Source organism: Pyxidicoccus sp. M15, from assembly GCF_056858435.1.
This window is the reverse complement of record NZ_CM166495.1, coordinates 3,773,047-3,888,389: the sequence shown is the minus strand read 5'-3', so window position 1 is coordinate 3,888,389 and position 115,343 is coordinate 3,773,047. Positions and strand designations below refer to the sequence as shown.

The window sequence follows — 115,343 nt, the reverse complement described above, 5'->3', positions numbered from 1 at the left end:
CGGCGATGCCTCTGGCGGCAGCATCGTCGTGGGAGTGCTTTATCCCGACATCTGGGGCAGCAATGTGGAGGTGGAGGCGCAAGCTTACGAGCGCGCCTGCACCGGCGAGCCGGTGGTGACGCACTCGCGGCAGGTCAAGTTGACGCGGGGCCAGACGACGGACACGACGCTATCGTTGCTCGCAATAGACGCGGACGCGGACGGCTACGTGTCCCGGCTTTCGGGCGGCACGGACTGCAATGATAACCAGGTCTTCATCAATCCCGGTGTGACCGAGTGGTGCAACGGCGTGGACGACAACTGCAATGACCAGTCGGATGAGGTGGAGTTCCAACTGGGACAGCCATGCAACGCGGGCGCCAGCTGCCAGGGCACGCGCGCCTGTGGCAACAACGGCAAGGTTTTCTGCAACGTGCCGATCACCGCCATGGCGTACCCGGACATGGACCGGGATGGACACGGCGACAAGAACGCGACTGCCACGGCCCTTTTTTGCAATGACATGCCGGCGGGCTACGTCACCAGCCCGAACGACTGCGACGACAGCATCGCCACCGTGTTTCCCGGCGCCCAGGAGTTCTGCGACGGCCGGGACAATGATTGCGACGGCCCGAGTGACGAGGACTTCCCTGAGCTGGGTGCCGCCTGCACTACGCCTGAACAAACCACCGGGACAAACGTGTGCGCATCCGACCGCAGTGACGTCGTTTGCCAGGCCCAGTAACCACTCACCCGGCGGCCTGGGCCGCCCCTACTCCGCTTCCAGGTTGAGCTTGAACACGTTGGGCTGGTCCGCCTTCACCTCAATGGACCTCACCACGTCCTTGCCCAGCTCCTTGTTCACGAGCCGCAGGGTGTGCTTGCCCACGGGCACCTCGACAGCCCCGAGCGGTGTCTGACCAAGCACCTTCCCATCGAGTGACACGACGGCATACGGCCGGATGCGGAACTCCAGCGTGCCCTTGGCAACCACGGCAACCGGGCGCGCAGCCGGTCGCGGACGCGCCGGAGCCTGAGTCACAGCCTTCTTCTCCACGACGGGTTCAGCCACCGGCGTCGAAGGCGCGACCATCGAAGGAGGAGCCCCCGACGGAGCGCCCGTCCGCGGCGGCGCCTCCACCACCGGCTGCCGCGCCGCGGTCTCCGCCACACCGTTCCCCGAGGTCTGAGCCACAGGAGCCGCCACAGCCTGCGGAGTCGGAGTCGCGGGAACCCGCGCAACCTCCTCGGCAACCGGAGGCGTCTGCTCCGGCAGCGGCTGGATGGTCACCGGCACCGCGCGCTCCGAGCCCGAGCCGAACAGCACGACGGCTCCGCCCAGCGCGAGCAGCACCCCGCCCACCGCCACCGCGACGAGCTTCCGGGAGCCCTTCGGCTCCTGCCGGGGCGCGGCGAACTCCGAGCTCCGGGTATGCACCGCATCGTCCGCGTCCACCTTCGCGGCAACCTCCGCGCGCACCGGCGGCGACGGCATCGAGGACAGCGGAGCCTCCATCACCACGGCCACCGGCGGCTTCCACGATTCGCCGACGCGACCTCTAGCCACCCCAATTCCGAGCGCGGGACGCACTTCCGTCCGGGGCCGCGAAGACGACGGCTCGCGGCCGGACGCGGAAATTGCCCGCTCCTGGACCGTGGCGCGCGCCGCGGGTCCGAGCGCCGGGAGATCCTCGACCGTCGACCTCACATCGGCCCCCGGCACGGAGCGCAACGCCGGAAGCTCCTCGGTCGTCGCCCGCGCCACCTCACGCACCGCCGAGCGCATCGAAATCGGCATCGGCGTCGTGGGCGACGTGGAATCCACGGGCGACTCCACCGGAGCCACCATGGACCTCGGCGCCGTCGGCGGCTTCGGCCCCGTCTGCACGCGTGGCGCCACCGCCTGCGGCGCCACCGCCTGCGGCGTCACGCCCACGGGCCCGCCCACCCCATCCGCCAGCAACTGCGCCATGAACTGCGCAATCTGGTACGCGCCCACCGACTCACCGGTGGACATCACGAACCGCTCCAAATCCGCCTGCAGCGCCCGGCAGTCCGGATACCGCTTGTCCCGGTCCTTCGCGAGCGCCCGCTCCAGCACCTGCACCAGTGCCGCCGGCAAGTCCGGCCGCCGCTGCGTCGCGGGAATGAACGCCTCGAAGAGAATCGCCTGCATCACGCTCACGTCCGTCGTCGCGTCGAACGGCCGCTTCCCCGTGAGCAGCTCGTACAGCACCACCCCGAGCGCATAGACGTCCACCCGCCTGTCCAGCGGCTTCGTCTGCAGCTGCTCGGGTGGCATGTACGCCACCTTCCCCTTCACCACACCGGTCTGCGTGCGGTGCCCCTGCCCCGCCACCTTGGCGATGCCGAAGTCCACCACCTTCACCGCGCCCTGCCGCGACACCAGGATGTTGTCCGGGCTCACGTCCCGGTGAATCAGCCCCAGCGGCTCGCCCGTGGCCGGGTCCCTGAACTCGTGCGCGTACGCCAGGCCCTCGGCCGCGGACGCCACCAGCTTCGCGCACAGGGCGGGCGGCAGGGGCACCTCCTGCGCGCGCTTCACCAGCTTTCGCAGGTTGGGCCCGTCGATGAGCTCCATCGCCAGGAAGAAGCTGCCCTCGGCTTCACCGAAGTCGAAGATCTGCACCACGTTCGGGTGCTCGAGCTGGGCCGCCAGCTTGGCCTCGCCGAGGAACATCTCCACGAAGGCCGGGTCCTCCGCCAGGTGCGGGAGGATGCGCTTGAGCACGAGCGTCTTCTCGAAGCCCATGGGCCCGGCGGCCTTCGCGAGGAAGACCTCCGCCATGCCTCCCGTGGCGAGCTTGCGAACGAGCTGGTACTTCCCTAATTGCATTTGAAACCGGGTTCTCCCAGGTTTGGCGGAAAAGTAAAACCCCGCCCCGGCTCGCTCTGCCCAACTCCAGGCAAACGGGCGTGAATCGCGTTTGACCCTGACCCGACGCGGTCCGTAGGATCTCCGCACCCCATGCCCCCGAAGGTCATTGGTCCCTACCGCGTCCTGGAGACGCTTGGCAGTGGCGGGGCCGGGACCGTGTACCGGGCCCTGGACCGCCGAACCAACGACGAGGTCGCGCTGAAGCTGCTCTCAGCCGGCCCCGCGCTGGACGCTCGTGCCGCGCGCAGGCTCGCCCGCGAGTTCGACACGCTCGCGGACCTGTCCCACCCCAACGTGGTGAAGGTCTTCGAGTCCGGCGTCCACCAGGGCTGGCCGTACCTCGCCATGGAGCTCATCGAGGGGCTCACCCTCCGTCACTACCTGGACATGAGCGGCGAGGACCTGCTCTCCAACGCCACCGGCCTGACGCCGCGCAGCCCCCTGTCCATCCGGCGCACCGCGGACGACGACTTCGGCACCGGCAGCGACAGCCTCTCCGAGTCCCAGGAGAGCGGCGAGGCCGTCTTCGGACTGGCCGCCTTCGCCGACGAGGCGCCCAGCGAGGACGTCGCCAGCTTCGCGGGCGGAGGCCTCGGCGGCGGCATGTCCGCCGGGTACGACTCGGACGACTCGATGGAGGGCCTCGCCCCACCGCCCCCCGCGCCCCGCAAGCCCGAGGTGGAGGACCGCGGCCACGTGATTCGCGTGGAGGAGCTCAACCGGCCGGAGCGCATGGGGCGCCTCAAGGACGCGATGCTCCAGGTCTGCGAGGCGCTGGCCTACATCCACGGCCACGGGCTCGTGCACCGGGACCTCAAGCCCTCCAACATCATGGTGGACGAGGACCGGCAGGTGCGGCTGATGGACTTCGGCCTCGCCAAGTTCCTCGCGGACGACGTGGCGATTACCGAGGCCGGCAAGCTGGTGGGCACCTACCGCTACATGGCGCCGGAGCAGATTCTGGGCGAGCCGCTGGATGGACGCTCCGACCTGTACAGCCTCGGGGTCATCCTCTATGAGTTGCTGAGCGGGCGGCCCCCCTTCGACGCGAAGACGCCGCACGAGCTCTGGCGCCAGGTGCTGGAGATGGAGCCGCCACCGGTGCTGGCGCTGAACCTTCACGGGGACCCGCAGCTGGCGCGCGTGGCCCACCGCCTCATCCGCAAGGAGCCGGACGACCGGTTCCAGACGGCCGAGGAAGTCTACGAGGCACTTTCCGAGTGAATGCCCCCAAGCTGCACACCCTCACCGTGGACGCCGACAAGGCGGGCCAGCGGGTGGACCTCTTCATCGGCGAAGCGCTCGGCCTGTCGCGCGCGCGGCTCAAGCGCCTCTTCGAGGCCGGCGCGGTGAAGGTGAATGGCCGCACCGCGAAGAAGGGCCTCACGCTGGAGGCCGGGCAGCGCATCGCCGTGGAGGTGGAAGAGGAGTCGCGCGAGGCCGTCCCCGACACCGACTTCCCGCTGGCGGTGCTGCACGAGGACGCGGCACTGGTGTTCGTGGACAAGCCCGCGGGCCGTCCCTCGCACCCCCTGCAGCCCGGTGAGACGGGCACGGTGGCCAACGCGCTGGTGGCGCGCTACCCCGAGTGCGCGCAGGCCTCCGTGGACCCTCGCGAGGGCGGGCTGTGCCACCGGCTGGACGTGGAGACGTCCGGCGTCCTCGTGGCGGCGCGTACGCGCGAGGCGTGGACCACGGTGCGCGAGGCCTTCGGCGGGCGCACGGTGGACAAGCGCTACGTGGCGCTGGTGACGGGGCCGCTGACGGACGAGGGCGACATCGACGTGCCCCTGCGCCACCACCCGCGCCACCCGGACCGCGTGGAGCCCGCGCCCTTCGGGGCCGAGGATGCGCGCGAGGCGCAGTCCCGCTTCAAGGTGCTGGCCCGCACGGGGGACTACAGCCTCGTGGAGGTGCAGATTCTCACCGGCGTGCTGCACCAGGTGCGCGCGCACCTGGCGGGCGTGGGTGCCCCCATCGTCGGGGACACGCTGTACGGCGGCCGCGAGGCGCCGGGCCTGGGCCGCTTCTTCCTGCACGCGCGCTCGCTGTCGCTGCCCCACCCCCAGACGCAGCAGCAACTGCGCGTGAGCAGCCCCCTGCCCCCGGAACTGCGCGCGGAGCTGGAGCGCCTGGGCCTGCCGCTGCCGGGCGAGCGCCAGGACTGATTCAGCACCGCCGACCCTACCCTCTACATCCTCCCCGAGGACACGCCCCTTCAGGGTGTAGCCCTACGCGCCCATCACCTTCACGATGACGCGCTTTCGGCGCTGTCCGTCGAACTCGGCGTAGAACACCTGCTGCCATGGCCCCAGGTCCAGCTTCCCCGCGGTGACGGGGATGATGACCTGGTGGTGCACGAGCATGGACTTGAGGTGGGCGTCGCCGTTGTCCTCGCCGGTGCGGTGGTGGCGGTAGTCGGGACCGAAGGGCGCCAGCGTCTGGAGCCACTCCCAGATGTCTTCATGGAGGCCGGACTCGTCGTCGTTGACGAAGACCCCGGCGGTGATGTGCATGGCCGAGACGAGGACCATCCCTTCCTGGATGCCGCTCTTGCGGACCAGCCCCGCCACCGTGTCGGTGAGCCGGACGAGCTCGCGCCGCTCCTTGGTTTCGAACCACAGGTACTCGGTCAGGGTCTTCATGTCGGCGGCCATGGAGCGTCAGAGGGGCCCACTACAGTGACTCACGCCATGCGAGCCATCATCCACGTGGACATGGACGCCTTCTATGCGTCCGTGGAGCAGCGCGACAACCCCGCCCTGCGCGGCAAGCCGATCATTGTCGGCGGGCACGCACAGCGAGGGGTGGTCGTCGCCGCGTCCTATGAGGTCCGTCCCTTCGGGGTGCGCAGCGCCATGCCCATGGCTCGCGCCATGAAGGCCGCGCCCCATGCGATTGTCGTGAAGCCGCGCTTCTCCGCGTACGCCGAGGCCAGCGAGCACGTCTTCGCCATCTTCGAGCGCTACACGCCCCTCATCGAGCCGCTCTCGCTCGACGAGGCCTTCCTCGACGTGACGGCGTCGGTGGGCCTGTTCGGCTCGCCCGCGGACATCGCCCGGCGCATCCGCAAGGAGATTGCGGACGAGCTGTCCCTGCCGGCCTCGGCGGGCATCGCCACGGTGAAGTTCGTGGCGAAGATTGCCTCGGACCTGGCGAAGCCCAACGGCCAGCGCGAGGTGCGGCCGGAGGAGACGGTGGCCTTCCTCGCGGCGCTGCCGGTGTCGCGGCTGTGGGGCGTGGGGCCGAAGACGGAGGAGGCGCTCAAGCTCGCCGGACTGCGCACCATCGGCGACGTGGCGGCGCGGGAGCCGGAGTGGCTGGAGGAGCGGCTGGGCTCCAGCGGCCGGCACCTGTGGGAATTGTCCCAGGGCATCGACGTGCGCGAGGTGGTGCCGGACCGCGCCGCCAAGAGCGTGGGCGCGGAGGACACCTTCGAGGAGGACCTCACCGGAGTGGACGCGCTGAAGCCGCACGTGCACTCGCAGGCGCTGCGGGTGGGGCGCCGGCTGCGACGGGCCGGAGTGAAGGGCCGCGTGGTGCAGCTCAAGCTGAAGTTCTCGGACTTCACGCTCATCACCCGGCGCACCACGCTGCGCGAGGCCACGGACGACGGGCAGGCCATCTACCGCACGGCGCTGGAGCTGATGGAGCGCTCGCACGAGGGCAAACCGATTCGGCTTACCGGAGTGAGTGTGCAGTTGGACGAGGTGCCGCCGCAGCTCGGCCTCTTCCCCGCGGCGCCGCCGCGCACCGCGAAGCTCAACGCCGCGCTGGACAAGATTGCCGAGCGCTTCGGCAGCAAGGCGATAACGACGGCGGACATCGCCGGGAGCGAGGCCCCCGCCGACGACGAGCACCGCTCCGAGCGCCCGGTGGACAAGCCGAAGCGCTGACGCGCTCCCCAGCCGCTGTTCACGCGGGCCCTTCATCGCGGCCACGCGCCCTCGATGCGAGCCACCGGCCCGGCGCCGCGACGTCAGTCCGCCGCCGGCACCATGTCCGGCGGCGGGGGCTGGCGCAGGGCCTCTTCGCGGGCCATCAGCACCACGCCCACCAGGGCCATGCCTCCGCCGAGCACCTGCACCCAGTCGGGTGTCTCGCCCAGCAGGGGCACGGCCCACAGCGTGGCCAGCACCGGCTCGCCGAGGGCCGCCACCGAGACGAAGGGCGCGGACAGGTGGCGCACGGAGGCGTTGAGCATCGAGTGGCCGATGAGCTGCGGCACCACGGCCAGCCCCACGAGCACCCACCAGGTGCGCGGCGTGAAGCCCGTGAGCGGCGAGTCCACGAAGGCGTGCGTCACCATCAGCGCCACCGCGGCCACCGAGTACACGACGCCCACGTAGGTGCCCAGGGACATCGCCTCGCGCACGCGCCGGCCGATGACGAAGTACGCCGCGGCCAGGATCGCGCCCAGCACCGCGAGCATGTCGCCCCAGAGTGCCTGTCCGCCCAGCGCGAAGTCCCGCGCGCCGATGAGCACGCTGCCCGCGAGGCACAGGCCGATGGCGCCGAGCCCGCGCGGGCCCACGCGCTCGGACAGGGACATCCAGGCGAACAGCATCACCCAGACGGGCGTCGTGGTGACGAGCGCCACCGAGCTGGCCACGGTGGTGTACTGCAGGGACGCAATCCACGTCGCGAAGTGCAGCGCCAGGGCCAGCCCGGACAGCACCAGCCAGCCCCACGTGCGTGCGTTGAGCGAGGCCAGCTCGGAGCGGCCCCGCAGCAGCGCCAGGAGCAGCAGCGGCACGGAAGCGAAGGTGAGGCGCCACGCGGAGATGGCCAGCGACGGCGCCTCCGCGAAGCGGATGAGCGGGGCGGCCCAGGACACGGCCACCACGCCCAGCACCAGCCCTCCGTAGACCCGCGTACGAGATGGGCTCGGCGACCTCGAAACCGAAGGGCTCACGACACCCGCCTTCCGTAGACCCGCGTACGCAATGGGCCCGGAGCCCGCCTTCTGTAGACCCACGTTCGCGATGGGCTTGGAGACCTCGAAACCGGAGGGCTCAAGCGTCGCCCGCGTCGGAGCCCGACGCGGACGAACCGGAGGAAGCCCCCTCACCGGAGGCCCCGCCCCCGGAGGGACGGCGACGGCGGCGACGGCGGCGGCGCTTGCGCTGGCCTCCTGCGTCGGAGCCCTCGCTGTCGGAGGCATCCGCGCGCGGCGGCGGCACCTCGCCGGACTTCCACGCGTCCAGCTGCTCACGCCCCTCGCCGGTGGCCTCCACCGTCATCTCGAAGACGGTGAGGGCCTCGCTGAAGAGCGGGTGGCGCTTGAAGGCGGCGCTGCGGCGGCGGCGCTCGCCGGACAGCGTGCGCTGGGCCAGCAGCAGCATGCGGCAGCGCTCGGCGATGCGGCGGGGCAGGCGCGCGGACTGCACGAAGCCCGCGAGCAGGTCCTCCACCACGTGCGACACCGACGGGCGGCCACCCTCCTGCGACGAGCCCTGGGCCTGCTGCGCCTCGTCCTGTCCCGGCGAGCGGCTGATGGGCATCAGCAGCATGGCCAGGAGGATGGCGTCGTCCAGCGGCTCACCCGAGGTGACGCGCCGGTCCAGCGACTCGGCGAAGGCGTAGAAGGTCTTCTCGCCCTCCTTGCCGTGCTGCTTGAGGTACGCGTTCACCGGCGGCAGCAAAATCTTCAGCGCGTCCAGCGCGTCCAGCAGCTTGAGCGCCGGGGCGGACACGCCGCCGCGGATGAGGCGGAAGGTCTCCTCCAGCAGGCGCGCGGGGGCGCAGCGCGGCAGGTCCTCCACCGCGCCCTCCATGGCCGCGTAGGTGCGCGACTCGATGTCCAGGCCCAGCTTCGCGGCGAAGCGCACGGCGCGCAGGATGCGCACCGGGTCCTCGCGCATGCGAATCTCCGGGTCGCCAATCGTCCGGATGAAGCGCTCGTCCAGGTCCCGGCGGCCGCGGACGTAGTCAATGACCCGTCCCTCGGCCACGTCGTAGAAGAGGCCGTTGATGGTGAAGTCGCGGCGGCGCGCGTCCTGCTGCGCGGTGCCGAAGACGTTGTCGTGGGTGATGAGCAGGTCCTCACCGGACGACTCGCCCTCGTCCTCGCCACTGGGGGCCGGCTCCAGCTCCGTCGGGTTGGCGCGGAAGGTGGAGACCTCGATGATCTTCCCGCCCTTGAAGTAGACGTGCGCCAGCCGGAAGCGCCGGCCGATGAGGCGGCAGTTGCGGAAGATGCCGCGCACCTCGTTGGGCGTCGCGCTGGTGGCGATGTCGAAGTCCTTCGGCTTGCGGCCCAGGAGCAAATCCCGGACGCAGCCGCCGACCATGTACGCCTGATGGCCGTGCTGGTGCAGGCGCAGCACCACCTTGAGGGCGTCCGGGTCCAGCTCGTCCGGGTCGATTTCCGCCGGCTCACCGGTGGGGCGGACGTGGGGCGCGTGCAACTCGCGCTCGTAGGGGGTCGGCTCGGGCTCGGGCTCGAGGACGGCGGGGACCTGCTCCACCTCCTCGTCGCCACGCTCCGCGGCGTCCGCGGCCTCGGCGGCGGCGAGCACGGCCTCGGCGGACAGGCCGGCCTCGTCGAAGACGCCCTCGGCATCTTCGTCGTCGGCTTCGTCGTCGTCGGCCTCGTCATCCACGCGGGCGGCCTGGAGGGGCGGCTCGGACGACTCGGGGGTGGGGCTGCGGGGAATTTCGGTTTCGGAAGGGGCCGCATCGGCGGCCACGGGCTCGGAGGCGCTGGCCCGCTCAGGGGGCGCCGACAGCTCCGGGTTTGAACTCATGGGAACCTCTTGTGCGCCGCGCTCGGAAGTCGCTGCCGCCTCGAAGGAGGCAACCTCGCGCGCGTCAGTTTCGGGCGCAGGTGGCAGCGTCATGCCGGCAGGCGGCGTTTCAGTCGAATCTCGCGTCATCGCCAATAGACGCCCCCCAGGGGGCGCTTCAAGGGCAGCCGTCTATACCGCATCCACCCGGCCTGGGAGTAGCGAGTGAAGACAATGTTGACCGGCGTCACCGGGCCGGAGGGGGCCAACGGGCCCTCGCCGCTCCGTCCTCCCCGGGGGGTAGGTTCTTCCCCGCCCTCCCACGGGCGGACGGGCGGAGAATCCCTTCGCGGTGGAACATTCGGGGAGACGTGAAAGGTCATCCTGCTCCGGGCTCGCTCCGGGTACGTCGAAGGGTGTCGCGCACGTGGCTGACTGGCCTGAAACGCGTGGAAACACCCGTTCTTCCGGGGCACTTTGTCCCGTATCAACACGCCACGCACGTGAAACGTTCTGGAGGCCGCCCGGGGAGCGGGCAGCGGGGCCGCTCGGGCAGGAGCCGGGCGGGAAATGCCGCATGCCCGGTGAGCGGGCGGGCAGGCGTGAAGGCCGTGGTGGCCCCCGGGTGCGGCCACGAGGCTGACACGGCGCGGCGCCCGGGTATCGTGGGCCCCTGGCCCTGATGCGTCCTCCTCGTCCCGCCTCTTCCGTGCGCTCCGCCCTCTTCGCCCCTGGCCTGGCGTTGGGACTGCTATGCGGCGCGCCGGGATGGGCACAGGCGCCGGAGGATGCGCCCATCCAGGCTCCGGTGTCGCCGGAGGAGCCCGTTCCGCCGCGAAGCCCGGCACCGGAGCACGGCCGCGTCCAGGCCCCAGCGCCCGAGGCGGCGCCCTCCTCCCGGGAGACGGTCATCTCCGGCCAGGCGGCGGAGGAGGACGCGCCCGAAGGCCGCGCCTCGAGCACCGTCACCCGCGCGGACCTGGAGCGCCGGCTGCCCCGCTCCGCTCCCGATGCGCTGCGCTGGGAGCCGGGCGTCTTCGTACAGCAGACGGCGCACGCGCAGGGCTCGGCCTTCGTGCGCGGACTCACCGGGCAGCAGACGCTGGCGCTGTTCGACGGCGTCCGCCTCAACACGAGCACCTGGCGCCAGGGGCCCAACCAGTACTTCTTCACGCTCGACTCGCGCACGCTGGACTCGGTGGAGGTGCTGCGCGGCGGAGCCTCCACGCCCTACGGCTCGGACGCGCTGGGCGGCGTGCTGCTGGCCCACCCGCAGGAGCCCCCCCGGCAGCCCACGCCCTTGCGCCCCACCTTCTTCCTGCGCGGCGCCACGGCGGACAGCGAGCGCGGCGGGCGCGTGCAGGTGCAGGGCGCCACCGAGCGGCTCGGCTTCATCGGCGGCGTGGGCGGCCGGCGCGTGGGCCTGCTGGAGGGCGGCGGCCCGGTGCGCAACCTCTCGGATGGACAACTGCCGGAGGTGCCCCGCTTCGACGAGGACGGCCGCACGCAGCTCGGCACGGGCTTCGATGAATTGACGGCGGACGGGCGCCTCGTGTGGCGGGCCAGCGCCACGGACTCGCTGACGGCGGCGGCGTACCTCTATCGCCAGTACGACGCCCCACGCACGGACCAGTGCGCGCCGCCCTTCTCGCGCTTCGACGAGTGCCTCCAGTACGACGCGCAGCTCCGGACGCTCGCGTATGCGGCCTGGTCCCGCGCGGAGCCCGGCGGCCTCACCGCCCGCGCCACCCTGTCCTGGCAGCAGCAGCACGAGCAGCGCACGTTCAACCGGCCTGCCTTCGCCGTGGTGGACCGGGGCACGGACACCGTGGACACGCTGGGCGCCACGCTGCGCGTGTCTCCCGCGCCGTACACCGTGGCCTCGCGGCCCCTGCGGCTCACCTTCGGCGCGGACGGGGCGCAGGACTTCGTCCGCTCCAAAGCGCGCACCACCTTCACCGCCCTCGCCGTGGAATTGGTGCGCAGCCGCGGCCAGTACCTCCAGGGCTCGCGCTACTTCACGGGTGGCGCCTTCGTGGACGCGGAGTGGGCCGTCCACCCGGACGTCACCACGCGCGCCGGCACCCGGCTGGGCCTCGCGTCCGCCCGGGCTCCGGCGGACGTCGAGTCCGGCACGCTCGCCGTCAGCAACACCTGGGTGCCCTGGGTGGGCCACGCGGGCGTCGAGTGGCGGGCCGCACCGCGCCTCACGCTGCTGGCGCACGTGGACCGCTCCTTCCGCGCGCCCAACCTGGACGACCTCAGCTCGCGGCAGCAGACGGGCCCGGGCTTCCAGTTCGAGAACGCGGCGCTGTCCCCCGAGCACGCCACCACGCTGGACCTGGGCTCACGCGTGCACACCCGCCACGTCACGCTGGAGGGCTGGGGCTTCGCCACCCGGCTGGACGGTGCCATCGGCCGGCGGCCTCGCGACGTCACGGACTGCCCGCCGTCGACACCGCAGTGCAATGCCTCCTGGTCGCGCTTCCAGCTCGTCAACGCGCGCGAGCGGAGCATGCTCTACGGCCTGGAGGGCAGCGCGCGCGTGCGCCTGCCGGCGGCCTTCACCGCGCAGGCGGGCATCGCCTGGACCTGGGGCGAGGGCCCCAACCTCGCGGACCGTCCCAGCAACCCCGACGTGCCCTACTCGCCGCGGGTGCCACTGTCGCGCGTGCCTCCGCTCAACGGCACCGTGGAGCTGCTCTGGGCGCACCCCTCCGGCCTCTCCGCCAGCACCGGACTGCGCTGGGCGAGGGAGCAGACACGGCTGGCCGTGTCGGACCGCTCGGACGCGAGAATTCCGCTCGGAGGGACACCGGGCTACGCGGTGCTCGAAGCGCGAGCCGCGTGGCGACTGGGGACGCGGTTCGTCGTGGCGGCGGTTCTGGAGAACGTGACGGACGTGGCCTACCGTTCCCACGGTTCGAGTGTGAATGGCCCGGGTCGAGGACTCGTGGTTTCCCTGGAGGCGACTCCCTTCTGAGCGCCTCCCCCCGTAGGAGAAACAACCCATGAAGCGCATCTTCCTCTCGCTGGCCGCGGTGGCCCTGCTGTCCACCGCCTGCAACGACGACGACCCGAAGCCCACGGACCCGCCCGACGCCGGCGGCAACGAGGTCGACTGTCCGAACCCGCCGCGATACACGGAGAACGTCACCGCCTGTCAGCCGGCGGCCACGGACTACCAGCCGCGCAACGCCGCCGTGAACAACAGCGCCACGGACGCGTGGCCCGCGTGCATCTCGGACGAGAACACGTACTCGCCCATCGACCCCAACATCACCACCGTGGCGCGCGTGGCGGCGTTCGACGAAATCGCAACGAAGTTGTGGAAGGACGGCAAGGTCCCCACGTCGCAGGAGTTCGTGGAGGCGTACGACCTGTACACGCAGCTGGAGGGCCTCGGCTCGCGTGTGCAGCGCCGCGAGGACGTGCACTACCCGCCGGCGCCAAACGGCAAGAAGTGCAGGGAAGAGGGCGTGCCGGAGACGGCGCCGGACCGCTGCGTGGGTCCGGCGAAGCTGCTGCCCATCATCACCGATGCCTTCACCCGGGGCGGCAAGGGCGAGGCGCCGCGCGTGCAGGCCGCGCGCATCGAGGCGGCGCTGCTCTGGTTCCTCTACGTCTCCCCACTGTCCGAGGTGACGAGCTGCGCCGACGCGCCGAAGGACTGCGACAGCGCATGGGCCTACTACACGGGCGGCACGGCGCGCGGGGAGCCCAAGGGGCTGGCGCGCTACGTGCGGGAGCTGGGCCCGGAGACGCACGAGCGCGCCTATGACGCCGCGCTCGCGGTGCGCTGCTGGCGCAACCTGGACAACGAGGGCGGCAAGGCGGCGAACACGGAGCTGCAGCAGCGCGCGCTGCGCCAGTACGACGTCGCGCTCATTCGCGGCACCGCGCTCATCCTCCGCCAGCGCCTGACGGAGCTGACGTGCGGCAACGAGGAGGGCACGCAGGCGCGCATGACCTTCATCAACACCCTGGGCCCGTTCTTCGACCGCGCGGCCCGCGAAATCAACGCGGCGCAGGCCGACGTGCTGAAGGCCCAGGTGACGAAGACGGACGCGGAAGACGTGGACGTGGACGCCGCCGTGGCCGCCATCGACGCGCTGTTCCCCTGCCCGTAGTCACGCCGCCGGCACGGTACCCATCCGACGCGGGTACCGTGCCTGGCGAATCGTCGCTACGGACAGCCCGGCCAGAACCGGGGACACGAGGCCGCTATCTCGAAGGCCCTGAAATACAGCGTCGCATCGTAGCCGGCCGGAATCGCTCCATCCCGGTAGATGCCCGTCTTCAGATACGTGGGATGCGGCGACCCGTTCGTGGCCCCGGAGAGGTTGCAGCCCGGCTCATACGTCCACAGCGTCTGCCGGGTCTGCGAGGTCTTCTGGACGCCATCAATCCACAGCTCGATTTTTCCCACGGCGGGATTGGTGGACCACTTCACGTGCAGCAGGAAGCGGATCCACTTCCCGCGCGGATAGGTGGAGCCTCCCAGCACGTCGGTGCCCGATGACCAGATGCGGGTGTTGGTGTCGCTATAGGTCTGCTTCGCGTAGAGCGCGAACTGGTAGCTGTTGCCCTGCTCGGTTCCCGGGCCGTCCGTGCGGCTCAACCCGAAGGTCAGCGGAGGGCTGCCCCCGCAGTCATCCTGCTGATGGAATTGGTAGATGACGTTCCAGGCGGGGACGGGGGCCGAGCTGTCGTAGGTGGGCGGATTGGGAAAGCTGCCGGGGATGGGGAAGGCACCCGTCGGGAACCAGGTCTCCCAGGTGTAGTACCGGTCATCGCCCTCGCCGTAGCGGATCTTCGCTCCGCAGTCCTCCTTCGCGGTGACCAACTCGTTGCGGACGTGGGTCTGGGACAGGAAGACGTCACCGGACTTCACCTTCATCCGGAGGATGTTCCAACGGCTGGCGTCGTAGTCCGTGGTGTACGGGGGCCACGGATAGGTGGAGGGGTTGCTGACGGTCTGCCAGAGCGAGATGGCGTACCTGCACCCCAGAGCATCCACGGAGGGGTTCGGGCAGCTGTAGCCCGCCTCCGGGAAGCCGTAGGGAACCTCTCCATCCTGCGCGTTGGTCGTGCTGAAGTTGCCGCGCTTGCCGTAGATGTACCGGGGGCACGTGCCATCCGGTCCCCCGCAGTGCACCCTGTCGAAGGACCGGATTCCAATCCTGAAATACGGCGACGTGGTGTCGTCCGACTCCAGCTGCGCCTGCCACGAGGAGGGAATGGCCTCGCTCACCCATCCCGAGCTCGTGCAGACGCTCCGGAAGGCCTGTCCGCAGGCGTTCGCGCTCGCGGAGCTGAGCGTGTAGTGCCCCCGGCCCTTGTCATTGTCGACGGCGCCGTCCGCGTCGTCATCGATGCCGTTGCAGGTTTCCGGAGCTGCTTCCGAGACACCTGCCAATGCAAGGAAGACGGCCGCTGCCCAGCCAAAGCCCGCTGAATGTGCACCCATGGGTGGTCCTGATGTTGGGCGGCCCCTGCCCCCCATCTATCCAGAACCCGCAGGCGCATCCGAGTTGCATCAGCCGGAAACTTCCGTTTTGCAACAGAAGCAACAACGCAGGCGGCCCTCGAGCGGCCTGGCGCCGGAAGGCTTCACGCCGGCGGTTCCCGCGCCCTACTCCTCCGTCGGCTTGCCCCGGCCCTTGTGGGTGCGCGGCAGCGCGTGGTGGATGAGCTTCACGTAGTCCACCGCCTGCACCGGTGGTGGCGGCGGCGGCGTGCCCAGCGCGGCCAGGCGCTTGCTGAACGCGGCGAGGATGTCCGGCATGGGCCGCATCGCCGCCAGGAGCTTGTTGGGCCCCTCCAGCGCCTGTGACAGCGCGATGGCCGCTTGCTGCAAGGGCAGGCCGCGCCGCAGCAAATCCTGGAAGGAGTTCGACAGGGTGATGATGTTGTGCCCCGCCGTCTGCACCATCTCCACGGCGATTTTGAGCACCTGCGGCGCCGTCAGGTGCCCGTCCGCCAGCAGCACCAGCGCGGCCTGGAAGTAGTTGAAGATGGGCACCACGCGCGGGCCATAGGCGGAGAACTGCGCGGGCGGCGTCAGCCGGTCCAGGTGGATGAAGATGCGCCGCACCGGGTCCGACACGGGAATCTTCTTCCACGCCTCGCGCACCCGCACCTGGTCGTCCGGGTACACCCCGCCCGCCTCCAGCACCTGCGACAGCACCCGCTCGTCCACGCGTCCGGCAATCAGGTCCGCGAACAGCGAGTAGATGAACGCGTCCGCCTCCGCGTCGTCGCCGAAGAGCACCTCCTCGGCCTCCACCGGCGCGTGCACCCGGCTCTCCAGAATCGCCGGCAGCTTGTAGCCCACCTGCCCGCGCAGGGCCCGGAAGCGGCCTCGCAAGAGGTTGCCCACGTTGTCCTTGAGGACGAACTCGTCCCACTTCACGCCGTCCAGCTTGAGCTTCTCCTCCAGCACCGCCCGCATCTGCTTGGGGCTGCCGGAGACGATGCACAGCCGCGAGTCACCCTGCTCCGACAGCTCGCGGATGAGCGCGCTCGCGCCCGGCACAGCCACCTTCTCGTGCGCCTTCTGGAAGGCCGTGCGCACCAGGTCCCGGAGCGAGTCGAACTCCGTCTGGAGGTACGTCTTGTCCAGGTCCCACCGGTAGATGCGCCGCGGGGGACGCGGGTCGATGCGGTCCGGCAGACTCACTTCTTCAGGCCTTCCCGGATGGCGGTGGTCAGGTTGTTCGCCACCACCTTCGCCGCCACCTTTCCCGCGTTGGCGATGGCCCGCGACTTCGAGCGCCCGTGCGCCTTGATGAAGATTTTATCGAACCCCAGAATCGGCGCGCCGCCGTACTGGTTCCAGTCGGTGATGTCCTTGATGCGCTGGATGCCGCTGGACAGCATGGCCAGGCCCGCGCGCCAGCGCAGGCTCTCCTTGTAGGCGTACTGGGCCAGCTCCACCACCGTGTCGTGGACGCCTTCCAGCATCTTCAGGCACACGTTGCCCACGAAGCCGTCGGTGACAATGACGTCCGCGGTGCCCTTCGGGATGTCGATGCCCTCCACGTTGCCGATGAAGTTGATGGCCTGCATCTCCGACAGCCGCGCGTGCGCCTCCACCACCCGCGGCGGGCCCTTCTGCGGCTCCACGCCGTTGGACAGGAGCGCCACCTTCGGCCGGTCGTTCTTGGAGATGATGCGCGCATAGGCCGAGCCCATGACGGCGAACGTCACCAGGTCCTCCGCGTTGGCCTCCACCGTGGCCCCCACGTCGAGGATGAGGGAGAACGGGTCCTCCTTCGCGCCACGCACCGAGCGCGTCGGGTACACCGTGGCCAGCGCGGCGCGCCGCACCCCGGGGATGAGCTGGAAGTGCCGGGCACACGCCAGCACGCCCGCGCCGGTGTTGCCGGCGGACACCAGCGCCTGTGCCTCGCCCTCGGCCACCAGCCGCGCGGCCACCGCCACGGAGGCGTTCGGCTTGCGCGCCAGCGCCTCGCCCGGCTTCTCGTCCATGCCGACGAAGTCCGCCGCGTGCTGCACGGAGATGCGCTCGCCGTTGTGCTTCACCTCGGCCAGCGCCTCGTCGATGAGGGTGCGGTCCCCCACCAGGAGCGTGTGGATGTGGGGGGACTCCAGCGACAGCATCGCCGCGCCCCGGACCACTTCCGCGGGACCGTGGTCCGTCCCCATGACATCGAAGGCAATCGTCACCGGCTGCGGCTGCGTCCCCACCATGGCCTCCATCTTAGGACCTTTGCTCGGCCCCCGCGCCTGCCATTCTCGCCTGGGCCACCAGCGACAGCGCCAGCAGTCCCGCTCCCGCCACCATCACCGCCGCCGTCCCGTACGGCGCCCCCGGCCCCAGCCGGGTGAAGAGCCACCCGCCCAGCGCCGGCCCCACAATCCGCCCCAGCGAGCCGAAGGCCTGGTACGCCCCCAGCACCGCGCCCAGCCGCTCCGGCGGGGCATGAAGAGATACCAGGGCGGACAGACATGGGTTCACCAGCGCCGAGCCCACCGCCAACAGCCCCATGACGGGGAAGAGCCACGCATAACTCGGGGCCATGGGCATCAGCGCCAGCCCCGCGGCCGTGAGCCCGAAGCCCACCGCGACCACCGGGGCCTCGCGCCCGGGCCTGCCCTCTCCCCCGCCCACCAGCCGTCGCACCAGGCCGCCCTGCACCACCGCCGACAGCACCCCCACCACGGCGAACAGCCAGCCGGCCCGCAGGCTCGCCTCGCGCAGCACCGCCGCGTCCGGCAGCGCCGCCTGGAGGAACAGCCCGCCCTGCAGCGGCACCGGCCCCGACGAGAGGAAGCGCGTCAGGAGGTACACGGAGAACGTCCCCTCCATCTGCGCGAAGGCGGTGGTGAACACCAGCACCAGCACCAGGCACCGCCCCACCACCGGCAGGTGCATGGCCAGCGAGGCGCCCTTCAGCGTGCGCGCGTGCCCCTGCGGGGCGCCCGGGGCCCGCGACTCGGGCAGGAAGAAGAAGGTGCACACGAGGTTGAGCGCCACCAGCCCCGCCGCGAACAGGCCGATGGCGAGGTTGCCGCCCCATGCCCCCAGGAAGCCGCCCAGCGCCGGCCCCAGCACGAAGCCCAGCCCGAAGGCCGCGCCGATGACGCCCATGCCCCGGGCCCGGTCCTTCGGCGGGGTGATGTCCGCCACCACCGCCTGCGCGGTGGAGATGTTGCCCCCGGATATCCCGTCGATGACGCGCGCCAGGAACAGCAGCGGCAGCGAGTCCGCGAAGGCGAACAACACGTAGCCCGCCAGCGAGCCCACCTGGCTGAGCAGCAGCACCGGCCTGCGGCCGTACCTGTCGCTCAGGCGGCCCAGCACCGGGGCGGCCACCAGCTGCATCAACGAAAAGATGGAGATCAGCAGCCCCACCGTGAACGGTGAGGCGCCGAACTTCACCCCGTACACGCCCAGCTGCGGAATCAGGATGCCGAACCCGATGAGGTCCAGCGTGACGATTCCGAAGACGACGCGCAGTGACGCCGCCCGCCTCACCACCAGGAACACCTTCCTTCCAAAATGAAACCGCCGGGAGCGCGGAACATAGCGCCCCCGGCGGTGGGTGGGGTGGAGAAGTACCCGATGTGAAGCCGGCTACATCGCCTCGGCGGACTGGACGTTCCGGTTCGCCGTGTCGCGCTCGATGCAGCCCTTCGTCAGCGTGTACTGGTACGTGCCCAGCTCGTCGCGCCAGTACTCGCCCTCGTACGGCCAGTAGAGCTGGTCGTCCGAGACGGCCACCGAGTACTTGTACTTCTTGACGATGGCCGTGCGGCCGCCCGCCTTGAGCTGCTCCTCGAGGAACTCCTTCTCCTTCGTCGTCGTCTCGAACTTGATGCGCAGGCCGTTGGCCAGCAGCTGCTTGAGCGCGACGAGCTCCGTCTCCAGCTTGCCCTTGGCCATGATGCCGGCCTTGGAGATGAGCCCGGTGCGCTGGACCTTGAGGTCCTCCAGGAGCGTCTTGCTCAGGTCCGAGTACTTGAAGGTGTCCGCCCGGTTCGCGAAGGCGTCCATCTCCCCCTCCAGCTCGAGGATGGAGTCGTTCGTCTTGCGCAGGTCCTGGTCCGTCAGCGCCAGCCGGAGGATGCGCTCCAGGATGACGTCCGTCTCGTTCTTCTCCAGGCCTTCCTTGTTCTTCTTCTGCACCTCGGCGAGCACCGAGTAGTACTCCCCGGCGTCCATGTTCTTCTTCACGAGCGCCTCGAGCTGGTCATGCACCGGCAGGTACGTGCGCTCGAAGTCCTGGAGGATGAGGGTGGACTCCCGGTAGCGGCAGTTCTCGTAATAGATGACCGCCTTCAGGATGAGCGCCTCGGGGAAGTACTCCTCGCGGAAGAAGGGCGAGGACAACGTAATCAGGTTGCCCAGCGCCTGCTCGTACTGGCCCACGCGGTAGTTGGCCCAGGAGGCCTCGAAGAGGGACTCCAGCCACTGCGTGTTCCCGCGCTCCACCTTGCCCAGGTAGAAGAGGGCGTAGCGGTTCTGCTGCATGCCGTAGTGCGTGCGGGCCAGCTGCATGAAGGCCAGCTCACGCAGGGACTTGTCCAGCTTCGCCTGCTCGGCGGACTTGCCGGCCACCGGGCGGGTGAGGCGGATGACCTCCTTCATCGCTTCCACGGAGGCCAGCATGTCCCCGTTGCCGCGCTTGGCCGCCGCGTCCTTCTGGCGGCTGCCGTTGCGGAAGGAGGACAGGCCCTCCAGGTACTTCGCGCGCGGGAAGAACGGGTCATTGCGGGGGATGCTCAGCGCCAGGCGCTTCACTTCCTCGAAGCTCTTGTCCGCGTCCGCCGGCTGGCCCACCTGGTCCAGCGCGCGGCCGCGCACGAAGTGGTAGCGCGCCAGGAGGTAGCGGAACTCGTTGCGGTACTTCTCCGGGAACTCCTGGTTCGCGTGGCGGGCAATCTCGTCGAGGATGACCGTCTCGTTCTTCGTCTTGCGGCTGATGAAGAAGAGCCACTCCAGGCTCGTCTTGAAGAACTTGGTGGACGGGCCCAGGGCGAGCAGCTTGGAGAACTCACCCAGGGACGAGTGGTACATGCCCATGCGGTAGAGCGACTTGGCGAGCACGTAGCGCGCCTCGGTGTGCAGGCCCGCCAGCTTCGCGTCCGCGAGCAGCTCGTGCGCGGACATGGCGGCCTTCTCGTACTCGTCGTTCTTGAAGAGGTTGACCGCGATGTCCAGGCGCTGGCGGTCCGCCGTCTTGCCGGACACGTCCACCGCGTCGAAGGACATGGTGGGCGCCGTCGGCTTGGGCGCCTCCTGCGTCAGGTCCAGCCCCAGCCCGCCGGTGGAGGCACCGGAGGACGCGGGGGAGGACGCGGAGGCCGGCGGCGTGGCCGGGGTGGGCGCGGGCGCGGACGCCGCGGGCGCTGCGGCGGGCGCGGCCGGGGTGGCCACGGCGGGCGCGGACTCGGCGGCCGGCGTCTCGGTGGCCGCGGCGGCGTCCTCCTCCGGCGGAGGCGTCTTGGTCGCCTTGCCACCGCGCGTCTTGCGCGAGGTGGGGGTCTTCTTCTTCTTGCTGGTGGTGGAGCCGCGCTTCTTCTTCTTGGACTGGGCGCCGAGGTCCAGGCCCTCGAAGCTCTGGGCGAAGCTGGGGGCCGTCCAGGCGAGCGCGAGCCCGAGGACGGCGACACGGATGAGCCGGAAGGAGCGGATCATGACTCGGAGCCGTTGAGGAAGAAGAAGGACACGCCCAGCTCGAACATCAGCTGGTTGCGCAGGTAGTTGTCGGTGGTGCGGCTCTTCTCCACGTAGATGAGGTCACGCACCTCGGTGCGCAGCGTCACCCAGCGGTTGAAGAAGAAGCGCGCGCCGACGCCCAGGTTGCCACCGCCGGTCATGTAGTTCTTCGCGCCGGTGGGCGTGGACAGGTCCGGGCCGCGGTACTGCACCGCGGAGGCGCCCACGACGCCGTACAGGTCGAAGCTGATGAACTTCTCCGCCAAGAGCGACAGCTTCCCGTAGATGGGCGCCCACTGGACGTCCGCGCCGGCCAGCAGCTTGAGCTGCCCGGGGGCCTGACCGTCGAGCTGGTTCATGGTGGGCGAGCCGCAGCCGCGCGTGGCGCCGCCGTCGGTGCCGTCGGTGAAGGTGCAGATCTGCGCCGCGCCGGCCACCGTGTTGAGCGCGTAGCCCAGGCGCAGGCCGACGCCCAGCGTCTCCATGGGGTGGTAGGTGAGCGTGCCGCCGAAGATGTACTTGCTGAAGAAGGCGTCGCGCAGCGACACCGAGGCGGACGGGCTGAACTCGAAGCGCCCCTTCTTGAGGAAGAGGTGCCCGGAGACGGGGCGCACGCGCTCGCGCAGCGGCCCGAGCCGGTCCTTGTCCACCTCGGAGACGTCGCCGGCCTCCTCCTCCTCCTTGGAGGAGGACTGGGCGTGGCCCAGCGCGGGCACCACGAGGCACAGGGCCAGGAGCAGACGAAGGGTCCACTTCATTCCGCGTCCCTCCCCGTCGAGCTGAACGGCAGGAACAGCGAGATGCCGGCGTTGAGGGTCATCATGTTCTGGATGGCGCCCTTGCTGCTGCCCAGGGGCTGATCCACATAGGAGGTGTTGATGAGGGCCACGTTCACGGCCAGGTAGTCCTTGGCGACGAAGCGCATGCCCAGGCCCAGGTCGGCGGCCGGGTTGAGGCCGCGGTCGGGCAGCGCGGACGTCTCCGTGCGCACCACGCCGGCGCCTGCCAGCAGGTAGCCGTCGAAGTGGAGGATGGAGTTGAGGAACGCCACCTTGCCGTACAGGGGGCTCCATTCCAGGTCGCCCATCGCGGACCACTCGGGCACCGAGTTGTAGATCTTGCTGTTGAAGGTGCGCTTGGCCGTCCGCACGTCGTCGGACGGCACCACCTGCATCAGCGACGCGCGACCGGCGATGGCGAGCGTGTCCGCCAGGTACCAGGCGCCGCGCAGCGACGCGCCGACCTTGGAGTAGAACGGATCATTCACCGAGATGCTGACGAGCGGCGTCAGCTCGAAGCGACCCTTCTTTCGGTAGACCTTGCGCTGGACGCTCTTCACCCGGTCCTCCTGGGTGATGTCGGTCAGCGGTGCGATGGCCTCGGGCTCTGGAGTCTCCTCCACGGTGGCGGCCACGGCGGGCGTGGCCTCCTCCGCGGGCGGTGCAGTGGGGGTGTCCTCGGTGGAAGGGGACGACTCGGCTTGGGACTCTTCCTTCGTCAGGTCGAGTCCCATGCCTTCCTGGCTCTGGGCGGGCGCCAGGGAGGGCACCAGACACAGGGCGAGCAGCAACGTGGGGCGGTTCAAATCCGGAGGCTCCGTGAATGGAGGGGGGGCGTAACTGCCACCGGGGGTACAGCGCGACTCTCGGTTTCCCCATCCTATCGGTCGCATTCCCAACCATCAACCACGCCGCGCAAGCCTGGTTACCCTGTATCCCTCCGGTATTCCTTCACAATTCCACTGGCTCATACCGTGGTACGGGGGCGTTGGCGTCCGAGGGTGCTGTGCTACCCTTCCCGGTGACGTCGCGGGTCCAGAGGTCCCGCGTCCCCTCCCCCCTTTTTAGAGGTGTCATGAAGATGTCCGTGCGAACCGCCCTCCTGATGTCCGCCGCGCTGCTGCTGGGTGGCTGCGAGGTCAGCAGCGAAATCGGCAAGGAGTGCACCCTGGTGCGCAAGGCGTCCCCCGACGAGGAACAGGAGTTCGGCCGCAAGTTCATGCCCATCCTCGAGAAGGAGGTGGCGCCGAAGCAGGACTTCATCTCCTTCGGCTCCATCGAGTGCGAGGACCTCGTCTGCGTGCGCGATGCGGCCTTCCCCCGGGCCACCAACGAGGACGGCACGGTGAACCAGAACGCCGAGGCCAAGGGCTACTGCAGCAAGGAGTGCGTGGAAGGCTCCAACGCGTGCGAGGTGAAGGACACCAGCGGCGTGCTGGAGGGGCTGCCGGAGCGCATGGGCTGCCGCGCCCTCCTGCTGGACCAGGACACGCTGGAGGCCCTGCGCTCCTCGGACGAGGCCTTCTACCGGCGCACGTTCGGCGAGAACAACTCGCCCTTCTTCTGCGCGGGCGCCCCGGTGGCGCAGTCCGGCAACTGAACTTTTTCCGGCGCGGGGGGTAGACCTTTTCCCCCGCTTCGTTCGTAAAGGCAGGGCCCGCGTCGTTTGCGCCAGGAGCCCTGCCCATGAACCGAACGGTCCTCTTCCTCAGCCTCGCCGGTGGCCTCGCCCTCACCGCCCTGGTGCTGGGGCTGCCGCAGCTGGGGATGGTGAAGCCCCCGCCGCCTCCCGTCCCCGTGGTGGTGGTGGCGCCGCCGGTGCCCCCCACCCCGCCCCCGCCCGTGCTCGCGACGCCCGGCTCGCTCACCATGACGAGCCGCCTGTCGCACCCCTACATCCCCACGGGCACCTCTGAAGTCTTCGCCACGGTGGACCTGATGGGCGCCGAGGTGCCGGGGGCGAAGCGCAGCGCGGTGAACCTGGCGCTGGTCATCGACCGCTCGGGCTCCATGAGCGGCTACAAGCTGGCCCAGGCGAAGCAGGCCGCGCGGCACCTCGTGAGCCTCCTGCGGGACGAGGACCGGTTGGCCATCGTCCACTATGGCTCGGACGTGAAGAGCCTGCCGTCGCTGCCGGCCACGCCCGGCAACCGGGAGCGGATGCTCCAGTACGTGGACGGCATCTGGGACGAGGGCGGCACGAACATCGGCGCGGGCCTGTCCGCCGGCCGCTACCAGCTGTCCGGGGCGCAGGGGCAGTTCCACGTCAACCGCCTCATCCTCATGAGCGACGGCCAGCCCACCGAGGGAATCACGGACGACGAGGGGCTGACGCAGCAGGCGCGGGAGCTGCGCGCCTCCGGAATCACGCTGAGCTCCATCGGCGTGGGCACCGACTTCAACGAGGACCTGATGCAGGCGTTCGCCGAGTACGGCGCGGGCGCGTACGGCTTCCTCGAGGACGCGGGGCAGCTGGCCACGCTCTTCCAGAAGGACTTGCAGCAGGCCACGACGTCCGTGGCGCGCGACGTGACGCTGACCTTCACCCTGCCCCCGGGCACGTCCCTGGGCGAGGTGATGGGCTACCGCGCCAGCCAGTCCGGCAACGTCGTCAGGGTGTCGCTGCCGGACTTCTCCGCCGGCCAGCTGGAGCGCCTGGTGGTGCGGCTGAACGTCACGGATGACACGGTGGGCCGCACGGTGCGCGTGACGGATTTGAAGCTGGCCTACACCGACCTCATCCGCAACGTGGGCGTGGAGAACGCGGCCACGCTGTCCTCGGTGGTGACGGACCGCCGCGAGGAGGTGCTGGCCCGCCAGGACAAGGAGGCCACGGTGTACGCGGCCCGGGCGCGCAGCGCGGTCAACATGCAGAAGGCCGCCGAGGCCCTGCGCGGGGGCCGCAAGGACGAGGCGAAGGGCTACCTCCAGCAGAACCAGGCCCTCTTCCACGAGGCCAGCGCCGTGTCCGGCGCCGCCGCGGTGGCCGCCGACGTGGCCGAGCAGCAGGCGACCCTGGACGAGTACGACAGCGCGGACAACGACGAGGAGACGCGCTCGGCCGTCAAGCGCAGCAAGGTCAAGGCCCTCAAGAGCTTTGGCAAGGTGGGCTCGACGTACTGAAGCCCCACGCCAGTGGGGCGCGGCTCTGGAGCCCCCGCGCGCAGGGCGGGCAGGGAGCGGGGCGGGCGTCCACTGGACGACCGCCTCACCTTCCGTGTTGACCGACGGAATCCCCCCGCCCTATCTCCGCGTTTCCTCCGCCTTCGGTCGGAGAGAGCGCACGGAGGCGCGCACACCACATGGCGAGTACGATTCCCCCCTGGGTCGGGGTCATCATGGGCGGCAGGAGCGATTTGGAGTACCTCCAGCCCGCCGTGGACATCCTCAAGGAGCTGGGAATCCCCCATGAGGTGCGCGTGGTGTCCGCCCACCGGACGCCGGACTGGATGATGGAGTACGCGTCCACCGCGGAGTCGCGCGGCCTGTCCGTCATCATCGCCGCCGCGGGAGGGGCCGCCCACCTGCCCGGCATGGTGTCCAGCAAGACGCTGCTGCCCGTCATCGGCGTGCCCATGCCCACCACGCTGCTCAGCGGGCTGGATGCGCTGCTCTCCATCGTCCAGATGCCCAAGGGCGTGCCCGTCGGGACGCAGGCCATCGGCAAGCCGGGCGCCGCCAACGCGGCCCTGCACGCCGCCGCCATCCTCTGCCTGAAGTACCCGGAGCTGCGCGAGCGGCTCGCGGCCTGGCGCAAGGCACGCACCGACGAGGTGCTGGCGCACCGGGAGATTTCATGAAGTCGCGCGTGGTGCTGCCCGGCGGGACGATTGGCATCCTCGGGGGTGGCCAGCTCGGGCGGATGATGGCGCTGGCGGCGCGCACGCTGGGCTTCCAGGTGCAGGCGTTGGACCCGGACGCCACCTGCCCCGCCCTCTCCGTGGTGGACCGCTGCATCACCGCGTCCTTCTCCGACACCGCCGCCGCGGAGGAGCTGGCGCGCGGCTGTGACACGGTGACGCTCGAAATCGAGAAGGTCTCCCTCGCCACGCTGGAGGCGGTGGCCCGCCACGCGCCCATGCGCCCGGGCGCGGACGTGCTGCGCATCGTCCAGCACCGCGGCCGGCAGAAGGGCTGGCTCGCGAAGGGCGGCTTCCCGCTGGGCCCCTGGCGCGAGGCGCACTCCGAGCAGGAGCTGTCCGAGGCGATTGGGGCGCTGGGCGGCCGCTGCTTCGTGAAGTCCAGCGAGGGCGGCTACGACGGCCGGGGCCAGTGGGAGGTGAAGTCCGCCTCCGAGGCCGCGACGGCGTGGAAGGAGCTGGGCGAGCGCTCCGTGGTGGTGGAGGCCGCGCTGGACTTGAAGTCCGAGCTGTCCGTGCTGGTGGCGCGCAGCCCGAAGGGCGAGACGGCGGTGTACCCGCCCGCGTACAACCACCACGAGGAGCGCATCCTCGCGTGGTCGCTGTTGCCCGGCCCGCTGCCGCCGCAGGTGTCGGCCCAGGCGACGGAGCTGGCGCGTGCCATCACCGAGTCGCTCCAGGTGGAGGGGCTGCTGGTGGTGGAGATGTTCCTGCTGGGGGATGGCAGCCTGCTCGTCAACGAGGTGGCGCCGCGCCCGCACAACAGCTTCCACTCCACGGAAGTCGCGTGCCTCACCTCGCAGTTCGAGCAGGCGGTGCGCGCGGCGTGCAACCTGCCGCTGGGCTCGGTGGAGGTGGTGCGCCCCGCGGCCATCGTCAACCTGCTGGGTGACTTGTGGCTGAAGGAGGGCGGCCCGCGCTTCGAGGACGTGCTGGCCATGCCCGGCGTCCGGCTGCACCTGTACGGCAAGAAGGACGCGCGCAAGGGCCGGAAGATGGGGCACCTGTCCGCGGTGGGCACCACGCCCGAGGACGCGCTCGCTCGCGTGAAGGCCGCGGCCACCGCCCTGGGGGTGTGACGCCGTGAAGACGAACGCCGCCCGCATCCTGGACTCGCTCGGCGTGAAGTACGAGCTGCGCGACTACGAGGTGGACCCGGACGACTTGTCCGCGGAGTCTGTCGCCGCGAAGGTGGGCATGCCCGCCGAGCAGGTCTTCAAGACGCTGGTGGCGCGCGGCGACCGCACCGGCGTGCTGATGGCGGTGGTGCCGGGCAACGGGGAGTTGGACTTGAAGGCGCTGGCGCGGCTCACCGGGGACCGCAAGGTGGACACCGTGCCGCTCAAGGAATTGCAGCCGCTCACCGGCTACGTGCGCGGCGGCTGCACGGCCATTGGCGGCAAGAAGGACTACCCCGTCTTCGTCGACGAGACGCTGGAGCTGTTCGACGTGGTGGCGGTGTCTGCGGGCGTGCGCGGCACGCAGCTCGTCCTGTCGCCCGCGGACTACCTGCGGGTGACGAAGGGGAAGACAGGGCCCATCTCCCGCGACAAGGCCTGACGCCCGCGCTACGCGGCGGCGCCCTGCCCCGGCACGAAGAGCACCTTGCCGGACGTCATGTCCGTGGAGGCGATGCGCACCGCGTCGCCCGCGGACTCCAGCGGCAGGCGCGCGCGCACCGGCGTCTCCAGTACGCGGCCCACCAGCGCGGGCACGGCCATGCTCGCCTTGAGCTTCTCGCGCCCGAAGCCCTGGCGCCCCCAGCGCTCCATCCAGAAGCCCTCCACCTTCTTGCCGCCGAAGATGAGCTCGCCGGGGTGGATGCGGCACTCCTGCTCGGACAGCAGGCCGTGGACGATGAGCGTGCCGCCGTCGGGCATCGCGTGCAGCACCTGACCGGTGAGCTTGCCGCCCACCGCGTCGAAGGCGAGCGACACCTTCAGCTCGTGGCAGATGAGGCGCAGCCGCTCCTCGAACTCGGGCTCGTGGCTGCTCAGCACGTGCTCGGCGCCGAGCTTCTTCAACAGCTCCACCTGCTCCGGCCGCCCCACCACGTGCACCATGGTTACCTTCGCGCGCAGCGACAGCGCGAGCAGCATGCGCCCCATCGAGCTCGCGGCCGCCGTCTGCGCCAGCGCCGTGTGCCCGCCCTCCCTCGCGCGCTCCATCAGCGCCCACGCGGTGAAGGGGTTGACGAAGAGGCTCGCGCCCTGCTCGTCGGTGATGTGCGAGCGCAGGGGCATGCACTGCGGCAGCCCCACCACCGCGTACTCCGCCCACAGCCCGTCGCCCTCCGCCGGGGCCACACACGCCACGCGCCGGCCCACCAGCAGCCTGCCGGTGACACCGCCCGCGGCCACCACCGTGCCGCTGCCCTCGAAGCCCGGCACCGTGGGCAAGGGCTTCTTCACCCCGTACAGGCCCCGGACGAACATCATGTCCGACGGGTTGATGGGGGATGCCGCCACGCGCACCAGCACCTGGCTGGACGTGGGCTTCGGCACGGGGCGTGTCTGCACCTGGAGCGACGTCGGCCGCCCGTCGTAGGCGGTGAGGACCAACGCTCGCATCGTCTGGGGAACGGGAGGGGTGCTCATCCGGAAGACCTTTTTATTCTCCCGCGCGTGAAAGGGGGAATTCCCAGCCTGACGCCACGCCGTGGGGAGTCGATGAGCGCCACCATTCTACAATTCCACCATCGTGAGGCCTTCGAACGGACCGTCACGCGCGCCCTCGCCGCGGGCGCCGGGGCGGGACTGATGCACCTGGTCACCCTTCGCGTGGGGCTGCCGCTGCCGCTGGCGTGGCTGGTGCCCGCCGCCGTGGTGCTGGCGTGCGCGCAGGGAGACCGGTGGGACCGCGTCCTCCTGGGGGGCCTGGGACTGCTGCTCACCGCGATTCCGTACGCGCTGGGCATGGCGCCCGGGTGGACGGTGGCGTGCAGCGCGGCGGCGGCGGGGGCGCTGCTGGTGCGCGCGCGGCTCAGCGAGCGCGGTGAGAAGGGACAGGTGGCGGAGGCGCGCCCCACCCTCGTGCACTTTGGCCTGGGCGCGGGACTGAGCGTGGGGCTCACCCTGGCCGGCCTGGAGGTGGCGCGCGTCTTCTCGGCCCGCCTGGCGGACCTGGCCACGCCGGCGCTGCTGGGGGCGGGCGTGACGGGCGGCATCCTCGGCCTGTTCGTGGGCCTGAGCGCGGTGGCCGCCCACCTGGGGCTGTCCGCGGACCCAGTGGAGGCGCGCGCGGAGGAGCTGCTCCCGAAGCTGGCAGGGGACTTCCGCACCCTGTCCGAGCGGGCCCTGTCGCTGTACCGGCAATGCGGCCAGTCCCTGGCCCTGCTGCCGCGAGAGCCCGCTCGCGAGGAGCTGGCCCGCACGCTGGCGCGCATCACCCGCGACGCGGTGGAGCTGGCGTCCGAGTGGGCCGGCGTGGAGGCGCAGCTGGAGGAGCGCGCGCAGGCGGAGCTCCAGGCCGAGCGCGAGGACTTGGAGCGCAGTGCCCGCGCCAGCACGGACGCGGTGGCGCGGCGACAGCTGGAGCTGGCCGCGGCGTCGCTGGCGGAGGAAGTCGCGCACCTGGGGGAGCTGAAGGGGCGCCGCGAGCGCATCCTCGCCCGGCTGCGCGCCGAGGTGGCCCTGCTGGAGCGGGCCCGCGTGGCGCTGCTGTCGCTGCGCAGCGGTCAGGCCCAGCTCAAGGCCGCGGAGCTGTCCGCGCTGGCCCGCCGCTTCCGCTCGCTCTCCTCCGTTCAATGGGAGGAAGGCCAGGCCCTGGACGCCGTCGCCACCCAGGCCGCGCTGTCGGTGACGGCTCCACTGTCCACTACCGGGGGCGAGCCGATTCCGGCGGTTTCCCCCCTGCCCTCGGCGGAAGAACCCTCGAATTCCGGGGGGTTGGAGCGAATCCGGGAGTCTTGAGGGGAGCCTGGCTGGCCGGGGAGGCGGGGACGAGGGGGCCCCGCGTTACCCGGCCGCCACGGCATTCTCACGGGGGTGGCCTGAAGCCGTGGGCCCTTTGGGCTACACTTTCCCCACATGAGCCCCTCCTCGGCTTCCACCCAGGCCCCCGCCTGGCTGTGGAACGGTGATGAACCCAACCTGACGTCGGTGTTCCAGCCCATCGTGGACCTGCTGCACGGCAAGGTCATCGGGCATGAGGTCCTGTCGCGGGGGCCCGGACAGTGGAGGGAGCCGCAGGTGCTCTTCACCCAGGCGCGGGCGGAGGGCTTCACGTGGGAGCTGGAGCGCGCGTGCTGGACGTCCGCGCTGCAGTGCATCTCCACGCTGCGCGACGAGCAGCGCCGCGCGCCCTTCTTCTTCAACGTCAGCCCGGACGTGCTGAGCGACCCGCGCTTCGGGGACGGCTCCACCGTGGCGCTGCTGGCCCGGTACGGCCTCACGCCCCGCCACCTCGTGCTCGAAATCACCGAGAAGGCGGCGTTCGAGGACAACGCGCTCATCCAGCGGCTGACGCGCCAGTGCGCGGCGGAGGGCTTCGGCATCGCCCTGGATGACTTCGGCGCGGGGCACTCGGGGCTGGTGACGCTGGTGCACAGCGCGCCGCAGTTCATCAAGCTGGACCAGGCGCTGGTGCGCGACATCCACCGCTACAGCTACCAGCAGCACCTGGTGAAGTCGCTGGTGGCCTTCGCCGCGAGCGTGGACGCCGTGCTCATCGCCGAGGGCGTGGAGACCTGGGACGAGCTGGCCGTGCTGCTGCGGCTGGGCATCCGCCACGTGCAGGGCTACCTCATCGCCCGCCCGTCCCCGGAGCCCGTGCTCCCCACCGGAGAGTTCGAGGCGCAGCGCCACCAGGCCATGCGCGCGCTCGACTTCCGCGAGCGCGAGGACGACGAGACGGTGGGCAGCATGATCATCCGCCGCCTGTGCGTGGACGAGACGCTGCCCGCCGAGGAGCTGCACAGCCTCTTCCGCGAGGCGCCCCAGCTGGACCACGTCGTCCTGCTGGAGGGCGACCACCCGAAGGCGCTGGTGACGCGGCAGCGCCTGACGGCACGTGACGAGCGCCCGCTGGTGGTGGAAGACCGCATGGCGATTACCACGCTGGCCCGCGTGGCGATGAAGCGCGGGGCGGAGACGCTCTATGACCCGGTGGTGGTCGTGGACGCGCAGAGCCGCTTCCTGGGCACCGTGACGATGCGTCAGCTCATCCACCGGGCCACGGAGCTGCTGGAGCGCCGCACGTCGCGTTGAGCCGAGCTGCTTCCAGTCAGTCCGCGGTACGGCATGACCAACCGCATGAAGCGGCTGCTCGGCCGTAATTCATCGCTCCGTGGCTGTGAAGCCACTGCAAGTTCCAAATCACAGCCGGAGCTCGCCACAGAGAGTGGAATCCACCAACATCCATTGGAGGAATGACAGGGCTCACCTAAGTTCCGGATTTTGTAGGAACAACTGAACTCCAAGGTGCTTGGCCGAGTCGGTCCGGGCAATGCACGAGGATGCCTGGGAATGGAGCCCTCTGTTGCTGCCGCTGGCCGCCCGACACTGCTCACCCTGCTCGAGGAACGCACGGAGCAGAATCCCACCGCGCCCCTGTTCACCTTCGTCGGGGACGAGGACAGCGCGCAGGAGTCGATGGACAGGGCCACGCTCCTGCTGCGGGCACGGGCCATCGGCGCGGACCTCCAGCAGCACGCAAAGCCAGGCGCGCGCGCGGTGCTCATCTACCCTCCCGGATTGGAGTACGTAGCCGGCTTCTTCGGCTGCCTGGCGGCGGGCATGGTGGCAGTGCCAGCCTATCCACCGGATCCGCTCCGGCTCGAACGCACGCTGCCACGACTGCAAGCCCTCATCCAGGATGCCCAGGCCACGGTGGTGCTCACCACCTCCTTCATCGCATCCATGGCGGAGTCCCTCTGCGAGCTGGCGCCGGAGCTGCGGGCGCTGCGCTGGGTCGCCACCGACGCGCTACCGGCGGGAGCGGAGACAGGCTGGCGGCGGCCGCCGCCGCAGGCGGACTCGCTGGCCTTCCTGCAGTACACCTCCGGCTCCACCGGGACGCCCAAGGGAGTGGAGCTCACCCACGCCAACCTCCTCCACAACCTCGGCCTCATCCACGGTGCGTTCCGCATGCGCGAGGACAGCGCGGGCGTCATCTGGCTGCCGCCCTACCATGACATGGGGCTCATCGGCGGCATCCTCGGCACGCTGTACGGAGGCTTCGCCACCACCCTCATGTCGCCGCTGACCTTCCTGCGGCGGCCGATGCGCTGGCTGGAGGTGCTCTCTCGCACCCACGGCACCATCAGCGGCGGGCCCAACTTCGCCTTCGACCTGTGCGTGCGCAAGACCACCGAGGCCGAGCGTGCCGCCCTCGACCTGAGCCACTGGGAAGTGGCCTTCTGCGGCGCCGAGCCCATCCGCCCGGAGACGCTGGAGCGCTTCGCCCAGGCCTTCGCCCCCAGCGGCTTCCGCCGCGAGGCCTTCTACCCCTGCTATGGCCTGGCCGAGGGCACCCTCATCGTCTCTGGCGGCGAGGTGAGCGCGCTCCCCGTGCAGCAGGCCCTGGACACGCGCCGGCTGCGCGAGGGCCGTGCCGAGCCGGCCCAGGCCGGGCAGCCGCACAGCCAGACGCTGGTGGGCTGCGGGCACTCGCTCCAGGAGCAGGAAGTGCGCGTGGTGCATCCGGAGACGCTCGTCCCATGCGCTTCCGGCGAGGTGGGCGAGGTGTGGGTGAAGGGCCCGAGCGTGGCCCTGGGCTATTGGGGCCGTCCCGAAGACACCGCGCGCGACTTCCAGGCGCGCACCTCCGACGGCGCCGGGCCCTTCCTGCGCACCGGGGACCAGGGCTTCCTCCAGGGCCAGGAGCTCTTCATCACCGGCCGCATCAAGGACCTCATCATCGTCCGCGGCCGCAACCACCACCCCCAGGACCTCGAGCTGACTGCGGAGCGGGCTCACGCCGCGCTGAGGCCGGGGTGTGGTGCGGCCTTCTCGGTGGAGGTGGAGGGAGAAGAGCGGCTGGTGCTCGTGTGCGAGGTGGACACGCGCCGGCAGCCCGTGGCGGTGGAGGAGGTTGCGCGCGCCATCAGCCAGCAGGTGGCCATGGAGCATGAGCTGCGGCTGCATGCGCTCACCCTCATCGTTCCTGGCAGCCTGCCCAAGACTTCCAGCGGCAAGATTCAGCGCCGGGCGAGCCGCGCGGCCTTCCTCGCGGGCGAGCTGCAGGAGGTGGCCTCCTGGCGCGAGCAGCAGGCCGACGGGCCCGAGGTGCCGCCCAACCCCCGCACGTCACTCGCCACCGAGCCCGAGGTGCTCCCGGCGACGCCGGAGGCCCTGGAAGAGTGGTTGCGGATCCGGCTGGCCCGCCAGCTGAAGGTGGCCCCTCGGGAGGTGAAGCGCGATGAGCCGCTCACCCGCTACGGCATGGATTCGCTGGCGGCGGTGGAGCTGACGTACGAGGTGGAGAAGGGCCTCGGTGTGGCGCTGCCCCTGCATGTCCTGCTGAGCGGGGCCACACTGGCCGAGCTGACATGGCGGCTCGCTGGCGCGCGCCGGGACTCATCCGGCCCCCTGCCTCGTGCCTCCCGCGAGCAGTCCCTGCCCCTGTCCTTCGCCCAGCAGAGGCTGTGGTTCCTCGACGAGCTGGAGCCGGGCAGCGCGCTCTACAACATCTCCGCGGCGGTGCGGCTGCGCGGCGTGCTGGACACCTCCGCCCTGGAGCGCACCATCGCCGAGCTGGTCCGCCGTCACGAGTCGCTTCGCACCACCCTCCACTCCGAGCAGGGACTTGCCTCCCAGCTCATCCACCCCGAAGCCCCCGTGGCGCTGGCCCGGGAAGACCTGGGCGCGCTTGCGCCCCAGCAGCGGGAGGCCGAGGTGCTGCGCCGGGCCTACGAGGAGGCCCTGCGCCCCTTCGCGCTGACGCGCGGCCCGCTGCTGCGCACCACCCTGCTCCGCCTGTCGGACACCGAGCACGTGCTGGTGCTGTGCATGCACCACATCGTCTCCGACGGCTGGTCCATGGGCGTGCTGGTGCGCGAAGTCGCCGCACTCTACGCCGCCTTCTGCCAGGGCCTTCCCTCGCCCCTGCCCCCGCTGCCCGTCCAGTACGCCGACTACGCCCTGTGGCAGCGCCAGTGGCTGCAGGGTGAGGAGCTCGAGCGCCAGCTGTCCTGGTGGAAGCAGCAGCTGGCCGGCGCTTCCGCTCACCTGGACCTGCCCACCGACAAGCCGCGGCCGCCCGTGCGCGACCACCGCGGCGCCAGCGTCCCGGTGCGACTGCCCGCCGCCACGTGGGAGGCGCTCAAGGCCCTGGCCCAGCAGGAGGGCGTCACCCCCTTCATGGTCCTGCTCGCCGCCTTCCAGGTGGTGCTGCACCGCTACTCCGGGGAGGAGGACCTCAGCGTCGGCTCGCCCATCGCGGGCCGCTCCCGTCCCGAGACGCAGGGCCTCATCGGCTTCTTCGTCAACACGCTCGTGCTGCGCACGCGACTGGAGGGCAACCCCTCCTTCCGCGAGCTGCTGCAGCGGGTGCGCGAGACGACGCTGGGCGCATTCGCGCACCAGGATGTGCCCTTCGAGAAGCTGGTGGAGCAGCTTCGGCCCGCGCGCGACCTGGGCCGCAGCCCGCTGTTCCAGGTCCTGCTCGTGCTCCAGCCCGACCCTCTGCCGGCCCTCTCTCTCCCCGGACTGACGCTGGCCCCCGTGGAGCTGGAGAGCCGCACCTCCAGGTTCGACCTCAACCTCTCCCTCGCCGAGTCCGCGCAGGGACTGGCGGGCTCCCTGGAGTACGCCACCGACCTCTTCGAGCCCGCCACCATGGTGCGCCTCGTGGGCCACCTGCGGCAGGTGCTGGAGGGCGTCCTCGCCCGGCCCGAGCAGCGCATCGCCGAGCTGCCCCTGCTCACCGAGGCCGAGCGCCACCAGGTGCTGGTGGAGTGGAACGACACCCGCGCGCCCCTGGCCTCCGACACCTGCATCCACCACCTCTTCGAGGCCCAGGTGGCTCGCACGCCTGAAGCCCCGGCCCTGGGCTTCGAGGGCGCCTGGCTCTCCTACCGGGAGCTGGAGGAGCACTCCAACCAGCTGGCCTGGCACCTGCGCTCGCTCGGCGTCGGCCCCGAGGTGCGCGTCGGTCTGTGCTCGGAGCGCTCCCTCGAGTTGGTGGTGGGCCTCCTCGCCATCCTCAAGGCTGGCGGTGCCTACGTCCCCCTCGACCCCTCCTACCCCCGCCAGCGCCTGGAGTGGATGCTGGAGGACGCGCGACCCGCCGTCGTGCTGGCCCAGCCCGCCCTGATGGCCCACCTGCCGGAGGCGCCGGGGGCCTCCGTGGTGTCCCTGGCCCTCGGGGACGCGTCGCTGCGCGGCCTGCCCACGCACCCGCCCGCCGCCCTGGCCACTCCCGACAACCTCGCCTACGTCATCTTCACCTCGGGCTCCACCGGCCGCCCCAAGGGCGCCATGAATGCCCACCGCCCCGTCTGCAACCGCCTGCTCTGGTTGCAGCAGGTCGATGCGCTGGGCACCGACGACGTCGTGCTGCAGAAGACGCCCTACAGCTTCGACATCTCCGTCTGGGAGTTCTTCTGGCCGCTCATCGTGGGCGCGCGCCTCGTGGTGGCCCGCCCCGGCGGCCACCAGGAGCCCGACTACCTGCTGCACCTCATCCGCGAGCAGCGCATCACCACCGTGCACTTCGTGCCCTCCATGCTCCAGCCCTTCCTGGAGCAGCCCGGCCTGGAGGGCTGCTCCAGCCTGCGCCGGGTGGTGTGCAGCGGTGAGGCGCTCTCCCCCGAGCTCACGCAGCGGTGCCTGCAGCGGCTGCCCTTCGCCTGGCTGTACAACCTCTACGGTCCCACCGAGGCCGCCGTCGAGGTCACCTTCTTCCACTGCCAGCCCCAGCACGGCCTCCGCTCCATCCCCATCGGCCGCCCCATCTCCAATACCCTCATGCGCATCCTCGATGCGCACCTGCAGCCGGTGCCCGCAGGCGTGCCCGGCGAGCTCTTCATCGGCGGCATCCCGGTGGGCCGCGGCTACATCTCCCGCCCCGAGCTCACCGCCGAGCGCTTCATCCCCGACTCCTTCTCCTCCGAGCCGGGTGCCCGCCTCTACCGCACCGGCGACAAGGCGCGCTGGCTGGCCGACGGCAACATCGAGTACCTGGGCCGGCTGGATTTCCAGGTGAAGGTGCGCGGACTGCGCATCGAGCTGGGGGAAATCGAAGCGGCCCTGGAGCAGCACCCCCAGGTGCGCCAGGCCGTGGTGGCGGTGCATGAGGGCGCCTCGGGCGACAAGCGTCTGGTGGCCTACGTGGTGCTTCCCCCGGGTGAGCAGCCGCCCTCCACCACCGACGTGCGCGACTTCCTCAAGAGGAAGCTGCCCGAGTACATGGTTCCCTCGGCCTTCGTGGCCCTGGAGGCCCTGCCCCTGACCGTCAGCGGCAAGGTGAACAGGAAGGCCCTGCCCGCTCCGGACCTGTCCCGCTCCGAGCCGCGCTCCGCCTACGTCGCGCCTCGCAATGACGTGGAGCAGCGGCTGTGTGACAGCTGGGCCCAGGTGCTCGGGCTGAAGCAGGTGGGCATCCACGACAACTTCTTCGAGCTGGGTGGCGACTCCATCATCAGCCTCCAGGTCGTCGCGCGTGCTCGCCAGGCCGGCCTCGCCCTCTCCGCCCGCCAGCTCTTCCAGCATCAGACGGTGGCGCAGCTCGCGCGGGTGGTGACGTCCGCCTCCGAGGCGCTCAGCGAGCAGGGCCCCATCACCGGCCCGGTGTCACTCACGCCCGTCCAGCTCCAGCTGCTGCGGCACGACGCGGCCCACGCCCACCACTTCAACCAGGCCGTGCTCCTGGCCTCGCGTGAGCCGCTGGAGCCCGCTCGCCTGCGCAGGGCACTCGCGCAGGTGGTGGCCCACCACGATGCCCTGCGCCTGCGCTTGCGTCAGCACGAGGGCGAGTGGCTGCAGGACCACGCCGCCCCCGACGAGGCGTCCGTCCACCTGCTCCAGGTGGACCTCTCCTCCACTCCCGCCGCCGAGCAGCCCGCCGCGCTCGAAGCCGAGGCCTCGCGCCTGCAGGCCAGCTTCGTCCTGGCGCAGCCGCCCCTGCTGCGCGCCGCCCTCTTCCAGCTCGGCAACGGCCAGCAGCGCCTGCTCCTGGTCGCGAATCACCTGGTGGTGGATGCCGTCTCCTGGCGCGTGATTGTCGAGGACCTCGAGTCCGCCTATCTCCAGGCGGTGCTCCCCCCCAAGAGCACCTCGTTCCAGGCCTGGGCTCGCCGCCTGCAGGCCCATGCCCACTCCGACGCCCTGCGGGCCGAGGCGCCGCTGTGGCTGGACGAGGCCCGCACCCGGGTGGCCCCGCTGCCCACCGACGCCTCCGGCCCCAATACCCACGCCTCCGAGCGCTCCGTCTCCATCCGCCTCGATGCCGAGGAGACGAAGCTGCTGCTCCAGGAGGTGCCCTCCGCCTGGCGCGCCCACATCAACGACGTGCTGCTCACCGCCCTGGCCCGCGCCCTGGGCGAGTGGACCGGCCAGTCCCAGGTGCTCATCCACCTGGAGGGCCACGGCCGCGAGGAGCTCTTCGACGGCGTGGACCTGTCACGCACCGTGGGCTGGTTCACCTCCTTCACGCCCGTGCTGCTGCCCGTGCCCGCGGGCGACTCGGCCGGTGAGTGCCTGCGTGCCGTGCGCGACTCGCTGCGCCGCCTGCCCCACCATGGCATCGGCTCCGGCCTGCTGAAGTGGCTCGGCCCGCACGACATCGCCCAACGACTCCAGGCCCTGCCCGTGCCTCAGGTCGCCTTCAACTACCTCGGGCAGCTCGATGCCGCGGCCGCCTCCAGCCGCCTTTTCTCCCTGAGCAACGAGCCCTCGGGTCCTTCCGCCGCTGCCTCGGGCACGCGCCTGCATGCCCTGGAGATCAACGGCTCGGTGCTCGGAGGACAGCTGCAGCTCGCTTTCGGCTACAGCACCCACCTGCACCACGCGGCCACCATCGAGTCGCTGGCCGGGCGCTTCCTGCACCACCTGCGCGCCCTCATCGCCCTGCGCACCTCCGAGGAGGCCCGCCGCTTCTCCCCGGGCGACTTCCCCCTCGCGGGCCTCTCCCAACAGTCGCTCGACTCGCTGCTGCGGCAGACCGGGCCCGACATCGAGGACCTCTACCCGCTGTCGCCCACCCAGCAGGGCATGCTCTTCCACGCCCTGCTCTCTCCAGAGTCCACCGTCTATTTCATGCAGCACTCCTGGGCCATCCACTCCAGCCTGGACTCCGCTGCCCTCCAACAGGCCTGGCAGTCCACCTGCGAGCGCCTTCCCGTCCTGCGCACCTCCTTCCACTGGCAGGGCCTCGACGCCCCCCTCCAGGTGGTCCACTCGCGCCCCCCCAGCGCCTTCGAGGTGCTCGACTGGCGCGCCCTCCGGGCCGCCGAGCAACACGAGCGCTACCAGCACTTCCTCCTCGAGGAGAGACAGCGCGGCTTCGAGCTGCGGCGCGCGCCCCTCATGGGCCTGGTGGCCTTCCACCTCCAGCAAGACGTCTGGCGCCTTCACTGGAGCCACTCCCACCTGCTGCTGGACGGCTGGAGCCTCGGCCTGGTGCTCCAGGAGTTCTTCTCCCTCTACGACGCCTGCCGCTCCGCCCGGTCCGCGCCTCCCGCCGCGCGCCCGCCCTTCCGCGACTACATCGCCTGGCTGCGCCAGCGTGACGACTCCGCCGACGCCTCCTTCTGGCGCGACTACCTCTCCGGTTTCTCCTCGCCCACGCCCCTCCCGGCCGACACCCATGCCTCGCCCCCGCCGGGACAGGCCCCCTCCCACCCCTTCCACGAGCTGCTCCTGTCCGCCGAGGCCACCGCCTCCCTGAAGGACTTCTCACGCCAGCACCAGCTCACCCTCAATACGCTGGCCCTCGCGGCGTGGGCCCTCGTCCTCTCGCGCTACTGCGGCGAGCACGACATCGTCTTCGGCACCACCTTCGCCGGCCGTCCTCCAGAGCTGCCCGGCTCCGACTCCATGGTGGGCATCTTCATCAACTCGCTGCCCACCCGCGTCCGCGTCCCCTCGGGCAGCTCGCCCCTGCTGCCCTGGCTCCAGTCGCTCCAGGCCCAGCAGCTCGAGCTGCGCCAGTACGAGCACTCTCCGCTCGTCCAGGTCCAGTCCCTCAGCCAGCTGCCTCGCGGCGCGCCCCTCTTCGAGTCCCTGCTCGTCGTCGAGAACTACCCCATCGACGCCTCGCTGCGTGAGCGCACCGCCTTCCTCGACGTGCGCGACGCCATCGCCGCCGAGCGCTCCAACTATCCGCTCGCCCTCGCCGTCATCCCCGGCACCTCGACGGTGCGGCTGCTGCTCTCCCACGACGAGCCCCGCTTCCCCGCCCCCGCCATGCAGCGGCTGCTGTCGCACTGGCGCACCGTCCTGGAGCGCCTCGTGGCCCGCCCCCAGGCCCGCCTGGACGACGTCTCCCTGCTCTCCGACGCCGAGCGCCTCCTCCTGCTGGAGCAGTGGAGCCACACGCCCGGCCCCCTCCCCCAGCAGCCCGTCCACCGTCTCATCGAGGCCCACGCGCGTCTCACCCCGGACGCCCCCGCCGTCTGCTTCGGCGAGCAGACCCTCTCCTACGGCGAGCTCAACTCCCGCGCCAACCAGCTCGCACGCCACCTGCGCCGCCTCGGTGTCGGCCCCGAGGTCCGCGTCTCCCTCTGCCTCGAGCGCTCCGTCGAGCTCGTCGTCTCCATGCTCGCCACCCTCAAGGCCGGTGGCGCCTGGCTCTCGCTCGACCCGGCGCTTCCCTCCGAGCGCCTGGACTTCATCGCCTCCGACGTCCTCGCCCCCGTCCTCCTCACCCATTCTTCCCTGGAGCACCTGCTCGACCGCCGGGGCTACGTCTTCCTCGTCGACGAGCACTCCGAGCGCCTGGAGCGCGAGTCCACCGACAACCTCGACTCCGAGGCGGACTCCAGCGCCCTCGCCTACGTCATCTACACCTCCGGCTCCACCGGCCGCCCCAAGGGCACCCTGCTCACCCACGGCGGCCTGGCCAATACCGCCTTCCAGGCGGCCCGGGCTCACGGCTACCGGTCCGACAGCCGCGTGCTCCAGTTCGCCAGCACCAGCTTCGATGCCTCCGTCTGCGAGGTGTTCTCCACCCTCGTCGCCGGCGCCTGCCTCGTGCTGGCCTCCCAGCAGCAACTGCTCCCCAACGAGCCCCTGCGCTCGCTGCTGCTCGAGCAGTCCATCTCCGCCGTCACCCTCACCCCTTCGGTCCTGGCCCAGTTGGAGCCCGAAGGCCTTCCCCTGCTGCGCACCGTCATCTCCGCCGGTGAGGCCCTCTCGCCCGAGCTGGCGCGGCAGTGGAGCAGGGCGCGCACGCTGCTCAATGCCTACGGCCCCACCGAAGTCACCATCTGCGCCACCATTGGCGGCCCGGTGGACGCGCAGCGGCTGAGCATCGGCCGTGCCCTGCCCAACGCCCAGGTGTACGTGCTCGATGAGCGCATGCGGCCGGTGGCCGTGGGAGTTGCCGGGGAGCTGTACGTGGGCGGCGCGGGCCTGGCGCGCGGCTACCTCGGCCTGCCCGCACTCACCGCGGAGCGCTTCGTCCCCCACCCCTTCGCCACCCACCCTGGCCAGCGCCTCTACCGCACCGGCGACAAGGTGCGCTGGCTGCCCCACGGCGAGCTGGAGTTCCTCGGCCGCCTGGACGAGCAGCTGAAGCTGCGCGGCTTCCGCATCGAGGCGGGCGAAGTGGAGGCGGTGCTGCGCGAGCAGCGCTCCGTGCGCGAGGCCCTCGTGGTGCTGCGCGAGGACGTGCCCGGCGACAAGCGCCTGGTGGCCTACGTGCTGTCCCAGCCCGAAACCCCGCTGGAGCCCCAGGCCCTGCGCTCCGCCCTGCTCTCGCGGCTGCCCGAGTACATGGTGCCCTCGGCCTTCGTCCTCCTGGAGGCCCTGCCCCTCAACTCCAGCGGCAAGGTGGACAAGCGGGCCCTGCCGGCCCCCTCTGGCGCCGCCACCGCCTCGGCCTCCGAGTACGTTCCTCCTCACACCAATACCCAGGTGCGCCTGGCCTCCATCTGGCGCGAGGTGCTCCACGTCGAGCAGGTGGGCCTGCACGACGAGTTCATGGACCTGGGCGGCCACTCGCTGCTGGCCACCCAGGTCGCCTCCCGCATCCGCACCACCTTCGGTGTGGAGCTGCCCCTGCGCACCCTCTTCGAGGCCACCGCCCTCGAAGCGCTCGCCCGGGTCATCGACGCCTCCCGCGCCACTCCAGCGTCTGTTTTGCCGCCTTTGCGGCCCGCCTCCCGCGAGCAGTCCCTGCCCCTGTCCTTCGCCCAGCAGAGGCTGTGGTTCCTCGACGAGCTGGAGCCGGGCAGCGCGCTCTTCAACATCCGCGCGGCGGTGCGGCTGCGCGGCGTGCTGGACACCTCCGCCCTGGAGCGCACCTTCGCCGAGCTGGTCCGCCGTCACGAGTCACTTCGCACCACCATCCACTCCGAGCAGGGACTTGCCTCCCAGCTCATCCACCCCGAAGCCCCCGTGGCGCTGGCCCGGGAAGACCTGGGCGCGCTTGCGCCCCAGCAGCGGGAGGCCGAGGTGCTGCGCCGGGCCTACGAGGAGGCCCTGCGCCCCTTCGCGCTGACGCGCGGCCCGCTGCTGCGCACCACCCTGCTCCGCCTGTCGGACACCGAGCACGTGCTGGTGCTGTGCATGCACCACATCGTCTCCGACGGCTGGTCCATGGGCGTGCTGGTGCGCGAAGTCGCCGCACTCTACGCCGCCTTCTGCCAGGGCCTTCCCTCGCCCCTGCCCCCGCTGCCCGTCCAGTACGCCGACTACGCCCTGTGGCAGCGCCAGTGGCTGCAGGGTGAGGAGCTCGAGCGCCAGTTGTCCTGGTGGAAGCAGCAGCTGGCCGGCGCTCCCGCTCACCTGGACCTGCCCACCGACAAGCCGCGGCCGCCCGTGCGCGACCACCGCGGCGCCAGCGTCTCGGCGCACCTGCCCGCCGCCACGTGGGAGGCGCTCAAGGCCCTGGCCTGGCAGGAGGGCGTCACCCCCTTCATGGTCCTGCTGGCCGCCTTCCAGGTGGTGCTGCACCGCTACTCCGGGGAGGAGGACATCAGCGTCGGCTCGCCCATCGCGGGCCGCCGTCTCGCCGAGCTCGAAGGCCTCATCGGCTTCTTCGTCAACACGCTCGTGCTGCGCACGCGACTGGACGGCAACCCCTCCTTCCGCGAGCTGCTGCAGCGGGTGCGCGAGACGACGCTGGGCGCGTTCGCGCACCAGGATGTGCCCTTCGAGAAGCTGGTGGAGCAGCTTCGGCCCGCGCGCGACCTGGGCCGCAGCCCGCTGTTCCAGGTCCTGCTCGCGTTCCAGTCCCATCCCCTGCCCGGCCACTCCCTGCCCGGGCTGACGCTGGACCCCGTGGAGCTGGAGAGCCGCACCTCCCAATTCGACCTCGCGCTCACCATCAACGAGACGCCCGAGGGCCTGGGCTGGATCTGCGAGTACAGCGCCGAGCTGTACGAAGCCGACACCATGGTCCGGATGCTCGAGCACCTGAGGGTGCTGCTGGAGGGCGTCCTCGCCCGGCCCGAGCAACGCATCGCCGAGCTGCCCCTGCTCACCGAGGCCGAGCGCCAGCAGGTGCTCGTGGCGTGGAATGACACGGCCGCCGGTTTCCCGGCCGACGCCTGCATCCACCACCTCTTCGAGCAGCAGGTGGCCCTGCGCCCCGAGGCCATCGCCCTGGAGTTCGGTGAGCAGCGCCTCACCTACCGGCAGCTGGACGCCCGCGCCAACCAGCTCGCGCACCTGCTGCGCGCGCATGGCGTCGGGCCGGATGACCTCGTCGCGCTCTGCCTGGAGCGCTCCGTGGAGCTCATCGTCTCGCTCCTCGCCATCCTCAAGGCGGGCGGGGCCTACCTGCCGTTGGACGCCGCCTACCCGGCGGAGCGCCTGGCCTTCATGCTGGAGGATGCGCCCCCCCGGCTGCTGCTCACCTCGCGCGCGCTGAGCACCCAGCTCCCCGTCTCCGCGCAGCTTCCCCGCCTGCTCGTGGAGGAGCTGGCGCTGGAGGGCCAGCCCACCACGGCACCGGACCCGGGCGTCTCCTCTCGCCATCTGGCCTACGTCGACTTCACCTCCGGCACCACCGGCCGCCCCAAGGGCGTTGCCATCGAGCACCGCTCCGTCCTGCGCCTCTTCCACGGCATCCACTACGCCCACTTCGGCCCCGAGGAGACCTTCCTCCTCATTGCCCCCATCTCCTTCGACGCCTCCACGCTCGAGGTCTGGGGCCCGCTGCTCTTCGGCGGCAGGCTCGTCGTCTTCCCGCCCCAGTCCCCGGGCGACCTGAAGCTGCTCGCCCACGTGCTGCGCCACCACCGTGTCACCACCCTGCACCTCACCGCCGGACTCCTCGCGCAGGTGGTGGACCTCGAGTTCGACAGCCTGCGGGGCCTGCGGCAGCTGCTGACTGGCGGCGACGTCGTCTCCGCGCCCCACGTCCGCCGCGCCGTCGAGGAGCTGGGCATCCCCGTCACCGCCTGCTACGGCCCCACGGAGAGCACGCTCTTCACCTCCTGTTTCCGCATGACGCGGCCGGAGCAGGTGGGCTCCTCGGTGCCCATCGGCCACCCCATCGCCAACACCCGGGTGTACCTGCTCGACGCGCGGCTGCAGCCCGTGCCCGTGGGCGTGCCCGGTGAGCTCTTCATCGGTGGCGACGGCCTGGCGCGCGGCTACCTCTCCCGCCCGGAGCTGACCGCGGAGCGCTTCATCCCCGACCCCATCTCCTCGTCGCCTGGAGAGCGCCTCTACCGCACAGGAGACCTGGCGCGCTGGCGGCCGGACGGGGTGCTCGAGTTCCTCGGCCGCATCGACAACCAGGTCAAGGTGCGCGGCTTCCGCATCGAGCTGGCCGAGGTGGAGGCCGCGCTGCGCGCCCACCCGGCCCTCCGCGAGGCCGTGGCCCTGGTGCGCGAGGACGTTCCGGGCGACAAGCGGCTGGTGGCCTACGGCGTGCCCCACCCGGGTCAGCCGGCCCCGGAGGCGGAAGCGCTGCGCGCCTTCATCGCGCAGCGGCTGCCTGAATTCATGGTGCCCTCGGCCTTCGTGGCGCTGGAGGCCATGCCGCTCACCCCGAACGGCAAGGTGGACCGGAAGGCCCTGGCGGCGCCGCAGTCCTTGCGCAGCGAGGAAGGCTATGTGGCTCCCCGCACGCCCCTGGAGCAGGAGCTCGCTGCCATCTGGGCGGAGGTCCTTGGCGTGGACAAGGTCGGCCTCCACGACAACTTCTTCAGCCTCGGCGGCCACTCGCTGCTGGCGACCCAGGCGATCTCCAGACTGCGCGCGCGCTTCGTGGAGCAATTGCCGCTGCAGGCGCTGTTCGAGGCTCCAACCGTGGCGAAGATGAGCCAGCGAATCGAACAGCTGTCAGCCCCAGCACCGCAACCCGAGGAGCAGGCGGGGGAGACCCCGGAGTGGATCGAGGAGCTTCTCTAGCGCCCTCCCTCGCCCTAACCTGATTGCCTCTCACGAAAGACTTCTCCGTGTCATCGTCCGATACCGCTCCCCGCACCCCGATCGACGACATCCTGACCGAGCTCGCCGAGGTCGGCGCAACGATTGCGGTCGATGGCTCGAATCTCAGGCTCGGCTCGCCCAAAGGCAGAATCAGCAGCGAGCTGCGCGAGCGCATTCGCGCGAACCGCGATGCGCTGATTGCCTTTCTGGGCGCGCGCAACGCGAAGAGCGGGGAGCGGGCGCCACTGGTGCGCGTCGCGCGCGACAAGCCGCTTCCGCTCTCGTTCTCCCAGCAGCGGCTGTGGTTCTTGAATGAGCTGGAGCCTGGAAACCCGTTCTACAACATCCCGCTGACCGTGCGGATGCGCGGCCTGCTCGATATCGCGGCGCTGCATGCAAGCCTGAATGAAGTCGTGCGGCGCCATGAAGCCCTGCGCACCCGCTTCGTCATGATTGACGGCACGCCATTCCAGCAGATCGTGCCGCACCTGACGCTGACACTGGCGCAGGAGGACCTGAGCGCGCTGCCAGGCGACCAGCGGGAAACCCAGGCCCTGGCGCGAATGCAGGAAGAGGCGCGCACGCCGTTCGACCTGGTCGAAGGACCGCCGATCCGCGTCAGGCTGCTGCGGCTGGAAGCAGGCGAACATCTGGTGCTGCTCACGCTGCATCACATCGTCGCCGACGGCTGGTCGATGGGCGTGCTGATGCGTGAGATGGGCATGCTCTACGCGGCGTTCGCGCAGAAGAGCCCTTCGCCCCTTCCCGAGCTGCAAATCCAGTATGCGGATTTTGCCCAGTGGCAGCGCCAGGTGCTGTCCGGCGAGGAGCTGGACAGGCAGGTGTCGTACTGGAAGGCAAAGCTGGACGGCGCGCCCACGCTGCTTGCACTGCCCACCGACCGGCCCCGGCCGGCGACGCAGAGCTACCGTGGCGACACGCATTCCTTCGAGGTGCCGCCCTCGGTCACCGCGGGCTTGCGCGCACTGGGCCTGCGCTCCGGCGGCACGCTTTTCATGCCGCTGGCCGCCGCGCTCAATGTCCTGCTGGCGCGCTATAGCGGCCAGCGCGACGTCTGCATCGGAACGGCCATTGCCAACCGCACGCGCGGCGAAATCGAGCCCCTGATTGGCTTCTTCGTCAACACCCTGGTGCTGCGCACGCGCATGGAGGCCGACCCGAGCTTCCTGGACCTCGTGGAGCAGGTGCGGCGCACGGCGATGGAGGCCTATGCCCACCAGGACCTGCCCTTCGAGCAGCTGGTGGACGTATTGGCGCCGGAGCGGCATCTGAGCCACACGCCGCTGTTCCAGGTGATGCTGGGCCTGCAGAACGCGCCCATGGGCCGGCTGTCCCTGTCGAATCTGGTGTTGGAGCTCGACGGGGCGCACAGCAAGACCGCCAAGTTCGACCTCACCTTCTTCTTCACGGAGGAGGGCGAGCGGCTGCGGTCCATCATCGAATACAGCACCGACCTGTTCGACCGCTCGACCATCGAACGCATGGCGCGGCACTTCCTGGTGCTGGTGGAGGCCGCGGTCGCGCGGCCTCAGACGCCCATCTCGCGTCTGCCATTGCTGGATGGCGAGGAGCGCAAGGCGCTGCTGGCGGCGTGCAACGCGGCGTCGCGCTACGAGGTGGAAGGCACGCTGCACGGGCTGTTCGAGGCGCAGGCGGCCCGAAGGCCCCAGGCGGTGGCCCTCACCCACGAGGGCCGCTCGCTGGGCTACGGCGAGCTCAACGCCCGCTCCAACCGGCTGGCCCACCACCTGCGCTCCCAGGGCGTCGGGCCCGACGTGCTCGTCGGCCTGTGCGCCTCGCGCGGCATCGACATGCTGGTCGCCATGCTGGCCATCCTCAAGGCCGGCGGTGCCTACCTCCCGCTGGACCCGGACTACCCGGCCCAGCGTCTGCTGGGCATGCTGGACGACGCCCGGCCCGCCCTGGTGCTCACCCAGCAGGCCTTCCTGGAGCGGCTGGCCGGCGCGCGCCAGCCGCTGTGGTGCCTGGACCGCGACTGGGACTCGGTGGCGCGGTTGCCCGACGCCAACCCCGAGCCGCTCAGCGGTCCGCAGCACCTGGCCTACGTCATCTACACCTCCGGCTCCACGGGCCGGCCCAAGGGCGCGCTGCTGCAGCACGGCAACGTGCTGCGCCTGTTCCAGGCGACGCAGCCATTCGGCTTCAGCGAGCGCGACGTGTGGACCTTCTTCCACTCGCTCGCCTTCGACTTCTCCGTGTGGGAAATCTGGGGCGCGCTGCTGTATGGCGGGCGGGTCGTCATCGTGCCCGACGCGGTGAGGCGCTCGCCGCCTGCCTTCCTGGAGCTGCTCTCCAACGAAGGCGTCACGGTGCTCAACCAGACGCCCTCGGCCTTCTACCAACTGCTCGAGGCGGACGGGCAGCGGCCGCAGCCGCTGGCGCTCCGCAGCGTGGTGTTCGGCGGCGAGCGGCTGGACTTCCAGCGGCTCAAGCCCTGGTACGAGCGGCACGCGGCGGACAAGCCGCTGCTGGTGAATATGTACGGCATCACCGAGACCACGGTGCATGTGACGTACTACGCGGTGGGCCCCCAGGACGCGCAGAAGAGCGCGAGCCTGATTGGCGTGCCCATTGGAGACCTGCGCGCATACGTGCTGGACGCGCGCTTGGAGCCGGTACCGCCGGGGGTGGCGGGAGAGCTGTACGTGGCCGGGGCCGGGCTGGCGCGCGGCTATTTGAGGCGGCCGGAGCTGACGGCGGAGCGCTTCATCCCCAATCCGCACGCGGAAGCCGGCGAGCGGATGTACCGCACGGGAGACGCGGCGCGGCGGCTGGCGGGCGGGGGGCTGGAGTACCTGGGGCGGTTGGACGAGCAGGTCAAGGTGCGCGGCTACCGCATCGAGCTGGGGGAGATTGAGGCGGCGCTGTCCTCGGTGCCCGGTGTACGGCAGGCGCTGGTGATGGCTCGCGAGGACCGCCCCGGCGACAAGCGGCTGGTCGCCTACGTGGTGCCGAGCGCGCAGGAGGAGGACGCGCGGGACCGCTACGAGCTGCCCAACGGCATCCGCATCGCCCACCTCAACCAGCACGAGACGCGTGCCGTGTTCGAGGAGATCTTCGAGGAGGAGGTCTACCTGCAGAACGGCATCACGCTGGAGGACGACTGCGTGGTGTTCGACGTCGGCGCCAACATCGGCCTGTTCACGCTGTTCGTGCACGACCGCTGTGCCCGCCCCCGCGTCTACTCCTTCGAGCCGGTGCCGCCGGTGTTCGACGTGATGGCCCGCAACGTGGCGCTCCACGCGCCGGGCGCCACCGCGATGCCTTTCGGCCTGTCCAACCGGGAGCAGACCACCCAGATCCACTACTACCGCAACATGTCCGTCAACTCGGGCCTGTACGCGGATGCCCGGACCGAACGGGCGCTCACCGAGCGGTTCCTGAAGAACCAGTCGGCGGAGGCTGGCTCCTATCTGGACGAGCTGCTGGAGGGCAAGTTCGAGGCCGAGGTCTATCCCTGCCGTATCATCACGCTGTCGCAGGCCATCCGCGACACCGGCGTGGAGCGCATCGACCTGTTGAAGCTCGATGTCGAGAAGAGCGAGCTCGACGTGCTGTCGGGTATCGAGCCCGGCGACTGGCAGAAGATCCGCCAGCTGGTCATCGAGACGCACGACATCGACGGCCGCGTCGACACCATCCGCCGACTGCTGGCGGGCCACGGCTTCGGCTGCGTGGTGCACCAGAAGCGCGCCATGCAGGGCACGGGCGTCTACCAGCTCTATGCCGTGCGCGAGCGCGACGCGCAGGCACACGCGAACGGGCGTGCCACGCCACACGTGGGCCTGCTCCAACGCCGCGCGGAGGCGCCGTTCGCCGAGGCCGAGCAGGTCGCCGGCATGAACCAGGTGTTCGACCAGATCTACGGCCAGACGGCCACGCCGGACGACCTGACCTTCGACCTCTCGGGCTGGACCAGCAGCTACGACCGCCAGCCCATCCCGGCCGCGCAGATGCACGAGTGGGTGGACCAGACGGTGGCGCGCATCCGCGCGCTCGAACCCGAGCGGGTGTTGGAGCTCGGCTGCGGTACCGGCCTGCTGCTGCACCGGCTCGCGCCGTCGTGCACGCGGTACTGCGGCACCGACCTCTCTGGCGTGGTGCTGGACAAGGTGCGCCGCGGACTGGCCGCGCGCGAGCCCCTGCCCTGTGAAATCTCGCTGTTGCAGCGCCCGGCGGATGCGCTGAGCGACCTGCCCGGCGGGCCCTTCGACACCGTGGTGCTCAACTCGGTGGCGCAGTACTTCCCGAGCCTGGCCTACCTGACCACCGTGCTGGAGGGCGCGCTCGGACAGCTCGGCACGTCCGGCCACGTGTTCGTGGGCGACCTCCGACACGCCGGGCTGCTGGAGCTGCTCCACGCCTCCATGGCCCTGCACCAGGCCGAGCCGGACGCCCGCGTCGGCGAGCTGCGGCAGCTCGCGACGCAGAACGCGCGCCGCGAGGCCGAGCTGCTGGTCGACCCGGCGTACTTCTTCGCGCTGCGCCGACGCTTCCCGCGCATCAGCGGCGTCACGGTGCTGCCCAAGCGCGGCCAGGTGGACAACGAGCTGACGCGCTTCCGCTACGACGTGGTCATCTCCGTCGGCCAGGCGGCAGCCGGGCTCGCGCCGGACTGGCAGGGCTGGGAGAGCGAGGAGGCCGTGCGCCAGCGACTCGCGCGCGAGGCGCCGCCCTGCCTGGCCGTGCGCGACATCCCGCAGGCGCGGCTCGCCTCGATGCGCGCGGCGCAGGGCCTGCTGCACCGGATGGCCGACGAGGCGACGGCGGCCGAGCTCGCGCGCGAGCTGGACACCCAGCCCCTGCCGGGTGTGGACCCGGCACGTCTGGAGGCGCTGGCCGCGGAGCGGGGCTACACCGTGCGTTTCGCGCTCGCCTCGGGCGGCGAGGGAGGGCTGCACGCGGTGTTCCTGCGCGCGCCGCGCGCCATCGACTGGTCGGCGCTGTACCCGGTGGCGGGCGCGGACGACGCGTCGCTGCGCGCGCTGGCGCACGAGCCGTACTCGGAGGAGCGGCAGGCCGGGTTGCAGCACACGGTGCTGGAGCGGCTGCGCGAGCAGCTGCCGGCGTACATGGTGCCGGCGCACGTGGTCGTGCTGGACGCGCTGCCGCTCACGCCCAATGGCAAGGTGAACAAGAAGGCGCTGCCCGCACCCGACCTCACGCGGGGCGAGGCAGGCTACGTCGCGCCGCGCACCCCCATGGAGGAGGCCACCGCGCGCATCTGGGCGGAAGTGCTGGGCCTGGACCGCGTGGGCATCCACGACAACTTCTTCGACCTGGGCGGCCATTCGCTGCTGGCCACGCGCGTGATTTCCAAGGTGCGCGCGCAGCTGGAGGTGGAGCTGCAGCTCCGTGCCCTGTTCGAGGCGCCCAGCGTGGCCGAGCTGGCCGCGCGCATCGAGGCCGGGCGCGGCACGCGCAAGCGGGTGACGGCGCGCATCGAACCGGTGCCGCGCCAGGGCACGGCGCCGCTGTCCTACGCGCAGAACCGCTTCTGGTTCCTGGAGCAGTACCAGCCCGGTGTCCTGTCCTACAGCATGCCGGCGGCGCTCACGCTGTCCGGTGCCTGGGACGCACGGCGCCTCGCGCGCGCCTTCGACATGCTGGTGGCGCGCCACGAGCCGCTGCGCACCACCTTCACCCACCGCTCCGGCGTACCCGAGCAGGTGATTGCGCCGCCAGCGCCCCTGCGCATGGCGGTGGAGGACTTCAGCGGGCTCGGCGCGGCGCAGGCGAACGACGCCGTCGCGCGCGCGATTCGCGAGGAAGCGGCCACGCCCTTCCACCTGGAGCAGGGGCCACTGTTCCGCGTGCGCCTGCTCAAGGCCTCCGAGGGTGCGCACGTGCTGCTGCTCACGCTGCACCACATCCTCTACGACGGCTGGTCGCTCCGGGTGCTGCTGGAGGAGGTGATGCGGCTCTACGACGGCCTGCCGCTCGCGCCGCTGCCCATCCAGTACGCCGACTACTGCGATTGGGAGCGCCGACAGCTCACGGGCCCGGTGCTGCGCGAGCAACTCGACTACTGGAAGGAGCAGCTCGCGGGCGTCCCCGACCTGATGCCGCTGCCGACCGACCGGCCGCGTCCGGCGGCCATGACCTACCGCGGGCGGACGCACCGCGCCGCGCTGTCGCCCGCGCTGACCCGGCGCCTCACGGCCCTGGGCGGCGCCTCGCGCGCGACCCTGTTCATGGTCATGGCGGCGGCGTTCAAGGCGCTGTTCCACCGCCTGACGGGGCAGAACGACCTGAGCCTGGGCAGCCTGTCGGCCAATCGGCCCTACGGCACGGAGAACCTGATCGGCATCTTCGCGAACATCGTCACGCTGCGCAGCACCGTCGGCGAGGACAGCTCGTTCGCCGACGTGCTGGCCGCCACCGCGCGACAGGTGCTCTCGGTGCACGACTATCCGCTGCCGTTCGAGCTGGTGCTCACGCATCTCGTGGCCAGCCGCGACGCCTCGTACCTGCCCTACGCACAGGTGGTGCTCAACTTCTTCGACGACGCGGAGCTGGGCGGCGCACTCGAGGAGGTCACCTCGGCCGAGGGCCTGCGCATCGCCAACCGGCCGAGCGACCTGGGCGTGCAGGCCGACTTCGAAATCAAGGTCGAGATGCGACTGACGGGCGACCGGCTCCTGGTCGACTACGTCTACAACACCGACCTGTTCGACGCGGCGACCCTCGCGCGCTGGCACCACCACCTGGAGTGCCTGGCCGAGGCCGCCTGCGACGCGCCGGCTACGCGCATCTCGCGCCTGCCATTGCTGGATGGCGAGGAGCGCAAGGCACTGCTGGCGGCGTGCAACGCGGCGTCACGTTACGAGGTGGAAGGCACGCTGCACGGGCTGTTCGAGGCGCAGGCGGCCCGAAGGCCCCAGGCGGTGGCCCTCACCCACGAGGGCCGCTCGCTGGGCTACGGCGAGCTCAACGCCCGCTCCAACCGGCTGGCTCACCACCTGCGCTCCCAGGGCGTCGGGCCCGACGTGCTCGTCGGCCTGTGCGCCTCGCGCGGCATCGACATGCTGGTCGCCATGCTGGCCATCCTCAAGGCCGGCGGTGCCTACCTCCCGCTGGACCCGGACTACCCGGCCCAGCGTCTGCTGGGCATGCTGGACGACGCCCGGCCCGCCCTGGTGCTCACCCAGCAGGCCTTCCTGGAGCGGCTGGCCGGCGCGCGCCAGCCGCTGTGGTGTCTGGACCGTGATTGGGACTCGGTGGCGCGGTTGCCCGACGCCAACCCCGAGCCGCTCAGCGGTCCGCACCACCTGGCCTACGTCATCTACACCTCCGGCTCCACGGGCCGGCCCAAGGGCGCGCTGCTGCAGCACGGCAACGTGCTGCGCCTGTTCCAGGCGACGCAGCCATTCGGCTTCAGCGAGCGCGACGTGTGGACCTTCTTCCACTCGCTCGCCTTCGACTTCTCCGTGTGGGAAATCTGGGGCGCGCTGCTGTATGGCGGGCGGGTCGTCATCGTCCCCGACGCCGTGAGGCGCTCGCCGCCTGCCTTCCTGGAGCTGCTCTCCAACGAAGGCGTCACGGTGCTCAACCAGACGCCCTCGGCATTCTACCAACTGCTCGAGGCGGATGGGCAGCGGCCGCAGCCGCTGGCGCTCCGAAGCGTGGTGTTCGGCGGCGAGCGACTGGACTTCCAGCGGCTCAAGCCCTGGTACGAGCGGCACGCGGCGGACAAGCCGCTGCTGGTGAATATGTACGGCATCACCGAGACCACGGTGCATGTGACGTACTACGCGGTGGGCCCCCAGGACGCGGAGAAGAGCGCGAGCCTGATTGGCGTACCCATTGGAGACCTGCGCGCGTACGTGCTGGACGCGCGCTTGGAGCCGGTACCGCCGGGGGTGGCGGGAGAGCTGTACGTGGCCGGGGCCGGGCTGGCGCGCGGCTATTTGCGGCGGCCGGAGCTGACGGCGGAGCGCTTCATCCCCAATCCGCACGCGGAAGCGGGCGAGCGCATGTACCGCACGGGAGATGCGGCCCGGCGGCTGGAGGGCGGAGGGCTGGAGTACCTGGGGCGCTTGGACGAGCAGGTCAAGGTGCGCGGCTACCGCATCGAGCTGGGGGAGATTGAGGCGGCGCTGTCCTCGGTGCCCGGTGTACGGCAGGCGCTGGTGATGGCTCGCGAGGACCGCCCCGGCGACAAACGACTGGTCGCCTACGCGGTCTGCGAGCCCGAGGCGCGCGACGCGGCGCAGCTGCGCGTGGCGCTGCAGGGAACGCTTCCGCACTACATGCTGCCCTCGCACATCGTGCTGCTGGAGCGCCTGCCGCTCACGCCCAACGGCAAGATCGACCGCAAGGCGCTGCCAGCGCCCGACATCTCGGGTGAGGAGCGCGTCTACGTCGCGCCTCGCACGCCCACCGAGGAGGCCGTGGCCGCCATCTGGTCGGACGTGCTCCAGGTCGCGCGGGTGGGCGCAGGGGACAACTTCTTCGAGCTGGGTGGCCATTCGCTGCTGGCGACGCAGGTGGCGGCGCGGCTGCGCGACACCTTCGGCGTCGAGCTGCCGCTGCGCACCCTGTTCGAGACGCCGCACCTGGGTGCACTCAGCGCGGCCCTGAACGCGGCCCTGCGCGAGGGCCAGGGGCTGGACGTGCCACCGCTCGCGGTGCAGCGCCGCCCTACCCGCCTGCCGTTGTCCTATGCGCAGGAGCGGCTGTGGCTGCTGGAGCAGATCGAGTCGCTGGGCGCGGCCTACAACATCACGGGCGCCGTGCGCTTCGTCGGCGCGCTGGACGGCCAGGCCTTCGCGAGCACGCTGGCGGAGATCGTGCGACGCCACGAGGCGTTGCGCACGCGCTTCGCGGCCGACGACGAGACCATCGAGCAGCTCATCGAGCCGCCCGGCCGCTTCGCGCTGGAGCGCATCGACCTGTCCTCGCTGCCGGCGGCCGCACGCAAGGAGGAGGCGCAGCGCGCCATACACGCGGCGGTGGGCAGGCGCTTCGACCTCGCCAAGGGGTCGCTCTTCCATGCCGCGCTGCTGCGCCTGGCGCCGGAGGAGCACATCGTCGTGGTGGTGATGCACCACATCGTCAGCGACGGCTGGTCGCTGGGGGTGCTGATCCGCGAGCTGGGCGCGCTGTACACCGCGTATTCGCAGGGCCGGGAGTCGCCGCTGCCGGAGCTGCCGGTGCAGTACGCCGACTACGCCCTGTGGCAGCGCGGCTGGCTGCAGGGCGAGTCGCTGGAGAAGCAGGTCACCTACTGGAAGCAGCGGCTCGCGGGCGCTCCCGCCGCGTTGGACCTGCCGCTGGACCATCCACGCCCGCCGGTGCAGAGCTTCCGGGGCGCGAGCGCGTCGTTCGCGCTGCCCAGGGCGCTGACCGGGCAGCTGCAGGCGCTGGCGCGCGCGGAAGGGGCGACGCTGTTCATGGTGCTGCTGGCGGGCTTCCAGCACCTGCTTGCCCGCTGGAGCGGGCAGGAAGACATCGTGATTGGCACACCGGTGGCCGGCCGCACGGACCGGCGCACCGAAGGGCTGATTGGCTTCTTCGTGAACATGCTGGTGCTGCGCACCGACGTGTCGGGAGACCCGGCGTTCCGCACGCTGGTGGCGCGGGCGAAGGAGACTGCGCTGCAGGCCTACGCGCACCAGGACCTGCCGTTCGAGAAGCTGGTGGAGGAGCTCAACCCCGTGCGCGACCTCTCGCGCCCTCCCCTCTTCCAGGTGATGATCAACTCCTTCCTCACCGAGAACCAGCCGGGCTTCCTGGAGCTGCCGGGCCTGCGCGCCGAGGTCCTGGGCAGTGACGAGGTGAGCGCGCGGTTCGAGCTGATGCTGCGGCTGAACGGGCATGACGACGACGTCGTCTGCCAGTTCGAATACGCCACCGACCTGTTCGACCGCGCGACCATCGAGCGCTTCGGCACGCACTACGTCGCGCTGCTCTCGGAGGCCGTGGCCGAGCCAGACCAGCCGGTGTCCGGCTTCGCGCTTCTGAGCGCCGAGGAGCGGCACCAGCTGCTGGTCGGATGGAACGCCACCGCGTCCGGGCCGGAAGCCGACTGCATCCACCGGCTGGTTGCGCGGCATGCCCCGGACGCCGTCGCCCTGGTCTGGGACGACGAAACCCTGGGCTACGGCGCGCTGGACGCGTGGTCGAACCGGCTGGCCCGGTACCTGGGCACGCTGGGCCTCGAGCCCGAAACCGTGGTGGGTCTGGTGATGCAGCGGTCGCCGGCCACGCTCGCGGCGTGCCTGGGCATCTTGAAGGCAGGCCTGGCCTGCCTTCCGTTGGACCCGGCCCACCCACCCGAGCACCTGCGCGACCTGCTGGCCGACGGCGCGGCGGCGCTCGTGCTCGGCACGGACGGCTACGCCGATGCACTGGCGCGAGACGGCTGCCCAGCGCTGGACCTGACCGGGCTGGCGGAGCGCATCGCGGCCTTGCCGGACACGCCCGTGGACCGGGTGACGGGCCCCGACCACCTCGCCTGCCTGGTCGTGGCCTGGGATGCGTCCGCCACGGCGGGCATGGTGATGCTCACGCACCGCGGGCTGGCGAACCAGCTGGCCATGATGGCGCGGCACCGTGGCGCCGCGGGCGAGCCACTCCAACAGGCCTTCGGCTTCGAGCCGTCCGTGCAGGGCCTGCTGCAGCCTCTCGCCGCCGGTGCCCGGCTGCTGCTGGCGCCGCAGGAGGCGGAGGCGGCCGTGCCCGAGGACGTGAGCCTGTACGGCATGGCCAGGCTGCCGGCCGACCCGCAGGGGGCGCGGCTCGGACTGTCCGCGCCGGGCCTGCGCGCCTACGTGCTGGACCGGCGGTTGAGGCCACTGCCGGCGGGCGTGTACGGCGAGCTGTACATGGGCGGTGCCGAATGGGCGCGCGGCTACGCGGCACGGCCGGACCGCACGGCACGAGACTTCCTGCCGTCGCCCTTCGTGGAGGGCGAGCGCCTCTACCGCACGGGGGAGCTGGCACGGCGGCGTGCCGACGGTGCCCTGGAGTTCCTGGAGCCGCCGCGTCGGACGCGCATCGCCCGCAGCTGGGTGGAGCTCGGCGAGGTCGAGGCGGCGCTGCGACTGCATCCGCGCGTCGCGGAGGCGGTGGTGGCCGTGAGCGCGGACGCGCAGGGCCAGCCGCGGCTGACCGCCTACGTGGTGGCGGATGCCGCCGTGCCCGGCGGCGCGGCGGAGGGCGACGCCGAATGGAGCGCCTCGCTCATGCGACGGCTGCCGCGGCACATGCTGCCGTCCGCGGTGGTGGTGCTGGAGGCACTGCCGCGCACGCCGCGCGGCACCGTTGACTGGAAGGCCCTGCCAGCGCCGGGCGGCGGCGCGGCGGAGTACGTGGCACCGCGCACACCCGAGGAGCAAAGCCTGGCTGCGATCTGGGCCGAGGTGCTGGGCGTGGAGCGCGTGGGCGCGTTCGACAGCTTCTTCGACCTGGGCGGCCATTCGTTGCTGGCCACGCTGATGGTGGCGCGGCTGCGCGAGCTGTTTGGCATCGACCTGCCGCTGCGCACCCTGTTCGAGCTCCGCACGCTCGCGGCGCTGGCCGAATACGTCGCCAACGTGCGCTGGTCCGTCCAGGGTGGGCCGCCGCCGGGCGCCGCCGCGCAGGACGCGGACGACGAGGAGACGGGCGTCATATGACCCTTGGAGAAACGCAATGCCGGGAGGCAACCCCATGAGCGATGCCGAATCGGCCATCCCGCCGCTGTCGCGCCACGCCGCCGCGCGCGGCTACCGCGGCCGCGGCCCCGAAGACCGGTTGATCGAGAGGACCACCCTTCCCCAGGTGCTGGCGGGCGTGCCGGCACACGGTGGGGCGGCGCTCACGTGGTACGAGGCGGAACGGCGCGTGCTGCACTTCGACGCCGCCGAGCTGCTGCGCCAGGTCCGCGCGCTCGCGCACTGGTTCGCGCGTGGGCACGGCATCAAGCGCGGCGACCGCGTCATCGTGCTGTCCGCCAACAGCCCGGAGGCCTTCGCCGCGCACCTGGCGCTGATGTCGCTGGGCGCGGTGACCGTGCCCGTGAGCAACACCGAATCGCCGCGCGTGCTGCAGCTCATCGCCGACAAGGTCAGCTCCCGGCTCATGGTCACCGGCCGCGAGGTGTCGCAGGAGCTGCTCGCGGCCAGGCCGGGCGGCATGGTGCCGCTGCCGGCCCTGCCGCTCGCGGCCGACGGCGACGCGGGCTTCGAGTGGCCGGCGCGCGACGTGATGCCCGACGACCCGGCGGTCATCCTGTTCACGTCCGGCACCACCTCCGCGCCCAAGGGCGTGTGCCTGAGCCACTACAACCTGCTGGTCAACGCGGAGGGCCTGGCGCGGGTGCATGACCTGGCGCGGCGCCGGGTGCACATGTGCGTGCTGCCGCTGTTCCACGCCAACGCCTTCGGCTTCTCCATGGTGGCCTCGCTCTACGCGGGCAGCCATGTCGTGCTCAGCGCCGGCCTGCCGGGCGCGGCGGTCTGGGACATCCTCCGCTCGGAGCGCGTGGACGTCATCTCGCTCGTGCCGGAGATCATCCGCGTGCTCTCGCGCATGCCGGTGCCTCGCAATACGCTGCCCGACCTCAAGTACGTGACCTCGGCCGCCGCGCCGCTGCCCAAGACGGTGGCGCGCGAGTTCGTCGACAAGACGGGCATCCCCATCCACCAGGGCTACGGCCTGAGCGAATGCGTGAACTTCGCCGCCACCCTTCCCTGGGATATCCCGGACGCCGACCGGGAGCGCTCCATGGGCCACTGGGCGGTGCCGAGCATCGGCCCGGCCCTGTTCGGCTGTGACATCGGCATCCGCCGCGCGGACGGCTCGCCCGCCGGCGCCGAGGAGGAGGGCGAGATCGTGGTGACAGGCCACACCCTGATGCGCGGCTACTGGGATGCCGAGGATGCGACCGAGGCGGCCCTGGGCGAGGGCGCGCTGCGCACCGGAGATCTGGGTTTCTTCGCCCTGGTCGGCGGCGAGCGCTACATCTTCGTCACCGGCCGCAAGAAGGAGATCGTCATCCGCTACGGCGAGAACCTCTCGCCGCTGGCCATCGAGGCCGAGCTGGAGGTGCTGCGCGCCGTCGGCCGCTTCGCCGTGACGGGTTTTCCCAACGAGGCGGCGGGCGAGGAGATTGGCCTGTACCTCGTGGTGCCCCGCACGCCCGACAACGAAAGAAAGGTACTGGACGCGGTGAAGTCCTGCTCCGTCCGCTACCGGCCGCGCGTGGTCCTGTTCGGCGCCGACCCCATCCCGGCGACGCCCACTGGCAAGATCAAGCGCGCCGTGCTGGCGCAGCGATTCCAGGCCTACGCCAGGCGCAACTTTGGCAACGACCCCGTCGTAGGCACCTGACACTCCCCAGGCCATCCCGGCCGATCCCGGCGCGGTCCGAAGCACCGCCCCCGTGTCTCAACCGGAGCACCACCTCATGCACGCCATCCACCAAGACAGTTTCATTCCCTTTCCGCTTGCACACGGCCTGCTGTCGGACATGAAGGACGACACCTTCTCCACCCAGCTGTGGGCCTGGTCGGAAGACCGGCTGCAGCTGCCGTCCGGCGCCACGCACATCGGCTACGTCTACGACGGCACGGTGACGCTGGAGCATGCCGCCGGCACCTTCAAGCTGCGCGGCGGCATGTATTTCTCCGCGCCCGGCGAGGCCGTGGTGCACGGCACCGGCCGGGGCATTGCCATCTCCCGGCTGGGCTATGACGGCTTCTTCCAGGTGGGCGGTCCGGTGGAGGCGCGCGGACGGCTCAAGTACATCGACGGCTGCACCGACTCGCTGCTGATTCCGCCGGTAATGATGGGCGATGCCTGCTTCAACCTGCTGTACTTCCCGCCCGGAATCGACCAGACGCAGCACACGCATCCGTCGATGCGCGTGGGCATGGTGATTCGCGGGCATGGCGAATGCGTCACGCCCACGGAGGTCATCCCGCTCATGCCGGGCCGCGTGTTCGTCATTCGCGCGGAAGGCCCGCACTCCTTCCGCACCACGGACTCCGAAATGTCCGTGGTCGCCTACCACCCGGACAGCGACTTCGGCCCCACGCACGAAGCGCACCCGATGATCAACAGGACCATGGTCAACGGCCTGTCGGCCCGGCTGATCGACGAGATCCGGACCAAATGACACACGTGGTCCCTGGGGCAGACATGAGCGCGGTCCAATCCCTGCTGGCCGCGCTGCGGCAGGACGGCGTGCGGCTGTGGCTGGAAGGTGGCGAGCTGCGCTACCAGGCGCCCAGGGGCGCGATGACGCAGGAACGCCTCGCGCAGCTGCGCGCGCGGAAGGCCGAGCTGGTGGACTTCCTGCGGCAGGCGGCGGGCGCGCAGGCGGCCCCGTTGGTGACCGCGCGGCCACGGCCCGAGCACCTGCCGCTGTCGTACGCGCAGGAGCGCCTGTGGCTGCTGGACCGCCTCGAGAACCTGGGCACGGCCTACCACATCGCCAGCGGCCTGCGGCTGGACGGCCACTGCGACGACAGCGCCTTCGAGCGGGCACTCACGGAAATCGTGCGCCGGCACGAGGCCCTGCGCACGCGCTTCGCGGTCGCTCAGGACACGGTCGTGCAGGTGATCGACGCCCCCGGCGGTTTCGTGCTGCGGCGACAGGACCTGTCCTCCCTGGATGAGGCGGAACGCGAGCGGGCTGCATTGGAACAGGCGGGCGCCTTCATGCGCCAGCGCTTCGACCTGGCGCAAGGGCCCCTGTTCCGAGCGCTGCTGCTGCGGCTGACGCCGGAGAAGCATGTGGCGGTGGTGGTGATGCACCACATCGTCAGCGACGGCTGGTCACTGGGCGTGTTGGTCCGTGAGCTGGGCGCGCTGTACACCGCGTATTCCCAGGGCCGGGAGTCGCCGCTGCCGGAGCTGCCGGTGCAGTACGCCGACTACGCCCTGTGGCAGCGAGACTGGCTTCAGGGCGAGTCGCTGGAGAAGCAGGTCACCTACTGGAAGCAGCGGCTCGCGGGCGCTCCCGCCGCGCTGGACCTGCCGCTGGACCATCCGCGCCCGCCGGTGCAGAGCTTCCGGGGCGCGAGCGCGTCGTTCACCCTGCCCAGGGCGCTGACCGAGCAACTGCAGGCGCTGGCGCGCGCGGAGGGGGCGACGCTGTTCATGGTGCTGCTGGCGGGCTTCCAGCACCTGCTTGCCCGATGGAGCGGGCAGGAGGACATCGTGATTGGCACGCCGGTGGCCGGCCGCACGGACCGGCGCACCGAAGGGCTGATCGGCTTCTTCGTGAACATGCTGGTGCTGCGCACCGACGTGTCGGGCGCCCCCACGTTCCGCACGCTGGTGGCGCGGGCGAAGGAGACGGCACTCCAGGCCTACGCGCACCAGGACCTGCCGTTCGAGAAGCTGGTGGAGGCGCTCAATCCGGCGCGCGACCTCTCGCGCCCGCCCGTCTTCCAGGTGCAGTTCGCGCTTCAGAACTATCCCGAGGAGGGCTTGCGGCTGCCGGGCCTGCAATTGAGCCGGCTGGACGGCGGTGCCGTCGCGTCCCGTGCCTCCAAGCTGGACTTGTCGCTGTTCCTGCTGGAGAGCGCCGGGGGGCTCGAGGCCGTGGTCGAGTACGCCAGCGACCTGTTCGAGGCCGGCACCATCGACCAGCTCGCCAGCCACTACCGTGCGCTGCTCGAAGCGGCGGCGGCCGAGCCGGACCGGCCGCTGGCGGACATCTCGCTGCTGAGCGAGGCGCAGCGCCACCGCATCCTGTTCGATTGGAACGCCACCGAACGCGACTATCCGCGAGGCGGCACGCTGGCGCAGTTGTTCGAGGAGCAGGTGAAGCTCACGCCCGAGCGCGTGGCGCTCGTCTTCGAGAACAGCACCCTGACGTATGCCCAGCTCGATGGGCGCGCCAACCAGCTGGCCCGTGTGCTGCGCGCGCACGGCGTCGGCCCGGACAGCCGGGTCGCGCTGTGCGTGGAGCGCGGCCTCGAGATGGTGGTGGGGCTGCTCGGCATCCTCAAGGCCGGCGGCGCCTATGTGCCGCTGGACCCCGGATACCCGGCCGAGCGGCTGGCCTTCATGCTGGACGATTGCGGTGCGCGGCTCGTCCTGACGCAGGCGAGCCTGCGCGACGCGTTGCCCGCGACCGCCATCCCCCGGCTCCTGCTGGATGCCGACTGGCCACGCATCGCGCAAGAACCGGCCACGCCCCTGGCGTCCGGCGCCGGCCCGTTGCACCTGGCCTACGTCATCTACACCTCCGGCTCCACGGGCCGGCCCAAGGGCGTGGGCATCCCGCACGCCGGCATCGTCAACCGCCTGCAGTGGATGCAGGAGGCCTACGGGCTCGGCGCCGACGACCGTGTGCTGCAGAAGACGCCGTTCAGCTTCGACGTGTCGGTATGGGAGTTCTTCTGGCCGCTGTTGTATGGCGCGCGGCTGGTGATGGCCCGGCCCGGCGGCCACCAGGACTCGGCCTATCTCTGCGAGGTGATTGCGAGCGAGGCGATCACCACCCTGCATTTCGTGCCACCGATGCTGGAGGTGTTCCTGGGCCAGGCCCGCGCCGCGCATTGCGCCAGCCTGCGCCGCGTGGTCTGCAGCGGTCAGGCCCTGCCCAGGGAGCTGCAGGAGCGCTTCTTCCGGTTGCTGCCGGGGGTGGAGCTGCACAACCTCTACGGCCCCACCGAGGCCTCGGTGGACGTGACCTTCTGGGCCTGCCGGCCTGGCTCTCCGCTGGCCAGCGTGCCCATCGGCCGGCCCATCGCGAACACGCAGATGCACGTGCTGGACCGGCACCTGAACCCGGTGCCGCCGGGGGTGGCGGGCGAGCTCTACATCGCCGGCATCGGCCTGGCGCGCGGCTACTTGAGCCGGCCGGACCTCACGGCCGAGCGTTTCATCCCCAACCCCTTCGGCGCGCCCGGCAGTCGCCTGTACCGCACCGGGGACCTGGCGCGCTACCTGCCCGACGGCAGCATCGACTACCTGGGGCGCATCGACCACCAGGTGAAGCTCCGGGGCTTTCGCATCGAGCTGGGCGAGATTGAAGCCGCACTGGCCACCCAGCCGGGCGTGCGTGACGCGGTGGTGCTGGCGCGCGAGGACTCCCCCGGCGACCAGCGCCTGGTCGCCTACGTGCTGGCGCAGCCGGGAGCGCGTCCAGCGCCGGCGGAGCTGCGTGACGCGCTGGCGAGCCGCCTGCCGGAGTACATGGTGCCGGCGCACTACGTGCTGCTGGAGGCCCTGCCCCTGAGCCCGAACGGCAAGGTGGACCGCAAGGCCCTGCCGGCACCCGATACCGGCACCGTGTCGCGCCGTGCCTACGAGGCACCGCGCGGGGAGGTGGAGGAGAAGATCGCCGCCGTCTGGTCCCGGTTGCTGGGCATGGAGCGCATCGGCCGCGAGGACAACTTCTTCGCGCTGGGCGGCCATTCCCTGCTGGCGGTGCGCATGATCGATGCGCTGCGGCGCGACGGACTGGCGGTGGACGTGCGCGGCATCTTCGCCTCGGCCACGCTCGCGCAGCTGGCCGCGCGGGCGAGCGCGGAAGGCGGCGGCGACAACGTTCCGCCGAACCTCATCACGCCGGACAGCGAGGCCATCACGCCGCGGATGCTGCCCCTGGTGTCCCTGTCACAAGGCGAGATCGACGCCATCGTGGCGCGCGTGCCGGGCGGGGTGACCAACGTTCAGGACATCTATCCGCTGGCTCCGCTGCAGGAAGGCCTGCTGTTCCATCACCTGATGGCACAGCAGGGGGACGCCTACCTGCAGCAGGCCATGCTGGCCTTCGCGGAGCGCAAGGAGCTGGACCGCTTTCTGGCGGCGTTCCAGGAGGTCGTGGACCGGCAGGACATCCTGCGCACCGCGGTGCTGTGGCAGGGCTTGCGCGAGCCGGTGCAGGTGGTGTGGCGGCGCGCGCGCCTCGTCGTGGACGAGCTGGAGCTTTCGGGCGCTGACGGCGATATCGCCGGGCTGATGCGTGCGCGGCATGATCCACGGCACTACCGGATCGACCTCCAGCAGGCACCGCTCCTGCGCTGCGTGGTCGCCCATGATGCGGCGAACGGACGCTGGCTGTTGCAGGTGCTGTTCCACCACCTGGTCGATGACGCCACGTCGCTGCGGCTGCTGGTGGCGCAGATACAGCTCATCCTGGCAGGCCAGCGCGAGCGGCTGGCGCCGCCAGTGCCCTTTCGCAACTACGTGGCCCTGGCGCGGCGCGTGCCGCAAGCCGAACACGAGGCGTTCTTCAAGGCCATGCTGGGGGATGTGGAGGAGCCCACGGTGCCGTTTGGCCTCGTCGGCACGCAAGGCGAGGGTGTCGGCATCAGCGAAGCGCGCCTGATGCTGGAGCCGGGCCTGGCGCAGCGGGTGCGGCGGCAGGCGCGGCTCGTGGGAGTCAGCGCCGCCAGCCTGATGCACCTGGCATGGGCCCAGGTGCTGGCGCGCAGCTCGGGGCGAAGCGCCGACGTGGTGTTCGGCACGGTGCTCTTCGGGCGCATGCAAGGAGGCGCGGGCGCCGAGCAGGCCCTGGGCCCGTTCATCAACACCTTGCCAATCCGCATCACGCTGGGCACGCAAGGCGTGCGCGAGAGCCTGCTGAGCGCGCACCGCGGTCTCTCCCTCCTGCTGGAGCATGAGCACGCCTCCCTGGCGCTGGCTCAGCGGTGCAGCGCACTGCCGGCGCAGGCGCCCCTGTTCACGGCGCTCATGAACTACCGGCACAACGTGATTCAGGACGGTGCTGGCCCGGCGAACGAAGGTGGGCTGCAGGTCCAGGTGCTGGGGACCGAGGAGCGCACCAACTATCCGTTGACCCTGGGGGTCGATGACCTGGGCGAAGACTTCGGCCTGACCGCGCAGGTGGCGGGAGGGGCGGTGCTGCCGCAGCGCCTCTGCGAGTCCATGCAGATGGCCGTGCGGAGCCTGGTGGAATTGCTGGAGGCCCGCCCGGAAACGCCCATCCACCGGGTGGAGGTGCTGCCCGCGCGGGAACGCGAGCGGCTCCTGGTGGAGTGGAACGCCACCGCCACCGAGTACCCGCGCGCATCCACCCTCCCCCAGGTCTTCTCCCGGGTGGTGGCACTCCACGCGGACAGGGTGGCCGTGGAATTCGGTGACGTGAAGCTCACCTACCGGCAGCTCGACGCGCGCGCCAACCAACTCGCGCACCACCTGCGCGGCCTGGGGGTGTCCACGGACTCGCGCGTGGCCCTGGCGCTGGAGCGCTCGGTGGAGCTCATCGTCTCGCTGCTGGCCATCCTCAAGGCTGGCGGCGCCTACGTGCCGCTGGATACCGCCTACCCGCGTGAGCGGCTGGCGGCCATGGTGGAGGACTCGCGCCCGCGCGTGCTCCTCACCACCCGCGCGCTGCTGGAGAAGCTCCCCACCGAGGGCCTGGCCACCGTAGTCTTGGACGAGGTCTCCCTCGCGGGTGAGCCGGTGCACGCGCCGCCCCTGGTGGCCCTGCCCCAGAGCCTCGCGTACATCGACTTCACCTCGGGCAGCACGGGCCGGCCCAAGGGCGTGGGCACTCCCCAGGCCTCCGTGCTTCGCACCCTCTTCGGTGTCGACTACGCGCACCTGGGGCCCGACGAGACGTTCCTGCTCATCGCCCCCATCTCCTTCGACGCCTCCACCCTGGAGCTCTGGGGTCCGCTGCTGCATGGCGGCCGCCTCGTCGTCTTCCCGCCGCACTCGCCCTCCGACGTGCGGGAGCTGGAGTCGGTGCTGGTGAAGCACGGGGTGACGACGCTGCACCTGACGGCGGGCCTCTTCACCCAGGTGGTGGACAACCACCTGGAGGCCCTTCGCGGCGTGCGCCAGCTGCTCACCGGCGGCGACGTCGTCTCCGCCCCGCACGTCAAGCGGGTGCTGGAGGCGCTGCGCATTCCCGTCACCGCCTGCTACGGCCCCACCGAGACCACCCTCTTCGCCTCCTGCCACCGCATGACGGACGTGGCCCACGTGGGCGCATCCGTCCCCATCGGCCGCCCCATCGGCAATACCCAGGTGTACGTGCTGGACGCCGCCGGCCAGCCCGTGCCCGCCGGGGTCATCGGGGAGCTGTTCATCGGTGGCGATGGCGTGGCCCGTGGCTACGTGGAGCAGCCCGCCCTCACCGCCGAGCGCTTCGTCCCCGACGCCTTCTCCAGCATCCCCGGCGCCCGCCTCTACCGCACGGGCGACCTCGCCCGCTGGCGCAACGACGGCGTGCTGGAGTTCCTCGGCCGCGCCGACGCCCAGGTGAAGGTGCGCGGCTTCCGCATCGAGCTGGCCGAAGTCGAGGCCTCGCTGCGTGCGCACGCGTCCGTGAAGGACGTGGTGGTGACGGTGCGCGAGGACGTGCCCGGTGACAAGCGCCTGGTGGCCTACGTGGTGGCGGCCGGCACTTCCATGCCGGACACCGCCGCGCTGCGGGTGCACGTGCAGCAGCGCCTGCCCGAGTACATGGTCCCAGGGGCCTTCGTGGCGCTGCCCGCGCTGCCGCTGACGCCCACCGGCAAGGTGGACCGCAAGGCCCTGCCCGCACCGGAGGCCGCGCAGCCCGCTGCGCCCTCGCGAGACGCGGAGCTGCCGGTCAATCCCATGGAGCAGCGGCTGGCGGAGCTGTGGCGTGACGTCCTGCGCGTGCGGACCGTGGGCCGGCGAGACAACTTCTTCGAGCTGGGAGGCCACTCGCTGCTGGCCACGCAGCTGGTGTCGCGCATCCGTGGCGCCTTCGACGTGGAGCTCCACGTGCGCACCCTCTTCGAGGCGCCCACCGTGGCCGCCCTCGCGGAGCGTCTCCAGGGCGCCACCTCGGGCAGCCGCGTGCCCGCGCTGGTGCGGGCCCGCCGGGAGGGTCCGCTGCCGCTGTCCTTCGCGCAGCAGCGCCTGTGGTTCCTCGACCGGCTGGAGCCGGGGAGCCCCTTCTACAACATGCCCGCCGCGCTCTGGCTGGAGGGCACGCTGGACGTGGGCGCGCTGGAGCACGCGCTGACGGAGCTGCTGCGCCGCCATGAGGTGCTGCGCACCACCTTCCAGACGGAGGCCAGCGGTCCCGTCCAGGTCATCCATCCTCCCGCGCCGTTCCACCTGCCGGTGGTGGACGTGTCCGCGCTCCCCGAGGATTTACGCGAGGCCGAGGCCCGACGGCTGGCCCACCAGGAGGCCCGGCGTCCCTTCGACCTCGAGCGGGGCCCGCTGCTGCGCGCCATGCTGCTGCGGGTCTTCGAGTCGCGGCACCTGCTGCTGCTCAACCTGCACCACATCGCCTCGGACGGCTGGTCCATGGGCGTGCTGGTGCGCGAGCTCGCGTCGCTCTACGCGGCCTTCCAGGAGGGCACACCGTCCCCGCTGCCCGAGCTTCCCGTGCAGTACGCGGACTACGCGGTGTGGCAGCGCGGCTGGCTGCGCGACGAGGCGATGGAGGCGCAGCTGTGCTGGTGGCGCGAGCACCTCACCGGCGCGGCCCCCATGCTGGAGCTGCCCACCGACTTCCCACGGCCCGCGGTGGCGAGCCTGCGGGGCGCCATCCACCGGCGCGTGCTGCCGCGCGAGCTGGCCGGGGCGCTCCATGCGCTGTGCCGCCACGAGGGCACCACCCTCTTCATGGCCCTGCTCGCGGGCTTCCAGGTGGTGCTGTCGCGCTACTCGGGTCAGGACGACTTCGTCGTCGGCACCGACATCGCCAACCGCAACCGGGCGGAGACCGAGGGCCTCATCGGCTTCTTCATCAACCAGCTCGCCCTGCGCGCGCGGGTGGGCGGCAACCCGTCCTTCCGCGAGCTGCTGGGCCGCGTCCGGGAGGCCACGCTCGACGCGTACGCGCACCAGGACCTCCCCTTCGAGGAGCTGGTCAAGGCGCTCAACCCCAGGCGCGGCCAGGCAGCCGCCCCGCTGTTCCAGGTGAAGCTGGTGCTGCAGAACCAGCCCGCCACCGAGCTGACGGTGCCCGGCCTCACCCTGCGCGGTGAGTCCGTGGACGCGGGCACCTCCCGCCTGGACCTCACCCTGAGCGTCTCGGAGACGGCCCGGGGCCTGGAGTGCGGCTGCGAGTACCGCACGGACCTGTTCGAGGCGGCCACCATCGACCGGCTGGTGCGGCACCTGGGCACGGTGCTCCAGGCCGCCGCGGCCTCGCCCGAGGCCCCGCTGTCCGCGCTGCGCCTCATGAGCGAGGCCGAGCAACACCAGGTCCTGGTCGACTGGAACGCCACCTCGCGCGACTTCCCGCATGAGGCATGCGCGCACCAGCTCTTCGAGGCCCAGGTGGCTCGCACCCCGCACGCCACCGCCGTGTGCTTCGAGGGCACGGCGCTCACCTACGCGCAGCTCGACACCCGCGCCAACCGGCTCGCGCACCACCTGCGCGCGCTGGGCGTACGGCCCGAGGTGCCCGTGGCGCTCTGCGTGGAGCGCTCGCTGGAAACGGCGGTGGCCATCGTCGGCATCCTCAAGGCCGGCGGGGCCTATGTCCCCCTGGACCCGAGCTACCCGGTGGAGCGGCTGACGTACATGCTGCGCGACTGTGCCGCGCCAGTGCTCGTCACCACCGAGGCCCTCGCGGACGAGCTGCCCTCCGGCGGCGGGCAGCTCGTGCTGCTGGACGCGGACGCGCCTCTCATCGAGGCGCAGCCAGGCACCACGCCCGAGCGCCTCACCCACGCCGACAACCTGGCCTACGTCATCTACACCTCGGGGAGCACGGGCCGGCCCAAGGGCACGCTGTTGCAGCACCGGGGCCTGTGCAACACGGCGCTCAACGCCGCGCGCGAGCAGGGCTTCCACTCCGCCAGCCGTGTCCTCCAGTACGCCGCCTTCGGCTTCGATGCCTCGGTGTTCGAGCTCTTCGGCGCGCTGCTGGCCGGAGCCACGCTGGTGCTCGCGCCGCGCGAGCGGCTGATGCCCGGCGCCCCCCTGCACGGGCTGCTGCGGGAGGAGGCCATCACCGCCGTCACCCTCACGCCCTCGGTGCTGGCGCAGCTGGTGCCCGAGGACTCCCCCGCCCTGGAGACGCTCGTCTCCGCGGGTGAGGCCTGCACGCCGGAGCTGGTGCAGCGCTGGGGCCCCCGGGTGCGGATGCTCAACGCCTACGGCCCCACGGAGGTCACCGTGTGCGCCACCATCTCCGAGCCGCTGCGGCCCGGGGAGCGGCTCACCATCGGCCGGCCGTGGGCCAACGTGCGGGCGTACGTGCTGGACGTGGCGCTGCGGCCGGTGCCTCCCGGCATCCCTGGCGAGCTGTGCGTGGGCGGCGTGGGCGTGGCCCGGGGCTACCTGGGCCAGCCGGCGCTGACGGCGGAGAAGTTCGCTCCCGACCCGTTCAGCCCCGAGCCCGGCGCCCGCCTGTACCGCACCGGGGACCGGGTGCGGTGGCTGGCGGACGGCACGCTGGAGTACCTCGGCCGCCTGGACGCGCAGGTGAAGCTGCGCGGCTTCCGGATTGAGCTGGGCGAGGTCGAGTCCGCGCTCCTCCAGCACCCGTCGGTGCGCGAGGCCGTGGCCACCGTGCGCGAGGATGCGCCCGGGGACAAGCGGCTGGTGGCCTATGTGGTCGCCGAAGAGGGCGACACGCTGGACGTGGCCGCGCTGCGCCAGGCCCTCAAGCAGCGGCTGCCCGAGCACATGGTGCCCGCGGCCATCGCCGTGCTCCCCGGCCTGCCCCTGACGCCCAACGGCAAGGTGGACCGCCAGGCCCTGCCCGCGCCGGAGGTCTCACGGCTCCAGTCCGGGCAGGGCCATGCGCCTCCAGCGACTCCCGTGGAGGCGCAGCTGGCGGAGCTGTGGCGCGAAGTCCTGCACGTGCCCACCGTGGGCCGGCTCGACGACTTCTTCGACCAGGGAGGTCACTCCCTGCTGGCCACGCAGCTGCTCTCCCGCCTGGGTGCCACCTTCGGCGTGGAGCTGCCCCTGCGCGCCCTCTTCGAGGCCCCCACCCTCGCCGCCCTGGCCGAGCGGGTGGAGGCCGCGCTCCAAGCCCACGGACCGCTGCGCGTCCCGGAGCTCGTTCCCGCGCCCCACCAGGACGAGTACCCGCTGTCGTTCGCCCAGCAGCGGCTGTGGTTCATCGACCAGTTCGAGCCCGGCAGCCCCCTGTACAACATGCCCGTCGCGCTGCGCATGGAGGGTGCGCTGGACGTGGCCGCACTGGAGTACGCCGTTGGCCAGGTGGTGACGCGCCACCAGGCCCTGCGCACCACCTTCGCCTCGCGCGAGGGCCAGCCCGTCCAGCGCATCCATCCGCCCCCGAGCCTCCCGCTGCCCGTGGTGGACCTGGAGACGCTGCCCGCCGCCGAGCGCCAGGACGAGGCCCTGCGGCGGGTCCAGGAGGAAGGGGTGCGCCCCTTCGACCTGTCCACGGGCCCGCTCTTCCGCGTCATGCTGTTCCGGCTCGGGGAGCAGGAGCACGTGCTGCTGGCGGCGATGCACCACATCGTCTCCGACGGCTGGTCCCTGAGCGTGCTGGTGCGCGAGCTGGGAGCGCTGTACTCGGCACGCGTCATGGGCACGCAGGCGCACCTGCCTCCGCTGCCCGTGCAGTACGCCGACTACGCGGCCTGGCAGCGAGGCTGGCTGCGGGGTGAGGCGCTCACGCTGCGGCTGGACTACTGGAAGCGCCAGCTCGGCGGCGCCCCGGCCCTGCTGGAGCTGCCCACCGACAGGCCCCGCCCCTCCGTCCAGTCGCGCAACGCGGGCTCGCGGCCCGTCGCCCTCCCCGCGGAGCTCTCCGAGTCGCTCAAGGCCCTCTCACGGCAGCATGGCGCCACGCCCTTCATGACGCTGCTGGCCGCCTTCCAGGCCCTGCTCTCCCGCTACTCCGGCCAGGACGACGTCGTCATCGGCTCTCCCCTCGCCGGCCGCAACCGCGCGGAGACGGAGGGCCTCATCGGCTTCTTCGTCAACACCCTGGCCCTGCGCTCGCGAATCGATCCGCGTGCCTCCTTCGCCACGCTGCTCCGGGACGTGAAGGAAACGACGCTGGCGGCCTACGAGCACCAGGACATCCCCTTCGAGAAGCTGGTGGAGGAGCTCAAGCCCGAGCGCAGCCTGAGCTACTCCCCGCTCTTCCAGGTCATGTTCTCCCTCCAGAACCTGCCCGAGGGACCGCTGGAGCTTCCGGGCCTGCGGCTGCGGCCGTTCGAGGCCGCCAGCCTGCCGCTCAAGTTCGACCTGGACCTCACCCTGGTGGAGAGCCCCGAGGGCTTCGTGGGAAGCCTCACCTTCAACTCGGACCTGTTCGAGGCGACCACCATCGACCGGATGGTGCGGCACCTGGGCGTCCTGCTCCAGGCGGCGGTGTCCCGGCCGGAGCAGCCGCTCGCCGCGCTGCCGCTGATGGGTGAAGCCGAGCAGCACCGGGTGCTGGTGGAGTGGAACGCCACCGCCGCGGACTTCCCGTCGGACACCTGCATCCACCACCTCTTCTCCGCCCAGGCCACGCGGACTCCGGAGGTGCCTGCCGCCGTCTTCGGCCCGGCCTCCCTCACCTTCGCGGAGCTGGACTCGCGCTCCAGCCTGCTGGCCGCGCACCTGGCCTCGCTGGGCGTGTGCCCCGGCTCGCGGGTCGCGGTATGCATGGAGCGCTCGCTGGAGCTGCCGGTGGCCCTGCTTGGCGCGCTCAAGGCCGGCGCGGCCTACGTGCCGCTGGACCCGGCCTGGCCGCGCGAGCGCCTGGCCTTCATGCTCCAGGATGCCGCCGCTCCCGTGCTGCTCACCCAGCGGCACCTGCGCGGGCTGCTGCCGGAAGGGCCCACGGAGCTCTACCTCGACTCCGGGTGGGAGGCCCCCTCCAGCGGGAGCGCGCTGAGCGTCCCCGTCCCTCCGGAGAGCGCCGCCTACGTCATCTACACCTCCGGCAGCACCGGCCAGCCCAAGGGCACCGTCATCTCCCACCGCTCGCTGGCCAACCACGCCACGTGGCTGGGCGCCACCTTCGCGCTGGGCCCTGGCGAGCGGGTGCTCCAGCTCACCTCCCTCAGCTTCGATGCCTCCGTCGCGGAGCTCTTCGGCACGCTGCTTTCCGGCGCCACCCTGGTGCTGGCTCCGGCCGACGCCCAGCGCCATCCGCCCGCGCTGGTGGAGTGCCTGGTGCGCGACGGCATCACCGCCCTCAACGTGGTGCCCTCGCTGCTGCGTGTGCTTCTGGACGAGCCCGCCCTGGGCAGGGCGACGCGCCTGCGCTGGCTCACCGTCGGTGGAGAGGCGCTGCCTGCGGACCTGCCTCCGCGAGTGCGTCAGGTGCTGCCCCACGTGCGGCTGGTCAACTGCTACGGCCCCACCGAGACCACCATCGACGCCACCTCGTGGCGGGTGGAGGGCGCGGTCTCCGGGTCAACGGCGCCCATCGGCCGGCCCATGGCCAACACGCAGGCGTACGTGCTGGACACGCACCTGCGGCCGGTGCCCACGGGCGTGCCGGGCGAGCTGTACGTGGGCGGTGAGGGCCTGGCCTGGGGCTACCTGGGCCGGCCGCACCTCACCGCGGAGCGCTTCATCCCCAACCCCTTCAGCGCCACGCCGGGCACGCGCCTCTACCGCACGGGAGACAAGGTGCGGTGGCTGGAAGGCGCCGTGCTGGAGTACCTGGGCCGCACCGACTTCCAGGTGAAGCTGCGCGGCCTGCGCATCGAGCCAGGCGAAATCGAGTCCGCCCTCCAGCAGCAGCCCGGCGTGCGCGAGGTGGCCGTGCTGGTGCGCGAGGACGTGCCCGGCAACCAACGGCTGGTGGCCTATGCCGTCGCGGCCACGCCGGGCGGGCTCGACACCCAGGCCCTGCGGGCCGCGCTCGCCGAGCGGCTGCCCGGGTTCATGGTGCCCGCCGCCTTCGTCGAGCTGGAGGCCCTGCCCCTCACGCCCAGCGGCAAGCTGGACCGCAAGGCGCTGCCCGCGCCGGACGCTGGCGCCGGGAGGCCAGCCCACGACCCGGCGCCCCGGACGCCCACCGAGGAGCGATTGGCCGGCCTCTTCGCCCAGCTGCTGCGCGTGGAGCGCGTGGGCGTGGAGGACAGCTTCTTCGCCCTGGGCGGCCACTCGCTGCTGGTCACCCAGCTGGCCTCCCGCATCCGCTCCACCTTCGGGGTGGAGCTGCCCCTGCGCACCCTCTTCCAGGAGCCCACCCTGGCGGGACTGGCCCGCAGCGTCGACGCCGCACTGCGCGCGGAGGGGCCTCGGGCGTCCGCCATCGTCCCCGTGCCCCGCACGGGCCCGCTGCCCCTGTCGTTCGCCCAGCAGCGGCTGTGGCTCATCGACCAGCTCGAGCCGGGCAGCCCCGTCTACAACCTTCCCACCGTCCTGGGCATCCGCGGGGAGCTGGACGTGAAAGCGCTGGAGAAGGCCTTCACCGCGCTCACGGAGCGCCACGAGTCGCTGCGCACCGTCTTCGCCGCTCACGACGGCGAGCCCGTGCAGCACATCCTCCCGGCGCTGGACGTCCCGCTGCGGGTGGTGGACCTGGGCTCCGTGCCCCCCGGGGAGCGTGAGGCCGAGGCCCGGCGTCTGGCTTCCGAGGAGGCCCAGCGCCCGTTCGACCTGACGAACGGGCCGCTGCTGCGTGCCGTGCTGTTCCGGCTGGACGCGCGGGAGCACGTGCTGGTGCTGACGATGCACCACATCGCCTCGGACGGCTGGTCCATGGGCGTGCTGGTGCGCGAAGTGGCCGCGCTGTATGGCGCCTTCACCTCCGGGAGCGAGCCCCGGCTGCCGTCCCTGCCCATCCAGTACGCGGACTTCGCGGTGTGGCAGCGCGGCTGGCTGAAGGGCGCGGTGCTGGAGCAGCAGCTCGGCTACTGGCGCCAGAACCTCTCCGACACCGCGCCCGTGCTGGAGCTGCCCACCGACAAACCGCGTCCGGCCGTCCAGTCGTCCCGCGGGGCCTACCAGCCGGTGATGCTGTCCGGAGCATTGACGCAGGCGCTCCTGGACCTGTGCCAGCGCGAGGGACTCACGCCCTTCATGGCCCTGCTCGCCGTCTGGCAGGTGCTGCTGGCGCGCTACTCGGGACAGGACGACTTCGCCATCGGCTCGCCCATCGCCGGCCGCACGCGTGGCGAGACGGAAGGCCTCATCGGCTTCTTCGTCAACACGCTGGTGCTGCGCGCGCGCGTGGCACCCCAGGCCACCTTCCGGGAGCTGCTGGCCCAGGTGCGCGCCACCACCCTGGCCGCCTACGAGCACCAGGACGTCCCCTTCGAGAAGCTGGTGGAGGAGCTGCAGCCCCGGCGCACCCTGAGCCACTCGCCGCTGTTCCAGGTGATGTTCTCCCTGCAGAACACGCCGGACGAGGCCGTGCGAGTGGAGGGAGGACCGGGCAGCACCGCGCCGCTGGAGCTGCGCCCGGTGGTGGCGGACCTCCAGACGGTGAAGTTCGACCTCAATCTCTCCCTGGCCCAGACGCCGCAGGGGCTGGCCGGTACGCTCGCCTACCGCACGGACCTGTTCGAGCAGCCCACCATCGTCCGGCTGGTCGAGCACCTGCGCACGCTGCTGGAGGCCGCCGTCTCCGCGCCCGGCACCCGCGTGGGGGACTTGCCCCTGCTGCCCGCCTCCGAGCGCGAGCAGTTGCTGGTGCAGTGGAACGACACGCGCCGTGAGCGGCCCTGGGACGGCGCCATGCATGAGCGCTTCGAGGCCCAGGCGGCCCTCACGCCGGACGCGCTCGCGGTCCTTGATGACACGGCCTCGCTCTCCTTCGGCCTGCTCAACCGCCGCGCCAACCTGCTCGCTCACTGGCTGCGCTCGCGCGGCGTCGGCCCGGAGGTGCGAGTCGCCCTGTGCCTGGAGCGCGGCGTCGACATGGTGGTGGCCGTGCTCGCCATCCTGAAGGCGGGCGGCGCCTACGTCCCCATGGACCCGGTCTGGCCCCGCGAGCGCCTGGGCTTCATGCTCCAGGACTGTGGCGCCAGCCTCGTGCTCGCCCAGCGCCACCTGTCGGCCCAGGTCGACGGCGCCGGCGTGGAAGCCGTGTTCCTCGACGACTCGCGCATGGGTGCCGAGCTCGCGCGCGGGTCCGAGGCCAACCCGCCCCACGTCTCCGAGCCGCAACACCTGGCCTACGTCATCTACACCTCCGGCAGCACCGGCCGGCCCAAGGGCGTCATGGTGCAGCACGCCTCGGTGATGAACCTGCGTGCCGCACTGGCTTCCGCCGTGTACGCGGGCGCGGAAGGCGCGCTGCGCGTCAGCCTCAATGCGCCCCTGTCCTTCGACGCCTCAGTGAAGCAGCTCATCCAGGTGGCGGATGGCCATGCGCTGTGCGTGGTGCCCCAAGCGGCGCGCGAGGACGTGGCGCTGCTCGAGGCGTGGGTGCGGCGGCATGGTGTGGATGTGCTGGACTGCTCGCCCTCGCACCTGCGCCTGCTGCTGGAAGAGGGCCTGGGCGAAGGCCGCCTCCTGCGCGTGCTGGTGGGTGGCGAGGCGGTGGACGAAGCGATGTGGGCGAAGCTGTCGGCCCACCCGTTCATCCGCTGCTTCAACGTGTATGGCCCCACCGAGTGCACCGTGGACACCACGGCGCGTGCGGTGCACGGCGCTCCGGGCCAGCCCACCCTGGGTGGCCCGCTGGCCAACGTGCAGGTGTACGTGGTGGACGAGCGCTTGCAGCCGGTGCCCACCGGTGTCCCCGGTGAGCTGCTCATCGGCGGCGCCGGCGTGGCTCGCGGCTACCTCCGTCGTCCCGAGCTCACGGCGGAGAAGTTCATCCCCCACCCCTTCAGCTCCACCCCGGGAGAGCGCCTGTACCGCACCGGCGACAAGGTGCGCTGGCTGGCCCATGGCGAGCTGGAGTACCTGGGCCGCATCGACTTCCAGGTGAAGCTGCGCGGCTTCCGGATTGAGCCAGGTGAAATCGAGTCCGCGCTGGAGGAGGTGGCCGGAATCCGCCGCGCCGTCGTGCTGGCGCGCGAGGACGTGCCCGGCCACAAGCGACTGGTGGCCTGGCTCGTCACGGCCGCGGCGCAACCCGTGGACACGGCGGCCCTGCGCACCACCCTGCTGGGCAAGCTGCCCGAGTACATGGTGCCCTCCGCCTTCGTCACCCTGGAGGCCCTGCCCCTCAACACCCACGGCAAGGTGGACCGGAAGGCCCTGCCCGCCCCGGACACCTCCGCGGAGTCCGCCGCCGCCTTCGTGGCCCCGCGCACTCCCACCGAGGCTGCGCTGGCCTCCATCTGGGCCGAGGCGCTGCGGCTTCAGAAGGTCAGCGTCGAGGAGGACTTCTTCGCGCTGGGTGGCCACTCGCTGCTGGCCACGCAGGTGGTCTCCCGCGTGCGCAAGGCCTTCTCGGTGGAGCTGCCCGTGCGCGCCCTCTTCGAGGCGCCCACCATCGCCGCGCTCGCGCCTCGCATCGACTCCGCCCAGCGCGTGCAGCTCCCGCCGCTGGTGCCCGTGCCTCGCACCGGCCCGCTCCCGCTCTCCTTCGCCCAGCAGCGCCTGTGGCTCATCGACCAGCTCCAGCCGGGCTCCTCCGCCTACAACATCCCCACCGCCCTGCGCCTGGAGGGCACCCTCGAGCTGTCAGCGCTCCAGCGCGCGTTCGAGGCGCTGGTGCTCCGCCATGAGGCGCTGCGCACCACCTTCCAGTCCGAAGGCGGCGAGCCCCGGCAGGTCTTCCACCCCACCGCGCCGCGGCCCATGCAGGTGGTGGACCTGAGCGCGCTGCCCTCCGAGCAGCAAGAATCCCAGGCCCGGCGCCTGGCCACCGAAGACGCCCTGCGCCCCTTCGACCTGGCAGCGGGCCCGCTGCTGCGCGCCACGGTGCTGAGACTGGCGCCTGTCAGGCACGTGCTGCTGCTGTGCATGCACCACGGCATCTCCGACGGCTGGTCCATGGGCGTGCTGGTGCGTGAGCTGACGGCCCTGTACGCGGCCTTCCTCGACGGCCAGCCCTCGCCGCTGCCCCCGCTGCCCGTGCAGTACGCCGACTACGCGGTCTGGCAGCGCTCGTGGCTGCAAGGCGAGACGCTCCAGGCGCAGCTGGGCTGGTGGAAGGAGCGGCTCGCTGGCGCTCCTCACGCGCTGGAGCTGCCCACCGACAAGCCGAGGCCCGCGGTCCTTTCGAACCTGGGTGCCTCCGTGCCGGTGGCGCTGCCGCCCGGCCTCAGCGAAGCGCTGGAGGCCCTGGCGAAGCGCGAGGGCGTCACGCCCTTCATGGTGCTGCTGGCCGCCTTCCAGGCCCTCCTGCAGCGCTACTCGGGCCAGGAGGACGTGCTGGTGGGCTCGCCCATCGCCGGCCGCCGTCACGCGGAGACCGAGGGCCTCATCGGCGTCTTCGTCAACACGCTGGTGCTGCGCGCCCGCTTCACCCCGGAGCTCACCTTCCGCCAGCTGCTGGCCCAGGTGCGTGACACCACGCTCGGCGCCTACGAGCACCAGGACGTGCCGTTCGAGAAGCTGGTGGAAGCGCTGCAGCCAGCGCGAGACCTGAGCCGCACGCCGCTGTTCCAGGCGATGTTCGTCCTGCAGAACACGCCGCGCACGGAGCTGGCCCTGCCCGGCCTCACGCTGAGCGGCGTGGAGGTCGATGCCGAGTCCGCCAAGTTCGAGCTGAGCCTGAGCCTGACGCGGACGCCGGACGGCTACCGCGGCGGGCTCGTCTTCAGCACCGAGCTGTTCGAGCGCTCCACCGCCGAGCGCCTCATGGCGCACCTCCAGCGCCTGCTGGAGGGGAGCCTGGCCTCACCGGACATGGCGCTGTCCGCCCTTGACCTGTTGACGGCCGAGGAGCACCAACGGCTGCGGGTGGAGTGGAACAGCGCCACGGCCAGCTTCCCGCGCGAGGCCTGCCTCCACACCCTCTTCGAGCAGCAGGCGGTTCGCACGCCGCGGGCCCCGGCCGTGCAGCTTGGAGACCTGGCGCTGTCCTTCCACGAGCTCAACGCCCGTGCGAATCAGCTCGCCTGTCACCTGCGCTCACTGGGGGTCGGCCCCGACGTGCGGGTGGGCCTGTGCCTGGAGCGCACGCCGGACGCCATCATCGCCCTGCTCGCGGTGCTCAAGGCCGGTGGCGCCTTCGTGCCCATCGACCCGGCGGCGCCCGCGCAACGCAGGTCCTTCGTCCTCGAGGACTGCGGAGCCTCCGTGCTGCTCACCGTGCAGTCCCTGGCCGACGCATGGCAGCCCCAGGTGAAGCACCGGGTGTGCCTCGACACGCAGGCGGCAACGCTGGCGGCCCTGCCCCGGGACAACGTCCCCGCGTCGGCCACCGCGGACAACCTCGCCTACGTCATCTACACCTCGGGCTCCACCGGCAGGCCCAAGGGCGTCATGGTGCAGCACCGCGCGTGGCTGCACCTGCGAGCGGCCACCGCCCAGGCCCTCCATGCAGGCCAGACGGGGACGCTGCGCTTCAGCGTCAACGCACCGCTCTTCTTCGACGTCTCCATGGAGCAGCTCCTCCACGTGGTGGACGGCCACTGCCTGTGCCTGGTGCCCGAGGACACCCGCAAGGACCCGGAGGCGATGCTGGCGTGGCTGGGGCAGCAGCAGGTGGACGTGCTGGACTGCACGCCCGCCCAGCTGACGCTGCTGCTGCAGGCGGGCCTGCTGGAGAAGCCGCATGTGCCGCGCATGGTGGTATGCGCGGGCGAGGCCATGGGCGAGGGACTGTGGCAGCCGCTGTCGCGCACGGCCCGCACGAAGACCTTCAACGCCTACGGCCCCACCGAGTGCACGGTGTACGCAACCAGCTGGTGCGTGCAGCAGTCCGCGGTGCCGGTGCCCGTCATCGGCCGGCCGCTGCCCAACCTCCAGGCGTACGTGCTGGACGAGCGGATGCAACTGGCGCCGCCAGGCGTGCCGGGAGAGCTGTACCTCGCGGGGGAAGGCCTCGCGCGGGGCTACCTGGGCCAGCCGGACCTCACCGCCGAGCGCTTCGTGCCCAACCCCTTCAGCACCGAGCCCGGCGCACGGCTGTACGGCACCGGAGACAAGGCGCGCTGGAGGCAGGACGGCACGCTCGAGTACCTGGGCCGGCTGGACTTCCAGGTGAAGGTGCGCGGCTACCGCATCGAGCCAGGCGAAATCGAAGCCGCCCTACGCGCGCACGCGCCGGTGAAGGACGCGGTGGTGATGGCACGCGAGGACGTGCCGGGCGACAAGCGACTGGTGGCGTACATCGTGGCCTCCGGCACGTCCGAGCTGGACCCCTCCGCCCTGCGCGCGGCCCTCAAGGAGCGGCTGCCGGAGTACATGGTGCCCTCGGCCCTGGTGGTGCTGCCGGCCCTGCCGCTGAATGCCAACGGCAAGGTGGACCGCAAGGCACTGCCCACGCCACAGCGGGCCGAAGCGCCGAGCGCGGCCCTGCTGGCGCCCCGAGATGCACTGGAGCTGCAGCTGGTGCGGCTGTGGGAGTCGGTGCTGGGCGTGCAGCCGGTGGGCGTGCGCGACAACTTCTTCGAGCTGGGAGGCCACTCGCTGCTGGCCGTGCGGCTGATGGCCACGGTGCGGGAGGCGACGGGCCGCCACCTGCCGCTGGCCGCGCTCTTCCAGGCGCCCACGGTGGAGCAGCTCGCCGCGCTGCTGCGCCGGGAGGACCCGGGGGCCTTCTCGCCCCTGGTGCCCTTCGGAGTGCCAGCCACCGGTGACGCCAGGCCCTTCTTCTGCGTGCACCCGGTGGGAGGCAACGTGCTGTGCTACGCCGAGCTGGCTCGGCTGCTGGGGCGGCAACAGCCCTTCTACGGCCTGCAGGCGCGAGGTGTGGATGGCGGCAGCCAGCCGTTGGGCTCCATCGAAGAGATGGCCTCCGAGTATGTGAAGGCCATCCGCGCGGTGCAGCCGTCCGGGCCCTATCACCTGGGTGGCTGGTCCATGGGTGGCGTCATCGCCTACGAGATGGCGCGACAGCTGCGCGAGCGCGGCGAGCAGGTGGCCCTGCTGGTTCTCATCGACTCCTACGTCCCGACGGCAACGGTGGCGAAGGAGCCAGCGCCGGACCGGGTGCGGTTGGCGGCGATGTTCGCGAGAGACCTGCTCGGTACCTCCCTGGCTGAGCTGAGCGTGGACCTGACGCCGCTGGCGGGCCTGGAGCCGGAGGCGCTGCTGGAGCGGCTGCTGGAGCTGGCGGCGGGCGCGGGGCTCCTGCCTCCTGGAAGGAGCTCCGAGCACGTGAGGGCGCTGTTCCGGGTATTCGAGAGCAACCTGCACGCCTCGCGGCACTACACGGCTCCAACCAGCGAAGACCGGACGGTGCTCTTCAAGGCAACGGACAGCGCGGAGGGGTTGCCTAAGGACGGTGGCTGGACGGACCTGGTGGGTGACGCCCTGGAGCGGCACCTTCTGCCCGGCGACCATTACAGCCTGCTGCGGGCGCCGGCGGTGCGGGAGCTGGCCGGGTGGCTCCGCGATGCGCTGAAGTCCTCGCGATAGACAACCGCGTAGGGAGGAAGGCCGCGGGCCTCACTCCCACGTCAGGTGCAGCCGGCCGTCCTCGAAGATGAGGCCCGCGTCCTCCAGGCCCGTGGAGCCGTTCTCCACGCTCGCCAGCACGTTCCTCGGCGGCGCGAGCAGCGTGTCCCGCCCCTTCGTGAAGCCCTGCTCGCGCACCAACGCGAGATACGACCGGTCCAGCGCCAGCGCCCGCTCGCGTGACGGTGTCAGCAGCCAGGCGAGGTCCCTGTCTCCCCCCTTCGCGGCGCGGCGCACGGCGGTGGCGTCCAGCACCCCGTGCGGGAAGAAGCGCGAGAGCAATTCGTCATTCGCGCGGAACTCGTCCCCGCCCTTCACGCGCTCGAAGTACGTCAGCACTTCCGGCTTCGCATGGCCTGCCTGAGGCACGTCGGGAATGCCGCGCAAATCTTGATGCCGCCACCCTTCCCTGCCCGGCACCTTGCGCGGGAAGCCGAAGGTCTGGTCCACCGTCACGCCCAGGTTGGTGTGACACCCCATGCAGAAGGCGTGCTCCTCCATCGTCTGCACGCGCAGCCTCCCACGCGCGTCCTCGATGAACCCCTGCAGGCGCCAGCCGAACTCGTTCACCAGCCCCAGCTCCGGCGTGCCGGGAAAGACGGGCAGGCGCCCCTGGAGCTTCTTCTCCTGCTCCTCGGCGTAGAAGGTCCGCACGCGCAGGCCCTCGTGCTCCTCGTCCTTGCGCGAGTAGCGGACCTCCTTCATGCGCGTGGACAGCAACGAGGGTGCGTCCGGGTCCACGTAGCGCACGGTGTGCAGGAACTCCGTGCCACGCGGGTAGTAGTGCTGGCGCACGGCCACCTTCGCCGCGCCGCCCACGTAGCGCGCCGGCAGCCCGCGCACCTCTTCCACCACGGGCTCCAGCACCCCATCCCCGTCCAGGTCCACGCCGCCCACGCGCTCGTCCACCGGCTCCACGCGGCGCACGGCCTGCGTCACGTCGCGCAGCGCCGGGTCCACCGTCATCGCCGCCTCGAGGATGGCGAGGTTGAGCCGGTACACCTCCCGCGACGGCCGGCCCTCCGCGTCCTGCTGGAAGGCGGCCGGCAGGCGGATGAAGACGTCATCGGTGCTGCCATTGGTGGGCCAGAAGGTGCCCAGGAACGGCTTGTAGCGCACCGCCCGCCAGCCGCTGCCGTCGCGGGCGAAGCCGTCGTCATCGAAACCGCGAGCCAGGTCCAGGTCCGGCACCCAGCCCTTGAACCCACCAGGGCGCCCCAGCAACGCGGCTCGCAGCGGCGTGTAGTTGTCCTGACGGATGTACTCCAGGACCTCGTCGTCGGAGATGCGCGCCTGGGCAGCGGAGCGGTCCGCGAAGAGGTTGGACCACTGGTTCGTCTGCCCCACGTCGCTGAAGGCGTACTCGGCCTGCAGGGCCTCGTCCTCCATGACGTTGTCGCCGACGCCCCCCGTGTGACACGTCCAGCACGGGTTGGAGACGCCTTCCGTCTTCGTGTAGCACATGGACGGAATGGGGGCCTCGCGGTTGACCACGCGGCTGCCGCTCGCCAGTGCCTGCGCGAGCGGGTCGAAGGGAGGCTCATCCGCCGGACGCTGACGGGCCCTCCACACGCCGACGGCGGAGAGCACGCATCCCAGCGCGAGGAGCCCGATGAAGGCTCCTCGCACGAATCCCTTCGACACCGCGGACATCCGATTCGACCTCCGAGCCTGCGAGGAACGCGCGACTACGGCCAGACGCTGAAGTTGTCCTCGCCCGGGTGCTGGACACTGACGAAGAGGGTCTTCATGTCCGCGCTGAAGGCGGGGCCGGTGGCCTCCGCGTCGCTCGGGACGGAGAGCACGCGGAACGCCTTGCGGAAGTAGTCACTGCCACGGTGGGCCGGGCTCTGGTCCAGGTAGTAGACGCTGTCGGCCACCTTGTTGACGCCGAAGTTGCCGTCGGTGCCGAACCACACGCCGCCGTCACGGTCGATGACGATGTTGTCCGGCTTGGCCGCCGAGTACTCCGGCGCCGCGCTCAACGAAGCCGTCTCGCCCTTCCACACGCGGAAGTAGGTGAACGTCTTCGAGCCACCGGGCGCCGAGGTGCTCGACTCACGGATGCCGAAGATGGAGCCCACACGGTCCCCGGCGCGGTTGTCCGTGGCGGCGCGGGCCTTCTTCACCCAGACACCCTGCCCATTGCGCTCAGCCGTGGCGACGCGGCCCTGCTGGTCCAGCGACGTGGGGTCGCCGTGCTCGGTGAAGGCCACGTAGAGCAGCGGCGCGCCGCTCGGGTCCTTTGGGTTCCACTCCAGGTCCTCGGGGCGGTTGAGCTCCATCACGCCCACCTTGTTGGCGGCGGTGAAGAGCACCTTGCGCACCTGGTCGTTGGTGGTGAAGCCGCCCAGGGCGTTGTAGCTGGCGTCGCGCAGCGCGGCGCCCACCGTCAGCGTGGGCTGGCCGAAGGCCTCGCCGTTGGGCGCCAGGTCCTGGCTGTCTACGCTCAGCTCCACCCAGCGGCCCTGGCCCGGCGCCTGCTCGGTGGGAATCGCGCCGCCCACCAGCGTGTCACCCGTGCCGTTGTCCAGGCCCGCGAAGTGCGCGGCGTACAGCGTGCCGTCGTCAAGCAGGTCGCGAACCTGCTTCTTCGTCATGCCCTCGGTGTAGTGGCCGCGGGAGACGAACTTGAAGATGCGGCCGCCCCGGCGGTCATCACCGCCGTAGATGACGATGGGCTGGCCACTCAGCAGCTTCCAATTGGCGTCCACCACGAAGGCGGCGTTCTCCCAGCGCGCGCGGCCCATGAGGCCCAGCTTGCGGTGGCCCGCGCCCGGCTTCGTCGCGTCCTTGTCGTACCAGAGGTCCGCGGGCTGGCCCGGGTCCAGCTCCGCCAGGTAGCCGTACCCGTCCTTGAGGTGGCTGGAGTTGACGTCGGAGCTGACGAAGTCACCGGACGTCGGCGCGGAGAAGTTCGGCGCCACCGGAGCGCCGGGTGCGAAGCCCGCGGCGTTCTCAATCCAGTCGTTCTTGCTCGTCCACAGCCCCCCCTCCGGGTCGCCGTAGGCGCCCTGGACGTTCTCCTCACCCACGAAGATGGTGCCCCACGGCGTCTGCCCGCCGGAGCAGTTGGAGTGCGTCCCGGGCACCACGCCCTCGGGCAGCGCGGCGCCGCTGTCGTCGCGCTCGGTGCCGGACAGGGTGATTCCCGTCACCTTCGCCAGCGTGGCGCTGGTGGCGTCATAGCGCCTGTTGGCCGCGGTGCGGTCCACGGCCCACTCGCCGGTGGCCGGGTCCTGCACCACGCGAAGCCACGAGCCGCCCACCTGCTTCTTCCATTCCTTGTTGTACGTAATCAGCGCGTCCGCCTGCCACGTGGTGCCGTCCGTCACGTTGTTGGACAGCACGCCCGTGTTGCGGAGGAACTTCGCGAAGTCCAGGTGCTGGCCGAGCGGCGCCGTGCCCGTGGTCGGCTTCGAGCCGGAGACGTACTCGTGGTTCACCCACAGCCAGCCCGCGGTGTCGTTGCCTTTGAACTGGGGCGCGCTGCCGCCGGAGGACCAGCCGTCACCGAAGAACGCGATGTAGTCCGCGTTGCCGCCGAAGCGCGGGCTCGCCTTCGCGAAGCCGATGGGGTCCATCCACTTGATGACGGTGGTGGAGAACAGGCCCGGCACCGTGCGCACCGTATCCGTCGCGGCCGACGGCAGCGGGAAGACCATGGGCGTCGGCATCTTCCCGGCAACCACCTGGTCCACGCGCGCCTTCACGTACTCGGCCAGGTTGCCGGCGCCGGTGCCCAGGTCGCCGCGGAAGGTAATCGCAATCACCGACGACAGCGGCGTGCCCGCCTCGACACCGGGCGCGCGGGTGATGGCACCCGGACCGGGCTGGCCATACGAGCCCGGACCCGCGGGCCCCTGCGCGCCATCCTGCCCGTCCTGCCCATTCTGTCCCGGGGCGCCGTCATCGCCGTCCTGGCCATTCTGTCCCGGGGCGCCGTCATCGCCGTCCTGCCCGGGGGTGCCGTTGGAGCCATCACGGCCGGGCGCGCCGTCCTGTCCATCCTGCCCCGCCGGGCCCTGCGCTCCGGCGGGACCCTGCTCACCTTCACAGCCGACGACGGCCACGGTGCTGCCGAGGAGCATCGCGCTGGTGGCGAGCCCCATGAGACGAGAAGACATTGAGTAACCCCTCCAAGGTGATTCACGGGCCCGAGGACGCGCGAACGCGAGCGCATCCTGCGCAGGCCGTGTGGCAACCACTTGGAAGGTGCGTCACTTCTTCATGACGCGAAGCAGCCCGAAAGACTCAGGGGACGATGCGCACCGCGGACACGCCCTCGAACTCCACGGTGGTGCCCTTCTTCACGCCCACCTTCTCCGTCCAGCCGCCGGGCACCTCCAGCACGTACTGGCTGGGCAGCCCCACCGAGCGCGAGGTGAGCGTCTTCGGCTCCGCGCGCGAGACGATGCCGACGATGCGCAGGTCCGAGGAGATGAAGAGCATGTCCAGCGGGATGAGCGTGTTGCGCATCCAGAAGCCCTGGACGTCCTCGATGGGGAACAGGAAGAGCATGCCCTTGCCGTCCGCCAGTTCCTTGCGCCACATCATGCCCCGGGTGCGCGCGTCGGGCGTGGCGGCAATCTCCACCTCCACCCGGTGCACGCCGCCGTAGGCGTCCTTGAGACGCACGAAGCCCCGAGGCAGCGGCTGCATGGCGTAGTCCTCCGCGGTGATGTCCGTGGACGGCGGCTTCGCGGGCTTCCCGGCGCGGGGCGTGCTGCCCTGGGCCTCCTGCTGGCAGCCGGCCACGAGCAGCACCGCGGCCAGCGCCGCGCCCCGGAAGAACGGCCTCATGGGTGCGGGTGCAGCGGCTTGTTGAGGAGCTTCTCCGTCAGCTCGGAGCCGAGGCTGTCCGACATCAGCCGCTCGACCACGGTCTCGAACTCCACCCGCTGGCCCTCGCTGCTGTAGATGAACCGGATGCCCATGCCGGGCTCCTCCGCGTCCGCCTTGGACCAGACCACCTCGCCCAGCAGCTCGAAGGGCGCCTCGCGGTGGGGCACCGTCAGCTTGAAGAGGAAGCGCGTGCCGATGGGCAGGGGCTTCTTCGTCTTGATGAAGGTGCCGCCCTTGCTGATGTTCTTCGTGTAGTCCGCGAAGAACGAGTTGAGCTTCTTGTAGTCGACCTTCAGCTCGATGGGCGCGCGCCCGTGCTGGCGGGCCTCGGGACCTGTCTTCTGTTCGGACATGCTGGGCGGGAGTATAGGGGAGGCCATGCGGCAAGTCCTCACCCGTGCCCTGGGCCTCTTGCGCCGCCCGGCAGTCCTGACCACCGTCCTCGTCCTGGCGGGCGGTGGCTCGGCGCTCGTCCTCGTCCCCCTCTTCGGCGTCCCCGGTTTCGAGCTGGGGCTCGCCCTCTCCATCGCCATGGGCCTGCTCGGCGGGGGGACGGGCATCGCCGCCGCCGCCCAGGAGCGCCGCCTGCTCCTGGGGGTGGACCCCCGCCCCTCCGGCGCCACCCGGGAGCAGGCGCCCGGCACCGCCGTGGGCCGCGCCCTGGGGGCCTCCCTCGTCCTCAACGTGGGCGTGCTGGTGCCCCCCTTCCTCGCGGCCACCCTCTTCGCCGTGCTGCGCACCGCGTGTGACCCCTTCGCCCTGGTGGGCTTCTACCCCCTGCTCACCCTCCCCTCGGCCGTGCTGGCGTCCGCGGCGGGCGTCTTCTGCGGCTTCAAGGCGGAGCGGCCGGGCCGGGCGGTGGCCCTGTATGCGCTGCTGGTGCTGGTGTCGGCCGTGCCCACCGTGTGGCCCATCCTCCTGGGGCCACAGGTGTTCGCCTTCAACCACTTCCTGGGGCACGTGCCCGGCCCGCTGTACGACGAGGCCCTGGCGGTGACGCCCGCCCTGGCCTGGTTCCGGCTGGAGACGCTGCTGTGGGCCTGGGTGCTGGCGGGTCTGACTGCCGCGCTGCTCGACACCGGCTCCGGCCGCCTGGGCCGCTCCGGCCTGCGCCCCGGGCTGCTGGCCCTGCTGACGCTGCCGCTCACGGCCATCGTCCTCCTGGAGACGCGCGGCCCGGAGTTCGGCCTGCGGATGACGGACGAATACGTCGCGGAGACGCTGGGCGGCTTCCGCGAGACGGAGCACTTCCGCCTCTACTACCCCCGGGGCAAGCCTCGCGAGGACGTGGACCGCATGACGCGGGACATGGAGTTCCGGTGGATGCAGACGCAGCGCTTCCTCGGCGTGGCCCCCACCGAGCGCATCGACGTGTGGCTCTACAAGGACGAGAAGCAGAAGCAGCAGCTGGTGGGCGCCGGCCGCACCCAGTTCGCCAAGCCGTGGCTGCACGCGCTGCACATCCAGGACAAGGCCTTCCCCCACTCCACGCTGCACCACGAACTGGCGCACGTCATGGCGGCCCCCGCGGGCGGCGGCCCCTTCCGCGTCACCACCCGGCTGGGCGTCTGGCCGCTGATGGGGCTGATCGAGGGCCTGGCCGTCGCGGCGGATGGCCCCGTGCAGGGCGACCTCACGCTGCACCAGTGGGCCGCGGGCATGCGCCGGCAGAAGCTGGCCCCGGACATGCGCAAGCTGATGGGGCCGGAGGGCTTCTACCAGTCCGCGCCCTCGCGCGCGTACACCGTGGCCGGCTCGTTCCTGCTGTACCTGGCGGAGACGTATGGCGCGCCGAAGCTGCGCACCGTCTACGCGCACGGGGACTTCGGCGAGGCCTATGGCCGGCCGCTGGAGGAGCTCGTCTCGGAGTGGGAGCGCCACGTGGACGCGCTGCCCCTGGACGACGCCGCCGTGGCGCGCGCCTTCGCCCGCTTCCGCACCGGCAGCCTCTTCACCCGCGCCTGCGCGCGCGAGGTGGCGAAGCTGTCCGAGTCCGCCCGCGAAGCGCTCGCCAGCGACCCCGAGGACGCGCTGGAGCGCTACCGCCGCGCCGCGGACCTTCAGCCGGACGAGCCCGCCTTCCGCATCGGCCAGGCCTCCGCGCTGTCCGCCCTCGAACGTTACGATGACGCGGCCGCCGTGCTCGCCACGCTGGCGGACGCCGAGCGCGTGAAGGGCCAGGCCGTGCTGGAGGCCGAGGTCGCCATGGCGCGCGCGGACGTCGAGCTGCGTCGCGAGCAGGCCGGGCCCGCCCGCCAGTTCCTCGACACCGTGCTGGCGAAGGACGCGGGGCCGGACCTGACGCGCACCGCGCAGGTGAAGCTCGCCGCGTTGGACTCGCCCGGGCGCAAGCGCCCCATCGAGGCCTTCTTCCGCGCCACCCACGAGGAATTGCGGCTGGTGCTGCTCGACCGCGCCCTCACCGCGCTGCCCGGGGACCCGTACCTCAGCTACCTGCTGGGCCGGCGGTTGAGCCAGGTGGGCGCCCCGGTGCTCGCGGGGGAGCAGCTGCAGCGGGCGCTCTCCGCCGAGGGGCTGCCGGACGCCCTGCGCCGCGAGGCCCAGCGCCTGCGGGTGGAGTCCGCCTACCTGGCCGGCGACTGCGGCGCGGTGCGCCACGAGGTGGGTGCACTGCCAGACTTCGGCGCCGCCTTCCGGGCCACCGCCGACGAGTGGCGCGAGCGGTGTGATTTCGAGGAGAAGACCTTCCGAGGCCCACTCGTGCCACGTCAGGCTTTTCGCTAGGCGGGGATTCCGCTAGGCAGGGGGCCCTGACAGCGGAGACGCAAGGCAGCTCCCAGCCAAGGAGGACGCGGATGCGGTTCGAGACGAGGCAGCGAATCCAGGGGACGGTGGACGAGGTGGAGCGCGCGCTCCTCGACGAGCGGTACTTCGAGTTCCTCCTCAAGCACCACGGCGTGCTGCTGGAGCTGCAGCCCCTGGAGGTGAAGAGCGAGGGGGACCTGGTGAAGCGCCGCGTGCGCTACCGCCCCAAGCCCGTCATCCAGAGCATCGGCCCCAAGCAGGTGCCGCCCGAGTACTTCGCCTTCATCGAGACGTCCACGTACGACAAGCGCCGCAAGGAGCTGACCTTCAGCAACGTGCCCACGTCGCACACCATCTCCAAGATGCTGGTGAACACGGGCAAGCTGACCCTGAGGGACCTCGGCGGCGGCCAGACGGAGCGCTCGCTGGACGGTGAAATCACCCTCAAGCTGCCGTTCCTGATGAAGCCCCTGGCCATGATTGGCGAGAAGATCATCCAGAGCGAGGGCCTCAAGATTCTCGACAACGAGGTGCCGGTGCTCAACCGGTTCATCGCCGAGGTCGTCCGCAAGGCCTAGCCCCAAGGCCCGGGCCACCAGGCCGGGCCGTGACGGCTGGCCTCGTGCCCGCCCGCCTGGCGGGGCCAGGGAATGGGTTGACTTCCTCTCGGTTGTCCTCGTAAGGCCCCGCCATGCTCAACCGCTTCCTCGCCCTCAGCGTCCTGTCCCTCCTGGTCGCCTGCGCCCCGAAGCGCATCCCCGGCACCGAAATCCAGGACACCCACGAAACGCGCGACATCCTCAAGGTGATGGAGCTGTACCGCTCCGCCGTGGAGGCCCGGGATGCCGCGGCCATCCAGGCCCTGCTCACCAAGGACTTCCGCGAGGACGCGGGCACTCCGTCCGACCCCGACGACGACCTCACCGCCGCCAACGTCGGCCCCTACCTGGAGAACCTCTTCAAGGCCCTCCAGTCGCCCACGGTGGAGATGGAGGTGCGCCGGGTGGAGGTGGGGGAGAATGTCGCCGCCGCCATCTACTACTGGAAGGCGACCTGGCGCATGCCGGGGCTCAACCCGAAGCCCCAGCGCGACGCCGAGCTGGAGCAGATGGTGCTCCGCCGTGAGGACGGCGCCTGGAAGATTGCCTCCGGCATCTGAAGGCCCGGCCGGCCCCTACAGCCCCAGCAGCTCGAACAGCCCCTGGGGCCCCATGGCGGCCAGCGCCCGCGCCCGGTGGAGGTAGGTGCGGTAGTCCTTCTTCGTGAGCTTGTCGGCCGGCAGCGGCGACAGGTGGTAGTCGCGGATGCGGCTGGACGTGAAGCGCACCGCCCCGAAGAGCGCGTGGCCGAAGAGGTTGCCGCGCTCCACGGCGGACAGGGGCCGCACGTCCTGGTAGCCGCGAATGAAGGCGCGGCACAGCTCGGGCAGGTACTGGCCGCCGTCGAAGCACCAGGCGTTGAGCGTAATCACCACGTCCAGGCCGTACGCCTCCCGGCACGCCATCTCGAAGTCGAAGAAGGCACCCACGCGCTCCGCCAGCCACTTCACGTTGTCCATGAAGAGGTCCGCGTGGATGACGCCGCGCGGCTCCAGCCCCTGGCGCACCGCCTCCGCCTTGTCCAGGTAGCGCTCCAGCTCGCCGGCCACGGACGCCAGCTCCGCGTCCGGGTGGCGTGACAGGCCCACCAGCCACTGGCGCACCGTCTCCGGGCCGTAGGGGTTGTCGCGCGAGCCGGAGAAGGACTGCGTGTCCCGGTGCAGCTTCCCCAGCTCCGTGCCCAGCGACTCCAGGTGGTCGGCGGTGAGGCGCGGGTGGCGCAGCTCCTCGCCCGGCAGCCAGCGGAAGACGCTGACGCGCCCGCCCTCCAGCTCCAGGAAGGGCGCGCCGGTGCGCGGGGTGAGCAGCACGGGCCCGGGGAAGTGGTACTCCGTCAGGTGCGCGAGCAGCGCGGACTCGAAGCGCAAATCGTCCGCGGAGCGCACGGTGGTGTGGCGCATGAAGAAGCGCCCGGCGTCCGTCTCCAGCCGGTGGTTGGTGTTGATGGAGCCCTGGGGAATGGGCGTCACCTCGCGCACCTGCCCCAACCCATACGCCTCCGCCACCCGGGTGAAGGCTTCCGGTGACAGGGCCGTGTGTACCGCCATGGCGCACCTCCGAAGGGCAGTATGCACCAGCCCCACCCGGAGGCTGACGCCCCGTGTCGTGTGGCCTGCACGCCTTCGGGCTCCCACCGTTGACACCCGGCGGGGGCGTTCCTATCTGTGCGCGGCCCCTATACTCGGCAAGAGGGCGAAACCGTCCGGAAACACTCATTCCCAGCGGGGGAGGCAGGTCCAATGGCCACGGAAGGGCGCGGGGACTGGAAGCGGCGCGAGAGCTTCGCGAGCGCGCTGATGCAGGTGGGGGTCGTCGCCCTGCTTTTGGTGGGCGCGGTGGCGTACTTCGTCCACCGGGGCGGCGTCCGGAAGGAGACCGAGGAGCGCATGCGCGCGGCCCGCGCCGCCGCCCAGCGCGGCAACCCGGCCGACCTCGCCCAGGCCATGAAGGAGCTGGAGGCCCTCCTCCAGCTCAACGACAAGGCCCGGGACGCCCAGGCCCTGGCCGCCGACATCCAGACAGTGCTGTGGCTGGAGCACCACCAGCCCGGCGCGGACGCGCGGGCCCGTGAGTACCTCGCCCGCGCGGAGGAGCAGGACTCCCGCTCCGGCGAGCGCTTCGGCGCGCGCGCCCTGCACCTCCTCGCGGAGGGCAAGGCCCCGGAGGCGGAGAAGTACCTCGAGGAGCTCAAGACGCAGGGCGCGAGCAGCCCGAAGCTGACGCTGGCCCTGGGCCTGGCCCTCCAGGCCCGCGGAGATCTGCCCGGCGCCCGCCAGGCCTTCGCCCGCGCCGCGGAGGCCGCGTATCGAGATCCGCGCTTCACCACCGCCCAGGGCGAGGCCCTGCTGGACGAGGGCCAGTACGGCCCGGCGATGGAGGCCTTCGCCAAGGCCACCACCGTCAACCCGGACCACCTGCTGGCGCGCGTGTCCCTGGCGCTGGCCCAGGCGTACCAGGGCCGCAGGCTGGAGGAGGCGCAGAAGACGCTGGCCGACCTCCAGGCCCACGACGCGGAATTGACGCCGGTGGTGAAGTCCCGCGCCGGAGCGCTGAAGGCGGAGCTGGCCCTGGCGCGCGGCGCGGCGGACGAGGCCGTACAGGCCGCGGACGAGGCGCTGAAAATCACCCCGGATGACCACTACGCCCTCTTCGCCCGCGCCCGCGCGCTGGCGGTGAGGAAGGCCCCGGAAGCCCGCGCCGCCTTCGAGGCCGCCGTGGCGAAGCGCCGCAACGCGCCCCTGCTCTACCTGGACGGCGCGCGCGCCCTGCAAGGCGCTGGCGACGGCACCGGCGCGCTGGCGCTGCTGGATGCGTACGAGGCCACCTTCAAGCCCGTGCAGGTGACGACGGCCGACGGCAAGCAGGTCAGCCTGCTGGAGCAGGACGGCCGCTACTGGCTCGCCCGGGGCGGCGTACTGGAGGCGGCGGGCCGCCAGGACGAGGCCCTGACGGCGTACGACAAGGCCATCACCGCGCGCGGCGTGGGGCTGGCCCGCGCGCAGTACGCCAAGGGCGCGCTGCTGCTGGCCCGCAAGGACTACGCGGGCGCCAGGGCGCTGCTCACCACGGTGGCCCCGGACACCGGCGCCGGCACGCTGGCGGAGGCCTACGCCGCCATGGGCGACCTGCTCTTCGCCCAGAGCGAGTACGCCGCCGGCTGCCAGCACTACTACTTCGGCCTCGTGCGCGCCCGCGCGCAGGGCACCCCGCGCGAGGAGCTCTCCGCGCGCATCGACGGCATCAAGAAGAGCCTGGAATCCGCGGGCCAGGGCGCCATGGCCAAGGCCTGGGTGAACGAGACGGGCGCCCTGCTCCAGTAGCTACAGCAGCTGCGTCGGGTCCAGCGGTTGGTACTTCGCGCGCACCACCCGCCACTCGCCGTCGGCCTCCTTCTCGAACGTGCCCTCGATGAGGTACGCGTTCAGGATGCTGGTCGCGGCGAGGTCGTGCACCGAGTCCGCCTGCGAGCGGCCGAAGATGAAGCGCGCCTGGAAGTCACCCTGCGAGGGGGACACCTCGTGGACCTCCAGGTCGGTCATGAAGATGCGCACCCACTGACCGCGCAGCACCTGCGCCGTCAGCACGCCGCGCACCTCCTTCTTCGACCAGCCGCTCCCGTCGCTCTTGAAGCGCTCGGACACGGACTTCAGCACCTCGCCCACGTCCTTCTCCTCCGCGGCGCGAGTCATGGCCACCACCTGGCGGGTGATGGCCTCCTGCACGCCGGGCTCCGAGCGCGGCCAGAAGTACAGCACCGCCCCGGCGACGAGCAGCGCCACCCCCACTCCCAGGACCCGCGAGCGCGACAACGTCACCATGGATGCCTCATGCCGCCTCGGGTTCGAGCACCAGCTCGTCCGCGTCGATGATTTCCGCCGGGCGCAGCGCCTCGCCAATCTGCTTCAGGCGCCGGTCCGACAGCTGCTCCAGGTACGTGCGGATGTGCGGGAAGGTCTTCACCAGCTGATGGAACGCGGCGCGCTCCAGGAAGGCCGCCGCCGTCTTGCGCGTGGCCTCCACCGTGGCCGAGGCGCGCAGGCCCGTCAGCAGGGAAATCTCCCCCGCCACGTCGCCCTCGCGCAGCACGCCCAGCGTCACCACGCCGCCCGCCGGGTCCTCCTTCTGCACCACCAGCTCGCCGGCCAGCACCAGGAACAGGCCCGGGGAGTGCTCGCCCTCCACCAGCGCCTTCTCCCGCGGCTGGAGCGCCCGGAAGCCGAAGCGCTGCAGCATGGCGCCGCGCTCCGACTCCGGCAGCGTCTGGAACATGGGCGAGGTGGCCATGAGGTTTCGCGCCATGCGCTGCTGCGCGAAGTCCGCCAGCACCTGCGGCACCGCCGGGTGATTCTTGGCCACGGCGTTGAGGTGCTCGCGGCGAATCTCGAACACCTCCGTGTCCGACACCGCCGTCACCGTCGCCGTGGGCGTCGCGCCCGTCAGGAGCGCAATCTCCCCGAAGATGGAGCCGCCGCCGAGGAAGCCCAGCGTGCGCGCCTCGCCGTCCATCTGCCGCGTCACCTCCGCCTTGCCCGCGACGAGCACGTAGAGGTGGTCCGTGGGCTCGCCCTCGCGGCTCACCACGTCGTCCGGCTTCACCCGGCGCCACGCCATGCGGCCCACCAGGTCCAGGAAGGCCTCCCGGTCCAGCTCCGCGAACAGCGGCAGCGGCGGCCGGCTGTTCGGGTCCGCCGAGCCGCCCGGGTCCGGCGCGGCCAGCACCTCGATCGCGCGGTTGGACAGCTCCTCGCCCTGCAGGCCCATCAGGTCCGTGTCCACCTTGCCGTCGTAGAGGACCTCTGGCGGCAGGGGCGGCGGCACCGCGGCGCGGCCCGGCGCGTTGCGCACCGCGCGCGCGTGCACGCGGATGAGCGTGTCCTTCAGCCGCCGCTCGTTCGGGGACAGGTCCAGCGCCAGCTTGCACGCGGCCATCGCGGACAGCAGGTAGTCGCGCCGCAGCAGGCCCTCCGCGCACGCGTGGTAGGCGGTGACGGCGCGCTCGCGCTCCCCCAGCTCCGCCAGGCTCCGGGCCGCCAGCATCCGGGAGCGGTGGTCCGCGGGCACGCGGCGCACCGCCTCGGCGAAGACGGCGAGGGCGCGCTCGAACTGGCGCTCCTCGATGAGGTCCATCCCGAGCTCACGCAGCGACGACTCGTTCATCCCATCTCTCCCAACACCCTCGGCGTTTGCCCGCCGCGGCTCACTTCTGCACCTCGCCCAGGTACATCTCCGCCTTGCGCTTCACTTCCGAGCCCTCGGAGGCCGTCTCGATGATGACCTTGAACTTCTCCGCGGCCGCCTGCGGGTCCCTGTCGCGCTGGATATAGGCCTGGAGGTAGAGCTCCTCCACCTTCTTCTGCAGGGCCTCCAGTCCATCCCTCGCGCGGCCGTCGCCGGGGTTGAGCCGCATCGCCTCGCGGAAGCTGGAGCCCGCCGCCGCCAGGTCCCCCTTCTTGAGGGCCGCCTGCCCCGCCGCCACGGACGAGGACGCGAGCTGCTCGTCCAGGGTGTTGCCCAGCGAGCCCCCGAAGCCAATCTGGCGGTACAGCTCCGCCGCCCGGCGCAGCGGCTTCGCCGCGGCCTCCAGCGCGTTGGCGTCCATCTTCTTCTGGCCCTCCTCCAGCACGCGCGCGAACTGGGGGATGAGGCGCTTGAGGGACATGGCCCGGTCCTTGACCTCCTTGTCCCCCTTGTAGCGGTCCACCACCCGGTCGCACTCCAGCACCGCGCGCGCGTAGTCGCCGCCGTTGAAGCGGCGCTCCACGTCGACGAAGGCCTCCTGGATGAACTGGCGGCGCTGCTCCTTCGCGTTCGCCGCGGCGCGATCCCTCGCGTTGCGGTTGCGGCGCGCCACGTCGGCGGACTCCTTCGCCAGCTCCGCCTCGATTTCCGCCAGCTTCCCCTCGTACAGCTGCCGGTTCTGCGCGGGCAGCGTGTCCAGCAGCGGGCGGATGACCTCCGGGTCTCTCGTCGCGAGCGCCTCGTCCACCTGCTGGATGCGCCAGGCCAGCTGCTTCTCCTCCAGCTCCGCCGCCAGCTTGCGCTGCTCCTCGTCCGTCTTCGCCGTGCCCTCCGGGGCGCTGGCCAGCTTCTCGCGCGCCTCGTCGAACTTCTTCTCGTCGATGAGGTCTCGCACCTTCTGCAGCGCGTCCAGCACGTCCTGCTGCTTGCGCGCCGCGCGGGCCAGGCCCTCCTCGTCCACGCCGGGCAACAGCTTCTCCGCCTCCTCCACCAGCCGCACCGCGTTGGCGAAGTCGTCCGCGCGCACGGACTCGCGCGCCTTCTGCATCAAGAACTTCGCGCGCTCCACGCCCGGGTCCACGGGCGGCGGAGGCGGCGGCCCCTTCTTGGCGAAGACGAGCCCCACCACCAGCATCACCATCACGAAGCCGGCCAGGCCGATGAGGCCCTTCTGCTTGCCCGTCATCCCACCAAAGCCCGACTTCGAGCCGGCGCCGCGCGTGGGCGGGCGGACGGGGCGGGACACCACGGCGGTGCCCTTGTTCTTGCCCTCGTCGCGGAGGACGTCCGCCAGCTTGTAGTTGGCGTTGGTGGCCTCGTTGAGGCGCGGGTCGCCCGGGTCCAGGTCGCCGCCGCGCGCGGCGCCTTGCGACTTGCGGCCCTCCTGCGCCTCCCTGGCGGCCTCCTCGCGCTCGCGCTTCTCCTCGGCCTCCCGCTGCTCGACCTGGGCGCGCAGCTCCTTGATCTGCTCCGCCTCGTCCACGAAGCGCAGGCGCGTCTTGCCCACCGACAGCTCGTCGCCGTGCTTCAGCACGCACTCGTCCACGCGCTGGTCGTTGACCTGCGTGCCGGAGACGCTGCCCAGGTCCCGCATCACCACGCCGCCCTCGCCGTACACCAGCTCCAGGTGACGGCGGGAGACGGACTGGTCCTCCAGCGCGAAGTCGCAGTCCTTGCCGCGGCCGATGACCATCCGCACGCTCTGGAAGCGCTTCTTCCGGCCCCGGTCCGGGCCGGCCAGCACCAGCATCTGCACCGGCGGGCCGGCGCGCGTGGCGTCCGGGTTGTCGTCCTCCTGCTCGCCCGTGGACCCCTCTTCGTCGATGTCCTGGACGGAGGCCACGCGCGTCATGTCGCGGCGCGAGCCGCCCGAGCCGCTGGCGTCGCCGTACAGCTCCGGGTTGGGAGGCCCGTCTTCCGGGTAGCCCTCCTCGCCCGTCAATGGCGCGGAGAAGTCCTCGTCCTCGGACGAGGGCGTGCCGCGGGCGGGCCGGCCACGGCTGGCGTTGGGGGAGTCCGCCCCCGAGCCACCGCCGGAACGGCCGGCGCCAGCGCGGGAGGAGGGAGGAGGACGAGGAGGCATGGGGTGGGTTCCAGTCTCGAAGCGGCGGGCATCTTAGAGCGCCGTCCCCACGGTGGGAATGCGGACAGGACGGGAGGCCGGGAAAGAAGGGCGGGCATTGAGCGTTGCTCCGGGCGGCGCCGCCTCCTATGTAGGTGCCCACATCCCATCAACGGCTTCTTCACTCAGGGAGTCCCCCACCATGCCCCGAGCCTCTGCGTCCACGCGACGCGCCTCCGCCTCCCAGCTTGCTCCCCCGGTGGCCCGGGGGCCCTCGTCCGCCCCGCTGCTGCCCCAGCCGCTCGTCGAGCGCCTGCTCGCCGTCGCCATGGAGCGGGGCGGCGACTTCGCGGAAGTCTACGTGGAGCGCACGCTCACCACGGCGATGATGCTGGAGGAGTCACGCATCAAGAGCGCGCAGACGGGCCTCATCCAGGGCGTCGGCGTGCGCGTCATCTCCGGCGGCAAGGTGGGCTACGCCTACTCCGACGACTGGGACGAGGCGGCGCTCGTGCGCGCGGCCTCCACCTCCGCGATGATTGCCCAGGGCGGCGGCGCCGAGCGCAGCTTCCCGGTGCGCCGCGCCGCGGTGCCCAGCCACTACCACGTCGCCACCCCGCTGATGGACGTGGACGTGGCGCTGAAGACGGGCCTGCTGCTGCGCGCGGACAAGGCCGCCCGCGCGTTCGACGCGCGGGTGAAGCAGGTGAATGCCTCGTACGTGGACCAGACGCGCCGCATCGCCGTGGCCAACACCGAGGGGCGCTACACCGAGGACACCCAGGACTTGTGCCGCATGGCGGTTCAAGTCGTGGCGCAGGGGAAGAATGGCGAGCAGCGCACCGGCATGTTCGGCGGGGGCGGCCGGGTGTCCTTCACCCACTGGGACACCTTCCCGCCGGAGCACGTGGCGCGCGAGGCGGCGCGGCAGGCGGTGGCCACGCTGGGCGCGGTGGACTGCGCGGCCGGCCCGCAGACGGTGGTGCTGGCGCCGGGCTGGAGCGGCATCCTCCTGCACGAGGCGGTGGGCCACGGCCTGGAGGCGGACTTCATCCGGAAGGGCACCTCGCTGTTCGCCGGCAAACTCGGGGAGAAGGTGGCGTCAGACCTGGTCACCGTCATCGACGACGGCACCGTGTCCAGCGGCCGCGGCTCCATCAACATCGACGACGAGGGCAACCCCGGCGAGCGCAAGGTCCTCATCGAGAACGGCGTCCTCAAGAACTACCTCTATGACGGCCTCAACGCGAAGCTGATGGGCCAGCGCACCACCGGCAGCGGGCGGCGCGAGTCCTTCAAGCACCTGCCGCTGCCGCGCATGACGAACACCTTCCTCGCCCCCGGCGACCACGCCCCGGAGGACATCCTCAAGGAGGTGAAGCGCGGCCTGTACTGCGCGACGTTCGGCGGCGGGCAGGTGGACATCACCAACGGCAACTTCGTCTTCGAGGTGAGCGAGGCGTACCAGATTGAGGACGGCAAGCTGGGCCGCCCGGTGAAGAACGCCATGCTCATCGGCGTGGGGCCGGAGGCGCTGAAGAACGTGTCGCGCGTGGGGACGGACCCGCTGCCGGACCCGGGCATGGGCGTGTGCATGAAGGACGGGCAGATGCTGCCGGTGGGCGTGGGCCTGCCCACGCTGCGCATCGACAACGTCACCGTCGGCGGAACCAAGGTCGCCTGAGAGAGGGAGCGCCAACCGTGGACTACCAGCAGCTCGCGAAGAAAATCGTCCAGCGCGCGAAGAAGAAGGGCGCCCAGCAGGCGGAGGCCTTCCTGGAGGTGGGCCGCCAGGGCAGCGTGCGCGTGCACCAGGGACAAATCGAGGACCTCACCCAGTCCACCAGCAAGGGCGTGGGCGTGCGCGTGCTCGTGAAGGGCCGGCTCGGCTTCGCCTATACGTCGGACTTCGAGCCCGCCGCCCTGGACCACATCATCGACCAGGCGCTGAAGCTCGCCGGGGCCGCCGCGCCCAACAAGCTCAACGGCCTGCCCTCCGGCAAGGACCTGGGCCGCTTCGGGGACACCGGCCTGCTCTTCGACACGAAGGTGTCCGAGCTGCCCGGTGACTGGAAGATAAAGGCCGCGCTGGAGGTGGAGAAGGCCGCGCGCGCCGAGGACTCGCGCGTCGTCGCCTTCAACGCGGTGGGCGCCGGGGACTTCGTCTCCGAGGTGTACATGGCCTCCACGGAGGGCATGACGGGCGCCTACTCCGGCACGTACGTGTTCCTCTACGCCATGCCGGTGGCCTCGGACGGCAAGGGCCTGCAGACGGGCTACTGGGTGGACTACAAGCGCTTCCTGGACGACCTGGACTCGCCGGAGTCCATCGGCCGCGAGGCCACGCGCCGCGCGGTGCGCATGCTGGGCGCGAAGCGCGTGAAGACGCAGCAGGTGCCGGTGGTGTTGGACCCGCTCGTGGCCTCCAGCTTCGTCTCGGACCTGGCGTCCGCGGCCAACGGCAACGCCGTGTACCAGGGGGCCAGCGTGCTGGCGCCCCTCAAGGGCAAGAAGCTGGCGGGCCCGCACGTGACGCTGGTGGATGACGGCCTGCTGCCGCGCGGCCTCGCCACCGCGCCCTTCGACGGCGAGGGCGTGCCCACGCGGCGCACCCCCATCCTGGACCAGGGCGTGCTGTCGGGCTTCCTCTACGACGCCTTCACCGCGCGCAAGGCGAAGGCGCGCACCACGGGCAACGCGTCGCGCGGCTACAACGCCCTGCCCTCCATCGGCACCACCAACCTCTACCTGGAGGCCGGCACGAAGGCGCCCCAGGAGTTGCTGCGCGAGGTGGACAGCGGCTTCTACGTGACGGCGCTGCTCGGCCACGGCACCGACCCGGTGACGGGCGAGCTGTCCGCCGGCGCCAACGGCCTCTGGATTGAGAAGGGCGAGCTGACGCACCCGGTGCAGGAGGTGACGGTGGCGGGCAACCTCCTCCAGATGCTGAAGGATTTGGACGGCATCGGGAGTGACTTGCAATTCCGTGGCGGCTCGGTGGGCGCACCCACTGTCCGCTTCCGGCAGCTCACCGTCTCGGGAGAGTAGCCCTACCCTCCGCGTCACCCTAGCGTGGACCTACGCGCGGGCCCTGCCATGTCAGGGTCCGCGCGTACAACCCGAGGCAGCGCAAGGAGGGCTCGGCCCATGGCAGCAGCGAAGTCCGCACGGAAGACCGCCACCGCGAAGAAGCCGACGACGGCCCGCAAGCCGCGTCGCAAGAAGGCGGAACCGAAGTCCAAGGGCCTCTCCCCCGCGGAGGTGGCCAGCGACTCGGTGGAGTACCCCACGGAGCTGCTCGAGGCCGTCCGCACCGACGGCGGCGAGGTGCTCGGCGTCTACCGAGAGCCCCTGGGCGGCCACCCCGTCATCTTCGCCGTGCTCCCCATCGACAAGGTGGAGCCCACCCCGTACCAGCGGGACCTGTCCGAGCCCCACGTGAAGCGGCTGGCCAACGCCATGGAGCGGCTGGACCGCTTCCTGGACCCCGTCATCGCCGTGCGCAAGGACGGCAGGTACTGGACGCCCAACGGCAACCACCGGCTCCACGCCAGCAAACTCTTGGGGGCGAAGTCGATTGTCGCCCTGGTGCTGCCGGACGAGGACGTGGCCTATCAAATCCTCGCCCTCAACACGGAGAAGGCGCACAACCTGAAGGAGCGCTCGCTGGAGGTCATCCGCATGTACCGCGGCCTCGTGGGCGCGGACCGCAAGGGCCCCGAGACGGCCTTCGCGCACCTCTTCGAGGAGCCCTCCTTCGTCACCCTCGGCGCCGCCTACGAGAAGCGGCCCCGCTACTCCGCGGGCGCCTACCACCCCTTCGTCAAGGTGCTGGAGGAGTTCCAGGAGCTGCCCCTGGCGGAGGCCCTGGCCCTGCGCGAGGCCCGCGCGGACCGGCTGCTGGAGCTGGATGACGCCGTGGTGGGCGTCGTCAACACCCTCAAGGAGCGCGGCCTCCAGAGCCCCTACCTCAAGAACTTCGTCGTCGCCCGCATCAACTTCCTCCGCTTCCGCAAGGACGGCGGCAAGCCGGACTTCAACGCCACCCTGGACCGGATGCTGGCCAGCGCCCGCAAGTTCAACGTGGACAAGGTGAAGCGCGAGGACATCGGCCGGATGGGCGGCGGTCCCCTGGAGCCGGACGAGGAGCACGCATAGGGGAACGCCACTTGCAGGAGCGCGGCCCCCCAGGAGAGCCTTCACACGCCATGACATCCCCCACGGTCCTGGTCGTCGACGACGACCGCGCCAACCTCGATTCCGTCACCCGCATCTTCCAGCGTGAAGGCATGGCCACCCTGGCCGCCGCCAACGGCACGGAGGCGCTGGAGCTGCTGCGCCGCCCCGAGGTCGCCGCCATGGTGACGGACCTGATGATGCCCAACATGGACGGGCAGGAGCTGCTGCGCGCCGCGCGCGCCATCCGCCCGGACGTGGAGGTGGTGCTGATGACCGCCTACGGCACGGTGGAGACGGCCGTGGCGGCCATGAAGGACGGCGCCTACGACTTCATCACCAAGCCCCTCAAGCGCCACTCCCTGGTGAAGGCCGTGCAGAAGGCGCTGGAGAAGCGCTCGCTGGTGGCGGAGAACCAGTCCCTCAAGGCGAAGCTGGCGGAGATGAACGCCGCCGGCGGGCGCTCCATGGTGGGCCAGTCCCCCGCCTTCCGCGCCATGCTGGACACCATCCGCCAGGCGGCCCCCTCCACCGCCACCATCCTGCTCTTGGGCGAGTCCGGCACCGGCAAGGAGCTGGCCGCGCGCTCGGTGCACGAGTACTCCAACCGCGCGAAGGGCCCCTTCGTCGCCGTCAACTGCGGCGCGCTGCCGGAGAACATCCTGGAGGCGGAGCTGTTCGGCGTGGAGCGCGGCGCCTTCACCGGCGCGGTGGCCCGCCGCGAGGGCCGCTTCGAGCGCGCCAGCGGCGGCACCCTCTTCCTCGACGAGGTCGGCGAGATGCCGCTGTCCGCGCAGGTGAAGCTCCTGCGCGCGCTGGCCGAGGGCGAAATCGAGCGCCTGGGCGGCACGCAGACGGTGAAGGTGGACGTGCGGCTGGTCGCCGCCACCAACAAGGACCTCCAGAAGGAGGTGGCGGAAGGGCGCTTCCGCGAGGACCTCTACTACCGCCTCAACGTGGTGGAGATTCGCGTGCCGGCGCTGGCCTCGCGCCGCGAGGACATCCCCCTGCTGGCGGACGCCTTCCTGCGCCGCTTCGCCGCGAAGAATGGCAAGGTGCTGCGCGGCTTCTCCCAGGACGCGCAGAACGTGCTGGAGAACTACGCCTGGCCGGGCAACGTGCGCGAACTGGAGCACGCCGTGGAGCGCGCGGTGGTGCTCGCCCGCGGTGAGGTCCTCGAGGCCAGCGACTTGCCCGAGTCGGTGCGCAAGGGCCCGCTGGGCTCGGCCGGACAGCTCGTCATCCCCATCGGCACGCCCATGGAGGAAGTGGAGCGGCGGGTGATCCACGAGACGCTGCGCCACACGCGCGGCGACAAGACGCTGGCGGCCCGCCTGCTGGGCATCGCCGCGCGCACCATCTACCGCAAGCTGGAGCGCGAGCAGACCTCGGGAGAGCCCGCCTCCAGCCCCCCCACCGCCCCCGCCGCCGACACGGACGACTGACAGGGCGTCACACGAGGCCCTGCCCCCTTTTGACAATTTGTCCGGCGGGGTTCCGAAGGCCGCCACCCGCCCCGGGGCCGCCCGTCATTCCGGAATAATTCCGCGCCCTTGGCCCGTTGGGCCTGGATTGTCCGCCTGGCACGCGGTGGCACCTGACTTGCTCACCGTGAGGCCGGCTTACTACCGGAAGCGTGATGGAACTCTTCTTTCGAAAATACTTCTGGACGGTGAACCTGGTGTTCATCCTGCTCGTGGCCCTGCTGGCGGCGCGCACGGTGAACCTGTTCGTCGAATCCGCCATCGCACCGGTTCCGTCCGGAACGGCGACGCGCGCTCCGACCCAGGCGCGGAGGCCGGCGACGGCGCTCGCGTCGCTCGACATGAACCGGCTGTCGCGGCTCACCGGCATCAAGATTCCGGAGCTCGAGGTCGCGGTGCAGGAGCCGCAGGCGCCCGAGGTGGACCCCAACGCGGCGCCGGTGAAGAGTGGCCTGCGGGTGAAGCTCTTGGGCACGCTCGTCGCGGCCAACGCCGACTGGTCCTTCGCGTCCATCCAGGACATGGTGACCCAGCGCTCGCAGACGTACATGGTGGGCAACGCCCTCCAGGGCGCCACCGTGCAGGAAATCGAGCGCGAGCGCGTCATCATCCTCAACAACGGCCGCCGCGAGTTCATCGACGGGCAGCCCGGTGACGGCGCCTTCGTCCCGCCCTCCCCGCCCGTGGCCGTGGCGACCACCCCGCCCCCGAACAGCGGCAGCGGCATCCGCGCCACCAGCGACAACGAGTACGAAGTGCCGCGCGCGGAAATCGACAAGACGCTCAACAACCTCAACGACGTGGCCATGCAGGCCCGCATCGTTCCCGCCTTCAAGGACGGTCAGGCGGTGGGCTTCAAGCTCTTCTCCATCCGCCCGGACTCCATCTACTCCAAGATTGGCGTCCAGAACGGCGACGTCATCCGTCGCATCAACGGGTTCGACCTCAACAGCCCCGAGAAGGCGCTGGAGGTCTATTCGAAGATGAAGGACGCATCCCGCATCGAGATCGAGATCGAGCGCAACGGAGCGCCGATCAAGAAGTCGTACAACGTCCGTTAATCACTCCCGCATCGCCCGCTCTCCATGAAGACGCTCCCGTCCTGGATGCTCTGCCTGTGCCTTGCGCTCGCCGTCCCCGCGCAGGCACAGCGCCGCCCCCCTCCGCCCGGTACCACCGCGCCCGCCACGCCGGGTGATCGGACGATCACCCCGCAGGCCTCCGCCGAAGGCGAGGAGGCGAACCAGGGCCCCCGCCGCACGCCCACGTGCGAGGAGGCCCGGCGCAATGCCCGCTACGGCATCTACTTCGACAAGGTGGAGATCGAGAAGCTCGTCCAGACGGTGGCGGATGCCACCTGCCGCACCTTCATCCTCCCGGAGAACGTGCGCGGGAAGATCTCCATCATCGGCCCGGAGAACGGCCGCGTGGAGGTCAACGCGGATGCCTTCTACTCCGCCTTCCTCGCCGCGCTCGACGCCAACGGCCTGTCCGTCTACCAGCACGGCCGCTTCCTGAAGATTGTCGACAAGCGCTCGGCGAAGCAGAACCCCATCCCCACCATCGTCGACGAGAACGAGCCGTACACCACCAACGAGCAGATGGTGACGAAGCTGTTCCGCATCAAGAACGTGGAAGTGGAGCCGCTGCGCGGCGTGCTCCAGCAGCTGGTGTCCAAGGACGGCGACACGATTCCGTACCCGCCGGACACCATCATCGTCAACGACGTGGGCTCCAACATCCACCGCCTGGAGCGCATCATCGACCAGCTGGACAGCCGCTCCGCCAGCGACGAGCTGCGCATCATCCAGATCCAGTACGCCACCGCGGGTGACGTGGCCACCACGGTGCAGCGCCTCTTCGAGGCGAAGGGCGCCCGCTCCGGCCAGCGCCCCGGCGGCTTCCAGTCCAACGTGTCCCCCGGCGCCCCGCCGGCCGAGGTCGCCGCCGCCCAGGCCGCCCAGGGCCAGGACGGCGCCTCCGGCCCGGTGACGCTGTCGCAGATCATCCCGGACGAGCGCACCAACAAGCTCATCATCGTCGCCAGCCCCGCCGCCTTCGACCGCATCCAGGAGCTGGTGGGCCAGCTGGACATCCCCACCACCAGCGGCGGCCGCATCAACGTCTACCCGCTGGAGAACGCCAACGCGGAGGAGCTGGCCAGCACGCTCCAGTCGCTGGCCCAGGGCACCGCCAACCGCCCGCGCAGCCCCACCCCGCAGCCGCCGGGCATCCCCCGGCCCGGCGCCGGCTCCACGCAGGCCGCGGAGCTGTTCAGCGGTGAGGTGAAGATTTCGGCCGACAAGGGCACCAACTCGCTGGTCATCGTCGCCAGCGCGGCGGACTACAAGAACATCGTCCAGATCATCCAGCAGCTGGACACGCCGCGCCGCCAGGTCTTCGTGGAGGCCGTCATCATGGAGGTCAACCTGAACCGCGACGCCGCGTTCGGCATCAACCTCCACAGCGGCTTCAGCCTGAAGACGGACGACGGCGCGGTGCCGGGCATCATCGGCACCAACAACACCGGCAACGGCCTGCCCCCGTCGCTGTCCCTGGGCAGCCTCGCGCAGTTCGGCGGCTTCCTCGCCGGCCTCCAGGGCCCCGTCATCCCCGCGCTGGAGAAGCTCGGCCTGGACATCCCCGCCTTCGGCATCATCCTGCACGCGATGCAGCAGAGCTCGGACGTCAACGTGCTCTCCACGCCGCACATCCTCACCAGCGACAACGAGGAGGCGGAAATCACGGTGGGCCAGAACGTGCCCTTCCAGTCCGGCTTCAACCCCTCGTCGCTGGGCTCCTCGGTGACGGGCGGCACCGGCAACGGCGGCGTCACCGGCGGCCTCGGCGGCATCCTGGGCGGCCTGGGTGGCCTGAGCTCGCTGTACGCGCCGATTACGCGCCAGAACGTGGAGCTGAAGCTCACCGTCAAGCCGCAGATCAACGAGAGCGACTACATCCGCCTCGTCATCAGCGAGCAGACGGAGGAGATTGCCTCGTCGGACCCGGTGCTCGGCCCCACCACCTCGCGCCGCAGCGCGAAGACGACGGTGATTGCCAAGGACCAGGAGACGGTGGTGCTGGGCGGCATCATGCAGGACCGCACCCTGGAGTCCGTCTCCAAGGTGCCGGTGCTGGGTGACATCCCCATCATCGGCCACCTCTTCCGCGAGACGACGCGCAAGAAGACCAAGACGAACCTGCTCCTGTTCCTGACGCCCTACATCATCCGGGGCCCCGAGGACTTCCGCATCATCTTCGAGCGCAAGATGAAGGAGCGGCAGCAGTTCGTGGAGCAGTTCTACGGCCAGGTGCCCGGGTACGACGTGGCGGTGGACTTCAGCCGCAAGCCCGGCCCGCTGTCGCGCATGAACCAGGCCGTCATGAAGGAGCAGCAGCGCGCGGAGAACGGCGGCCCGGGTGCCAACGGCGAGCGCATCATCGCCCCCGCCAGCCAGTCCCCCGCGCGGACGAACGGGCGCACGGCGCCCGCCCCCTCGCCGGCCCCCGCCCAGGGGCTGCCCCCGGGTGAACCGCCGGTACGGGAAGTCGAGCCGCCTCCGGGTGGTTCCGATCAGCCAGTGCCTGGAGCACCGGCCCAGCCCTCCGAACCGACCGCCCCCGAGAACCCGGAGAGCCTGCGCGTCCAGCCGGACCAGGGGGAACAGATTCCATGAACGTGACCGCCGACCCCACCTTGAACGCCACGGACGCCGTGGTGCCCGCCCGCAACGACGCCACCCAGGTCGTCGCGCACGGGCAGGCCTTCCTCTGCGGCCGGCCGCTGGGGGAGATCCTCCGCGCGCTCGTCCCCTCGCTCACCGAGGAGAAGATCCAGGAGGCCCTCACCGTCCAGGCGGAGAAGGGTCAGCGCATCGGCGAGGCGCTGGTGGGCATGCGGGCGGTCACCCACGAGGACGTGGCCAAGGCGCTCGGCCACCAGCTGGACCTGCCCTACCTGGCGCGCATCTTCACCGAAGAGGTGGACGCCGAGCTGGTCAAGCGCATCCCCATCAACTTCGCCAAGCAGTCGCACATCCTCCCGCTGTCCATGGAGGGTGACGCCGTCGTCGTCGCCGTGGCGGACCCGCTGGACACGTCCGCGCTGGACCACGTGCGCCTGCTCCTGGGGCAGAGCATCACCCCGCGCATTGCCCTGGCCGACACCATCACCGACGCCATCAACAGCGTCTATGACCGCTCCGTCAACGAGGCCGAGCAGCTCGTGGACGAGATGGAGACGCAGGACCTGGACGCCATCGCCCACGAGCTGGACGAGCCCGCGGACCTGCTGGACGTCAACGACGAGGCGCCCGTCATCCGGCTGGTGAACTCGGTGCTGTTCCGCGCCGCCAAGGAGCGCGCGAGCGACATCCACATCGAGCCCATGGAGCGCGAGCTGCTCGTGCGCTTCCGCGTGGACGGCGTGCTCCAGGAGGTCATCAAGCCGCCCAAGCGCTACCAGAACGCGATTGTGTCCCGCGTGAAGGTGATGGGGCAGCTCAACATCGCGGAGAAGCGCCTGCCGCAGGACGGCCGCATCCGCATCAAGCTGGCCGGTCGCGACATCGACATCCGTCTGTCCACCATCCCCACGTCCTTCGGCGAGCGCATCGTCATGCGTCTGCTCGACAAGACGGCGACGCTGCTGGACCTGGCGGAAATCGGCATGAGCCAGGCGACGCTCCACTCGATGGAAGCCGTCATCAAGCGCTCGCACGGCATCATCCTCGTCACCGGCCCCACGGGCTCCGGCAAGACGACGACGCTCTACGGCGCCCTGTCGAAGATCAACACCCCGGACCTCAACATCCTCACCGTCGAGGACCCGGTCGAGTACCAGCTCAAGGGCATTGGCCAGATGGCCATCAACCCGAAGATTGGCCTCACCTTCGCGCAGGGGCTGCGCTCCTTCCTCCGCCAGGACCCCGACGTCATCATGGTCGGCGAAATCCGCGACAAGGAGACGGCGGAAATCGCCATCCAGGCCTCCCTCACGGGCCACCTGGTGCTCTCCACGGTGCACACCAACGACGCGGCTGGCGCCGTGACGCGACTGGTGGACATGGGCGTGGAGCCCTTCCTCGTGGCGTCCTCGCTCACCGGCATCCTCGCCCAGCGCCTCGTGCGCCGCGTGTGCCCGGACTGCCGCGTGGCCTACAAGCCCACGAACGAGGAGATCAAGGAGCTGGGCCTCAGCCTCGAGACGTTCAAGGAGCGCTACGGCACGGACCGCATCTACAAGGCCACCGGCTGCCCGTCCTGCAACCGCAACGGCTACCGCGGCCGCACCGGCATCTACGAGTTCCTCCCCGTGGATGACGACGTGCGCCAGCTCGTCCTGAAGAACGTGGACGCTTCCACCATCAAGCGCTCCGCCACCAGCAAGGGCATGACGACCCTGCTGGACGACGGCGCTCGCAAGATTGCCCTCGGCGAGACGACCATCGCGGAAGTGCTGAGCATCACCCAGGAGGACATGTAACCGACAGCTCCTCCCTGGGAGGGGCCGGGGTAACGAGCCATGCCGGTCTTCGAGTACAGAGGTCTCAATTCTTCGGGCAAGCAGGTCAAGGGCCTGCTGGAAGCAGATTCGCCCAAGACGCTGCGCTCCAAGCTGCGCACCGACGGCATCTTCCTCACGGACGTGCTGGCGCAGGCGGAGGGCAGCCGCGCCGCTGTGTCCAAGGGCGCCAACGCGTCGCTCGTGGCGCGCGACATCGACCTGCGCAAGCTGGGCCGGGGCCGCGTCAACACGGACGACGTCGCCATCTTCACCCGGCAGCTGTCCACGCTGCTGCACGCGGGCGTCACCCTGGTGGAGTCCCTGAGCGCGCTGGTGGACCAGGTGGAGAAGGAGCGCTTCAAGCGCGCCCTCTCCGACATCAAGCAGCGCGTGAACGAGGGCTCGTCGCTGGCGGACGCCATGGGCGCCCACCCCAAGATCTTCCCCAGCATCTACGTGAACATGGTGCGCGCGGGCGAGGCCTCGGGCGCGCTCGACGCGGTGCTCACGCGCCTGGCGGACTTCACGGAGAACCAGGCCCGCCTGCAGCAGAAGATTCTCAGCACCATGCTCTACCCGGCCATCATGATGGTGGTGGGCGGCGGCATCCTCGTGGCGCTGATGGTCTTCGTGGTGCCCAAGGTCACGAAGATCTTCGAGACCATGAAGGCCACGCTGCCGCTGAACACGCGCATCCTCATCGCCAGCAGCAACTTCTTCCAGAGCTGGTGGTTCATCATCCTCCCGCTGATGGTGCTGGGAGGCTTCATGTTCATGCGCTGGACGAAGAGCCCCAAGGGCAAGCCGAAGTGGGACCGCTTCACGCTCAAGGCGCCCGTGGTGGGCACCCTCGTGCGCCTGTTGGCCATCTCCCGCTTCGCCCGCACGCTGTCCACCCTGCTCAAGAGCGGCGTCCCGCTCCTGGCGGCCATGGACATCGTCAAGGCCGTGATGACCAACAACGTCCTCGCGGAGGTGGTGGAGAAGGCCCGCGACTCCATCCGCGAGGGAGAGAGCATCGCCAACCCGCTCAAGCGCTCCGGCGAGTTCCCTCCCCTCGTGTACCACATGGTCGCCATCGGCGAGCGCTCCGGCCAGCTGGAGGAGATGCTCACCAACGTGGCGGACAACTACGAGACGCAGGTGAATGTGCGCATCGGCGCCCTCACCTCGCTCCTCGAGCCGATGCTCATCGTGGTGATGGGCGCGGTGATTGCATTCGTCGCACTCAGCATCCTGATGCCGATTCTGCAGGTGAACTCGGCCATCCACTGAGGAGTGACGAAGCCATGAACGACACGATGGACCGCTGGATCCAACGCGTCACCCTGGCGGCGATGATTGCCGTGGCGGCGGCGCTGTTGACGGTGGGGGCCCGGCTGTACGGCCCCCAGCCAGCGCGTCCGGAGGCGGGAGTGGCGGACGGCGCCCGGACGCCCTGACAGGACGACACGCAAACCCCACGGTGGCTTGCCAGAAAGTCACCCCAGACTGAGAGCAGACATGAGCCAGAACCCCCAGAAGCAGCAGCGCCGCCGTCGCAACCGCGGCATGACCCTCATCGAAATCATGGTGGTCATCACCATCCTCGGCCTCATCGCCGCCGCGGTGGGCGTCGCCGTGATTCCGCAGCTGGAGGCGGCCCGTCGCGACCGCGCCTCGCTGGACATCAAGAACATCCAGGGCGCGATGAAGCTGTACTACACGAAGAAGGGGAAGTACCCGGACACGGCCTCGGGCCTGGGCGCGCTGGTAGAGGCGCAGGCGCTCGAGCAGATGCCCAAGGACCCCTGGAACAACGACTACGTGTACATCAACGAGGGCGGCAAGCCCGTCATCATCTCCTACGGCGCGGACGGCACCGCCGGTGGCGAGGGCAACGACGCGGACATCTCCTCCGCGGACGCGGCCGCCGCCAACAAGTGAAGAAGTAGCACACCGCGCGTGTTGAACAGGGCCTTGGGTATGAACGAGCACGCCTCCACCACATCCCCGATGCCCTCGACGCCAGGGCTGGACCGTCCGCAGCGGATGGGGCGGCTCGTCCTGGCCCTCGTCGTCTCGGTCGCCACGGCCCTGGCCTTCTTCCTGGTCTGGCTGACCCATGACCCGTCGCTGACGAGCGAGCAGCGCCGCGCCCGCGCGGAGATTCGCAAGCTGGAGGGGCTCTTCAAGTCGCACCACCGGCTGATGGGCCGCTTCCCCTCGAGGGAAGAGGGCTTCACCCCGCTCATCCAGGCCCGCCTGCTGGAGGGCCCGCCGGTGGACCCCTGGGGCCACCCGTACGTGTACTGGATGGATGGGAGCAGCGGCGCCGTCGTCTCCTACGGGGCGGACGGCAAGCCGGGCGGCCGGGGCCCGGACGCGGACCTGAGCAGCGGCGGCACGCTGGCCGCGAACTGGGAGCAGCCATGACGCAAGCCACCCCGTTGCGTCGCCGCGCGGACCTCCGCACGCGGCGCGGGCCGACGCCCGCGCGCCACCGGGCCCAGCGCGGCCTGACGCTCATCGAAATCTCCATCGCCATCATCATCGTCGCGATGCTCTTCTCCGCGGCGGTGATGGGCATCGGCTCCATCACCGGCGCCAAGGCGAAGGGCTCCGCGGGGGAGATGGCGGGCCTCATCCGCTCGCTCTACGACTCGGCCGCGCTGCGCGGCAAGACGTGCCGCCTGGTGTTCGAGATTCCGGACCCGAAGTCCGAGGAGCCCACCCGCTACCACGCCGAGTGCGCCGAGGGCGGCGTGACGACGTCGCGGGACAGGGACAACGCGCTGCGCGACGAGAACAGCGAGCGCGAGCGCAACCAGCGCGCGGGCGGCAAGGCCCCGCCCGGCGAGACGCGCCGCAACTACATGGTGTCCAGCGGTGACGCGCCGAGCGCGACGGAGCTGATGGAGGGCGAGAAGCAGCGCGTGGAGAACGCGGCCCGCTTCTCGTCGTACACGTCGGAAGAGGTGCCCGCGCGCGAGCTGCCGGCGGACGTGAAGGTGTCCGTGTGGACGCGCCAGCAGCGCGAGCCGGTGGAGAGCGGCGTGGCCTATCTCTACTTCTTCCCGCAGGGCTACACGGAGAAGGCGTACGTGTACCTGAAGCAGGGAGAGAACGTCTGGACGCTGGACGTGTCACCCCTCACCGGCAAGGTGCAGGTGGTGGCCGAGGCGCTGGAGGTGCCGCGATGAGACGCGACAAGGGCTTCACCCTGCTGGAAGTCGTCGTGGCGCTCGCCATCCTCGCGATGGCGCTGATGGCCATCTTCGACCTGAACTCGGGCGCCATCGCCAACCACGTCTACACCAAGCGGCTCACCGTGGCGTCGCTGCTGGCCCGCTCGAAGATGACGGACCTGGAGCAGAAGCTCTACGACGACGGCTTCTCCAACGACGACGACGAGGAGTCCGGTGACTTCTCCGACGACGGCTGGCCCCAGTTCAAGTGGCGCGCGCGCATCATCGCCCCCAAGACGGAGGGCGTGACGCCGGACCAGCTCATCGGCGCCATCTTCAACCTGCCCATCGGCGACAGCGGCGGCGGCGACGACCCCATGTCCGGCCTCGCCGGCCTCTTCGGCGGCGGCGGCGGGGCGGGCGGCGGCAAGGACGGCTCCGGCGGTCCCCAGCCCGCGGGCATGGGCGGCATGGGCGGCGCGGCCATGGGCATGGCGCAGCCCATGTTCACGCAGATGGTGCAGCAGATCACCCAGACGGTGCGCGAGGTGCACCTCACCGTCTTCTGGCAGGAAGGCACGCAGCTGGAGAGCATCGACCTGGTGACGCACGTGGTGTCCCTGGGGCCGGGCTCGGACCGCAACGGCGGCGCGGCCTTCAACCAGCAGCAGGGCAACCAGCCCCCCGGCCAGCAGAACAACTGGGTGGACCCGAACACGGGCATCATCGTCCCCAACCCCATGCCCGGCCCCAACGGCACCATGCTGCACCCGCAGACGCGCGCGCCGCTCGTGCGCCAGGACGTCTTCAACAACCAGCGCAACGGCGGCGCCGGCCAGCAGCCCGGCAACGGCGGCATCGTCCCGGGCCAGGGCGGCAACAACCCGCTGGGCAACATCAAGATCCCCGGCTTCCCGAGGAGGAACACCCAGTGATGAGGCGCCACGCGCGAGGCTTCACGCTGATGGAGGTCATGGTGGCCGTCGCCATCACCGCCCTGATGGGCACGGTGGTGGCCATGGCCTTCCAGACGGGAATCACCGCCAAGGACACGGTGGAGACGGACGCGGACCGCTACCGCCAGGTGCGCGTGGCCATGAACCGCATGGGGCGCGAAATCGGCTCCGCGTACGTGAGCGACCGCTTCGACCTCAAGCGCTTCAGGGACCAGAATGACCGGCCCACCAACTTCGTGGGCGAGCGCGACAAGCTGATGTTCACGACCTTCTCCCACCAGCGCCTGTACACGGACGTGAAGGAGTCCGACCAGGCGGTGGTGGAGTACTTCGTGGAGGCGTCCACGGACCGCGAGGCGCGCGGGCGGCAGGACCTCAAGCGCCGCGTCAACCCCAACGTGGATGACCGGATGGACCGCGGCGGCACCACGGACACCCTCTTCGAGGGCGTCAAGGGCGTGGAGTTCGCGTACTGGAATTCGGAGAAGAAGGAGTGGGACGACGAGTGGGACACGCGGCGCACGGAGCTCAAGGCCCTGCTGCCCACCCGCGTGCGCGTCACCGTCACGGCCGTGGACGAGACCGGGAAGGAAGCGAAGTACACCACCCAGGCCCGAATCATGCTCAACACGGAGCTCCCGAGGTACTGATGCCCCGCTCCTTCTTCAGACTGACGCCCCGGCGCCGCCGCCCGTCTCCGGGCACGCCTGGCGCCCCGGGGGCTCCGGCGGCCCCCGCGGGCTCCGGTGGCAAGCGCGAGCGGGGCGTGGCGCTCATCATCGCCATCGTCTCCATCGCCATCCTCACGGTGATTGCCACCGAGTTCGCGTACAACAGCCGGGTGGACCTGCAGCTGGCGGCCAACCAACGGGACGAGGTGCGCGCGTACTACATGGCGCGCTCGGGCATTGCCCTGTCCCGGCTGCTCCTGCGCTTCCAGAAGCAGGTGGACCAGACGCCCATCCCCAACCCGGCGTCCATCCTCGCGCAGCTGGGCATCGGCGGGACTCCGCCGCAGGGCGGCCAGCAGACGCCGCAGCCGACGTCGCTCAACATCCAGCTCTACAAGATGGCGCGTGTGGACTGCCACATGCTCAAGGGGCTGGTGAAGAGCGAAGAGGGCGGCGAGACGTCCGCCCTGGAGCCGGCGGAGGACGACCCCAACTTCAAGATGGACGACGCGGAAGCGGACCCGGCCTCGCAGGAGGTGGCGTCGCAGATGACGCAGCGCTCCTTCGGCGGCTTCGAGGGCTGCTTCCTCGCCACGATTACGGACGAGGAGGAGAAGCTCAACGTCCACCGCCTGATGGCTGGCGCCGGCGACGCGTACCCCACCATGCTGCGCATGCTGGACATGTTCAACGACAAGCGCTTCGAGTTCCTCTGGGAGCGCGACGACGCGAACAAGGTCCGCAGCACGTCACAGGACGTGGTGATTGCCATCAAGGACTGGGCGGACGACGACGAGGTGGGCTCGGCCATCAACCTGGTGGACGCGACCAACCCCATGCCCTCCGGCTTCTCCGACGAGGGCTCGCCCTACAGCCGCTACGAGCCCTCCTACGAGCCGAAGAACGCGCGCTTCGACAGCCTGGACGAGCTGTACCGGGTGCACGGGGTGAATGACCAGTTCATGTCCGCGTTCCGCGACAGGCTCACGGTGTACCCGGACATCAACCGCCGGCCCAACATCAACACGGACGACCCGGTGATGATGGGGCTGGCCATCATGTCCGTCGCGGACCCGGCGCACCCGGACCCGCGGCTGACGGACCCGGTGTTCCTCAACGAGCTCATCAACCGCGTCCGTTCCGCGCGCATGTTCAGCTTCTTCGGCATGTCGGTGCAGGACTTCGTCGCCGTCGTCGAGTCGGCGGGAATCCCCATCAACCCGGCCGTGAAGTCCAACGTGGCGGGCAACCGCCTCGTGGGCGACAAGAGTCAGACGTTCACCATCAAATCCGTGGGAGAGGCGGGCAGCGTGCAGAAGACGCTCACCGCCGTGGTCCGGCTGGACGACACGCTGGGACGCCTCCTGTACTGGAGAGAGGAATAGCATGGCCCGCATTCTTGGCCTGGACCTGGGCAGCCACTCCGTCAAGGGAGTGGTGCTGGAGTCCAAGACGAAGGGACACGGAGTCCGGGGGTTCGCCGAGGTGCGGCGCGCCGCCGAGGGAGAGCGCGCGGACACCCTGCGCGCCGCGGTGCAGGAGCTGCTCGGCCAGCTCCCGCCGGGGCACGCCGACCAGGTCGTCATCGCCCTGCCTGGCCCGTCGCTGATTACGCACGCGCTGGGCCTGCCCTACTCCGACGGCAAGAAGATTGAAGCGACGCTGCCCTTCGAGATTGGCAGCCAGCTGCCCTTCGACATCTCCGAGGTGGTCTACGACTACCAGGTGGTGGCGCTGAAGGACACGGACGGCAAGGAGAAGGCCAGCGAGCTGCTGGTGGGCGTGGTGCGCAAGGAGGAGCTGCAGTCGCTCCTCGCGCTGCTCGAAGAGCTGAAGGTGGACCCGCGCATCGTCACGCACCCGGGCCTCGCCTACCAGAACCTGCTCCAGCAGCACCCGGGCCTCTTCGAGGGCACGGGCGAGGGCGGCGCGGTGGCGGTGGTGGACATCGGCCACGAGCGCACCTCGGTGTCCTTCGGCAAGCCGGGCATGGGCGTGCTGTTCGCGCGCACCTTCGCGGGCGGTGGCCGGGACTTGTCCAAGGCGCTGGCCACCGAGTTCCAGACGTCGCTGGCGGAGGCGCACCACTGGAAGGAGCAGCACGGGGCCATGGCCAGCGCGGCGCAGGGCCCGGACGCGGAGCGCGCGGCGGCGGCCTTCGTGCGCGGCCTGCAGCCGGTGCTGCGCGAGCTGCGCCCCACCCTCAAGGCCTTCACCGCCCGCACCCGCCAGCAGGTGGGCGCGGTGGTGCTGTGCGGCGGCACCGCGCGCATGCCCGGCCTGGCCGAGCAGCTCTCCCGGGACCTGAACCTGCCCGTGCGGGTGCTGGCGCTGCCCGCGGACGCGGCGGAGGCCATCCCCGCGGCGACGCAGCCGGCGGCGGCCCAGGCGTACGCGCTGGCGCTGCGGGGCAACGCGACGGGGGCGAAGGCGCCTCGCTTCAACTTCCGTCGGGGCGACCTCGGCTTCAAGGGCGACTTCGACTACATGAAGGACAAGCTGGGGTTGCTGGCCTCGTTCGCGGCCACGCTCCTCCTGCTCCTCATCGCCTTCGGCGTGGTGCGCAACTCGGTGCTGTCGCGCCGCGAGGCGCAGGTGGATGCCGTGCTGTGTGACACCACCCAGCGCATCCTCGGCAAGTGCGAGAAGGACTACAACCGGGCGCTCAGCATGCTCAAGGGCGTGGAGAGCCCCGCGGCGGCGCTGCCCCAAATCACGGCGGTCAACCTGCTCGCGGAGGTGACGCAGCGGGTGCCGGAGAGCGTCCCGGTGAAGTTCGACCGGATTCAAATCGACCTGGACCGGGTCATCCTCCAGGGGGAGACGGACTCCTCGAAGATGGTGGACACCCTGTCCAACGCGCTCAAGGGCCACGCCTGCTTCAAGGACGTGAGGCAGGGCAAGGTGGAGCGCACGCGCGACGGGACGAAGGTGACGTTCCGGCTGGACGTCCAGGTCCAGTGCCCGGGTGACATGGGCGGGGAGAGCTAGTCATGGCAAAGGTTTCCGAGGTCTTCGCGCCGGTGACGACGTGGTTCGAGCGGCTGAGCGACCGCGAGCGGCGCATGGTGTCCATCGCCGGCGCGGCGCTGCTGGTGTTCATCCTCTTCGCGGTGCTGGTGGGCTTCGCCAACAGCGCGTCCGGCTACCGCAAGCGCACGCAGGACAAGCTGGCGAAGCTGCAGGAGGTGCAGGCGCTCGCGGCCAGCTTCCGCGAGGCGCAGGCGGCCCGGCAGTCCGTGGAGCAGCAGCTCACGTCCAGCAACGTGCAGCTCATCAGCTACATCGAGGACAAGGCCACGGCGGCCGGCCTCCAGGCTCCCAACATGACGCCCAAGGGAGACGTGGGCGTGGGTGACGGGAAGATCATCGAGAGCACCGTGGAGCTGAACTTCACGGACGTGGACCTGCGCAAGCTGACGGACTTCCTTCGCACGGTGGAGAGCGGGCCGGGCGTGGTGAAGGTGAAGTACCTGCGCATCGAGCCGAGGCCCGCCTCGGACACGCTGGCGGCGTGGACCACCGTCGCCACCTACCGGATGAAGCAATAGCCCATGCCTCCTGAAACCAAGCCCGCTCGCTGGAAGGTCTTCCTCGGCTACGCCGCGTTCGCGGTGGTGGCCTTCGTCCTCGGCCTGTTCATCACCTTCCCGTACGACGCCATCCGTGGCCGCATCGTCACGGAGGCGGCGCAGGCGGGGCTCGCCGTGCGCATCGGCTCGCTGCGTCCGGGGCTGGCGGGCGTCACCGCCACCCAGGTGCGCGTGAGCAAGCCGCCGCAGCCGTTGAGCGCGGAAGTCGTGGCGGCCCTGGCCACCGGCGAGGGCAACGTGCCGGGCGCCCTGGAGCTGGGCGAGCCGCTGCTGTTCGACTCGGTGGCGGTGCGCCCCACCCTCTTCCCGCCCGGCGTGGCGGTGCGCGCCAGCGTCATGGGCGGCACGCTGACCGCGTCCGTCGGTGGCCTGGGTGACGTGAAGGTGCGCGCGGAGGCGGACGGGCTGAAGGCGTCCGGCGGCAACCTGCCGGCCTTCACCGGCATGGACATGGAGGGCGAAATCAACGGCGCCCTCTCGCTGACGCTGCCCAAGGGCAAGAGCAGCGCGGACGCGGACCTGTCCCAGGCGGACGGCGAGCTGACGCTGGACACCCAGGGGCTGGTCATCAAGAGCGGCAAGGTGTCGCTGCCCATGGGCGGCGGCCAGGCGGTGCCCATGGATTTGCCGCGCGTCGCGCTGGGCGCGCTCACCGGCCGCATCCAGTTCGAGAAGGGGCTGGGCACCGTGCAGACGCTGCGCCTCAAGAGCGAGGACCTGGAGGCGCTGGCCACCGGCACGCTGAAGCTGGGTAAGAAGCTGGAGTACAGCGAGCCGGGCATGGACGTGAACATCAAGCTGGACCCCGACTTCCAGAAGCGCCTGGGCCTCATCGGCGCGGGTGTCACCATCCTCCCGCCGGACAAGAAGGACCCCAGCTTCCGCGCCGCGCGCCTCGCCGGCTTCCTCAACCGGCCCACCTTCCTGCCCCGCCGGTAGTGTCCGCCCGGCCCCGCGCCCTACCCGGGGCGTGGGGTTGAAAGGGGGGCACCCGCCGTGTAAAGCCCCAGGCCTACCGACCTGTCGGGAGGGGCTGGGATGCCGGAGCTGGTGTTCTTTCGTCGTGGCGAGGAGGTGTTGAGGGTGGCGGTGGACCGGGCCCGGCTGGTGCTCGGTCGCGGCGAGCAGAGCGACGTCGCCATCCCCGACCCGGAGGTGAGCCGCCAGCAGGTGGCCCTCCTGTGGGATGGCGAGCGCTGCCAGGTGGAGGACTTGTCCGGCAAGGGCACCACCGTCGCCGGGCAATCCGTCACCCGGGGTGAGCTGCCCGACGGCGCGGACCTGGCGCTGGGCCAGTGGCGCGCGGTGTTCCGCCTGCGCGCAGGCGGCGACGGCGCGGACGTCACCACCGAGGTGGGGCACACCACGTCCGTGCAGGCCCCGGACGCGAAGGCCGCGCGCTGGCAGCCGGCGCAGGTGCGCGTGAAGCAGGGGCTCAACGAGTCCGTGCACCGCTTCACGGGCGAGGGCTTCACCGCGGGCAAGGATGCCGCGTGTGATTTGGTGCTCACCGACCGCTTCGCGTCCAGCCGGCACCTCAAGGTGAGCCGGCGCGACGGCGCCTTCCACGTCGTGGACCTGCGCTCCACCAACGGCACCTGGCTGGGCCCGGTGCGCGTCTTCGAGGCGGAGGTGCCGCTGCCCACCGTGCTGCGCGTGGGCGAGACGGAGCTGGTGCTCGAGCCCGCGGCCTCGGCGGCACGCAAGGAGGTGGCGGACTTCCACGGCATCATCGGCTCGGACCCGTCGGTGCGGCAGCTGGCGGAGCTGATTGAGCGCGTGGCGCCGTCGTCCGCGGCGGTGACGGTGCTGGGCGAGTCCGGCACGGGCAAGGAGCTGGTGGCGCGCGCCATCCACGGCTGCTCGCAGCGGGCCAACCGGCCGCTCATCCCCGTCAACTGCGCGGCCATCTCCAAGGAGCTCATCGAGAGCGAGCTGTTCGGCCACGAGAAGGGCTCCTTCACCGGCGCGGCCACCGCGCGCAAGGGCGCCTTCGAGGAGGC

Annotated in this window: 61 protein-coding genes (2 of these 61 only partly in view); 41 read left to right on the top strand and 20 right to left on the bottom strand. The window is 71.0% G+C overall.

What is annotated here, in order from left to right:
• On the top strand, positions 1-724 hold the 3' portion of the coding sequence (locus ACX9TP_RS14510) for a putative metal-binding motif-containing protein (protein ID WP_482980318.1). Its footprint begins 287 nt before the window's first position; 724 of the gene's 1,011 nt are visible here — the last part of the coding sequence; its start codon lies beyond the left edge, outside the window; its stop codon occupies positions 722-724.
• Positions 725-751: 27 nt separating this feature from the next.
• Here the strand turns inward: ACX9TP_RS14510 and ACX9TP_RS14505 are convergent, their stop codons facing one another.
• The gene (locus ACX9TP_RS14505; RefSeq protein ID WP_482980317.1) at positions 752-2,836 is read right to left on the bottom strand and encodes a protein kinase domain-containing protein; all 2,085 of its coding nucleotides are present in this window, start codon (positions 2,834-2,836) and stop codon (positions 752-754) included.
• 132 nt (positions 2,837-2,968) lie between these two features.
• Between ACX9TP_RS14505 and ACX9TP_RS14500 the strand changes: the two genes are divergently transcribed.
• Both ACX9TP_RS14500 and ACX9TP_RS14495 read left to right on the top strand, forming a co-directional pair.
• Entirely contained in the window at positions 2,969-4,102 is a 1,134-nt protein-coding gene (locus ACX9TP_RS14500) for a serine/threonine-protein kinase (protein ID WP_482980316.1), read from the top strand.
• The gene (locus tag ACX9TP_RS14495; RefSeq protein ID WP_482980315.1) at positions 4,099-5,046 is read left to right on the top strand and encodes an RluA family pseudouridine synthase; all 948 of its coding nucleotides are present in this window, start codon (positions 4,099-4,101) and stop codon (positions 5,044-5,046) included. Before ACX9TP_RS14500 ends, ACX9TP_RS14495 begins: the two co-directional genes overlap by 4 nt.
• Positions 5,047-5,109: 63 nt before the next feature.
• Here the strand turns inward: ACX9TP_RS14495 and ACX9TP_RS14490 are convergent, their stop codons facing one another.
• Positions 5,110-5,523 carry a secondary thiamine-phosphate synthase enzyme YjbQ gene (locus ACX9TP_RS14490; protein ID WP_482980314.1) on the bottom strand — a complete coding sequence of 138 codons (414 nt, stop codon included), beginning with the start codon at positions 5,521-5,523 and terminating at the stop codon, positions 5,110-5,112.
• Between the two features lie 48 nt (positions 5,524-5,571).
• On the opposite strand from ACX9TP_RS14490, the gene dinB reads away from it, so the two are divergent.
• On the top strand, positions 5,572-6,774 hold the full coding sequence (gene dinB / locus ACX9TP_RS14485; RefSeq protein WP_482980313.1) for a DNA polymerase IV: 1,203 nt from the start codon (positions 5,572-5,574) through the stop codon (positions 6,772-6,774).
• An 83-nt stretch (positions 6,775-6,857) separates the two neighbouring features.
• Here the strand turns inward: dinB and ACX9TP_RS14480 are convergent, their stop codons facing one another.
• Together ACX9TP_RS14480 and pcnB are read right to left on the bottom strand one after the other, a co-directional pair.
• Positions 6,858-7,793: a DMT family transporter gene (locus ACX9TP_RS14480; protein WP_482980312.1), complete on the bottom strand. Its 936-nt coding sequence runs from the start codon at positions 7,791-7,793 to the stop codon at positions 6,858-6,860.
• Between the two features lie 100 nt (positions 7,794-7,893).
• Positions 7,894-9,627: a polynucleotide adenylyltransferase PcnB gene (pcnB, locus tag ACX9TP_RS14475; protein ID WP_482980311.1), complete on the bottom strand. Its 1,734-nt coding sequence runs from the start codon at positions 9,625-9,627 to the stop codon at positions 7,894-7,896.
• 661 nt (positions 9,628-10,288) lie between these two features.
• On the opposite strand from pcnB, the gene ACX9TP_RS14470 reads away from it, so the two are divergent.
• Both ACX9TP_RS14470 and ACX9TP_RS14465 read left to right on the top strand, forming a co-directional pair.
• A complete protein-coding gene (locus ACX9TP_RS14470; protein WP_482980310.1) occupies positions 10,289-12,589 on the top strand; it encodes a TonB-dependent receptor plug domain-containing protein in 2,301 nt (766 codons plus the stop codon).
• A 28-nt stretch (positions 12,590-12,617) separates the two neighbouring features.
• Entirely contained in the window at positions 12,618-13,736 is a 1,119-nt protein-coding gene (locus ACX9TP_RS14465) for a hypothetical protein (RefSeq protein ID WP_482980309.1), read from the top strand.
• Positions 13,737-13,792: 56 nt separating this feature from the next.
• Here the strand turns inward: ACX9TP_RS14465 and ACX9TP_RS14460 are convergent, their stop codons facing one another.
• From ACX9TP_RS14460 to ACX9TP_RS14430, 7 genes are all read right to left on the bottom strand, one after another.
• The gene (locus tag ACX9TP_RS14460) at positions 13,793-15,076 is read right to left on the bottom strand and encodes a heparin lyase I family protein (RefSeq protein WP_482980308.1); all 1,284 of its coding nucleotides are present in this window, start codon (positions 15,074-15,076) and stop codon (positions 13,793-13,795) included.
• 165 nt (positions 15,077-15,241) lie between these two features.
• On the bottom strand, positions 15,242-16,288 hold the full coding sequence (locus tag ACX9TP_RS14455) for a phosphatase domain-containing protein (protein WP_267855155.1): 1,047 nt from the start codon (positions 16,286-16,288) through the stop codon (positions 15,242-15,244).
• Entirely contained in the window at positions 16,285-17,322 is a 1,038-nt protein-coding gene (plsX, locus tag ACX9TP_RS14450; RefSeq protein WP_482980307.1) for a phosphate acyltransferase PlsX, read from the bottom strand. The genes ACX9TP_RS14455 and plsX overlap by 4 nt, the downstream gene beginning before the upstream one ends.
• A 10-nt stretch (positions 17,323-17,332) precedes the next feature.
• A complete protein-coding gene (locus ACX9TP_RS14445) occupies positions 17,333-18,613 on the bottom strand; it encodes an MFS transporter (protein ID WP_482982168.1) in 1,281 nt (426 codons plus the stop codon).
• 96 nt (positions 18,614-18,709) lie between these two features.
• Entirely contained in the window at positions 18,710-20,773 is a 2,064-nt protein-coding gene (gltC, locus tag ACX9TP_RS14440; protein ID WP_482980306.1) for an adventurous gliding motility protein GltC, read from the bottom strand.
• Positions 20,770-21,552 (bottom strand): outer membrane beta-barrel domain-containing protein, encoded by a 783-nt coding sequence (locus ACX9TP_RS14435; RefSeq protein WP_482980305.1) that lies wholly within the window; start codon positions 21,550-21,552, stop codon positions 20,770-20,772. The genes gltC and ACX9TP_RS14435 overlap by 4 nt, the downstream gene beginning before the upstream one ends.
• Positions 21,549-22,379 carry an outer membrane beta-barrel domain-containing protein gene (locus ACX9TP_RS14430; protein ID WP_482980304.1) on the bottom strand — a complete coding sequence of 277 codons (831 nt, stop codon included), beginning with the start codon at positions 22,377-22,379 and terminating at the stop codon, positions 21,549-21,551. The genes ACX9TP_RS14435 and ACX9TP_RS14430 overlap by 4 nt, the downstream gene beginning before the upstream one ends.
• Before the next feature lie 275 nt (positions 22,380-22,654).
• Here ACX9TP_RS14430 and cglC point away from each other — a divergent pair, with 275 nt between their 5' ends.
• The 5 genes from cglC to ybaK all read left to right on the top strand — a co-directional run bounded on the left by cglC (position 22,655) and on the right by ybaK (position 26,993).
• Positions 22,655-23,173 carry an adventurous gliding motility lipoprotein CglC gene (cglC, locus tag ACX9TP_RS14425; protein WP_482982167.1) on the top strand — a complete coding sequence of 173 codons (519 nt, stop codon included), beginning with the start codon at positions 22,655-22,657 and terminating at the stop codon, positions 23,171-23,173.
• A gap of 86 nt (positions 23,174-23,259) precedes the next feature.
• Positions 23,260-24,696: a vWA domain-containing protein gene (locus ACX9TP_RS14420; RefSeq protein ID WP_482980303.1), complete on the top strand. Its 1,437-nt coding sequence runs from the start codon at positions 23,260-23,262 to the stop codon at positions 24,694-24,696.
• Between the two features lie 179 nt (positions 24,697-24,875).
• A complete protein-coding gene (gene purE, locus ACX9TP_RS14415) occupies positions 24,876-25,373 on the top strand; it encodes a 5-(carboxyamino)imidazole ribonucleotide mutase (RefSeq protein ID WP_267855161.1) in 498 nt (165 codons plus the stop codon).
• A complete protein-coding gene (gene purK, locus ACX9TP_RS14410; protein WP_482980302.1) occupies positions 25,370-26,512 on the top strand; it encodes a 5-(carboxyamino)imidazole ribonucleotide synthase in 1,143 nt (380 codons plus the stop codon). Before purE ends, purK begins: the two co-directional genes overlap by 4 nt.
• A 4-nt stretch (positions 26,513-26,516) precedes the next feature.
• Positions 26,517-26,993, top strand: coding sequence for a Cys-tRNA(Pro) deacylase (ybaK, locus tag ACX9TP_RS14405; RefSeq protein ID WP_482980301.1), 477 nt, complete (start codon positions 26,517-26,519; stop codon positions 26,991-26,993).
• Positions 26,994-27,001: 8 nt separating this feature from the next.
• On the opposite strand, the gene ACX9TP_RS14400 is transcribed toward ybaK, so the two are convergent.
• Complete coding sequence (locus ACX9TP_RS14400) at positions 27,002-28,030, bottom strand: zinc-binding dehydrogenase (RefSeq protein WP_482980300.1); 1,029 nt, start codon at positions 28,028-28,030, stop codon at positions 27,002-27,004.
• 72 nt (positions 28,031-28,102) lie between these two features.
• On the opposite strand from ACX9TP_RS14400, the gene ACX9TP_RS14395 reads away from it, so the two are divergent.
• The 7 genes from ACX9TP_RS14395 to ACX9TP_RS14365 all read left to right on the top strand — a co-directional run bounded on the left by ACX9TP_RS14395 (position 28,103) and on the right by ACX9TP_RS14365 (position 78,238).
• Positions 28,103-29,344, top strand: a complete 1,242-nt coding sequence (locus ACX9TP_RS14395) for a hypothetical protein (protein ID WP_482980299.1) — start codon at positions 28,103-28,105, stop codon at positions 29,342-29,344.
• Between the two features lie 117 nt (positions 29,345-29,461).
• The gene (locus tag ACX9TP_RS14390; protein WP_482980298.1) at positions 29,462-30,640 is read left to right on the top strand and encodes an EAL domain-containing protein; all 1,179 of its coding nucleotides are present in this window, start codon (positions 29,462-29,464) and stop codon (positions 30,638-30,640) included.
• Between the two features lie 258 nt (positions 30,641-30,898).
• Complete coding sequence (locus ACX9TP_RS14385) at positions 30,899-43,900, top strand: non-ribosomal peptide synthase/polyketide synthase (RefSeq protein ID WP_482980297.1); 13,002 nt, start codon at positions 30,899-30,901, stop codon at positions 43,898-43,900.
• Between the two features lie 47 nt (positions 43,901-43,947).
• Positions 43,948-55,584 carry an amino acid adenylation domain-containing protein gene (locus tag ACX9TP_RS14380; RefSeq protein ID WP_482980296.1) on the top strand — a complete coding sequence of 3,879 codons (11,637 nt, stop codon included), beginning with the start codon at positions 43,948-43,950 and terminating at the stop codon, positions 55,582-55,584.
• A gap of 34 nt (positions 55,585-55,618) precedes the next feature.
• Positions 55,619-57,280, top strand: a complete 1,662-nt coding sequence (locus ACX9TP_RS14375) for a class I adenylate-forming enzyme family protein (RefSeq protein ID WP_482980295.1) — start codon at positions 55,619-55,621, stop codon at positions 57,278-57,280.
• A 139-nt stretch (positions 57,281-57,419) separates the two neighbouring features.
• Positions 57,420-58,067, top strand: coding sequence for a cupin domain-containing protein (locus ACX9TP_RS14370; protein WP_482980294.1), 648 nt, complete (start codon positions 57,420-57,422; stop codon positions 58,065-58,067).
• A 23-nt stretch (positions 58,068-58,090) separates the two neighbouring features.
• Complete coding sequence (locus tag ACX9TP_RS14365) at positions 58,091-78,238, top strand: non-ribosomal peptide synthase/polyketide synthase (protein ID WP_482980293.1); 20,148 nt, start codon at positions 58,091-58,093, stop codon at positions 78,236-78,238.
• 30 nt (positions 78,239-78,268) lie between these two features.
• Here ACX9TP_RS14365 and ACX9TP_RS14360 read toward each other — a convergent pair whose 3' ends face one another.
• The 4 genes from ACX9TP_RS14360 to plpQ form a co-directional block, all read right to left on the bottom strand.
• Positions 78,269-79,930, bottom strand: coding sequence for a hypothetical protein (locus ACX9TP_RS14360; protein WP_482980292.1), 1,662 nt, complete (start codon positions 79,928-79,930; stop codon positions 78,269-78,271).
• Positions 79,931-79,965: 35 nt separating this feature from the next.
• Positions 79,966-82,404: a PhoX family protein gene (locus tag ACX9TP_RS14355; protein ID WP_482980291.1), complete on the bottom strand. Its 2,439-nt coding sequence runs from the start codon at positions 82,402-82,404 to the stop codon at positions 79,966-79,968.
• Positions 82,405-82,531: 127 nt separating this feature from the next.
• On the bottom strand, positions 82,532-83,080 hold the full coding sequence (locus ACX9TP_RS14350) for a DUF192 domain-containing protein (protein WP_482980290.1): 549 nt from the start codon (positions 83,078-83,080) through the stop codon (positions 82,532-82,534).
• A complete protein-coding gene (plpQ, locus tag ACX9TP_RS14345) occupies positions 83,077-83,475 on the bottom strand; it encodes a motility regulator PlpA (protein ID WP_163996794.1) in 399 nt (132 codons plus the stop codon). The genes ACX9TP_RS14350 and plpQ overlap by 4 nt, the downstream gene beginning before the upstream one ends.
• A 25-nt stretch (positions 83,476-83,500) precedes the next feature.
• On the opposite strand from plpQ, the gene ACX9TP_RS14340 reads away from it, so the two are divergent.
• The 3 genes from ACX9TP_RS14340 (at position 83,501) to ACX9TP_RS14330 (ending at position 87,047) form a co-directional block, all read left to right on the top strand.
• Entirely contained in the window at positions 83,501-85,867 is a 2,367-nt protein-coding gene (locus ACX9TP_RS14340) for a tetratricopeptide repeat protein (protein ID WP_482980289.1), read from the top strand.
• Between the two features lie 71 nt (positions 85,868-85,938).
• Positions 85,939-86,466, top strand: a complete 528-nt coding sequence (locus tag ACX9TP_RS14335; RefSeq protein ID WP_482980288.1) for an SRPBCC family protein — start codon at positions 85,939-85,941, stop codon at positions 86,464-86,466.
• A gap of 113 nt (positions 86,467-86,579) precedes the next feature.
• On the top strand, positions 86,580-87,047 hold the full coding sequence (locus ACX9TP_RS14330; protein WP_482980287.1) for a nuclear transport factor 2 family protein: 468 nt from the start codon (positions 86,580-86,582) through the stop codon (positions 87,045-87,047).
• 15 nt (positions 87,048-87,062) lie between these two features.
• Here ACX9TP_RS14330 and ACX9TP_RS14325 read toward each other — a convergent pair whose 3' ends face one another.
• Positions 87,063-88,034: a homoserine kinase gene (locus tag ACX9TP_RS14325; protein ID WP_482980286.1), complete on the bottom strand. Its 972-nt coding sequence runs from the start codon at positions 88,032-88,034 to the stop codon at positions 87,063-87,065.
• A gap of 192 nt (positions 88,035-88,226) precedes the next feature.
• Between ACX9TP_RS14325 and ACX9TP_RS14320 the strand changes: the two genes are divergently transcribed.
• The gene (locus ACX9TP_RS14320; RefSeq protein WP_482980285.1) at positions 88,227-89,807 is read left to right on the top strand and encodes a tetratricopeptide repeat protein; all 1,581 of its coding nucleotides are present in this window, start codon (positions 88,227-88,229) and stop codon (positions 89,805-89,807) included.
• Here the strand turns inward: ACX9TP_RS14320 and ACX9TP_RS14315 are convergent, their stop codons facing one another.
• From ACX9TP_RS14315 to ACX9TP_RS14305, 3 genes are read right to left on the bottom strand one after another with little or no spacing between them, the layout of a single operon-like run.
• Positions 89,808-90,305: a hypothetical protein gene (locus ACX9TP_RS14315; RefSeq protein WP_482980284.1), complete on the bottom strand. Its 498-nt coding sequence runs from the start codon at positions 90,303-90,305 to the stop codon at positions 89,808-89,810. It lies immediately after the preceding gene.
• A 7-nt stretch (positions 90,306-90,312) separates the two neighbouring features.
• On the bottom strand, positions 90,313-91,644 hold the full coding sequence (locus ACX9TP_RS14310) for a cyclic nucleotide-binding domain-containing protein (protein WP_482980283.1): 1,332 nt from the start codon (positions 91,642-91,644) through the stop codon (positions 90,313-90,315).
• Between the two features lie 40 nt (positions 91,645-91,684).
• The gene (locus tag ACX9TP_RS14305; RefSeq protein ID WP_482980282.1) at positions 91,685-93,808 is read right to left on the bottom strand and encodes an FHA domain-containing protein; all 2,124 of its coding nucleotides are present in this window, start codon (positions 93,806-93,808) and stop codon (positions 91,685-91,687) included.
• Positions 93,809-93,989: 181 nt separating this feature from the next.
• On the opposite strand from ACX9TP_RS14305, the gene ACX9TP_RS14300 reads away from it, so the two are divergent.
• From ACX9TP_RS14300 to ACX9TP_RS14210, 19 genes are all read left to right on the top strand, one after another.
• Positions 93,990-95,471: a TldD/PmbA family protein gene (locus ACX9TP_RS14300; RefSeq protein WP_482980281.1), complete on the top strand. Its 1,482-nt coding sequence runs from the start codon at positions 93,990-93,992 to the stop codon at positions 95,469-95,471.
• A 17-nt stretch (positions 95,472-95,488) separates the two neighbouring features.
• On the top strand, positions 95,489-96,835 hold the full coding sequence (locus ACX9TP_RS14295) for a TldD/PmbA family protein (protein WP_482980280.1): 1,347 nt from the start codon (positions 95,489-95,491) through the stop codon (positions 96,833-96,835).
• A gap of 99 nt (positions 96,836-96,934) precedes the next feature.
• Positions 96,935-97,945, top strand: a complete 1,011-nt coding sequence (locus ACX9TP_RS14290) for a ParB N-terminal domain-containing protein (protein WP_482980279.1) — start codon at positions 96,935-96,937, stop codon at positions 97,943-97,945.
• A gap of 50 nt (positions 97,946-97,995) precedes the next feature.
• Positions 97,996-99,408, top strand: coding sequence for a sigma-54-dependent transcriptional regulator (locus ACX9TP_RS14285; RefSeq protein ID WP_482980278.1), 1,413 nt, complete (start codon positions 97,996-97,998; stop codon positions 99,406-99,408).
• Positions 99,409-99,635: 227 nt separating this feature from the next.
• Positions 99,636-100,508 carry a type II secretion system protein GspC gene (gene gspC / locus ACX9TP_RS14280; protein WP_482980277.1) on the top strand — a complete coding sequence of 291 codons (873 nt, stop codon included), beginning with the start codon at positions 99,636-99,638 and terminating at the stop codon, positions 100,506-100,508.
• Between the two features lie 24 nt (positions 100,509-100,532).
• Positions 100,533-103,124, top strand: a complete 2,592-nt coding sequence (gene gspD / locus ACX9TP_RS14275; RefSeq protein WP_482980276.1) for a type II secretion system secretin GspD — start codon at positions 100,533-100,535, stop codon at positions 103,122-103,124.
• Positions 103,121-104,932, top strand: a complete 1,812-nt coding sequence (gene gspE, locus ACX9TP_RS14270) for a type II secretion system ATPase GspE (protein WP_482980275.1) — start codon at positions 103,121-103,123, stop codon at positions 104,930-104,932. The genes gspD and gspE overlap by 4 nt, the downstream gene beginning before the upstream one ends.
• A 39-nt stretch (positions 104,933-104,971) precedes the next feature.
• A complete protein-coding gene (gspF, locus tag ACX9TP_RS14265; protein ID WP_482980274.1) occupies positions 104,972-106,228 on the top strand; it encodes a type II secretion system inner membrane protein GspF in 1,257 nt (418 codons plus the stop codon).
• A 14-nt stretch (positions 106,229-106,242) separates the two neighbouring features.
• Positions 106,243-106,395, top strand: coding sequence for a hypothetical protein (locus tag ACX9TP_RS14260; RefSeq protein WP_482980273.1), 153 nt, complete (start codon positions 106,243-106,245; stop codon positions 106,393-106,395).
• Between the two features lie 61 nt (positions 106,396-106,456).
• Entirely contained in the window at positions 106,457-106,879 is a 423-nt protein-coding gene (gene gspG / locus ACX9TP_RS14255; RefSeq protein WP_482980272.1) for a type II secretion system major pseudopilin GspG, read from the top strand.
• 39 nt (positions 106,880-106,918) lie between these two features.
• Positions 106,919-107,368, top strand: coding sequence for a type II secretion system protein GspG (locus ACX9TP_RS14250; protein WP_482980271.1), 450 nt, complete (start codon positions 106,919-106,921; stop codon positions 107,366-107,368).
• The gene (locus ACX9TP_RS14245) at positions 107,365-108,135 is read left to right on the top strand and encodes a prepilin-type N-terminal cleavage/methylation domain-containing protein (RefSeq protein ID WP_482980270.1); all 771 of its coding nucleotides are present in this window, start codon (positions 107,365-107,367) and stop codon (positions 108,133-108,135) included. The genes ACX9TP_RS14250 and ACX9TP_RS14245 overlap by 4 nt, the downstream gene beginning before the upstream one ends.
• Positions 108,132-109,055 (top strand): type IV pilus modification PilV family protein, encoded by a 924-nt coding sequence (locus ACX9TP_RS14240; protein WP_482980269.1) that lies wholly within the window; start codon positions 108,132-108,134, stop codon positions 109,053-109,055. Before ACX9TP_RS14245 ends, ACX9TP_RS14240 begins: the two co-directional genes overlap by 4 nt.
• Positions 109,055-109,726 carry a type II secretion system protein GspJ gene (locus ACX9TP_RS14235; RefSeq protein ID WP_482980268.1) on the top strand — a complete coding sequence of 224 codons (672 nt, stop codon included), beginning with the start codon at positions 109,055-109,057 and terminating at the stop codon, positions 109,724-109,726. The genes ACX9TP_RS14240 and ACX9TP_RS14235 overlap by 1 nt, the downstream gene beginning before the upstream one ends.
• On the top strand, positions 109,726-111,132 hold the full coding sequence (locus ACX9TP_RS14230) for a type II secretion system minor pseudopilin (protein ID WP_482980267.1): 1,407 nt from the start codon (positions 109,726-109,728) through the stop codon (positions 111,130-111,132). The genes ACX9TP_RS14235 and ACX9TP_RS14230 overlap by 1 nt, the downstream gene beginning before the upstream one ends.
• Before the next feature lies 1 nt (position 111,133).
• Complete coding sequence (gene pilM / locus ACX9TP_RS14225) at positions 111,134-112,738, top strand: pilus assembly protein PilM (protein ID WP_482980266.1); 1,605 nt, start codon at positions 111,134-111,136, stop codon at positions 112,736-112,738.
• A gap of 2 nt (positions 112,739-112,740) precedes the next feature.
• Complete coding sequence (gspM, locus tag ACX9TP_RS14220; RefSeq protein WP_482980265.1) at positions 112,741-113,298, top strand: type II secretion system protein GspM; 558 nt, start codon at positions 112,741-112,743, stop codon at positions 113,296-113,298.
• A 3-nt stretch (positions 113,299-113,301) separates the two neighbouring features.
• Positions 113,302-114,279 (top strand): type II secretion system protein GspN, encoded by a 978-nt coding sequence (gene gspN, locus ACX9TP_RS14215; protein ID WP_482980264.1) that lies wholly within the window; start codon positions 113,302-113,304, stop codon positions 114,277-114,279.
• 99 nt (positions 114,280-114,378) lie between these two features.
• Positions 114,379-115,343, top strand: partial view of a sigma 54-interacting transcriptional regulator gene (locus tag ACX9TP_RS14210; RefSeq protein ID WP_482980263.1) — the 5' portion only. 676 nt of this gene lie beyond the right edge of the window; 965 of the gene's 1,641 nt are visible here — the first part of the coding sequence; the start codon lies at positions 114,379-114,381; its stop codon lies beyond the right edge, outside the window.

Excerpts from the sequence above, each read along its gene's own strand:
- ACX9TP_RS14505 (WP_482980317.1), bottom strand. The coding sequence starts at position 2,836 with ATGCAATTAGGGAAGTACCAGCTCGTTCGCAAGCTCGCCACGGGAGGC.
- ACX9TP_RS14500 (WP_482980316.1), top strand. The coding sequence starts at position 2,969 with ATGCCCCCGAAGGTCATTGGTCCCTACCGCGTCCTGGAGACGCTTGGC.
- ACX9TP_RS14490 (WP_482980314.1), bottom strand. The coding sequence starts at position 5,523 with ATGAAGACCCTGACCGAGTACCTGTGGTTCGAAACCAAGGAGCGGCGC.
- dinB (WP_482980313.1), top strand. The coding sequence starts at position 5,572 with ATGCGAGCCATCATCCACGTGGACATGGACGCCTTCTATGCGTCCGTG.
- pcnB (WP_482980311.1), bottom strand. The coding sequence starts at position 9,627 with ATGAGTTCAAACCCGGAGCTGTCGGCGCCCCCTGAGCGGGCCAGCGCC.
- ACX9TP_RS14470 (WP_482980310.1), top strand. The coding sequence starts at position 10,289 with ATGCGTCCTCCTCGTCCCGCCTCTTCCGTGCGCTCCGCCCTCTTCGCC.
- ACX9TP_RS14465 (WP_482980309.1), top strand. The coding sequence starts at position 12,618 with ATGAAGCGCATCTTCCTCTCGCTGGCCGCGGTGGCCCTGCTGTCCACC.
- ACX9TP_RS14460 (WP_482980308.1), bottom strand. The coding sequence starts at position 15,076 with ATGGGTGCACATTCAGCGGGCTTTGGCTGGGCAGCGGCCGTCTTCCTT.
- plsX (WP_482980307.1), bottom strand. The coding sequence starts at position 17,322 with ATGGTGGGGACGCAGCCGCAGCCGGTGACGATTGCCTTCGATGTCATG.
- gltC (WP_482980306.1), bottom strand. The coding sequence starts at position 20,773 with ATGATCCGCTCCTTCCGGCTCATCCGTGTCGCCGTCCTCGGGCTCGCG.
- ACX9TP_RS14435 (WP_482980305.1), bottom strand. The coding sequence starts at position 21,552 with ATGAAGTGGACCCTTCGTCTGCTCCTGGCCCTGTGCCTCGTGGTGCCC.
- cglC (WP_482982167.1), top strand. The coding sequence starts at position 22,655 with ATGTCCGTGCGAACCGCCCTCCTGATGTCCGCCGCGCTGCTGCTGGGT.
- ACX9TP_RS14420 (WP_482980303.1), top strand. The coding sequence starts at position 23,260 with ATGAACCGAACGGTCCTCTTCCTCAGCCTCGCCGGTGGCCTCGCCCTC.
- purE (WP_267855161.1), top strand. The coding sequence starts at position 24,876 with ATGGCGAGTACGATTCCCCCCTGGGTCGGGGTCATCATGGGCGGCAGG.
- purK (WP_482980302.1), top strand. The coding sequence starts at position 25,370 with ATGAAGTCGCGCGTGGTGCTGCCCGGCGGGACGATTGGCATCCTCGGG.
- ACX9TP_RS14400 (WP_482980300.1), bottom strand. The coding sequence starts at position 28,030 with ATGAGCACCCCTCCCGTTCCCCAGACGATGCGAGCGTTGGTCCTCACC.
- ACX9TP_RS14395 (WP_482980299.1), top strand. The coding sequence starts at position 28,103 with ATGAGCGCCACCATTCTACAATTCCACCATCGTGAGGCCTTCGAACGG.
- ACX9TP_RS14390 (WP_482980298.1), top strand. The coding sequence starts at position 29,462 with ATGAGCCCCTCCTCGGCTTCCACCCAGGCCCCCGCCTGGCTGTGGAAC.
- ACX9TP_RS14385 (WP_482980297.1), top strand. The coding sequence starts at position 30,899 with ATGGAGCCCTCTGTTGCTGCCGCTGGCCGCCCGACACTGCTCACCCTG.
- ACX9TP_RS14375 (WP_482980295.1), top strand. The coding sequence starts at position 55,619 with ATGAGCGATGCCGAATCGGCCATCCCGCCGCTGTCGCGCCACGCCGCC.
- ACX9TP_RS14370 (WP_482980294.1), top strand. The coding sequence starts at position 57,420 with ATGAAGGACGACACCTTCTCCACCCAGCTGTGGGCCTGGTCGGAAGAC.
- ACX9TP_RS14365 (WP_482980293.1), top strand. The coding sequence starts at position 58,091 with ATGAGCGCGGTCCAATCCCTGCTGGCCGCGCTGCGGCAGGACGGCGTG.
- ACX9TP_RS14360 (WP_482980292.1), bottom strand. The coding sequence starts at position 79,930 with ATGTCCGCGGTGTCGAAGGGATTCGTGCGAGGAGCCTTCATCGGGCTC.
- ACX9TP_RS14355 (WP_482980291.1), bottom strand. The coding sequence starts at position 82,404 with ATGTCTTCTCGTCTCATGGGGCTCGCCACCAGCGCGATGCTCCTCGGC.
- ACX9TP_RS14350 (WP_482980290.1), bottom strand. The coding sequence starts at position 83,080 with ATGAGGCCGTTCTTCCGGGGCGCGGCGCTGGCCGCGGTGCTGCTCGTG.
- plpQ (WP_163996794.1), bottom strand. The coding sequence starts at position 83,475 with ATGTCCGAACAGAAGACAGGTCCCGAGGCCCGCCAGCACGGGCGCGCG.
- ACX9TP_RS14340 (WP_482980289.1), top strand. The coding sequence starts at position 83,501 with ATGCGGCAAGTCCTCACCCGTGCCCTGGGCCTCTTGCGCCGCCCGGCA.
- ACX9TP_RS14335 (WP_482980288.1), top strand. The coding sequence starts at position 85,939 with ATGCGGTTCGAGACGAGGCAGCGAATCCAGGGGACGGTGGACGAGGTG.
- ACX9TP_RS14330 (WP_482980287.1), top strand. The coding sequence starts at position 86,580 with ATGCTCAACCGCTTCCTCGCCCTCAGCGTCCTGTCCCTCCTGGTCGCC.
- ACX9TP_RS14325 (WP_482980286.1), bottom strand. The coding sequence starts at position 88,034 with ATGGCGGTACACACGGCCCTGTCACCGGAAGCCTTCACCCGGGTGGCG.
- ACX9TP_RS14320 (WP_482980285.1), top strand. The coding sequence starts at position 88,227 with ATGGCCACGGAAGGGCGCGGGGACTGGAAGCGGCGCGAGAGCTTCGCG.
- ACX9TP_RS14315 (WP_482980284.1), bottom strand. The coding sequence starts at position 90,305 with ATGGTGACGTTGTCGCGCTCGCGGGTCCTGGGAGTGGGGGTGGCGCTG.
- ACX9TP_RS14310 (WP_482980283.1), bottom strand. The coding sequence starts at position 91,644 with ATGAACGAGTCGTCGCTGCGTGAGCTCGGGATGGACCTCATCGAGGAG.
- ACX9TP_RS14305 (WP_482980282.1), bottom strand. The coding sequence starts at position 93,808 with ATGCCTCCTCGTCCTCCTCCCTCCTCCCGCGCTGGCGCCGGCCGTTCC.
- ACX9TP_RS14300 (WP_482980281.1), top strand. The coding sequence starts at position 93,990 with ATGCCCCGAGCCTCTGCGTCCACGCGACGCGCCTCCGCCTCCCAGCTT.
- ACX9TP_RS14290 (WP_482980279.1), top strand. The coding sequence starts at position 96,935 with ATGGCAGCAGCGAAGTCCGCACGGAAGACCGCCACCGCGAAGAAGCCG.
- ACX9TP_RS14285 (WP_482980278.1), top strand. The coding sequence starts at position 97,996 with ATGACATCCCCCACGGTCCTGGTCGTCGACGACGACCGCGCCAACCTC.
- gspD (WP_482980276.1), top strand. The coding sequence starts at position 100,533 with ATGAAGACGCTCCCGTCCTGGATGCTCTGCCTGTGCCTTGCGCTCGCC.
- gspE (WP_482980275.1), top strand. The coding sequence starts at position 103,121 with ATGAACGTGACCGCCGACCCCACCTTGAACGCCACGGACGCCGTGGTG.
- gspF (WP_482980274.1), top strand. The coding sequence starts at position 104,972 with ATGCCGGTCTTCGAGTACAGAGGTCTCAATTCTTCGGGCAAGCAGGTC.
- ACX9TP_RS14260 (WP_482980273.1), top strand. The coding sequence starts at position 106,243 with ATGAACGACACGATGGACCGCTGGATCCAACGCGTCACCCTGGCGGCG.
- gspG (WP_482980272.1), top strand. The coding sequence starts at position 106,457 with ATGAGCCAGAACCCCCAGAAGCAGCAGCGCCGCCGTCGCAACCGCGGC.
- ACX9TP_RS14250 (WP_482980271.1), top strand. The coding sequence starts at position 106,919 with ATGAACGAGCACGCCTCCACCACATCCCCGATGCCCTCGACGCCAGGG.
- ACX9TP_RS14245 (WP_482980270.1), top strand. The coding sequence starts at position 107,365 with ATGACGCAAGCCACCCCGTTGCGTCGCCGCGCGGACCTCCGCACGCGG.
- ACX9TP_RS14240 (WP_482980269.1), top strand. The coding sequence starts at position 108,132 with ATGAGACGCGACAAGGGCTTCACCCTGCTGGAAGTCGTCGTGGCGCTC.
- ACX9TP_RS14235 (WP_482980268.1), top strand. The coding sequence starts at position 109,055 with ATGAGGCGCCACGCGCGAGGCTTCACGCTGATGGAGGTCATGGTGGCC.
- ACX9TP_RS14230 (WP_482980267.1), top strand. The coding sequence starts at position 109,726 with ATGCCCCGCTCCTTCTTCAGACTGACGCCCCGGCGCCGCCGCCCGTCT.
- pilM (WP_482980266.1), top strand. The coding sequence starts at position 111,134 with ATGGCCCGCATTCTTGGCCTGGACCTGGGCAGCCACTCCGTCAAGGGA.
- gspM (WP_482980265.1), top strand. The coding sequence starts at position 112,741 with ATGGCAAAGGTTTCCGAGGTCTTCGCGCCGGTGACGACGTGGTTCGAG.
- gspN (WP_482980264.1), top strand. The coding sequence starts at position 113,302 with ATGCCTCCTGAAACCAAGCCCGCTCGCTGGAAGGTCTTCCTCGGCTAC.